The organism is Sphaerisporangium sp. TRM90804, assembly GCF_029846175.1.
Classification (GTDB): domain Bacteria; phylum Actinomycetota; class Actinomycetes; order Streptosporangiales; family Streptosporangiaceae; genus Sphaerisporangium.
Window position 1 is genome coordinate 57,672 of sequence record NZ_JARWAC010000019.1, and the last position, 114,742, is coordinate 172,413.

The 114,742-nt window shown below is 73.6% G+C and carries 103 protein-coding genes and 2 riboswitches (2 of these 105 only partly in view); of the genes, 28 read left to right on the forward strand and 75 right to left on the reverse strand.

What is annotated here, in order from left to right:
- From sepF to mraZ, 15 genes are all read right to left on the reverse strand, one after another.
- On the reverse strand, window positions 1-23 hold the beginning of the coding sequence (sepF, locus tag PYR91_RS24540; protein ID WP_279783226.1) for a cell division protein SepF. 487 nt of this gene lie to the left of the window's left edge; only the first 23 of its 510 coding nucleotides appear in the window; the start codon lies at window positions 21-23; its stop codon lies off the left edge, out of view.
- Window positions 24-129: 106 nt separating this feature from the next.
- Window positions 130-840 (reverse strand): YggS family pyridoxal phosphate-dependent enzyme, encoded by a 711-nt coding sequence (locus tag PYR91_RS24545; protein WP_279783228.1) that lies wholly within the window; start codon window positions 838-840, stop codon window positions 130-132.
- A 164-nt stretch (window positions 841-1,004) separates the two neighbouring features.
- Entirely contained in the window at window positions 1,005-2,426 is a 1,422-nt protein-coding gene (gene ftsZ / locus PYR91_RS24550) for a cell division protein FtsZ (protein ID WP_279783230.1), read from the reverse strand.
- 236 nt (window positions 2,427-2,662) lie between these two features.
- On the reverse strand, window positions 2,663-3,319 hold the full coding sequence (locus PYR91_RS24555) for an FtsQ-type POTRA domain-containing protein (RefSeq protein WP_279783232.1): 657 nt from the start codon (window positions 3,317-3,319) through the stop codon (window positions 2,663-2,665).
- An 11-nt stretch (window positions 3,320-3,330) separates the two neighbouring features.
- Window positions 3,331-4,740 (reverse strand): UDP-N-acetylmuramate--L-alanine ligase, encoded by a 1,410-nt coding sequence (gene murC / locus PYR91_RS24560; RefSeq protein ID WP_279783233.1) that lies wholly within the window; start codon window positions 4,738-4,740, stop codon window positions 3,331-3,333.
- The gene (murG, locus tag PYR91_RS24565) at window positions 4,737-5,828 is read right to left on the reverse strand and encodes an undecaprenyldiphospho-muramoylpentapeptide beta-N-acetylglucosaminyltransferase (protein WP_279783235.1); all 1,092 of its coding nucleotides are present in this window, start codon (window positions 5,826-5,828) and stop codon (window positions 4,737-4,739) included. The genes murC and murG overlap by 4 nt, the downstream gene beginning before the upstream one ends.
- Window positions 5,829-5,838: 10 nt before the next feature.
- Window positions 5,839-7,125, reverse strand: a complete 1,287-nt coding sequence (ftsW, locus tag PYR91_RS24570) for a putative lipid II flippase FtsW (RefSeq protein ID WP_279783237.1) — start codon at window positions 7,123-7,125, stop codon at window positions 5,839-5,841.
- Window positions 7,126-7,127: 2 nt separating this feature from the next.
- On the reverse strand, window positions 7,128-8,612 hold the full coding sequence (murD, locus tag PYR91_RS24575; protein WP_279783239.1) for a UDP-N-acetylmuramoyl-L-alanine--D-glutamate ligase: 1,485 nt from the start codon (window positions 8,610-8,612) through the stop codon (window positions 7,128-7,130).
- A complete protein-coding gene (gene mraY / locus PYR91_RS24580) occupies window positions 8,609-9,667 on the reverse strand; it encodes a phospho-N-acetylmuramoyl-pentapeptide-transferase (protein ID WP_279783241.1) in 1,059 nt (352 codons plus the stop codon). Before mraY ends, murD begins: the two co-directional genes overlap by 4 nt.
- On the reverse strand, window positions 9,664-11,037 hold the full coding sequence (gene murF, locus PYR91_RS24585) for a UDP-N-acetylmuramoyl-tripeptide--D-alanyl-D-alanine ligase (protein WP_279783243.1): 1,374 nt from the start codon (window positions 11,035-11,037) through the stop codon (window positions 9,664-9,666). Before murF ends, mraY begins: the two co-directional genes overlap by 4 nt.
- 111 nt (window positions 11,038-11,148) lie before the next feature.
- Window positions 11,149-12,666 (reverse strand): UDP-N-acetylmuramoyl-L-alanyl-D-glutamate--2,6-diaminopimelate ligase, encoded by a 1,518-nt coding sequence (locus tag PYR91_RS24590; RefSeq protein ID WP_279783415.1) that lies wholly within the window; start codon window positions 12,664-12,666, stop codon window positions 11,149-11,151.
- 40 nt (window positions 12,667-12,706) lie between these two features.
- Complete coding sequence (locus PYR91_RS24595; RefSeq protein WP_279783244.1) at window positions 12,707-14,593, reverse strand: penicillin-binding protein 2; 1,887 nt, start codon at window positions 14,591-14,593, stop codon at window positions 12,707-12,709.
- Between the two features lie 320 nt (window positions 14,594-14,913).
- A complete protein-coding gene (locus PYR91_RS24600; RefSeq protein WP_279783245.1) occupies window positions 14,914-15,525 on the reverse strand; it encodes a hypothetical protein in 612 nt (203 codons plus the stop codon).
- Entirely contained in the window at window positions 15,522-16,493 is a 972-nt protein-coding gene (gene rsmH, locus PYR91_RS24605; RefSeq protein WP_279783247.1) for a 16S rRNA (cytosine(1402)-N(4))-methyltransferase RsmH, read from the reverse strand. Before rsmH ends, PYR91_RS24600 begins: the two co-directional genes overlap by 4 nt.
- A 292-nt stretch (window positions 16,494-16,785) precedes the next feature.
- Window positions 16,786-17,217 carry a division/cell wall cluster transcriptional repressor MraZ gene (gene mraZ, locus PYR91_RS24610; protein WP_279783416.1) on the reverse strand — a complete coding sequence of 144 codons (432 nt, stop codon included), beginning with the start codon at window positions 17,215-17,217 and terminating at the stop codon, window positions 16,786-16,788.
- A gap of 495 nt (window positions 17,218-17,712) precedes the next feature.
- Here mraZ and PYR91_RS24615 point away from each other — a divergent pair, with 495 nt between their 5' ends.
- Genes PYR91_RS24615 through PYR91_RS24625 form a run of 3 tightly spaced genes read left to right on the forward strand, consistent with a single transcriptional unit; the run spans window position 17,713 to window position 22,501 of the window.
- Window positions 17,713-18,717: a MoxR family ATPase gene (locus PYR91_RS24615; RefSeq protein WP_279783249.1), complete on the forward strand. Its 1,005-nt coding sequence runs from the start codon at window positions 17,713-17,715 to the stop codon at window positions 18,715-18,717.
- Entirely contained in the window at window positions 18,714-19,997 is a 1,284-nt protein-coding gene (locus PYR91_RS24620; protein ID WP_279783251.1) for a DUF58 domain-containing protein, read from the forward strand. Before PYR91_RS24615 ends, PYR91_RS24620 begins: the two co-directional genes overlap by 4 nt.
- Window positions 19,994-22,501: a DUF3488 and transglutaminase-like domain-containing protein gene (locus PYR91_RS24625; RefSeq protein WP_279783253.1), complete on the forward strand. Its 2,508-nt coding sequence runs from the start codon at window positions 19,994-19,996 to the stop codon at window positions 22,499-22,501. Before PYR91_RS24620 ends, PYR91_RS24625 begins: the two co-directional genes overlap by 4 nt.
- Window positions 22,502-22,920: 419 nt before the next feature.
- Here PYR91_RS24625 and PYR91_RS24630 read toward each other — a convergent pair whose 3' ends face one another.
- From PYR91_RS24630 to PYR91_RS24660, 7 genes are all read right to left on the reverse strand, one after another.
- Window positions 22,921-23,325 (reverse strand): DUF3040 domain-containing protein, encoded by a 405-nt coding sequence (locus tag PYR91_RS24630; RefSeq protein ID WP_279783256.1) that lies wholly within the window; start codon window positions 23,323-23,325, stop codon window positions 22,921-22,923.
- A gap of 147 nt (window positions 23,326-23,472) precedes the next feature.
- Entirely contained in the window at window positions 23,473-24,729 is a 1,257-nt protein-coding gene (locus PYR91_RS24635) for a DNA polymerase IV (RefSeq protein ID WP_279783258.1), read from the reverse strand.
- Window positions 24,730-25,071: 342 nt separating this feature from the next.
- Window positions 25,072-25,833 (reverse strand): methyltransferase domain-containing protein, encoded by a 762-nt coding sequence (locus PYR91_RS24640; RefSeq protein WP_279783260.1) that lies wholly within the window; start codon window positions 25,831-25,833, stop codon window positions 25,072-25,074.
- A 387-nt stretch (window positions 25,834-26,220) separates the two neighbouring features.
- A complete protein-coding gene (gene nusB / locus PYR91_RS24645; protein ID WP_279783262.1) occupies window positions 26,221-26,631 on the reverse strand; it encodes a transcription antitermination factor NusB in 411 nt (136 codons plus the stop codon).
- Window positions 26,632-26,633: 2 nt separating this feature from the next.
- Complete coding sequence (gene efp, locus PYR91_RS24650) at window positions 26,634-27,194, reverse strand: elongation factor P (protein WP_279783264.1); 561 nt, start codon at window positions 27,192-27,194, stop codon at window positions 26,634-26,636.
- A gap of 51 nt (window positions 27,195-27,245) precedes the next feature.
- Window positions 27,246-28,295, reverse strand: coding sequence for a Xaa-Pro peptidase family protein (locus PYR91_RS24655; RefSeq protein WP_279783266.1), 1,050 nt, complete (start codon window positions 28,293-28,295; stop codon window positions 27,246-27,248).
- Window positions 28,296-28,324: 29 nt separating this feature from the next.
- On the reverse strand, window positions 28,325-29,899 hold the full coding sequence (locus PYR91_RS24660; protein WP_279783267.1) for an MDR family MFS transporter: 1,575 nt from the start codon (window positions 29,897-29,899) through the stop codon (window positions 28,325-28,327).
- Between the two features lie 104 nt (window positions 29,900-30,003).
- On the opposite strand from PYR91_RS24660, the gene PYR91_RS24665 reads away from it, so the two are divergent.
- Window positions 30,004-30,600: a TetR/AcrR family transcriptional regulator gene (locus PYR91_RS24665; RefSeq protein ID WP_279783269.1), complete on the forward strand. Its 597-nt coding sequence runs from the start codon at window positions 30,004-30,006 to the stop codon at window positions 30,598-30,600.
- A 262-nt stretch (window positions 30,601-30,862) separates the two neighbouring features.
- Here the strand turns inward: PYR91_RS24665 and PYR91_RS24670 are convergent, their stop codons facing one another.
- The 5 genes from PYR91_RS24670 to PYR91_RS24690 are packed head-to-tail and all read right to left on the reverse strand — an operon-like array spanning window position 30,863 to window position 35,793.
- Complete coding sequence (locus tag PYR91_RS24670; RefSeq protein WP_279783271.1) at window positions 30,863-31,906, reverse strand: LLM class F420-dependent oxidoreductase; 1,044 nt, start codon at window positions 31,904-31,906, stop codon at window positions 30,863-30,865.
- A gap of 55 nt (window positions 31,907-31,961) precedes the next feature.
- Window positions 31,962-32,582, reverse strand: coding sequence for a nucleotidyltransferase family protein (locus PYR91_RS24675; protein WP_279783272.1), 621 nt, complete (start codon window positions 32,580-32,582; stop codon window positions 31,962-31,964).
- Window positions 32,579-33,691 (reverse strand): XdhC family protein, encoded by a 1,113-nt coding sequence (locus PYR91_RS24680; protein ID WP_279783274.1) that lies wholly within the window; start codon window positions 33,689-33,691, stop codon window positions 32,579-32,581. Before PYR91_RS24680 ends, PYR91_RS24675 begins: the two co-directional genes overlap by 4 nt.
- Window positions 33,684-34,913: a VWA domain-containing protein gene (locus PYR91_RS24685; protein WP_279783276.1), complete on the reverse strand. Its 1,230-nt coding sequence runs from the start codon at window positions 34,911-34,913 to the stop codon at window positions 33,684-33,686. The genes PYR91_RS24680 and PYR91_RS24685 overlap by 8 nt, the downstream gene beginning before the upstream one ends.
- A complete protein-coding gene (locus PYR91_RS24690) occupies window positions 34,906-35,793 on the reverse strand; it encodes a MoxR family ATPase (RefSeq protein ID WP_279783278.1) in 888 nt (295 codons plus the stop codon). Before PYR91_RS24690 ends, PYR91_RS24685 begins: the two co-directional genes overlap by 8 nt.
- A 487-nt stretch (window positions 35,794-36,280) precedes the next feature.
- Between PYR91_RS24690 and PYR91_RS24695 the strand changes: the two genes are divergently transcribed.
- From PYR91_RS24695 to PYR91_RS24710, 4 genes are read left to right on the forward strand one after another with little or no spacing between them, the layout of a single operon-like run.
- Window positions 36,281-37,147 (forward strand): ABC transporter permease, encoded by an 867-nt coding sequence (locus PYR91_RS24695; RefSeq protein ID WP_279783280.1) that lies wholly within the window; start codon window positions 36,281-36,283, stop codon window positions 37,145-37,147.
- Window positions 37,120-37,845 carry an ABC transporter ATP-binding protein gene (locus PYR91_RS24700; protein ID WP_279783282.1) on the forward strand — a complete coding sequence of 242 codons (726 nt, stop codon included), beginning with the start codon at window positions 37,120-37,122 and terminating at the stop codon, window positions 37,843-37,845. The genes PYR91_RS24695 and PYR91_RS24700 overlap by 28 nt, the downstream gene beginning before the upstream one ends.
- Before the next feature lie 34 nt (window positions 37,846-37,879).
- Window positions 37,880-38,875, forward strand: coding sequence for an ABC transporter substrate-binding protein (locus PYR91_RS24705; RefSeq protein ID WP_279783284.1), 996 nt, complete (start codon window positions 37,880-37,882; stop codon window positions 38,873-38,875).
- A 2-nt stretch (window positions 38,876-38,877) separates the two neighbouring features.
- A complete protein-coding gene (locus PYR91_RS24710; protein WP_279783286.1) occupies window positions 38,878-40,083 on the forward strand; it encodes an LLM class flavin-dependent oxidoreductase in 1,206 nt (401 codons plus the stop codon).
- A 227-nt stretch (window positions 40,084-40,310) separates the two neighbouring features.
- Here PYR91_RS24710 and PYR91_RS24715 read toward each other — a convergent pair whose 3' ends face one another.
- The 5 genes from PYR91_RS24715 to PYR91_RS24735 are packed head-to-tail and all read right to left on the reverse strand — an operon-like array spanning window position 40,311 to window position 43,792.
- Complete coding sequence (locus tag PYR91_RS24715; protein ID WP_279783288.1) at window positions 40,311-40,766, reverse strand: PH domain-containing protein; 456 nt, start codon at window positions 40,764-40,766, stop codon at window positions 40,311-40,313.
- A gap of 47 nt (window positions 40,767-40,813) precedes the next feature.
- Window positions 40,814-41,284 carry a 6,7-dimethyl-8-ribityllumazine synthase gene (ribH, locus tag PYR91_RS24720; RefSeq protein WP_279783290.1) on the reverse strand — a complete coding sequence of 157 codons (471 nt, stop codon included), beginning with the start codon at window positions 41,282-41,284 and terminating at the stop codon, window positions 40,814-40,816.
- Window positions 41,281-42,570: a bifunctional 3,4-dihydroxy-2-butanone-4-phosphate synthase/GTP cyclohydrolase II gene (locus tag PYR91_RS24725; RefSeq protein WP_279783292.1), complete on the reverse strand. Its 1,290-nt coding sequence runs from the start codon at window positions 42,568-42,570 to the stop codon at window positions 41,281-41,283. Before PYR91_RS24725 ends, ribH begins: the two co-directional genes overlap by 4 nt.
- Window positions 42,567-43,187, reverse strand: coding sequence for a nicotinamide riboside transporter PnuC (gene pnuC / locus PYR91_RS24730; RefSeq protein ID WP_279783294.1), 621 nt, complete (start codon window positions 43,185-43,187; stop codon window positions 42,567-42,569). Before pnuC ends, PYR91_RS24725 begins: the two co-directional genes overlap by 4 nt.
- Window positions 43,184-43,792 (reverse strand): riboflavin synthase, encoded by a 609-nt coding sequence (locus tag PYR91_RS24735; protein WP_279783296.1) that lies wholly within the window; start codon window positions 43,790-43,792, stop codon window positions 43,184-43,186. Before PYR91_RS24735 ends, pnuC begins: the two co-directional genes overlap by 4 nt.
- A 319-nt stretch (window positions 43,793-44,111) precedes the next feature.
- Window positions 44,112-44,242, reverse strand: a riboswitch (FMN riboswitch).
- A gap of 643 nt (window positions 44,243-44,885) precedes the next feature.
- Between PYR91_RS24735 and PYR91_RS24740 the strand changes: the two genes are divergently transcribed.
- The 6 genes from PYR91_RS24740 (at window position 44,886) to PYR91_RS24765 (ending at window position 51,803) form a co-directional block, all read left to right on the forward strand.
- The gene (locus PYR91_RS24740) at window positions 44,886-45,905 is read left to right on the forward strand and encodes an ABC transporter permease (protein ID WP_279783298.1); all 1,020 of its coding nucleotides are present in this window, start codon (window positions 44,886-44,888) and stop codon (window positions 45,903-45,905) included.
- Window positions 45,902-47,746: an ABC transporter substrate-binding protein gene (locus PYR91_RS24745; RefSeq protein WP_279783300.1), complete on the forward strand. Its 1,845-nt coding sequence runs from the start codon at window positions 45,902-45,904 to the stop codon at window positions 47,744-47,746. Before PYR91_RS24740 ends, PYR91_RS24745 begins: the two co-directional genes overlap by 4 nt.
- Window positions 47,747-47,818: 72 nt before the next feature.
- Complete coding sequence (locus PYR91_RS24750) at window positions 47,819-48,811, forward strand: ABC transporter permease (protein ID WP_279783302.1); 993 nt, start codon at window positions 47,819-47,821, stop codon at window positions 48,809-48,811.
- Between the two features lie 37 nt (window positions 48,812-48,848).
- Complete coding sequence (locus PYR91_RS24755) at window positions 48,849-49,913, forward strand: ABC transporter ATP-binding protein (protein WP_279783304.1); 1,065 nt, start codon at window positions 48,849-48,851, stop codon at window positions 49,911-49,913.
- The gene (locus tag PYR91_RS24760) at window positions 49,910-50,947 is read left to right on the forward strand and encodes an oligopeptide/dipeptide ABC transporter ATP-binding protein (protein WP_279783306.1); all 1,038 of its coding nucleotides are present in this window, start codon (window positions 49,910-49,912) and stop codon (window positions 50,945-50,947) included. The genes PYR91_RS24755 and PYR91_RS24760 overlap by 4 nt, the downstream gene beginning before the upstream one ends.
- A 112-nt stretch (window positions 50,948-51,059) precedes the next feature.
- A complete protein-coding gene (locus PYR91_RS24765; RefSeq protein ID WP_279783308.1) occupies window positions 51,060-51,803 on the forward strand; it encodes an SDR family oxidoreductase in 744 nt (247 codons plus the stop codon).
- A 20-nt stretch (window positions 51,804-51,823) separates the two neighbouring features.
- Here PYR91_RS24765 and PYR91_RS24770 read toward each other — a convergent pair whose 3' ends face one another.
- Window positions 51,824-52,816, reverse strand: coding sequence for a hypothetical protein (locus tag PYR91_RS24770; protein ID WP_279783309.1), 993 nt, complete (start codon window positions 52,814-52,816; stop codon window positions 51,824-51,826).
- Window positions 52,813-53,343: a sigma-70 family RNA polymerase sigma factor gene (locus PYR91_RS24775; protein ID WP_279783310.1), complete on the reverse strand. Its 531-nt coding sequence runs from the start codon at window positions 53,341-53,343 to the stop codon at window positions 52,813-52,815. Before PYR91_RS24775 ends, PYR91_RS24770 begins: the two co-directional genes overlap by 4 nt.
- 312 nt (window positions 53,344-53,655) lie before the next feature.
- Between PYR91_RS24775 and PYR91_RS24780 the strand changes: the two genes are divergently transcribed.
- Window positions 53,656-54,792 (forward strand): TIM barrel protein, encoded by a 1,137-nt coding sequence (locus tag PYR91_RS24780; RefSeq protein WP_279783312.1) that lies wholly within the window; start codon window positions 53,656-53,658, stop codon window positions 54,790-54,792.
- 99 nt (window positions 54,793-54,891) lie between these two features.
- Window positions 54,892-58,206 carry a PQQ-dependent sugar dehydrogenase gene (locus PYR91_RS24785; RefSeq protein ID WP_279783314.1) on the forward strand — a complete coding sequence of 1,105 codons (3,315 nt, stop codon included), beginning with the start codon at window positions 54,892-54,894 and terminating at the stop codon, window positions 58,204-58,206.
- Window positions 58,207-58,357: 151 nt separating this feature from the next.
- Here PYR91_RS24785 and rpe read toward each other — a convergent pair whose 3' ends face one another.
- The 3 genes from rpe to PYR91_RS24800 all read right to left on the reverse strand — a co-directional run bounded on the left by rpe (window position 58,358) and on the right by PYR91_RS24800 (window position 60,411).
- Entirely contained in the window at window positions 58,358-59,029 is a 672-nt protein-coding gene (gene rpe, locus PYR91_RS24790; protein ID WP_279783316.1) for a ribulose-phosphate 3-epimerase, read from the reverse strand.
- A 98-nt stretch (window positions 59,030-59,127) separates the two neighbouring features.
- Window positions 59,128-59,523: a DUF397 domain-containing protein gene (locus PYR91_RS24795; RefSeq protein WP_279783318.1), complete on the reverse strand. Its 396-nt coding sequence runs from the start codon at window positions 59,521-59,523 to the stop codon at window positions 59,128-59,130.
- A 33-nt stretch (window positions 59,524-59,556) separates the two neighbouring features.
- A complete protein-coding gene (locus PYR91_RS24800; RefSeq protein WP_279783320.1) occupies window positions 59,557-60,411 on the reverse strand; it encodes a helix-turn-helix transcriptional regulator in 855 nt (284 codons plus the stop codon).
- A gap of 238 nt (window positions 60,412-60,649) precedes the next feature.
- Between PYR91_RS24800 and PYR91_RS24805 the strand changes: the two genes are divergently transcribed.
- Window positions 60,650-61,165, forward strand: coding sequence for an ATP-binding protein (locus PYR91_RS24805; protein WP_279783417.1), 516 nt, complete (start codon window positions 60,650-60,652; stop codon window positions 61,163-61,165).
- Window positions 61,166-61,178: 13 nt separating this feature from the next.
- Here PYR91_RS24805 and PYR91_RS24810 read toward each other — a convergent pair whose 3' ends face one another.
- Window positions 61,179-61,712 (reverse strand): GNAT family N-acetyltransferase, encoded by a 534-nt coding sequence (locus PYR91_RS24810; protein WP_279783321.1) that lies wholly within the window; start codon window positions 61,710-61,712, stop codon window positions 61,179-61,181.
- Window positions 61,713-61,778: 66 nt separating this feature from the next.
- Window positions 61,779-62,276, reverse strand: a complete 498-nt coding sequence (locus tag PYR91_RS24815) for a cupin domain-containing protein (protein ID WP_279783322.1) — start codon at window positions 62,274-62,276, stop codon at window positions 61,779-61,781.
- Between the two features lie 923 nt (window positions 62,277-63,199).
- Here PYR91_RS24815 and PYR91_RS24820 point away from each other — a divergent pair.
- Window positions 63,200-63,472 carry a MerR family transcriptional regulator gene (locus tag PYR91_RS24820; protein ID WP_279783418.1) on the forward strand — a complete coding sequence of 91 codons (273 nt, stop codon included), beginning with the start codon at window positions 63,200-63,202 and terminating at the stop codon, window positions 63,470-63,472.
- A gap of 77 nt (window positions 63,473-63,549) precedes the next feature.
- Here PYR91_RS24820 and PYR91_RS24825 read toward each other — a convergent pair whose 3' ends face one another.
- The 5 genes from PYR91_RS24825 to PYR91_RS24845 all read right to left on the reverse strand — a co-directional run bounded on the left by PYR91_RS24825 (window position 63,550) and on the right by PYR91_RS24845 (window position 70,036).
- A complete protein-coding gene (locus PYR91_RS24825) occupies window positions 63,550-64,884 on the reverse strand; it encodes a transcription antitermination factor NusB (RefSeq protein WP_279783323.1) in 1,335 nt (444 codons plus the stop codon).
- Window positions 64,885-65,149: 265 nt separating this feature from the next.
- Window positions 65,150-66,082, reverse strand: coding sequence for a methionyl-tRNA formyltransferase (gene fmt / locus PYR91_RS24830; RefSeq protein WP_279783325.1), 933 nt, complete (start codon window positions 66,080-66,082; stop codon window positions 65,150-65,152).
- A 4-nt stretch (window positions 66,083-66,086) separates the two neighbouring features.
- Window positions 66,087-66,635, reverse strand: a complete 549-nt coding sequence (gene def / locus PYR91_RS24835) for a peptide deformylase (RefSeq protein ID WP_279783328.1) — start codon at window positions 66,633-66,635, stop codon at window positions 66,087-66,089.
- Between the two features lie 279 nt (window positions 66,636-66,914).
- Entirely contained in the window at window positions 66,915-68,276 is a 1,362-nt protein-coding gene (locus PYR91_RS24840; protein WP_279783331.1) for a hypothetical protein, read from the reverse strand.
- Window positions 68,277-68,338: 62 nt separating this feature from the next.
- A complete protein-coding gene (locus PYR91_RS24845) occupies window positions 68,339-70,036 on the reverse strand; it encodes a hypothetical protein (RefSeq protein ID WP_279783333.1) in 1,698 nt (565 codons plus the stop codon).
- A gap of 298 nt (window positions 70,037-70,334) precedes the next feature.
- On the opposite strand from PYR91_RS24845, the gene PYR91_RS24850 reads away from it, so the two are divergent.
- Complete coding sequence (locus tag PYR91_RS24850) at window positions 70,335-71,318, forward strand: alpha/beta hydrolase (RefSeq protein ID WP_279783335.1); 984 nt, start codon at window positions 70,335-70,337, stop codon at window positions 71,316-71,318.
- A gap of 242 nt (window positions 71,319-71,560) precedes the next feature.
- Here the strand turns inward: PYR91_RS24850 and PYR91_RS24855 are convergent, their stop codons facing one another.
- The 15 genes from PYR91_RS24855 to pyrR all read right to left on the reverse strand — a co-directional run bounded on the left by PYR91_RS24855 (window position 71,561) and on the right by pyrR (window position 89,835).
- Window positions 71,561-74,491, reverse strand: a complete 2,931-nt coding sequence (locus tag PYR91_RS24855; protein ID WP_279783336.1) for a primosomal protein N' — start codon at window positions 74,489-74,491, stop codon at window positions 71,561-71,563.
- 733 nt (window positions 74,492-75,224) lie between these two features.
- Window positions 75,225-76,418: a methionine adenosyltransferase gene (metK, locus tag PYR91_RS24860; protein WP_279783338.1), complete on the reverse strand. Its 1,194-nt coding sequence runs from the start codon at window positions 76,416-76,418 to the stop codon at window positions 75,225-75,227.
- Window positions 76,419-76,552: 134 nt separating this feature from the next.
- A complete protein-coding gene (locus PYR91_RS24865) occupies window positions 76,553-76,921 on the reverse strand; it encodes a hypothetical protein (RefSeq protein ID WP_279783419.1) in 369 nt (122 codons plus the stop codon).
- A gap of 100 nt (window positions 76,922-77,021) precedes the next feature.
- Window positions 77,022-78,242, reverse strand: a complete 1,221-nt coding sequence (gene coaBC, locus PYR91_RS24870) for a bifunctional phosphopantothenoylcysteine decarboxylase/phosphopantothenate--cysteine ligase CoaBC (protein WP_279783340.1) — start codon at window positions 78,240-78,242, stop codon at window positions 77,022-77,024.
- A gap of 22 nt (window positions 78,243-78,264) precedes the next feature.
- Entirely contained in the window at window positions 78,265-78,528 is a 264-nt protein-coding gene (gene rpoZ, locus PYR91_RS24875; protein ID WP_279783342.1) for a DNA-directed RNA polymerase subunit omega, read from the reverse strand.
- Between the two features lie 116 nt (window positions 78,529-78,644).
- Window positions 78,645-79,256 (reverse strand): guanylate kinase, encoded by a 612-nt coding sequence (gene gmk / locus PYR91_RS24880; protein ID WP_279783344.1) that lies wholly within the window; start codon window positions 79,254-79,256, stop codon window positions 78,645-78,647.
- A gap of 119 nt (window positions 79,257-79,375) precedes the next feature.
- A complete protein-coding gene (gene mihF, locus PYR91_RS24885; RefSeq protein WP_114031276.1) occupies window positions 79,376-79,699 on the reverse strand; it encodes an integration host factor, actinobacterial type in 324 nt (107 codons plus the stop codon).
- Between the two features lie 246 nt (window positions 79,700-79,945).
- Window positions 79,946-80,644: an orotidine-5'-phosphate decarboxylase gene (gene pyrF / locus PYR91_RS24890; RefSeq protein WP_279783350.1), complete on the reverse strand. Its 699-nt coding sequence runs from the start codon at window positions 80,642-80,644 to the stop codon at window positions 79,946-79,948.
- The gene (locus PYR91_RS24895) at window positions 80,641-81,615 is read right to left on the reverse strand and encodes a dihydroorotate dehydrogenase (RefSeq protein ID WP_279783352.1); all 975 of its coding nucleotides are present in this window, start codon (window positions 81,613-81,615) and stop codon (window positions 80,641-80,643) included. Before PYR91_RS24895 ends, pyrF begins: the two co-directional genes overlap by 4 nt.
- A complete protein-coding gene (locus tag PYR91_RS24900) occupies window positions 81,605-82,501 on the reverse strand; it encodes a dihydroorotate dehydrogenase electron transfer subunit (protein ID WP_279783355.1) in 897 nt (298 codons plus the stop codon). Before PYR91_RS24900 ends, PYR91_RS24895 begins: the two co-directional genes overlap by 11 nt.
- A 13-nt stretch (window positions 82,502-82,514) precedes the next feature.
- Window positions 82,515-85,805 (reverse strand): carbamoyl-phosphate synthase large subunit, encoded by a 3,291-nt coding sequence (gene carB / locus PYR91_RS24905; protein ID WP_279783356.1) that lies wholly within the window; start codon window positions 85,803-85,805, stop codon window positions 82,515-82,517.
- Window positions 85,798-86,955, reverse strand: a complete 1,158-nt coding sequence (carA, locus tag PYR91_RS24910) for a glutamine-hydrolyzing carbamoyl-phosphate synthase small subunit (RefSeq protein WP_279783358.1) — start codon at window positions 86,953-86,955, stop codon at window positions 85,798-85,800. Before carA ends, carB begins: the two co-directional genes overlap by 8 nt.
- Window positions 86,952-88,256, reverse strand: coding sequence for a dihydroorotase (locus PYR91_RS24915; RefSeq protein WP_279783363.1), 1,305 nt, complete (start codon window positions 88,254-88,256; stop codon window positions 86,952-86,954). Before PYR91_RS24915 ends, carA begins: the two co-directional genes overlap by 4 nt.
- Window positions 88,253-89,188 carry an aspartate carbamoyltransferase catalytic subunit gene (locus PYR91_RS24920; protein ID WP_279783365.1) on the reverse strand — a complete coding sequence of 312 codons (936 nt, stop codon included), beginning with the start codon at window positions 89,186-89,188 and terminating at the stop codon, window positions 88,253-88,255. The genes PYR91_RS24915 and PYR91_RS24920 overlap by 4 nt, the downstream gene beginning before the upstream one ends.
- Window positions 89,185-89,835, reverse strand: coding sequence for a bifunctional pyr operon transcriptional regulator/uracil phosphoribosyltransferase PyrR (gene pyrR / locus PYR91_RS24925; RefSeq protein WP_279783420.1), 651 nt, complete (start codon window positions 89,833-89,835; stop codon window positions 89,185-89,187). Before pyrR ends, PYR91_RS24920 begins: the two co-directional genes overlap by 4 nt.
- Window positions 89,836-90,315: 480 nt before the next feature.
- Here pyrR and PYR91_RS24930 point away from each other — a divergent pair, with 480 nt between their 5' ends.
- Window positions 90,316-90,810, forward strand: coding sequence for a transcriptional regulator (locus PYR91_RS24930; RefSeq protein WP_279783368.1), 495 nt, complete (start codon window positions 90,316-90,318; stop codon window positions 90,808-90,810).
- A gap of 744 nt (window positions 90,811-91,554) precedes the next feature.
- On the opposite strand, the gene PYR91_RS24935 is transcribed toward PYR91_RS24930, so the two are convergent.
- The gene (locus tag PYR91_RS24935) at window positions 91,555-91,995 is read right to left on the reverse strand and encodes an SAV_6107 family HEPN domain-containing protein (protein WP_279783370.1); all 441 of its coding nucleotides are present in this window, start codon (window positions 91,993-91,995) and stop codon (window positions 91,555-91,557) included.
- 733 nt (window positions 91,996-92,728) lie between these two features.
- Entirely contained in the window at window positions 92,729-93,586 is an 858-nt protein-coding gene (locus PYR91_RS24940) for a L,D-transpeptidase family protein (protein ID WP_279783371.1), read from the reverse strand.
- Window positions 93,587-93,714: 128 nt separating this feature from the next.
- Here PYR91_RS24940 and PYR91_RS24945 point away from each other — a divergent pair, with 128 nt between their 5' ends.
- Window positions 93,715-94,191 (forward strand): YbaK/EbsC family protein, encoded by a 477-nt coding sequence (locus PYR91_RS24945; RefSeq protein ID WP_279783373.1) that lies wholly within the window; start codon window positions 93,715-93,717, stop codon window positions 94,189-94,191.
- Window positions 94,192-94,221: 30 nt separating this feature from the next.
- On the forward strand, window positions 94,222-94,776 hold the full coding sequence (locus PYR91_RS24950) for a GNAT family N-acetyltransferase (protein WP_279783375.1): 555 nt from the start codon (window positions 94,222-94,224) through the stop codon (window positions 94,774-94,776).
- A 34-nt stretch (window positions 94,777-94,810) separates the two neighbouring features.
- On the opposite strand, the gene metF is transcribed toward PYR91_RS24950, so the two are convergent.
- Window positions 94,811-95,767 (reverse strand): methylenetetrahydrofolate reductase [NAD(P)H], encoded by a 957-nt coding sequence (metF, locus tag PYR91_RS24955; protein ID WP_279783377.1) that lies wholly within the window; start codon window positions 95,765-95,767, stop codon window positions 94,811-94,813.
- 233 nt (window positions 95,768-96,000) lie between these two features.
- On the opposite strand from metF, the gene PYR91_RS24960 reads away from it, so the two are divergent.
- Complete coding sequence (locus tag PYR91_RS24960) at window positions 96,001-97,068, forward strand: polyprenyl synthetase family protein (RefSeq protein WP_279783379.1); 1,068 nt, start codon at window positions 96,001-96,003, stop codon at window positions 97,066-97,068.
- A 119-nt stretch (window positions 97,069-97,187) separates the two neighbouring features.
- Here PYR91_RS24960 and thiE read toward each other — a convergent pair whose 3' ends face one another.
- From thiE to PYR91_RS24975, 3 genes are read right to left on the reverse strand one after another with little or no spacing between them, the layout of a single operon-like run.
- Window positions 97,188-97,838: a thiamine phosphate synthase gene (gene thiE / locus PYR91_RS24965; protein ID WP_279783381.1), complete on the reverse strand. Its 651-nt coding sequence runs from the start codon at window positions 97,836-97,838 to the stop codon at window positions 97,188-97,190.
- Window positions 97,816-98,190 carry an Rv2175c family DNA-binding protein gene (locus PYR91_RS24970; RefSeq protein WP_279783383.1) on the reverse strand — a complete coding sequence of 125 codons (375 nt, stop codon included), beginning with the start codon at window positions 98,188-98,190 and terminating at the stop codon, window positions 97,816-97,818. The genes thiE and PYR91_RS24970 overlap by 23 nt, the downstream gene beginning before the upstream one ends.
- 48 nt (window positions 98,191-98,238) lie before the next feature.
- Complete coding sequence (locus tag PYR91_RS24975) at window positions 98,239-99,408, reverse strand: FAD-dependent oxidoreductase (protein ID WP_279783384.1); 1,170 nt, start codon at window positions 99,406-99,408, stop codon at window positions 98,239-98,241.
- 138 nt (window positions 99,409-99,546) lie between these two features.
- A riboswitch (TPP riboswitch) is annotated at window positions 99,547-99,659 on the forward strand.
- A 158-nt stretch (window positions 99,660-99,817) separates the two neighbouring features.
- Between PYR91_RS24975 and thiO the strand changes: the two genes are divergently transcribed.
- The 4 genes from thiO to pknB all read left to right on the forward strand — a co-directional run bounded on the left by thiO (window position 99,818) and on the right by pknB (window position 104,196).
- Window positions 99,818-100,978: a glycine oxidase ThiO gene (thiO, locus tag PYR91_RS24980; protein WP_279783422.1), complete on the forward strand. Its 1,161-nt coding sequence runs from the start codon at window positions 99,818-99,820 to the stop codon at window positions 100,976-100,978.
- A 118-nt stretch (window positions 100,979-101,096) separates the two neighbouring features.
- Window positions 101,097-101,297, forward strand: a complete 201-nt coding sequence (thiS, locus tag PYR91_RS24985) for a sulfur carrier protein ThiS (RefSeq protein ID WP_279783385.1) — start codon at window positions 101,097-101,099, stop codon at window positions 101,295-101,297.
- A gap of 57 nt (window positions 101,298-101,354) precedes the next feature.
- Complete coding sequence (locus PYR91_RS24990) at window positions 101,355-102,179, forward strand: thiazole synthase (protein WP_279783387.1); 825 nt, start codon at window positions 101,355-101,357, stop codon at window positions 102,177-102,179.
- 91 nt (window positions 102,180-102,270) lie between these two features.
- Entirely contained in the window at window positions 102,271-104,196 is a 1,926-nt protein-coding gene (gene pknB / locus PYR91_RS24995; RefSeq protein ID WP_279783389.1) for a Stk1 family PASTA domain-containing Ser/Thr kinase, read from the forward strand.
- A gap of 203 nt (window positions 104,197-104,399) precedes the next feature.
- Here pknB and alc read toward each other — a convergent pair whose 3' ends face one another.
- The 9 genes from alc to uraD form a co-directional block, all read right to left on the reverse strand.
- The gene (alc, locus tag PYR91_RS25000; protein ID WP_279783391.1) at window positions 104,400-105,386 is read right to left on the reverse strand and encodes an allantoicase; all 987 of its coding nucleotides are present in this window, start codon (window positions 105,384-105,386) and stop codon (window positions 104,400-104,402) included.
- A gap of 273 nt (window positions 105,387-105,659) precedes the next feature.
- Window positions 105,660-106,994, reverse strand: a complete 1,335-nt coding sequence (gene allB / locus PYR91_RS25005; protein WP_279783393.1) for an allantoinase AllB — start codon at window positions 106,992-106,994, stop codon at window positions 105,660-105,662.
- Between the two features lie 103 nt (window positions 106,995-107,097).
- Window positions 107,098-108,240, reverse strand: a complete 1,143-nt coding sequence (locus PYR91_RS25010) for a glycerate kinase (RefSeq protein WP_279783396.1) — start codon at window positions 108,238-108,240, stop codon at window positions 107,098-107,100.
- 118 nt (window positions 108,241-108,358) lie between these two features.
- Window positions 108,359-109,741: an 8-oxoguanine deaminase gene (locus PYR91_RS25015; RefSeq protein WP_279783398.1), complete on the reverse strand. Its 1,383-nt coding sequence runs from the start codon at window positions 109,739-109,741 to the stop codon at window positions 108,359-108,361.
- Window positions 109,738-110,214 carry a 2Fe-2S iron-sulfur cluster-binding protein gene (locus PYR91_RS25020; protein ID WP_279783399.1) on the reverse strand — a complete coding sequence of 159 codons (477 nt, stop codon included), beginning with the start codon at window positions 110,212-110,214 and terminating at the stop codon, window positions 109,738-109,740. Before PYR91_RS25020 ends, PYR91_RS25015 begins: the two co-directional genes overlap by 4 nt.
- Window positions 110,214-111,083, reverse strand: a complete 870-nt coding sequence (locus PYR91_RS25025; protein ID WP_279783401.1) for an FAD binding domain-containing protein — start codon at window positions 111,081-111,083, stop codon at window positions 110,214-110,216. The genes PYR91_RS25020 and PYR91_RS25025 overlap by 1 nt, the downstream gene beginning before the upstream one ends.
- An 11-nt stretch (window positions 111,084-111,094) precedes the next feature.
- Window positions 111,095-111,964 carry a factor-independent urate hydroxylase gene (gene pucL / locus PYR91_RS25030; RefSeq protein ID WP_279783403.1) on the reverse strand — a complete coding sequence of 290 codons (870 nt, stop codon included), beginning with the start codon at window positions 111,962-111,964 and terminating at the stop codon, window positions 111,095-111,097.
- 2 nt (window positions 111,965-111,966) lie between these two features.
- Complete coding sequence (uraH, locus tag PYR91_RS25035) at window positions 111,967-112,290, reverse strand: hydroxyisourate hydrolase (RefSeq protein WP_279783405.1); 324 nt, start codon at window positions 112,288-112,290, stop codon at window positions 111,967-111,969.
- A 181-nt stretch (window positions 112,291-112,471) separates the two neighbouring features.
- Window positions 112,472-113,005, reverse strand: coding sequence for a 2-oxo-4-hydroxy-4-carboxy-5-ureidoimidazoline decarboxylase (gene uraD, locus PYR91_RS25040; protein WP_279783407.1), 534 nt, complete (start codon window positions 113,003-113,005; stop codon window positions 112,472-112,474).
- A 244-nt stretch (window positions 113,006-113,249) separates the two neighbouring features.
- Here uraD and PYR91_RS25045 point away from each other — a divergent pair, with 244 nt between their 5' ends.
- On the forward strand, window positions 113,250-114,098 hold the full coding sequence (locus PYR91_RS25045; protein WP_279783409.1) for a deoxyribonuclease IV: 849 nt from the start codon (window positions 113,250-113,252) through the stop codon (window positions 114,096-114,098).
- A 413-nt stretch (window positions 114,099-114,511) separates the two neighbouring features.
- On the opposite strand, the gene PYR91_RS25050 is transcribed toward PYR91_RS25045, so the two are convergent.
- Window positions 114,512-114,742, reverse strand: partial view of a LytTR family DNA-binding domain-containing protein gene (locus PYR91_RS25050; protein WP_347943399.1) — the end only. 675 nt of this gene lie beyond the right edge of the window; 231 of the gene's 906 nt are visible here — the last part of the coding sequence; its start codon lies off the right edge, out of view; its stop codon occupies window positions 114,512-114,514.

Consider the following 114,742-nt stretch of genomic DNA (forward strand, 5'->3'; position numbering starts at 1 on the left):
ATCTTGCGCATCGCGCCGGCCATCGCTCCGTCGTCCTCCTGCTCATGGTCGCCGTACCCGGAGCAACCTAAGGCATTGCTGTCGACCTCTGCTCGGATACATGGACATCAAGGTCCACTCGCTGGGACATTACCTGACGAAGGCCTTCCGACGGCCGAGCAACGCCGTACCGACACGCACGTGTGTCGCGCCGTGGGCGATCGCCTCGGCCAGATCGCCGCTCATTCCGGCGGAGACGGCGGTCGCATGAGGGTATCGCTCGCGCAACGAGCGCGACAGCTCTTCCAGCCGGGCGAACGCCCGGGAGGGGTCGGCGCCGAGCGGCGCCACCGCCATCAGGCCTCCGAGCACAAGGCCTTCGGCCTCCTCGATCGCCGCCGCCAGGGCGGGCAGCCCGGCCGCCGGGACGCCGCCGCGCGCGGGGTCGTCGTCCAGCGCCACCTGCACCAGGCAGGTGAGACGGCGTCCGGCCGCGAGCGCCTCGCGGTCGAGCGCCGTGGCGAGCCGCGCGCGGTCGACCGAGTGCACCATGTCGGCGTACCCGACCACCGACCTGGCCTTGTTGGTCTGGAGCTGCCCGACGAAGTGCCATCTGAGCGGCAGGCCGGAGCAGTCGGCGACCTTGGCCGCCGCCTCCTGGTCGCGGTTCTCCCCCACGTCGCGCACGCCGAGCGCGGCGAGGACGCCGACGTCGGAGGCCGGGTAGGTCTTGGTGACCGCGATCAGGGTGATCTCGTCGCGGGCGCGCCCGGCGGCCTCGCAGGCGGCGGCGATGCGCCGCTCCACCTCGGCGAGGCCCGCCGCGATCTGGTCGCGTCGCGTGATCTCGGGGTCGTTCACGTGGGGCTTCGGTCACTTCGCCGTGTCGGGACGTACGGGGGGAGGCTCAAGCGTAGGCGCCGGGCCTGAGCCTACCGGCGGGAGGGGGGCGTCACCTCGGGGGGAACCGGCCTCACCTCGGGGGGAGGCGGCGCGGCGTTGGCGGAACCGGGCGTGCCCCGGGCTCACTTGAGGAAGTCGGGGACGTCCAGCTCCTCCTCCTGCTCCTCGAAGACCACCGGACGGCGCCGGGCGGGCTCGGAGACGCGGGAGGTGATGGGGGTGGGCGGTTCGGGAGCCGGGCGCGGCACCGACACCGGGCCCTGCTGCCCGTCGGCCTGGCTCTGGGAGTCGGCCTCCCGCGCGAACGGCGCGGGGCCGGACGCGGCGGACGCCGTGCTCGCGGCGGGGGACGGCTCGGCGGCGGGCTCGGGAGCGGGGGCGGGCGAAGGTGGAGCGGGGGCCTGCTGGACCGGCAGGGAACGTACCGGGGCGGGCGGCTGCTCGGCGCGGGGCTGCTCGCTCCTTGAGGAGGCGAACGCGCTGGGCCGTGACGGCTGGTTCTGGGCGGGCGACGACCCGCCGGACGCCGGCGCCATCGGAGAGGCGGGCCGTGCGGGCTGCGAGCGCGCGGCCGGCTGCTGCATGGCGGCCGGCGCCTCGGGCTCGTCGAAGCCCGCGGCGATCACCGTGACCCGCACCTCGTCTCCGAGGGCGTCGTCGATGACCGTGCCGAAGATGATGTTGGCGTCGGACGCCGCCGCGCTCGACACGAGCTGGGCCGCCTCGTTGATCTCGAAGAGACCGAGGTCGGACCCGCCGGCGATGGACAGCAGCACGCCGTGCGCGCCGTCGATGCTGGCCTCCAGCAGCGGGCTGGAGACGGCCATCTCGGCCGCCGCGACGGAGCGGTCGTCGCCGCGGGCGTGGCCGATTCCCATCAGCGCCGAGCCGGCGCCGGACATCACGGACTTCACGTCGGCGAAGTCCAGGTTGATCAGACCGGGTGTGGTGATGAGGTCGGTGATGCCCTGGACACCCGACAGCAGCACCTGGTCGGCCGCCTTGAAGGCGTCCAGCACGCTGACCTGCCGGTCGGAGATGGACAGCAGGCGGTCGTTCGGGATGACGATCAGGGTGTCGACCTCGTCGCGCAGCGTCTCGATGCCGGCCTCGGCCTGCATCGCGCGGCGGCGCCCCTCGAAGCTGAAGGGCCGGGTGACGACTCCTATGGTCAACGCACCGAGCGACCGTGCGATGCTGGCGACCACGGGGGCGCCGCCGGTGCCGGTGCCGCCGCCCTCGCCCGCCGTGACGAAGACCATGTCGGCGCCCTTGATGACCTCTTCGATCTCCTCGCGGTGATCTTCGGCCGCCCTGCGCCCGACCTCGGGATTGGCTCCCGCGCCGAGGCCGCGCGTGAGCTCGCGGCCCACGTCCAGCTTGACGTCGGCGTCACTCATCAGCAGCGCCTGGGCGTCGGTGTTGATAGCGATGAACTCGACGCCCTTGAGTCCCTCCTCGATCATCCGGTTCACGGCGTTCACTCCGCCGCCGCCGATGCCGACGACCTTGATGACCGCGAGGTAGTTCTGCGGTGCTGCCACGACGAGGGACCTTTCCGCTCGTTGTACTTGCATTACGTGAAGCCCGAAACGGTGCCGGACCTTATTGGCTAACCCTCACCCTCAAGTTGAGATTTAGAGTTATGTCAACCTGAGGAATGATACGGACAGTAGGGTTGCCCCTCCCCCAGGGTCAACTCACCGCGCCGGAAGCCCGCCCGGCGTGTTGCGGCGTGTCCCTTTCGCTCCGGCCGGTGGCCACCACGTTATGGGGTACGTCACTGCACCGTCACGACATCGGTCGAGCTGACGTCGTACGTGTCGGCACGCTGTTCGAGCAGTCTCAGCGCGATGCGCGCCTTGGCGCGGGTCTTCTCGGCCCCGCCCCACATGATCGTACGCCCGTCGCCCAGCCGGAGCGAGACATCGTCGGCCGTCGTGGCGCGGACCGTCTCGACCCTGCCGGCCAGCTGCCAGGGAAGGCCGCCGACGACGGCCAGCGCGGCCCGGGTCGCGGGATCGCCCCGTCCGAAACGGGACACGTGCAGCTCGGGCAGCCCCGGCGGCGCGGAGCTCCTGGTCTCGATCACCACCGCGTGCCGGTCGACCACCGCCGCCCTGCCGCCCGAGACCACCACGGCCAGCGGCCTGCGCTCGGTGACGCGGACCCGCAGCGTCCCGGGCCAGCTGCGCTCCACGGTGGCCGACTCCACCTCGCGCAGCGCGGCGACGCGGCCGCGCACCAGGTCGAGGTCGACGGTGGCCAGCGGCTGACGGTCGGGGACCCCGGCCGCGCCGCGGACGCGCTCGGCCGGCAGGCGGGCGTTGCCGGACACCGTGATCTCCCGCACGCCGAGGACCGGGGAGAAGAAGACCAGCCACGCGGCGGCCCCCACCACCCCGCACGACAGCAGGACGGCGAATCCGGCGCGCAACGCCCGAGGGCTCACCGCGACGCGAGCTCGGCCAGGATGTGCGGCCCCAGCTCGGTGACGTCGCCGGCTCCCATCGTGAGCACGACGTCGCCCGCGCGGGCGCGCTCGGCGACCAGGCCCGGCACCAGGCCGCGGTCGGGGGCGTACACCACGTGCTCGGCCGGCAGGCGCACCTTGCCGGCCACCAGCGCCCCGGAGACCCCGGGCTCGGGGTCCTCCCTGGCGCCGTAGACGTCGAGCACGACGGCCTCGTCGGCCAGCCCGAGGGCCTCGCCGAACTCGGCGGCGAAGAAGCGGGTGCGGGAGTACAGGTGGGGCTGGAAGACCGCGATGACCCGCCCCGACGGCCCGGAGAAGGACGCCACCACGTCGCGCGCGGCGCGCAGGTCGGCGGCCAGCTCGGTCGGGTGGTGGGCGTAGCTGTCGAAGACGGCCACCCCGGCCGCCTCGCCCTTGGCCTCGAACCGGCGCTTGGCGCCGGTGAACTCCGCCAGCCCCTCGCGGAACTCGTCGAACGGCACGCCCAGCTCGGCGGCGACCGCGATCGCGGCGGCGGCGTTCAGGGCGTTGTGCCGCCCGGGCACCGAGAGGCGGACGTCGCCGTCGCCCTCCACCGAGAACGCCACGCCGAACCCGTCGGGCGCGATGCCGGTGACACGAAGGTCGGCGCCCTCGGCCTCGCCGTAGGTGGTCACCCGCAGGCCGCGCGCCCGCGCCAGCGGGGCCAGCACCATGGCGCCGGGGTCGTCGGCGCACAGCACCAGGGAGGAGCCGACGCGCTCGACGAAGCGGGCGAAGCTGTCGTACACCGCCTGGGGGTCGCCGTAGTTGTCGAGGTGGTCGGCCTCGACGTTGGTGACCACGGCGATCTCGGGGGCGAGCATGAGGAAGGAGCCGTCGCTCTCGTCGGCCTCGGCCACGAAGACGTCGCCGGCCCCCTCGTCGGCGCCGAGGCCGGTGGTGACGAGCTGGCCGCCCACGCAGTAGGACGGGTCGCGCCCGCACTTCTGCAGGGCGACGGTCAGCATGGAGGTCGTGGTGGTCTTGCCGTGCGTGCCGGCCACCGCGATGCCGGTGCGCCCCACCATCAGCGAGGCCAGCGCCGCGGCGCGCGGGATGACCCGCAACCCCTGGCGCAGCGCCTCGCCCAGCTCGGGGTTGGAGTCGCGGATGGCGGTGGACACCACGACGGTGTCGACGTTCCTGATGTGGGAGGCGGCGTGGCCGACGTGCACGGTGGCGCCCAGCTCGCGCAGCTCGGCGACGAGCTGGGAGCTGCGGGCGTCGCTGCCGGACACCGCCACGCCCCGCTTGAGCAGGATGCGGGCGATGCCGGACATGCCCGCGCCGCCGATGCCGATGAAGTGCACCCGGCCGAGCGACTTCGCCGCCACGGTGTCGACCAGCTTGACCAGGCTCATCGGCGGCCCTCCGCGGACGCGATCTCCAGGATCCGGCGGGCGAGCACGGTGTCGGCGTCCTTGCGGCCCATGCGGGACGCGGCGTCCGACATCGCCGCCACGCGTTCGGGGTCGCGCAGCACCGGGAGCACGGACTGGATGATCCAGTCGGCGGTCAGGTCGGCGTTGTCGACCATCATGCCTCCCCCGGCCTGCACGATCGGCAGGGCGTTGAGCTTCTGCTCGCCGTTGCCGTGCGGCAGCGGGACGTACGCCGCGGGCAGCCCCACGGCGGTCAGCTCGGCGCAGGTCATGGCGCCGCCGCGGCAGAGCACGAAGTCGGCGGCGGCGTAGGCGAGGTCCATGCGGTCGACGTAGGGCAGCACGACGTACTGCGGGTCGCCCGGAGGCGGCTCCTCGACGACGGTGTTCTTGGGGCCGATCACGTGCAGCACCTGCACGCCGGCCCGCCGCAGCGCGGGCGAGGCCGCCAGGGCGGCCTCGTTCAGGGAGCGTGCCCCCTGGGAGCCGCCGAACACCAGCAGGGTGGGGCGGTCGTTCTCGAGCCCGAAGTAGGACCGCGCCTTGTCGCCCATGGACAGCCGGTCGAGCGTGACGATCTCGTGGCGCAGCGGGATGCCGACGTACTCGCAGTGCGGCAGCGCGGCCTCCGGATGCCCGGTGAAGACGTGCTCGGTGAGCCGCGCGCCGAGCCGGTTGGCCAGCCCGGGCCGGGGGTTGGCCTCATGCACCGCGATCGGCACCCCGCGCCGCCGGGCGCCGAGGTAGGCCGGGGTCGCGACGTAGCCGCCGAAGCCGACCAGCATGTCGGCCTGGACGCGCTCCATGATGCCCGCGGCGGCGTTGATCGCCCCCGCCAGCCGGCCGGGGACCGTGAGCAGCTGTGGCGTGATCGCCCGTGGCAGCGGCACCGCGGGCACGAGCGCCAGCTCGTACCCCCGCGCCGGCACCAGCCGGGTCTCCAGCCCGCGCTCGGTGCCGAGGCAGGTGATGCCGATGCCCGGATCAAGCCTGCGCAGCGCGTCGGCCAGAGCCAGGGCTGGTTCGATGTGGCCGGCCGTACCGCCGCCTGCGAGGACCACCCTCATGTCGGTCCTTTCACTCCGCGTGCCTCGATGTCGGCCGGAGTCGTCCGGGCCGGCGATCTCTCGCCGGCGGGCGACTCAGGCCAAGCCAGCTTAGGGCCCGCGCCGCGGGCCCCGGTCCACGAGCGGCGAGCGCGTCGGCCGCGCCCGGCTCGCGTTTGGCGAACGACAACAACATGCCAAGCGCCGCCAGCGTGGGCAACAGCGCCGAACCACCGTACGACACCAGGGGCAGCGGGATGCCGGTGATGGGCAGGACGCCGATGACCGCGCCGATGTTGACGATGGCCTGCCCGGTGATCCACGCCACCGAGGCGCAGGACACGAGCCGGACGAACGGGTCCTTGACCCGCGTGGCCACGCGCAGGCCGGCGTATCCGAGGATGCCGAAGAGCGCGACCACGACCAGGGTGCCCATCAGGCCGAGCTCCTCGCCGATGATCGAGAAGATGAAGTCGCTCTCGGCGTGCGGCACCCAGCTCCACTTCTGCCTGCTGCTGCCGAGCCCGAGCCCGAACCAGCCGCCGGAGCCCATGGCGATCTGCCCCTGTGCGGCCTGGTAGCCGGAGCCCTGCGCGTTGCCCCAGACGTCCAGCCAGCCCTGGATGCGGGCCGAGCGGTACCCCTCGACGCTGATCATGATGACGGTGGCCAGCGTGGCGACGGCCAGGATGCCGCCGAACAGCCGCAGCGGAGCGCCGACGACCCACAGCAGCGCCAGGAAGATCAGCATGAGCACCAGCGTGGTGCCGAGGTCGCTGCCCAGCATGACCAGGATCGCCAGGAGCGCGGTGCCGGGCATGAGCGGGATCAGCAGCTGCCGCCACTCGATCAGGCCGCCCTTGGCGCGGCGCGCGAGCAGGTCGGCGCCCCACAGCACCAGGCCGAGCTTGGCGGGCTCTGATGGCTGGACGGTGAAGCTGCCGATGTAGATCCACCGCTGCGCGCCCAGCTCGCTCTCGCCGATGAAGATGACCATGATCAGGCCGATGATCGCCAGCGCCATCAGCGGGTAGCCGGCGAGCCGGAAGAACCGCTGCGGCAGGTGCGAGCAGATCCACATGACCACGAGGCCGAGGCCCATCGAGATCGACTGCTTGAGGAACCAGTAGAACGGGTCGCCGGTCTTCTGCAGCGCCTCGATGCTGGAGGCGGACAGCACCATCATCAGCCCGAGCGCGAGCAGCAGCCCGCTGCACCCCAGCAGCAGGTAGTAGGAGGTGAGCGGCCGGTTGAGCAGCTCCCCCAGCGCCGACAGCCGGTCGCGGCGCCACGTGGTGGTGGTCTCGGCGGTCGCCACGGCTATCGGGCTTCGGTGGCCGCCAGGCGGTGCACGGCCCGCGCGAACGCGTCCCCGCGGGCGCCGTAGTCGGCGAACATGTCCATCGAGGCGCCGGCGGGGGCGAGCAGCACGGTGTCTCCCGGCGAAGCGAGCCGGGCGGCTTCGGTGACGACGCGGTCCATGACCCCAGTCTCTTGCTCCGCGACCTCCACGACCGGAACATTCGCCGCGTGTCGCGCCAGAGCCTGGCGAATTCGCGCCCGATCGGTGCCCAGCAGGACGGCGCCGCGCAGCCGCCCGGCCGCCCCGCGCACCAGATCGTCGACGTCCGCGCCCTTGAGAAGCCCTCCGGCGACCCACACCACCGACGGGTAGGCGGCCAGGGAGGCGGCGGCGGCGTGCGGGTTGGTGGCCTTGGAGTCGTCCACGTAGTCGACGCCGGCGATCAGGGCGATGTGGGCGATGCGGTGCGGGTCGGGGCGGTAGGCGAGCAGGCCGCGCCGCACGGCGGCGGCCGGGACGCCGTAGGCGCGGGCCAGCGCCGCGGCGGCGAGGGCGTTGGCGACGTTGTGCGGCGCGAACGGGCGGACGTCGCCCAGTGTGGCCAGCTCCTCGGCGGCCTCCACCGGGTCGTCCACGAAGGCGCGGTCGACCAGGACGTCCTCCACGACGCCGAGCTGCCCGCGCGCGGGCACCCCGAGCGTGAACCCGACCGCGCGCCGCGCGCCGCCGGGCGTCACCGGCCCCCAGACGGGGCTCGCGGCCTCCCCGGCGTACGGGGCGGCCAGGCGGGACGACCACGGGTCGTCGGCGTTGTAGACGGCCACCTGGGCGCGCTCGAAGATGCGGCCCTTGGCGCGGGCGTACTCCTGCATCGACCCGTGCCAGTCGAGGTGGTCGGCGGCGACGTTGAGCACCGCGGCGGCCAGCGGCGCCAGGGTGGAGGACCAGTGGAGCTGGAAGCTCGACAGCTCGACGGCCAGCACGTCGTGCGGGCCCTCGACGGCCTCGACGGTCGGGGTGCCGACGTTGCCGACGGCCGCCGCCCGGAACCCGGCCGCGGCGAGCATCGCGGCGAGCATGCGCACCGCCGTGGTCTTGCCGTTGGTGCCGGTCAGCGCCAGCCAGGGGGCGGCGCCCTCGGGCCTTCGCCGCCAGGCCAGCTCGACCTCGCCGATGACCTCGACGCCCCTGGCCGCGGCCGCGGCCAGCAGCGGGTTGCCCGGGCGCCAGCCGGGCGAGGTCACCACCAGGCCGGCCTCGGCCGGCAGGCCGCCGCCGAAGCGGACCTCCACCCCCAGGGCGGCCAGCTCCGCCGCGGCGGCGCGGCGGCGCTCGTCGTCGCCGCTCTCCACGACGACGACGCGCCGGCCCGAACGGGCCAGGCTGCGCGCGGCGGCGGCGCCCGACACGCCGAGCCCGGCCACGCACACCGTGCCCGTGCCGCCCTCGGGCGGACGCGGCCCCCCCGCGGCCCCGGGGCCGCGGGCTCCCGCGACCGTCATGGCTTGGGCATCCACTCGACGTAGAACAGGCCGAGGCCGCCGGCGGCGCACAGGACGGCGACGAGCCAGAACCGGACCACGATGGTGGTCTCGGCCCAGCCCTTGAGCTCGAAGTGGTGCTGGAGCGGCGCCATGCGGAAGACACGTCTCTTGGTCATCTTGAAGAACCCGACCTGGATGATCACCGAGGCGGTGATGATGACGCACAGGCCGGCCAGGATGAACAGCAGGAACTGGGTGCGGGTGGTGATGGCCAGGCCGGCCAGCACGCCGCCGAGGGCCAGGGAGCCGGTGTCGCCCATGAAGATCTTCGCGGGCGGGGCGTTCCACCACAGGAACCCCACCAGGGCGCCGAGCACGGCGGCGGCCACGACCGCGAGGTCGAGCGGGTCGCGCACCCAGTAGCAGTTGGGCCCGAGCTGGTTGAGGCAGCTGTTGCGCAGCTGCCAGTTGCCGATCAGCACGTACGCGCCGAGCACCACGCCGGTGGCGCCGCTGGCCAGGCCGTCGAGCCCGTCGGTGAGGTTCACGGCGTTGGAGAAGCCGACGATCATGAACAGGACCCACACCGTGAAGATCACCAGACCGATGGACGGCCCGAAGTCGCGCAGGATGGAGAACCGCGTCTCGGCCGGCGTGATCGAGTAGGCGTTGGGGAACCGGACGACCAGCACCGCGAAGACGGCGCCGACGATGAGCTGCCCCAGTGCCTTGGCGCCGCTGCGCAGCCCCAGGCTGCGCTGCTTGTAGATCTTGATGAAGTCGTCGAGGAAGCCGACGGTGGCCAGGCCGGTCATCAGGAACAGCACCAGCAGCGCCGAGGCCGTGGGCGGTGTCCAGGTGGCCAGATGGGAGCAGATGAACCCGAGCAGCGCGGCGATGACGATCACCGTGCCGCCCATGGTGGGGGTGCCGCGCTTGTCGTGGTGGCCCTGGGGGCCCTCCTCGCGGATCTCCTGGCCGTAGCCCTTCCGGCTGAAGAGCCTGATCGCCAGCGGGGTGCCGAGCATCGACAACAGGAGCGCCGTCGCCGCGGCGACGAGGATGTCCCTCATCGGGCCTCACCCCCGAGCAGGGCCTGGGCGACCCGTTCGAGGCCGGCGGCGCGGGGGCCCTTCACCAGCACGGCGTCGCCCGGGCGCAGCAGCGGCGCCAGTTCGGCGGCGGCGGCGTCGGCGTCGGGCACGTGGACGGCGGGCGCCCCCTTCGCGCCGGCCAGCACCGGCCAGGGGTTCTCGCCCACGACCCACAGGCCGGTCAGGCCTGCCTCGGCGGCGACCCGGCCCACCTCCTCGTTGAGGGTGTCGCTCTCGTCGCCGAGCTCGCGCAGCGACGCGATGACCGCGAACCTGCGGCGGTCTCTGCCGAGCACGCCGAGGGTCTGGAAGGCGGCGCGCATGGAGTCGGGGTTGGCGTTGTAGGCGTCGTTGATCACGGTGACGCCGTCGGGGCGGTCGGAGACCTCCATGCGCCAGCGGCTCGCGGGCTCGGCCCGCGACAGCTCGGCGGCGATGCCGACCAACGGGATGCCGAGCTCGTAGGCGGTCGCCGCGGCGGCCAGGGCGTTCTCGACGGCGTGGGCGCCGTACAGCCGCAGGCTCACCTCGGCGGTGCCGGAGGGGGTCGCCAGCGTGAAGGCCGCCCGGCCGCGGTCGTCGAGCCGCTCGTCGACGGAGCGCACCTCGGCCTCGGCCGAGCGCCCGAACCAGCGGACGCGGGCGGCGGTGCGGCCGGCCATGCCGCGTACGAAGGGGTCGTCGGCGTTGAGCACCGCGACGCCGTCCCCGGGCAGCGCCTCGACCAGCTCGCCCTTGGCCTGGGCGATGCGCTCGCGCCCGCCGAACACGCCGAGGTGGGCGGTGCCGACGTTGAGCACCACCCCGATGGACGGCGGCGCGATGCGCGCCAGGTGGGCGATGTGCCCCTCCTCGCGCGCGCTGAGCTCCAGCACCAGGAAGCGGGTGGTCTCGTCGGCCCTGAGCACGGTCAGCGGGTGGCCGATCTCGTTGTTGAAGGAGCCGACCGGGGCGATCGTGGGACCGGCCAGCGCGGTGAGGCGGGCCAGGAGGTCTTTGGTGGTGGTCTTGCCCGCCGACCCGGTGACGCCGACGACCGTGGCGCGCGGCAGCTCGGCCAGGGTGGCGGTGGCCAGCTCGCCGAGGGCGGTCAGCACGTCGCCGACGACGACCGCCGGGGCGTCGACCGGCCTGCTCGCGAGCACGGCCACCGCGCCGGCCTCGCGGGCCTGGGCGGCGAAGTCGTGCCCGTCGGCGCGGGCGCCCTTGAGTGCGACGAACAGCGACCCCGGCCCGGCGGCGCGCGAGTCGATCAGCACGGGCCCGCGCACCACGGCGCGGGGGTCGGCCGAACCCGCGAGCGCGCCCGAGGTGATCTCGGCGATCCTCGCCAGCGGCAACGGGATCATCTGTCTTCCCTACTCTCCATGCAAGCTTCGCGTGCGTCTGGGGGCGGGCCGGCGCCCGCCCCTGGCGCCCGGCCGGGGCCGTGGCTCATCAGCCTTGCACAACCCCATCGGTCACAGGTCCCCGCGTCCGCTGATCGCCTCGGCGACCACCTGCCTGTCGTCGAACGGCAGCACCTCACCGTCGACGTACTGGCCCTGTTCGTGGCCCTTGCCCGCGACGACCACGACGTCGCCGGGTCGCGCGCCCGCCACGGCGAGGCCGATGGCCGCCGCGCGGTCGGGTTCAATGATCACATGGGCGCGCTCGTGCCGGGGCACGCGCAGGGCGCCCTGCAGCATCGCACCGAGGATGACCAGCGGGTCCTCCGAGCGCGGGTTGTCGTTGGTGAAGACGGCCACGTCGGCCAGGCGGGCCGCCGCCTCCCCCATCATCGGGCGCTTGCCGCGGTCGCGGTCGCCGCCGCAGCCCAGCACGATGACCAGGCGGCCGGCGGTGACCTCGCGGAGCGCGCCCAGCACGGACTCCACCGCGCCCGGCTTGTGCGAGTAGTCGACGATGGCCTGGAAGCCGTGCGCGCCCGGCACCCGCTCCATGCGGCCGGGGACCCCGGTGACCGAGCCGACGCCGTGCACCGCCGCCTGCAGCGGCACGCCGGCCTCGACGAGGGCGACCAGGGCGCCGAGGGTGTTGGCGACGTTGAACGGCCCGGGCAGGGCGACCGACACGTCGGCCTCGACGCCGCCGGGCCCGATGACCCGGAAGGTGCTGCCGTCGGCGCCCAGGCGGACGTCCTGGGCCCGCCAGTCGGCCTCGGGGGCGCCCGCGGCGGAGAACGTGGTGACCGGGACCTTGGCGATGCCCACCAGCTCGCGGCCGTGCTCGTCGTCGACGTTGACGACGCCCACGCGAGACAGCTCGGGGGTGAACAGGCGGGCCTTGGTGTGGAAGTAGTCGTCGAGGTCGCGGTGGAAGTCGAGGTGGTCCTGGGAGAGGTTGGTGAACAGCGCCACGTCGTAGAACAGGCCGTCGACCCTGCCCTGCGCCAGGGCGTGGCTGGAGACCTCCATGGCCGCCGCGGTGACCCCCTGCTCGCGCATGAGCGCGAGCAGGGCGTGCAGGTCGCTTGCCTCGGGGGTGGTCAGCGTGGCCGGCAGGCTCCACTCGCCCACGTGGATCTCGACGCCGCCGATCAGGCCGGCGCGATGGCCCGCGGCCCGCAGCCCGCCCTCCAGCAGGAACGTGGTGGTGGACTTGCCGCTGGTGCCGGTGACGCCGATCACCAGCACCTCGGCGGCCGGGGAGCCGTACACCCAGGCGGCGGCGCGTCCGAGCGCGGCGCGGGGGTCGGGCACGACGAGCACCGGCACGCCGGTGGCGACGGCCTCGGCCTGGCCGGCGGGGTCGGTCAGGACGGCGACGGCCCCGGCGGCGACGGCCTGGGCGGCGAAGGCGGCGCCGTGGGCGCTGCTGCCCGCGACGGCGACGTACAGGTCGCCCTGGCGGACGCGGCGGGAGTCGATCGTGATGCCGGTGACGGCGGCCAGCGGCGCGCGGGGGCCGGCCGGTCGCGCGCCGAGCAGGGCGAGCAGACCGGACAGCGGGCGGACCGGGCAGTCGGCTGGACGCATGGAGGACGGGGGACGCACGGCGAGAGCGTACCTTCCTACGTCACCGCTCGGTGCCGATGCGCACCGAAGGGGCGGGCACACCGGTCGGCGGGATCTTCCGGCTCTTCAACGCGAACGTCATGACTTCCTTGAACACTGGTGCGGCGATCTCCCCGCCGAAGTGGCCGTTCTCGGGTGCCTGCACGACGGCGAGCACCACGAGGCGTGGCGCGTCGGCGGGGGTGAACCCCACGAATGTGGAGGTATAACCGCAATACCCCTGGCAGCTCTCGTCGTACCGCATGGCGGTGCCGGTTTTACCCGCGACCCGGTATCCCTTGATGGCGGCGAGCGAACCGGTGCCCACCTGGGCGGTCACCGCGGCCTCCAGCATCGTCGTGACGTCCTTGGCCGTGCGCGCGCTCACCACGCGGGTGCGCTTGGCGGGCTTGGCCGGGACGAACCTGCGGCGCTCGTCGACGGTGCCGGCCACCAGGTGCGGGGTGATCCGCACGCCGCCGTTGGCGATGGTCTGGTAGACGCCGGCCATCTGCAGGGCCGTCACCGAGACCCCCTGGCCGAAGGAGATCGTGCAGCGCTGGCTGCCCGACCAGGTGCCGGGCGCGGGCAGCAGCCCGGCCTCCTCGCCGTAGAAGCCGCCGCCGGACCTCGCGCCGAAGCCGAACGCCTTCAGCGCGTCGAACAGCGGCCGGTCGCCGATCTTGTCGGCGACCATCATGGTGCCCACGTTGCTGGACTCGGCGATGATGCCGGTGAAGGTGAGGTTCTCGGGCGGGTGGGCGTGCGCGTCGCGCAGGACGCGGTCGGCGCACCGGTAGTTGTCCTTGACCTCGAACATCGTCTCCGGCCGCACCACGCCGCCCTCCAGCGCCGCGGCGGCGGTGATGACCTTGTTGGTGCTGCCGGGCTCGAACACCTCGGAGACCGCGCGGTTGCGCCACTCGCCCGCGGCGCTCTGCCACTTGTTGAGGTCGACCTCCGGGGCGTTGGCCATCGCCAGCACCTGGCCGGTGCGGACGTCCATGACGATCACGCTGCCGCTGCGGGCGCCGGCGGTCTTCACCTGCCGGGCGATGGCCTCCTGGGCGGCCCACTGGATGTCGCGGTCGACGGTGAGCCGCACCCCCTGCCCGGCGACGGGCTCCTGCCGGGTGCTGCGCGTCATGGGGATGCGCTGGCCGGTGCCGCCGATCTCGATCGTCTGGCGACCGTCCTTGCCGCCGAGCGGCTTGTCGTAGGTCGACTCCACGCCGGTCAGGCCGGTGCCGTCGTCGCCGACGAAGCCCACCAGGCCGCTGGCGAGGGTGCCGCCCGGGTAGAGCCGCTGGTACTGCGGCGAGGCGGCGACGCCGTCGAGCTTGAGCTCCAGCACCCGCTTGGCGGTGCCGAGCGGGACGTTCCGGGCGAGCAGCGTGTAGTGCGACCTGGTCTGGGCGAGCTTCGCGGCGATGTCCTCCTTGGCGACGCCGAGCGAGCTCGCCAGGGCCGTGGCGACCTGGTCGCGGCGGTCGGGCGGCACCTTGGAGGGGTCGGCCGAGATCTCGCGGGCCTCGACGGTGACGGCCAGCTCGTGGCCGTTGACGTCGGTGATCGGGCCGCGGCGCGCGGGCAGCGTCTCCTCGCGCACCCGCAGCGAGGCCGCCTTCGCCTCGAACACCTTGGAGTCGAGCCCCTGCAGCTGCACCAGGCGCCCCGCGAACAGCGACAGCACGACGGCCATGCCGATCAGGCCGATGTTGATGCGCCGCGAGGGGTTGCCCAGCCGCAGCGGGGCCGGGGGGCGGGGCGGCCGAGGACGGTTCGGCGCGGACCCGGCGGGCGGGCCGCCGCCGTCGCGGCCGGGCGGGACGCGCCGCCCGTCGTGACCTCTGCGGATCAGGCGCCGGGGGCCGGCGACGGTGTCCTCGGCGTCCATGGACGGCCGCACGGGACGACCGCGGCCCGAGCCGGCGGCGCCGGGCCGGTCGGGGCGGCCGGAGCCGCCCGCGGAGCCGGGCCTTTCTGGACGGCCGGAGCCCGGAACGGGCCTCTCGGGACGGCCGGGGGGATCGCCGGGCCGGTCGGGACGGCCGCCGGTGGGGCCGGGACGCTCGGGGCGGCCGGGCCCGTCGCCGGGCCGGTCGGGACGGCCGCCTCCCCCCGCCGGCCCGGGCGCGCGCCGAGGGCCTCCGGGGCCGCCTCGCCCGCCTCCCGTCCCGCCGCCGGGCCCGTTGCGGCCGGAGCGGGGAGGTCGGCCGCCGCCTTCTCTCACCGGGGCGAGACCTCCGCCTGGGAGGTGTCACCGCCGGTCGCGGACGCGTTCTCGCGGGCCCGCGACCCCTCGCCGCCCGCCTGGGCCGCGCCGCCGGTGGGGGTGACCACACGGCTCTGCGGCCGGGTGGTCAGCCCCTTGGCGGGGTCGATGAAGACCGGGGCGGCGTCGTCGGGCTTGAAGGTCGGGTTGGCCGCACGCCGCGCGATCTCGCCGGGCTGGGACTTGATCAGAAGGCTCTTGTTCATGTCCTGCGCCTGCTGGTGGAGCCGCTTGGTGCTGTCGCGAAGGTCGTTCATGCGGAACGAGTCCTTGGCCAGGACGGTGTTGAGCAGCAGCAGGCTCACCAGGCCGCCGCACAGCAGGCCGACGACGAGCAGCACGAACGGGGCGCGCGGCGCGTTGCGCGGCGTGGACGGCGGCCGCACGCCGCCGCCCGCCGGCTTGGCCGCCGGGCGCGCGGGCGCGCGCCGGACGGGACGCGGCGGCGCCGGGGCCGCGCGGCGCCGGGTCGTGGCGGGCGCGGCGGCGCCGCGCTCGGGACGCTCGCCCAGGGCCGTAGCCGCCCGGCCGCCGGTGTCCCGGCCGATCTCCTTCTCCATGCTCATTCCGGCTCCCGGATCCTCTCTGCCGCACGCAACCTCGCCGAGGCCGCGCGCGGGTTGGCCGCGACCTCCTGCTCGTCTGGAACCTCTGCTCCCCTGGTCACCAGGCGGAACCTCGGCTGGTGCGCCGGCAACGGGACGGGAAGCCCCGGGGGGCCGGTGTCCTTGGTTCTCGCCGCGAGGACCTGCTTGCTGATGCGGTCCTCCAGTGAGTGGTAGGAGAGCACGACCACGCGCCCCCCGACCGCCAGCGCATCGAGTGCCGCGGGAAGGGCCCGCTCGAAAGCGGTCAACTCCCCGTTGACCTCGATTCGTAACGCCTGGAACGTTCTTTTCGCGGGATTTCCGCCAGTTCGACGGGTCGCCGCGGGGATGGCCTCGCGGACGATCTCCGCCAGGCGCTTGGTGGAGGTGATCGGGCTCGCCGCCCGCTCCCTCAGCAGGAACCGCGAGACGCGGGACGCGAAACGCTCCTCGCCGTAGTCGCGCAGGATGCGCGTCAGCTCGCCCTCGGAATAGGTGTTGACCACCACGTCGGCCGTGAGCTCCTGCTGTGGGTCCATGCGCATGTCGAGCGGGGCGTCCTGGCTGTAGGCGAAGCCGCGCTCGGCCTCGTCGAGCTGCGGCGACGACACGCCGAGGTCGAACAGCACGCCGTCCACCCGGGGGCGGCCCGCGCGGGCCAGCACCTCGGGGAGCTCGTCGGAGACCGCCCGCACCAGCGTGATGCGACCGGCGTAGGGCGCGAGGCGCGCGGTGGAGCGCTCGATCGCGTCGGGGTCGCGGTCGACGCCGATCAGGTGGAGGCGGGGATGCGCGGCCAGCAGGGCCTCCGCGTGGCCGCCGAGGCCCAGGTTGGCGTCGACGAGCACGGGCTCGGAGCCGCCCAGCGCGGGAGCCAGCAGCTCCAGCACGCGCCCGAGCATCACCGGAACGTGACCGCCCGGCTCGGCATGGCTCGTGTCATGCATCGGTCCAACCCCCTTCGCCGCCTCGGCCGTGTCGTCGAAGCCCCGTGACACGTACCAGCTCGCGGATGCGCGGCAATTCTGCACGTCTTCCCGCCGGTGGACTACCGCCCCACCCCTGTAGACGGCTCGCCCGGCCAGGTCCCCATCCGCGTCCCCCTCTTCGCGCCGCGCCACCTGACACCGGGGAAGGTGCATCAGCTGGCGGCGGCGCCGTGATGGCCGGGGGAAGCCCGGCCCAGCGGGAGCGGGTGGAGACCTCGCCGAACGACGTCGTGCCGACGAGTCGACCGTTTCAAAGCACTCCGGGCAGCACCTCCTCCGACAGTTCGGAGAAGGCCTGCTCTTGGTCGGCCAGGTAGGTCTCCCAGGCCGTGGCGTCCCAGATCTCCAGCCGCGTGTTGGCCCCGATGACCACACAGTCGCGACGGAGGCCCGCGTATTCGCGCAGGCTCTGGGGGATGGTGATCCGCCCCTGTTTGTCGGGCGTCTCGTCGGAAGCGCTCGCGAAGAAGACACGACTGTAATCGCGGACGGCCTTGGCTGTCACAGGCGCGGTACGCAGCGCCTCGGTGATGCGCTGGAACTCCTCCACGGGGAACACGTAGAGGCACCGCTCCTGGCCCTTGGTGATCACAAGACCCTCCGCCAGCTCCTCACGGTACTTCGCCGGCAGGAACAGTCGTCCTTTCTCGTCCAGACGCGGGTGATGAGTGCCGAGGAACACCGGCCCCACCTCCCGTGCCACGTGGAACGGCCGGCGCTGTGGCACCAGCCCCTCCACTGCGCACCACCATACTCCACTTCTCCCCACCGTCAACTAATTCAGCGGGTTCGCCTCGGCGATTCGCCGCACGTTTTCCCAGTTCAGAAGGGGTGGAGCGGAGTGGAGCGCCGGAGACCGCGCCCCCGCGCCCGGCGTGTCGCCGCAGGGCGCCCGTGGCCTCGTGGGGCGCCTGGGGCGGGGAATCACCGTCACGGCGGGGCCGCGGTGGAGGAGAGTGGAGGGCGCGCCGCCCGGTCCCGGGTCGCGGGATCGGCACCGCGGCGGCACCCGATCACGACCCGACCGCGGCACACAAGGCCTGCTCATCCGGAATGTGGCGGAAAGTCGCTCCGGAACTCGCGGCATCGTAGTGTCGGTAGACACAATGAAGAAGGAATCGCGAAGCCCCCGCGCGACCATCCCGACGCGGGGCTGCCACACCCTCATGGAGGCCCAGTGGGCATAACCCACGATGTCGAACAGGAGCTGGAGGGTCTGGTCGCCACGGCGCATCGGATCCGCGAGGCGATCGAGTCGGTGATCGAGGGCAAAGGCGACGCCGTCCGGCTCACCCTCACGGTGCTTCTGGCCGAGGGCCACCTGCTCATCGAAGACGTCCCCGGCGTCGGCAAGACCATGCTCGCCAAGGCGCTCGCGAGGTCCATCGACTGTCCGGTGCGCCGCGTGCAGTTCACCCCCGACCTGCTCCCCAGCGACATCACCGGCGTCAGCGCCTTCAACCAGCAGTCGCGGGAGTTCGAGTTCAAGCCCGGCCCGGTGTTCGCCAACATCGTGGTCGGCGACGAGATCAACCGCGCCTCCCCCAAGACCCAGTCGGCGCTGCTGGAGTGCATGGAGGAGCACCAGGTCACCGTGGACGGGCGCACGTACCACCTGGACGGCCCGTTCATGGTGATCGCGACGCAGAACCCCGTCGAGATGGAGGGCACCTATCCGCTGCCCGAGGCGCAGCGCGACCGTTTCACCGCCCGGATCGCGATGGGCTACCCCGAGCCCGCCGCCGAGCTGGAGATGCTCGACGTGCACGGCGCCTCCTCGCCGCTGGACAAGCTGCAGCCGGTCGCCACCACCGCCGAGGTGCGCGCCCTGATCGACGCCGTGCGCGCGGTGTACGTCTCCCAGGCGGTCAAGCGGTACGCCGTCGACCTGGTGACGGCCACCCGCCAGTCCCCCGACCTGCGGCTCGGCGCCTCCCCGCGCGCCACCCTGCACCTGGTGCGCGCGGCGCGCGCGCACGCCGCGCTCGCCGGGCGCGACTACGTCATCCCCGACGACCTTCAGGACCTGGCCGTCCCGGTCCTCGCGCACCGCCTGCTCCCCAGCATGGAGGCCCAGGGCATGCGCCGCCGCCCCGAAGAGGTCATGGCGGACCTGCTGCGCCGGGTCCCGGTGCCGGAGAGCCGCGAGAAGGGGGCCGGCGAGGCGGGTCCGCCCCGGTGACGGCCGGGCTCCGGGCGCTCACCTCGCGCGGGCGCTCCTTTCTCGCCTCGGGCGTCGCGGCGCTGCTGTGCGCGTTCTTCCTGGGCGAGCACGACCTGCTGCGCGTCAGCATCCTGATCATCGCGCTCCCGCTGCTGGCGGCCCTCGTGGCCGCCCGCACGCGCTACCGCCTGGCGTGCGCGAGGCGACTCGACCCGGGCAGGGTCGAGGTGGGCTCCGACAGCACGGTGACGGTGCGGCTGGAGAACGTCACCCGGCTGCCGACCGGGCTGCTGCTGATCGAGGACACCGTGCCCTACGCCGTCGGGGCCCGCCCGCGCTTCGTGCTCGACCGGGTGGAGCCGCGCGGCGTGCGGGAGATCGACTACAAGGTGCGGTCCGACCTGCGCGGCCGGTTCCCCATCGGCCCGCTGTCGGTGCGCATCACCGACCCCTTCGGGCTGGTGGAGCTCACCCGGGCGTTCACCGCGACCGACACGCTCATGGTGGTGCCCGAGGTCGTGCGGCTGCCGCACGTCCGGCTGTCCGGGGAGTGGACCGGCGGCGGCGAGAGCCGCACCGCCAGCGCCGCGGCGGCGGGCGAGGACGACATCGGCCCCCGCGAGTACCGCCAGGGCGACGACCTGCGCCGGGTGCACTGGCGCTCCACCGCCCGGTACGGCGAGCTGATGGTCCGCCGCGAGGAGCAGCAGTGGCAGAGCCGCGGCGCGCTCCTGCTGGACACGCGCAGGCACGCCCACCGCGGTGAGGGGCCGCGTTCGTCGTTCGAGGTCGCCGTCTCGGCGGCGGCGTCGATCGGCGTGCAGCTGGCCCGCGACGGTCTCGGGCTGCGCCTGGTCACCGACCAGGGCGCCCAGCACCTGGGCGACCTCGGCGGCGGGCAGTCCCTGCTCGACGCGCTCGCCGTCGTGCGGCAGAGCTCCGCGCGGACACTGGATACGGGCGTCTCGGCCCTGCGCCAGGGCGGAGGGGACGGCCTCATCGTCGCCGTGGTCGGCGAGCTGGACGCCGCGGAGGCGCACGCGCTGGCCCGGCTGCGCAACGGCGGCGTCACCGGCGTCGCCGTCGTGCTCGACGTGGCCACCTGGCAGCACGTCCCCGCCCACCACGCGGGGGGCGACGAGTCGTTCGAGACCGCCCGCGCCGTGCTGGCCGGGGCGGGGTGGCGGGTGGTGCGGCTGCCCGCCGGGACCTCGCTGGCGAGCGTCTGGCAGGAGGCCGCGCGCAACGAGCGGTTCACCGGTTCGCGATCCCCGATGACGGCAGGAGACGCCGCATGAGACTCCCGATCGCGGCCGGGCTGGCCACGGCGGCGGTGTCGCTGACCCTCTACCCCCTGTTCCACGGCGGCGTCTGGTTCTGGACGGGGCTGGGAGCGATCATCCTGGTCGCGGCCGTCTCGGTGCTGGCCGCCCGTCCGGGCGTGCCCCTGTGGCTCGCGCCGCCGGCGCAGGCCCTCGTGCTGAGCGTCTACGTGACGGCGGTGTTCGCCGGCGAGGAGGCCTGGGCCGGGCTGGTGCCCACCAAGGACTCGATGATCGCCCTGGCCGGGCTGCTGGGCGAGGGGTTCACCGACATCCAGCGGTACGCCGCGCCCGTCCCGGTCAACCCGGGGATCGCCCTGCTCACGGCGGGCGGCGTCGGGCTGATCGCGATGCTGGTCGACCTGCTGGCCGTGCGGCTGCGCCGCGCGGCGCTGGCGGGCCTGCCGCTGCTCGCGCTGTTCACGGTGCCCGCGGCGGTGATGTCCGATCCCATCGGGTGGCCGGCGTTCATCATCGCCGCGCTCGGGTACGTCGGGCTGCTCACCGCCGACGGGCGCGAGCGCGTCGGCCAGTGGGGGCGGGCCGTGCTGGTGCGCCGCGCGCGCCCGGCGGGGCCGGCCGGGGCGTCGGGCCGGTCCGACACCCTGCCGCTGTCGCTGGCGGGCAAGCGCATCGGGTTCGCGGCCATCGCCCTGGCCATCGGGATCCCCGCGCTGCTGCCCACCCTGTCCCCCAGCCCGCTGTTCGGCTTCGGCGTGGGGTCGGGGACGGGCGGGGGCGGGAACACGATCACGATCCCCAACCCGATCGCGAGCCTGCGCGGCCAGCTGAACCAGCCCGACAACGCCACGGTGCTGACCTACACCAACAACGACAACGTCCCGCGCTACATGCGCATGTACTCGCTGGACACCTTCGACGGCGAGCAGTGGACGATGTCGCAGCCGCGCGGCCGCCCCGAGAACCGGGTGGCCCTGGGCCCGCTGCCCAGCCCGCCGGGGCTGTCCGCCTCCATCCCGGTCGAGAACGTCGCGACGTCGGTCAGGGTCAGCGAGGACGTCGAGGGCCTGAGCTTCCTGCCGCTGCCGTACCCGGCGACGTCGGTGCAGGTGGAGGGCGACTGGCGTGCCGACGAGAGCACGCTCATGGTCTTCTCCACCCGTGACACGGCCGGGGGCCAGGAGTACAACGTCGCGAGCCAGGAGCCCCAGCCCACGTTCGAGACCCTGCGCGACCTGCCCGCGAACCCGTCGGAAGCGGTGGCCGAGCGCTACCTGAGCATTCCCGACAGCCTGCCCCGGCCGATCCGCGCGACGGCCGCCACGGTCGTGCAGGGCGCCGAGTCCCAGTACCTCCAGGCGGTCGCGCTGCAGGACTGGTTCACCTCCGAGGGAGGGTTCACCTACAGCCTTCAGACGCAGGGGAACGGCGTCAACGCGCTGATGGAGTTCCTGCAGAACAAGACCGGCTACTGCGAGCAGTTCGCCGCGGCCATGGCGGTGATGGCCCGGACGCTGGGCATCCCCGCCCGCGTCGCCATCGGGTACACCGGGGGAAGCCTGATCGAGGGCTCCTGGCAGATCCGCACCCACGACCTGCACGCCTGGCCGGAGCTGTACTTCGAGGGCGCGGGGTGGCTGCGCTTCGAGCCCACGCCCGCCGGCGGGTTCGGGCAGGCGACGGCGCGGGTGCCCGACTACTCCCGGGCGCCGATCTCCACCGACACCCCCGGCGGCGGGGCCACCCCGAGCGCGTCGGCCGCCCCCGACACCACCGCGGCGTCCCAGAACCCGGCCATGCGCGACCCGCGCGACCCCGACGCGGGGCTGGGCTTCGATCCGATCGTCACGGACACGGGCCTGCCCGTCCCGGCCCGGATCGGCATCGGCCTCGCCGTCGCGGCGCTGCTCGCTCTGCTCCCGGCCGCCTGGCGGGCGGCCACCCGCCGGCGGCGCCGCCACGCCTGGGCCCGCGTCCCGGCTTCCACCGGGCCGGGCGGCCCGCCGGGCGTGCCCGGCGGTGGTGCGGAAGACGCCCGGGCCGCCCTGGACGGCGAGCGGCTCGGCGCGGCGGTGGAGGCCACCTGGCGCGAGCTGGTCGACACGCTGCGCGACCTCGGCCTCGGCCACGACCCGAGCGAGACGCCGCGTGCCCTGGCCCGCAGGCTGACCGAGCGGCACGAGCTGGACGCCGAGACGGCCGCGGCCGTGGCGAGGATCGCCTCGGCCCAGGAGCGCCTGCGCTACGCCCGCACCCCCGGCCGCATCGGCTCCCTGACCGGGGACATGCGCCGGGTGGAAGGGACGCTGCGCGAGACGGTCTCCCGGGGGCGCCGCCTGCGCGCGACGCTGCTGCCGTCCTCGACGCTGCTGAGCCTGCGGGCGGCGGGCGAGAAGGTGCTCGACGGGTTCGACCGCCTGGAGAACCTCCGGATCCGGCGCCCCGGCCGGGCCGCTCCCCCGGAGCCCCCGGCGCGGCGCGCCACGGACGACCGCGTCCTCGCCGGCTCCCGCGACTGAGCCACCCCCGCGCGGCCCGCCCGTCCCGGGCCGGGCCGCGCGGGGATCTCACGGCGTCACGGCGAGGGACCGCGCACGGCCCCCTCAACGCGAGCAGGACCCCCTTCGCCGCTCACAATCGGGATCCGGCACACGTGCGCGGGCCCACGCGCGGCGGGATCGCGGGCGTCGGGAGGGCGGCGCGAGACCCTCGACGCGCCCGCCGTCGAGCGTGCGCGGCACCGGCACGGGCGCCTCGAAGATCGTCCCTCACGACACGCGCGCGCCGGACGACGACACGAAGACCACGCCCTCCGGGCGCGCGCGCCTGACGGCTACGTGAGGACGATCACGCCGCTCAGGGCGCGCACGCCGCGGGCCGCCTCCGCCCGTGAGGGCGGGGCGGCCGGTCGGGGCTCACGGCGGGGCCGCGAGGTGGGTCAGCGCTCTTCGCCTCGGCGGCGCCAGCGCTCCTCCATGCGTTCCATGAAGCTGGGACGCCGGCCGGCGCGACGCTGCTCCGGCTGGGGACCGGGGGCGGCGCCCGGCTTGGCGACGGCTTCACCCCCGAACCCGTTCATGCGCTTCCAGCTCGACAGACCCCACAGACACGCGGCCAGCATGACCACGAAGCCGCCCACACCGAGTGGGATGATCGGTGCCACGACGCCGACCATCAGCAGGACGACACCGAGGACGAAGCCGATGGAGGCTTTGACCAGGCGACGCTTGTAATGGTTGCGTGGATCACTGATCCGAACGGTATTGGCCCACTTCGGGTCCTCGGCGTAGAGGGCCTGCTCGATCTGTTCGAGCAAGCGCTGCTCGTGCTCAGAGAGCGGCACGGCGCCTCCCAAGGACAGCCCCTTGACGGGGTAGACGGCAACGGGCACCACAGGGTGTCCGGACCTCGCGGTCGGTTATCCCCAGAATACGAGGCTGTAGACGTAGGCGAAAGAAAACGTCCAACGTAGACCAAACCGGGGGTGACGTCATAGATCTATTCCATCAAACGGAGGCCGAACAAGCGAGGCCGGACGGACGGCTTCCGGGCCGAACCTCCGGGCCGCCTTGTCCATGGCCTTTTCGGCCTCCCGCCAGCCGGTTTCCCGTTCCCCCAGGCCAAGCTGGCGGGTCGCGGAGCCGGCCGGACGGAGGTTCTCGACCCTGACGCCGACCAGACGGAGGCGCACGCGCTCCAGCCCGGCGGCTCCGTAAAGTTCACGTGCTGTGGCGTAGATCTCCTTCGCGACGTCGGTCGCCTCGCGCAGGGTGCGCGATCGGGTGATCGTCGTGAAGTCGGAACGGCGGAGCTTGACGCTGACGGTGCGGCCGACGTGACCGCCGCCGCGCAACCTGGCGGCGACCCGCTCCGAGAGCCGCAGCAGCTCGCGGTGGATCTCTCCGGGGTCGTCCACGTCGTGGGAGAAGGTCTCCTCGGCGCCGATGCTCTTGTCGGGGACGTGCGGGGTTACCCGCCGCTCGTCGCGCCCCCAGGCGAGGGCGGCCAGGTGCGCGCCCACGGCCCCGAACTCGCGGCGCAGGGTCGGCACGGGCACCTGGGCCAGATCGCCCACCGTGCGGATGCCGAGCCGCACCAGAGCCTGCTCTGTACGCTCCCCAACGCCCCACAGGGCGGCGACGGGGAGCGGGTGGAGGAACTCCACCACCCCGTCGGCCGGGATCACCAGGAGGCCGTCTGGCTTGCACTCGCGGGAGGCGAGCTTGGCGACGAACTTGCTGCCGGCCACGCCGACCGAGCAGGTGATGCCGTGGCGCTCGGCGACCTGGGCGCGGATGAGCGCGCCGATCTCGGCGGGGGTGCCCAGCCGGCGCAGGGCGCCGCCGACGTCGAGGAACGCCTCGTCGGAGGCGATCGGCTCCACCTCGGGGGTGATGGTCTGGAAGATCTCCATCACGCCCTTGGAGACCTCGGCGTACTTTCGGTGGTCGGGCGGGATGACCACGGCCTGCGGGCACAGGCGGCGGGCGCGGGTCATGGGCATCGCCGAGTGGACGCCGAAGCCGCGGGCCTCGTAGGTGGCGCTGAGCACCACTCCCCTGGCGCCCGCGGCGCCGATGATCACGGGGGTGCCCTTCAGCTCGGGCCGGTCGAGAAGCTCGACGCTCGCGTAGAAGGCGTCCATGTCGACGTGCAGGATCGGGCACCCGGTGTCATCGGCCAGCGGCGCCCGCGCCCGGCGGCCACCAGGACCCGGCTCCGAGCGCAGCACCTGCTTTCGCGACACCAGCCGATCCTACCCCGAACATCCGTTCTATCAGCGAGGACGGGGGCCCCGAGTTCCGGCGAACCCCCGAGCCCACCACTCCCCGGCGCCTCCACGGCCCGCTCCCCACCTCGCCTCCAGGGCCCGGCGCAGCCCTGAGAACAGCCCGCCACAAGCTATGACACTTCCGGCAAGCCGCACTCGCCCGTAGGCCGTACAACGGCGCGACGGGAGACGCGTGACGGTGATCCTCTTCGGCGACGTCGCCGAAGAGGATCACCGGTGACCGTGGAAGCGGGTGGCGTGCGACCGGGCCGCCGGGGACACGGTGGCGGCACGGCCGGGGCGTCCTGTGGAGCCGGGTCAGCGGTGGCCGAGGACGTGGAGCTGGGTCGCGATGTCACGCAGGACGGGGTGGCCGGCGGCGGCCTGTTCCAGGGCGACCAGAGCGCGGGCGGCGCCCGGTTCGCCGTCGAGCAGGCGGCCGGGGATGAGGTCGGCGAAGATGCGGACGCCCCTGGCCTCGCCGGGGGTGAACCCGGCGCCGGACAGCAGTTCGGCGAGCGCGCCGCCGCTGAACCGCCGGGGGGTCGGATCCTGCTGACCCCACCGGCCCGCGGGGTCGGTCAGGGCCTGGCGGGCCTCGTCGAAGTGCCCGGTCAGCGAGCGGTGGATCGCCGTGGCGACGGGGTTGGCGGCGAGCACGCTGATCACCCCGCCCTTCCTCAGCAGCCCGGCCACGGCGGCGAGCGCGCCGGCGGGGTCCTCGACGTACTCCAGGACGCTGTGGCACAGCACGAGGTCGGCGCTGCCGGGCTCCAGCAGGTCGCGCAGGTCGGCGGCGTCGCCCTGGAGGCCCTTGACGGCCACCCCCGCGTCGGCGGCGCGCCGTTCGAGGGCGGCCAGCGAGTCGGGGCTGGGGTCCACGACGGTCACCGTGTGGCCCAGCTCGGCGAGCGGCACGGCGAACCCGCCGGTGCCGCCTCCGGCGTCCACGATGTCGAGCCGGTCGCGCCCGGTCGCGGAGGTCTGGCCGGCCAGGGCCGACCGGAGAGCGTCCCAGACCACGGCGGTGCGCACCGCCGGTGAAGTGGCCGCCTGGCGTGGCCCGCCTTCGCTGCGCAACGTCAGCCTCCTCGGGGGATGTCGGTCGAGCCCAGCCTACGCGCAAAGGCCGCCGCACACCCGATCACCCTCGACCCGCCGCCCGGCCCCCGGCGAGGCACCCCGGAGAACGGCCGTCCACCGTCGACGGCGCCGGCATCACCGCCCCACGTCCCACCGCCGCGGCGCCGGAGGGTGCAGGCCGGTGATCGCGGTCACTGCCCACCGAGCCGGAACAGAACGCACCCCGGCCGAGCCGTTGCGGGCGGCGGACACGTTGCCGCGTACCGAGGAGCCGGCACAGACCCCACCCCGGCGGAGCCGTTGCGGGGGCTCCGCCCGGGGTGGCGGACGGGTGGGGCGGGGGCTCGGGGCGGAGGCGGTGCGGGGTCCGCCTGGGGCGGGGGGTCAGAGGGCCAGGGAGGGCTTCAGGTGCTTGAAGCGGGCCAGGAGGCCGTTGACGAACTGGGGGGACTCGTCGGTGGACAGCTCGGAGGCCAGGTGGACCCACTCGCTGATGACCACGGCCTCCGGGACGTCGGCCACCCACAGCAGCTCGTAGGTGCCGGCGCGCAGGAGGTTGCGGTCGACGGCGGGCATGCGGTCGAGGGTCCAGCCCTCGGAGTAGGTGGAGATCAGCTCGTCGATGCGCGTGCGGTGACGGTCGACGCCCTCGACCAGCATCGTGGTGTACTCGTTGACGGGCGGTTCGGCCCGCTCGACCCGCTCAGCGAGGACGTCGCGCGGTGACTCGGTGCGCAGTTCGGCCTCGAAGAGGATGTCCAGGGCTCGCCTGCGTGCTTTTCCCCGAGCGGACACCGTCAGGCCCGGCCGAGGTACTCGCCGGTGCGGGTGTCGACCTTGATCTTCTCGCCGGTCGTGATGAAGAGCGGCACCTTGACCTCGGCGCCGGTCTCCAGGGTGGCGGGCTTGGTGCCGCCGGTGGAGCGGTCGCCCTGCAGGCCGGGCTCGGTCTGGGAGATGGTGAGCTCGACGGCGGCGGGCAGCTCGACGTACAGGACGTTGCCCTCGTTGACCGCGACGGTCGCCAGCCCGTTCTCGAGCAGGTAGTTGGCGGTGTCTCCGACGGTCTTCCTGGGGACGTTCAGCATGTCGTAGGTCTCGGTGTCCATGAACACGAAGTCCTCGCCGTCCATGTACGAGTACTGCATCTCGCGCCTGTCGACGTTCGCCACCTCGACCTTGACGCCGGCGTTGAAGGTCTTGTCGACGACCTTCCCCGACAGCACGTTCTTCAGCTTGGTGCGGACGAACGCGCCCCCCTTGCCGGGCTTGACGTGCTGGAACTCCACCACCGCCCACAGCTCGCCACCCTCGAGCTTGAGCACCAGGCCGGTCTTGAGGTCATTGGTCGTCGCCACTCGTGTTCTCCTGCGTCGTCGTCGTCGCGCTCGCTGGCCGCCGTCCGGTGTTCACAGGACCAGCAGCTCTCTTGTCGTGCGGGTGAGGAGTTCCGGGCCGCCCGCTCGCGTCACGAGGGTGTCCTCGATCCGGACGCCGCCCCTGCCGGGGAGGTACACCCCCGGCTCGACGGTGATCGGAACCCGATCGTCAAGTCTACCGGCACCCGTGGGGCGCAGGAACGGATCCTCGTGTATCTCCAGGCCGACGCCGTGCCCCAGGCCGTGGCCGAAATGCTCGCCGTGCCCGGCATCCCTGATGAGGTCCCGCGCGGCGGCGTCGACCTCGCCGGGACCGGCGCCGGGCGACAGGGCACGCCGCCCGGCCCGCTGCGCCTCGCGCACCAGGTCGTACAGCTCGCGCTGCCACCCGGACACCGCGCCCACGGCGACCGTGCGGGTCATGTCGGCGTGGTAGCCGTCGTGGCGGGCGCCGAAGTCCATGGTCACCAGGTCGCCGCGCTCGATCGGGCGGTCGGACGGCGTGTGGTGCGGCACCGAGCCGTTGGGCCCGCTCGCCACGATCGACTCGAAGGCGAGCCCTTCGGCGCCGAGCTCCATCATGCGCGACTCCAGCGCCCGGGCGACCTGCCTCTCGGTCATGCCGGGCGCGAGGGTGGCGACGACGTCGGCGAAGGCGCGGTCGGTCAGGTCGCAGGCGACGCGCAGCGCGTCGATCTCGGCCTCGTCCTTGACCACGCGCAGCCCCTCCACGAGCCGGTCGAGCGGTGTCAGGGCGCCGCCGAGCTCCATGTAGCGGGCGACGGACATGTCGTGCGCCTCGATGCCCGGCCGCGCGGCCATCGCCGCCAGCGCGCCGGCGACGTCGCGCTGCTCGACCAGCTCGACGCCGGGGCAGGCGGCGCGGGCCGTCTCGATGTAGCGGAAGTCGGTCGCCAGCACGGCCGAGCCGTCCTCGCGCACCAGGACGGCGGCGTTCGAGCTGGACAGGCCGGTCAGGTATCGCACGTTGACGCCCCGGGTGACCAGGATGGCGTCGACGTCGTGCTCGCCCAGCAGCGCCGCGAGGCGGGCGCGCCGGGATCGGTGGACTCCGCTCATGCCACGACTGTACGGCGTGCCGCGCCCGGTCAGGCGGGGTCGTCGGCGGCGGGCGCGGGCCTGGCGGAGCGCAGCGGCAGCTCGCGCAGGAACAGCACCGCGAGGAAGCCGAGCACGGCCGCCGGGACGCAGGCCAGGAAGACGGTCCGCATGGCCTCGGCGAACGCCTGGACGACGATGTGGCGCAGCTCCGGGGGCAGGGCGTGGATGGCCTCGGGCGTGCCGAGCGGGATCTCGCCCGGCGGCGCGGCGGTGTGCGCGGCGGCCAGCATGCGGGCCATCTCGTCGCGCACCCGGTTGGTCAGGACGGCGCCGAGCGCGGCCACGCCCACGGCGCCGCCCAGGCTGCGGAAGAAGGTGACCCCGGAGGTGGTGACCGCCATGTCGCGGGGCGGCGCGGCGTTCTGCGCGGCGAGGATCAGGATCTGCATGCTCATGCCGAGCCCGAGGCCCAGCACGGCGAGCCCGGCGCCGATGACCCAGCGCTCGGAGTCGGCGTGCAGCTGCGACAGCAGGGCCATGCCGGTCCCGACGAGCAGCATGCCGGCGGCCGGGAACGCCTTCCACCTGCCGGTGCGGGTGACGACCCGTCCCGCGCCGATCGAGGCGACCAGCAGGCTGAGCACCAGGGGCAGCGTCATCAGGCCGGACACCGCCGGGCTCATGCCCTTGACGATCTGGAGGTACTGCGGCAGGTAGATCATGACGCCGAAGATCGAGACGCCGACCAGCAGCGACGCGGCGGCGGCCGCCACGAAGGTACGGTCGCCGAACAGCCGGGGCGGCAGGATCGGGTCGGCGGCGCGGCGCTCGGCCATGACCGACAGCACGAACAGCAGCGCCGCGACGGCGCCGAGTCCGTAGGACCACGGGGAGTTCCACGCGAACTGGTGGCCGCCGAGGGAGAGCAGGAGCATCAGCGCGGAGGCTCCGCCGGTGACGGTGAACGCCCCCCACCAGTCGACGCGCGCGTCGCGTTTCTGGTGGTCGAGCCGCAGCACCCGCTGGACGACCAGGAAGGCGGCCACCGCGAGCGGCACGCACACGTAGAAGCACCAGCGCCAGCCCAGCCAGGGGGTGTCGACCAGGACGCCGCCGAGCAGCGGCCCGGTGACCGTGGACACCCCGAAGACGGCGCCGATGTAGCCGGAGTAGCGGCCGCGCTCCCTCGGCTGCACGATGTCGCCGAGGATGACCTGCGTCAGCGCCGCGAGGCCGCCGGTGCCGAGGCCCTGCACGGCGCGGGCGGCGATCAGCATGCCCATGTTCGCCGAGAGCCCGGCGACGAGGGAGGCCCCGACGAACAGCCAGAGGGCGAGCTGGAACATGCGCTTGCGGCCGAACAGGTCGGACAGCCGGCCCCACAGCGGGGTGGACGCCGTCATGGTCAGCAGGGTGGCCGCGGCGACCCAGGAGAGCTGGTCCTGTGCGCCGAACTCCCCGACGATCGTGGGCAGGGCGGTGCCGACCACCGAGGTGGAGATCATGGAGGTCAGCAGGGCGAGCATCAGCCCGGAGAGGATCTTCAGGATCTCGCGGTGGGAGTAGGCGCGACGGACGGCGTCCTCGTCGCGTGCCGGTGGCAGGGCGCCCCGCACCGTCACCAGCGGCCTCCCCGATCTTCCGACCTTCCTCGCATTTGTAGTAGACGCCCGTTTACATGTCAAACAACTACAGTGCGCATATAGGCGGAAAGGGGAGTGGCCAGGTGTCCGGCGAGTCGACGCAGGTACGAGATCGCGAGGCCACGAGCGGCCGCATCCTGGCCGCCGCCCGCACCCTGTTCGCCGAGCACGGCTACGAGCGGGTGACCGTCCGGATGATCGCGTCCGAGGCAGGCGCCAACGTCGCTCTGATCAACCGGTACTTCGAGTCGAAGGCGCGGCTGTTCGCGCACGTCCTGGTCGGCGAGTCGGCGATGCGGTCGGTGATCGAGGGCGACCCCGAGGGGCTGCCGCGGCGGCTGGCGGCGCACATGGCCCACCGGCTGAGCGCGGGCGCCTCCGACCCCATCGTGCGGGTGATCGACCGCGCCGGCACCAGCCCCGAGATCAGGGCGGTGCTGCGCGACCGGGTGGAGTCGGCCCTGACGGAACCGCTGCGCCGGCACCTGCCCGGCCCGAACGCCAGGGAGCGGGCGATGCTCGCGACCTCGATCATCCTCGGCGGCGGGTCGCTGCGCCGGGTGCTCGGGCCGGAGTCGCTGCGCGAGGCCGACCCGGGCTTCCTGGAGGAGCGGCTCACCGCCATCTTCACCGCCTGCCTGGCCGGCCCCGCCGACGGCGCCAGGACCCCGGCTCCCTGACGGCGGCTCCCTGACGACACGTTCGGCGCACCCGCCGGGCAAGGCCGGGACGCCGGCTCCCCCGACCTCCGAGCCGCCCGGCATGCTCGGCGTACCCGCCGGGCAGGGCCGGCTCCGCGACCTTCCCGATTCTCCCGACCCGCCGTACCCGCCCGACCCGCCCGACCCGCCCGGCATGCTCGGCGTATCCGGCCGGCGACGGCGTCGGGATCCCGCTTCCCGGCCGGTGCGAAGCGCCGGCCGGGCCCCGGGGCCGCGGGGGTCAGGACGCCAGGTCTCTGACCTTCTCGACGAGCTTGACGCGCTCCTCGTGCGTGGCGGCGACCGGGGTGACGTTGACCGTCGTGACGCCCGACTCGCGCATCGCGGCGAGCCGCTCGCGGACGAAGCTCTCGGGCCCGACCAGCGACATCTTCTCCAGCAGCTCCGCGGGCACCAGGGCGGCGGCCTCGTCCTTCCTGCCCTCCAGGTACAGGTCCTGGATCCGCTCGGCCTCCTTCTCGTAGCCGTAGCGGCGGGCGAGGTCGTTGTAGAAGTTCCTGCCCCGGGCGCCCATGCCGCCGATGTACAGCGCCGCCATCGGCCGGCCCAGCTCCAGGATGCCCGCGACGTCGTCGCCGATCGCCAGGAAGGCCTGGGCGATGACGTCCAGTTCGCCCAGCTCCTGCGCCCGCTTGGCCTTGCCGGCCGCCAGCGAGGGGCCCCAGACCTCGGCCGCCTTCTCGGGCACGTAGAAGATCGGCTCCCAGCCCTCGGCCAGCTCGGCGGTCAGCTCGACGTTCTTGGGGCCGATCGCCGCCACGACGATGGGGATGCGCGGGCGCACCAGCTTGTTGATCATCTTGAGCGGCTTGCCCAGGCCCGTGCCCTGACCGGCCGGCAGCGGCAGGTTGTAGTGGGCGCCCTGGTGGGTCACCCGCTCCCGGCGCCACACCTTGCGGCAGATCTCGATCACCTCGCGGGTGCGGGCCAGCGGCGCGGAGTACGGCACGCCGTGCCAGCCCTCGATCACCTGGGGGCCGGAGGCGCCGAGGCCGAGCACGAAGCGGCCGTCGGAGACGAAGTCCATGCCGGCGGCCGTCATGGCGAGCAGGGTGGGGGTGCGCGAATAGATCGGCAGGATGCCCGAGGCGATCTGCAGCCGCTCGGTGCGCGCGGCGATGTAGCCCATCTGGCTGACCGCGTCGAAGCCGTAGGCCTCGGCGACGAAGACGATCTCCAGCCCGACCTTCTCGTAGTCGGCCAGCTCCGCCACGGTGTCCTTGAAGCCCGTGCCGGCGTAGTTGAGAGCCATGCCGATGCGCATCCCGCGTCCTTCCCGAAGCCGACCGAATTTTGTTCCGGTGCGTGCGAGGAAAAGGCTACCGAGCGGCCGGGCCCTGGCCAACCCGCGGGTGCCCGGCCGCCGCTCGGGCGCGGGCGAGGTCGCCGGGGGTGTCGATGTCGGCGGGGTCGCCGACATCGTCGCAGGGCACGCCGGTGACCAGCTCGGGGTGGGCCCGCAGGAACGGCCGCGCCCCGACGTCCCCGGCCGCCAGCCTGCCGACCTCGCCGAAGTGCTCCCTGCCGATGAGCACGGGGTTGCGCGGGGCGCCGCCGTAGGTGGCCACGGCCACCGCCGCGCCGGCCTCGCGCGCGGCGACCAGCCGCCGCACGGCCTCGGCGGTGATCAGCGGCTGGTCGACCAGGGCGACGACGACGGCGTGCGCCGACAGGGGCAGGGCGTCCAGCCCGGCGCGCAGGGAGGAGCCCATGCCGGTCGCCCAGTCGGGGTTGCGCACCACCACCGCGCCGTGGACCTCGACGGTCACCGCGCCGAGCACGACCACGACCGGGTGACAGCCGCCCTCGCGGAGCAGGCGCACCCCGCGCGCGGCCAGCGGCTCGCCGCCGAGCTCCACCGCCGCCTTCGGCGTTCCCAGCCGCGCGCCCGCGCCGGCCGCGAGCAGCAGCCCGGCGTACCCGGGCGCCGGCGCGCTCACGGGGCCTCTTCCCCGGCCTCGCCGTGGATGCGGCCCCGGGTGTCGGTCAGCGACCGGCCCGAGCCGCCCCAGCGCAGGCGGATGAGCTCGGCCGCGATGGACACCGCCGTCTCCTCCGGGGTCCGCGCGCCGAGGTCGAGGCCGATGGGCGAGCGCAGCCGGGCGATCTGCTCCTCGGTCACGCCGGCCTCGCGCAGCCGCGCCAGCCGGTCCTCGTGGGTGCGGCGCGAGCCCATGGCGCCGACGTACTGAGCGTCGGTGCGCAGCGCCACCTCCAGCAGCGGAACGTCGAACTTGGGGTCGTGGGTGAGCACGCAGATGACCGTGCGCTCGTCGACGTGGACCGTGGACAGGTAGTCGTGCGGCCACTTGACGACCACCTCGTCGGCGTCGGGGAACCGCTTGGGCGTTGCGAACACCGGGCGGGCGTCGCAGACCACGACGTGGTAGCCGAGGAACTTGCCGACGCGCGCGACGGCGGCGGCGAAGTCGATCGCGCCGAAGACCAGCATGCGCGGCGGCGGGGCGAAGGAGTGGACGAACACCGCCAGGTCGTCCAGGCGGCGCTCCCCCCGGGGCCCGTACCGGCGCACGCCGGTGAGGCCCTGGGCCAGCATGCCGCGCACGTCGTCGTCCACGGCGGCGTCGAGCCGGGCCGCGCCGAGCGACCCGGAGGTGCGATCGGGCCAGACGACCCTGCGCGCGCCCGTGCGCCCGGGCCCCGACATGATCGTCGCGACGGCCACCGGCTCCTGCCGCCGCACCGAGGCGGCGATCTCGCCCAGCTCGGGGAAGCTCTCGCGCGACACCGGCTCGACCAGGATGTCGATGATGCCGCCGCAGGTGAGGCCGACCGAGAACGCGTCGTCGTCGCTGACCCCGTACCTCTGGAGCACCGCGCGGTCCTCCTTGACGACCTCGCGCGCCAGCTCGTACACCGCGCCCTCCACGCAGCCGCCGGACACGCTGCCGACGGCCTCCTCCTCCAGCACCGCCATGGACGCCCCGGGCGGCCTCGGCGCGCTGCGGAAGGTGTCGACGACGGTGGCCAGGCCGAACCGCTCGCCGGCCTCCCACCACCGGACGATCTGCGAGAGCACGTCACGCATGGGCGAGCCTTTCCGCGAGTTCCTCGAAGGCCGCGAGGCTGTGCCCCGCCACGAAGGAGTCGACATGGGGCAGGGCGGCGCGCATGCCGCCGGTCAGCGGCTGATAGCCGTCGCGGCCCTTGTGGGGGTTGACCCACACCACCCGGCGGGCGAGCCGCGACAGCCGGGCCATCTGCCGCCCGAGCAGGGCGGGGTCGCCGCGCTCCCAGCCGTCGGAGGCGATGACGACGACGGCGCCGCGCGCGCCGGAGCGCCGGTCGAGGAACGCCTTGAGCTCGTCGCCGAGCCGGGTGCCGCCGCTCCAGTCGGGGACGGCCGCCGACACCAGGCGCATGGCGGTGTCGGGGTCGCGGTGGCGCAGCTCGGCGGTGACGCGGGTGAGCCGGGTGCCCGCGCTGAAGACCTCGGTGGCGCGCGGCTCGCGGCGCACCAGCGCGTGGGCGAAGCGCAGGAGGGTGTCGGCGTAGGCGGCCATGGAGCCGCTGACGTCGACGATCAGCACGACGCGGCGCGGGCGCTCGCGGCGGGCCCGGCGGTACAGGCGGGCGGTCTCGCCGCCCCTGCGCAGGGTCTCCCTGGTGGTGCGGCGGACGTCGAGCCGGCCGGCGCGCGCGGGGACGTACCGGCGGGAGCGCCGCTGCTCGCGGCGGGCGCGCAGCAGGGCGAGCATGCGGTTGACCTCGGCGCGCTCGGCGGCGGTCAGGCGGGCGACGTCGCGGTGCCGCAGCACCTCGGCGCGGGTGGCGGTGGCGGGCACGGCCTCGCCGGAATCGTCGTCGCGGCCCTCGGCGGAGTCCGGGGAGACGGTGTGCCGGGTGATCGTGATCGTCGTCGGCGCGCGCCGGGACGGGCGGGGGCGCTCGCCGCCGAAGTAGGCGGCGAAGCAGCGGTCGTAGCGCGGCAGGTCGTCGGGGCCGGCGCAGAGGGTCAGGCGCCCGGCCCAGTAGACCTGGCCGGGGTCGGCGGCGTCGACGTGGCGCAGGGCGAGCAGCAGGTTGCGCGTGCGCTCGTGGTCGGCCGCCACCCCCGCCGCGCGCAGCGTGCGGGCGAACCCGGTCATGGTCGCCGCGACCGCCGCCTCCCCCTCGGCCGCCCGGCCTTCCGCCCCAGCGGCGGGGCGGGGGCCGGCGCCGGAGGGCGGCGGCGCGCCGTGGCCGCGGGCGGGCGGGGCCGCGGGGGCGCCGTTCGGCGGGATGGCGTGCGGGGTCGTGCCGTCAGCCATGGCGCAGCAGGCCGTTCTGGAGGACGGCCTCCTGGTCCTCCCGGTATTTGAGCACCGCGCCCAGGGTGGTCGCGGCCAGATCGGGGTCGAGGTCGCGGGCGCCGAGCGTGAGCAGGGCCTCGGCCCAGTCGAGGGTCTCGGCGACGCCGGGCGGCTTGACCAGGCCCGCGTCGCGCAGGCGCCCGGCGGCGCGCGCGACCTGGGTCGCCAAGGCCTCCGTGCAGGCGGGCAGGCGGCGCAGCAGGATCGCGACCTCGCGGTCGAACGGCGGGTGCTCCAGCCAGTGGTAGAGGCAGCGGCGCTTGAGGGCGTCGTGGACGTCGCGGGTGCGGTTGGAGGTGACGACCACCACCGGGGGCGTCGGGGCGCTGATCGTGCCGAGCTCGGGGATGGAGATGGTGAAGTCGGACAGCACCTCCAGCAGGAACGCCTCGAACTCGTCGTCGGCACGGTCGACCTCGTCGACCAGCAGCACGCTGGGCCGGGTCTCCAGTGCCTTCAGCAGCGGGCGGGCGATGAGGAAGCGCCGGTCGTACAGCTCGCCCTCCAGGCGCGCGGCGTCGGTGGCGCCGGTGGCCTCGGCGGCCTTCAGGTGCAGGAGCTGGCGGGGGAAGTCCCAGTCGTAGAGGGCCTGGGCGGCGTCGAGGCCCTCGTAGCACTGCAGGCGGATGAGCGGGGCGCCGAGCACGGCGGCGAGGGTCTTGGCCAGCTCGGTCTTTCCGACCCCGGCCTCGCCCTCCAGGAACAGCGGGCGGCCCATCTTCAGCGCCAGGAAGCACGCGGTGGCCAGCCCCGGGTCGGCCAGGTAGGCCCGCGCGTCGAGCAGCTCGGCCAACTGAGCCGGAGTCGTGATCTCCGACGCCCGGGGTGCGCTCTCCACCCCCTCAGATTACGCGCGTCCCGAGACCGCGGCGCCGAGCGCGCGATCCGGGGCGGGCGGCCGAAGCAGGTGACCAGCACGGGCCGCCGAGGCGGGCGACCGAGACACACGGTCGAGGCGGGTGGCCGGGACGGGCGGCCGAGACGCGCGGTCGGGACGCGCGGTCGGGACGCGCGGTCGGGACGCGCGGTCGGGACGCGCGGTCGGGACGCGCGGTCGGAGTGGGTGGTCGGAGTGGGTGGTCGGAGTGGGTGGTCGAGACACGCGGCCGGGACGGGCGGTCGAGCCGGGTGGACCAGACGGGTGGACCAGACGCACGTCCAGGACGCATGGCCGGGACGGGCGGCCGGAGTGGGTGGCCGAGACGCGCGGTCGGGGCGGGGGCGGGTGAAGCACCCCCTCAGGAGGTTATTACCTATTGACCTAGTAGGAAATGTAGGTAATGCTGCGTCCACATGGCCCATGACGAACCGTGCGAGGTGGCTTGATGACCTCACCCCCTCTCAGCCTTCAGACGGCGGGCGAGGCGGTGCCGCTCGACTCCACGCGGTCGCGGGAGCATCCGGCGCGGCGCCGGCCCGCCCGCGCGCCGCGCGGCTCGGCGGCGGGGAAGCGCTGGGTGAGCCCGCTCGCGGCGCTCGCCCTGTGGCAGGTGGCCAGCGCCACCGGGCTGCTGCCCGACCGGCTGCTGGCCGCGCCCACCACGATCGCCGCCACCGCCGTCGAGCTGGTCTCCGACGGCACGCTGCCCACCGCCATCGCCGTCTCGCTCCAGCGGGTCGCCGCCGGGTTCGCCCTGGGAGGGGCCGCGGGGGTGTTGCTGGCCCTGGCGGCCGGCCTGAGCCGCGCCGGCGAGAGCGCGGTCGACCCGATCATGCAGATGCTGCGCGCCCTGCCGTTCTTCGGGCTCATCCCGCTGTTCATCCTGTGGTTCGGCATCGGCGAGACTCCCAAGGTCACCCTGGTGGCGCTCGCGGTGTCCTTCCCGCTCTACCTGAACACCTTCGCCGGCATCCGCAACGTGGACGGCAGGCTCGCCGAGCTCGGCACCACGCTCAAGCTCGGGCGCGCCGGGCTGATCCGCCACATCGTGCTGCCCGGCGCGCTCCCCCAGACCCTCGTCGGGCTCCGGCAGAGCCTCGGCGTGGCCTGGCTGGCCCTCATCGTGGCCGAGCAGGTCAACGCCGACGCCGGCCTCGGCTTCATGATCAACGACGCCCGCGAGTTCCTGCGCACGGACGTCATCGTGGTGGGACTGCTGGTGTACAGCGCGCTGGGCCTGATCACCGACGCCGTCGTGCGGCTTCTGGAACGGAGGGCGCTGTCATGGCGGCGCGGGTTTCTCAGCGAGTAGCCGGGGTGCGGGGCCTGACCAAGAGGTTCGGCGAACGCACCGTGCTCTCCGGGCTCGACCTGGACGTCCGGGGCGGCGAGTTCATCGCCCTGCTCGGGCGCAGCGGTTCGGGCAAGTCCACGCTGCTGCGCGCCCTGGCCGGCCTGGACCGCGACGTCCGGGGAGAGCTGGACGTCACCGGGTCGGTGTCGGTCGCGTTCCAGGAGCCACGGCTGGTGCCGTGGAAGCGCGTCGGCGCCAACGTCGCCCTCGGGCTCACCGGCCCGGACGTCGAGGAGCGTGCGGCACGCGCGCTCGCCGAGGTCGGCCTGACCGAGCGGGCCGGCGCCTGGCCGCTGACGCTGTCGGGCGGCGAGGCGCAGCGGGCCAGCCTGGCGCGCGCCCTGGTGCGCGAGCCCGCGCTGCTGCTGCTCGACGAGCCGTTCAGCGCGCTGGACGCGCTCACCCGCATCACCGTGCACCAGCTCGTCCTGCGGCTGTGGGCGGCGCACCGCCCGGCCGTCCTGCTGGTCACCCACGACGTCGACGAGGCCCTGCTGCTCGCCGACCGCGTGCTGGTGCTCGACGAGGGCCGCATCGACCACGAGGCGGCGATCGGCGCGCCCCGTCCCCGCCACCGCGACCACCCCGAACTGGTCTCCCTGCGAGACCGCCTGCTCGCCGCCCTCGGCGTGACCCTGGAGGAAGAGAACCCATGACCGCCGCGACCGGCACGCCGCCGGAGGCACCACGATGATCGCCAAGCTCGCGCGGATACTCGGGGCGGCCGGCCTGGCCGCGGCCCTGGCCGCCTGCGGGGGCGGCGCGCAGAGCGCCGCGCCGGCCGGGGCGGCGGGCGAGCCGTCGCGGGTGACCCTGCGGGTCGGCGACCAGAAAGCCGGCTCCCAGGTGCTCCTGCGGGCCGCCGGCGAGCTGGACGGGCTGCCCTACGAGATCACCTGGGCCCAGTTCACCTCAGGCCCCCCGCTACTGGAGGCCGTCAACGCCGGCGGCGTCGACATCGGCGGGGTGGGCAACACCCCGCCGATCTTCGCGGCGGCGGCCCGTTCGAAGATCGCGGTGGTGGCGGCCGACCGGCAGAGCGTCCACGGCCAGGCCGTCGTCGTGCCGCCCGGATCGCCCATCACGGCCCCCGCCCAGCTCAAGGGGAAGCGGATCGCCGTGGCCAAGGGCAGCTCGGCGCACTACCACCTGCTCGCGGTGCTGAAGAAGGAGAACCTCTCCTTCGACGACATCACCGTCAACTACCTGCAACCGGCCGACGCCCTGGCGGCGTTCAGCTCCGGGCGCCTGGACGCCTGGGCCATCTGGGACCCCTACACCTCGCAGGCCCGCCTCTCGAACCAGGCGAAGCTCCTGCTGGACGGCGACGGCTACGTCAACGGCTACAACTTCCAGGTGGCCGGGCAGGAGGCGCTCGCCGACTCCGGCAAGGCCGCCGCCATCCGGGACTACATCGCCCGCCTGCAGCGCGCCAAGATCTGGGCCAACACCCACCAGAAGGAGTGGGCGCGGGTCTGGTCGCAGGAGACGGGCCTGCCCGGGGAGGTCACGCTGGCGGCCGCCGCCAACCGCACCACCACGCCGGTCCAGATCGACGACGCCCTGGTGGCCTCCGAGCAGGAGATGGCGGACGCCTTCTCGGCGGAGGGGCTGCTCCCGGGGAGGATCACGTTCGCCGACTTCGCGGACCGCCGGTTCAACGACCTCGTCAAGAAGGACACCTGACCATGACCCTGAGGTTCCACTGGTTCCTGCCCACGACGGGCGACGGGCGCTCGGTCTTCGGCGGCGGGCACGGGCTCAAGGGCGGGCACGGCCGCTCGTCCGCGACCGCGTTCCGCCCGCCGTCGATCGACTACCTGGCCCAGATCGCCCGCTCGGCCGAGCAGCTCGGATTCGAGGCCGTGCTCACCCCGACCGGCACCTGGTGCGAGGACGCGTGGCTGGTCACCGCCGCCCTGACCCGGGAGACGACCAAGCTGAAGTTCCTGGTCGCCTTCCGGCCCGGTTTCGTCTCCCCCACCCTGGCGGCGCAGATGGCGGCCACCTACCAGCGCATCTCCGGCGGGCGGCTGCTGCTCAACATCGTCACCGGCGGCGAGGGCGTCGAGCAGCGGCGCTTCGGCGACCACCTGGACAAGGACGAGCGCTACGCCCGCACCGGCGAGTTCCTGTCCATCGTGCGCGGCGCGTGGAGCGGCACGCCGTACGACTTCTCCGGGCAGTACTACGAGGTGGAGGGCGCGACCGTCTCCCAGCCGCCCGACCCGCTGCCCGACCTTTACTTCGGCGGCTCCTCGGCCGCGGCCGGGCCGGTCGCCGCGCGGCACGTCCAGACCTACCTGACGTGGGGCGAGCCGCCCGGCCAGGTGGCCGACAAGATCGACTGGATGGCCGGGCTGGCGGCCGACGAGGGGCGGACGCTGCGCTACGGCATCCGGCTGCACGTCATCTCCCGCGACACCTCCGAGCAGGCGTGGGCCGAGGCCGCGCGCCTGCTGGAGGCGATCGACCCGGCCGACGTCCGCAGCGCGGCCCAGGCGCTCGGCCGCAGCGACTCGGTCGGGCAGAAGCGCATGCTGGCCCTCAACGAGGGCTACCGGCGCGACGGCGGCGGCGTGCGCGACCTGGAGGTCTACCCGGGCCTGTGGGCCGGGGTCGGGCTGGTGCGCGGCGGGGCAGGCACCGCGCTGGTGGGCAGCCACGCGGAGGTCGCCGACCTCATCGAGACCTACGCCGCGCAGGGCGTGTCGGAGTTCGTCCTGTCGGGCTACCCGCACCTGGAGGAGGCCTACTGGTTCGGCGAGGGGGTGTTCCCCGAGCTGCGCCGCCGCGGCCTGCTCGACCGCGGCCAGACGGCCGCCCACGCCACCGCGGGCAACGGCGCCAACGGCTCCTCCCCGAGGCTCGCGGGCGCCGCACCGGGGCGCTGAGGCACCCGGCACCGCCCGTCAGGCGCACCGGCCCCTCGGCCACGGCGCCCCGCCACCACGGCCGGGGCGCCTCAGGCGTCCCCGCATCGGATTCACGGCGTCCCCGCCACCATTGGCGGGGGTCTTAAGCGTCCCGGCACCGCGTTCACGGCGCCCCGCCACCACGGCCGGGGCGCCTCAGGCGTCCCGGCACCGCAGGGGGCCCGGGGGCTTCGCGGGCCCCGGGGTCACCTGCGGTCGGGGGCCTCGCCGTAGTGGTGGATGAGGGCGCGCAGCTCGGCCACGGCCCTGCGGGAGCGTTCCTTCTCGGCGCCCTGGATGCCCATCGCGCCGACGCTGGAGCCGTCGGCGAGGTCGAGCCGGGGCCACGGCTCGCCCTCGGGCAGGGCCACGCCCAGCACCTCGGCCCACTCGTAGCGGTGGACGCGCACGGCGTTGACGACCGTCACGCCCCGCTCGTCGGCCTGCACCCGCAGGCGCCCGAGCATGTGCAGGATGCCGGCGACCGCGAAGCCGAAGACCACCACGCCGATGCGGTCGGGCACCTTGAACGGCGGCGGCAGCACGACGGCCAGCAGGATCGAGCCCACAACCATCACGGCCGCGAAGCCGTAGGCGAGCATCCTCGCGCGCCGGGGCCGCCAGACCACCGGCAGGGCCGGCGGGGTCTCGCCGTCAAACACGGCGACCCCTCCTTCGGGGGCGGCGGGTGGATCGGCGCGCCAATGGCTCATCCCTTCAGTTCACGCAGGACCAGCGCTGTCTCGATGGCCGCGACCGTGGCCTCGTAGCCCTTGTCCTCACTGCTGCCGGGCAGGCCCGCCCGGTCGATCGCCTGATCAAGGTTGTCACATGTCAGCACCCCGTTGCCCACGGGGGTCGACTCGTCCAGGGACACCCGGGTCAGTCCGTCGGTGACCGAATCGCACACGTACTCGAAGTGGGCCGTGCCCCCCCGGATCACCGCGCCGAGCGCCACCACGGCGTCGCACCGGCGGGCCAGCGCCTGCGCCACCACGGGGATCTCCAGCGAGCCGGCCACCCGCACCGTGACGGAGGTGGCGCGGCACTCCTCGGCCGCCCGCTCGGCGCGGGCCACCATCTGGTCGACGATGTCGTCGTGCCACCGCGCCGCGACGATGCCCACGGTCATCCCCTCGGCGACCAGGGTGGGGGCCTGCGGCCTTCCCTCGCCGCTCACCGGGACCCCTCCCGCACCAGCTCCACACCTTCCTGCACGCCGTCCTGCGCCCCGTCCTGCACGCCGTCCATCCCCATTCCGTCGATCTGGTGGCCGAGCCGGTCGCGCTTGGCCTGGAGGTACCGCAGATTGTGCTCGTTGGCGGCCACCGGCATGGCCTCGCGGCCGAGCACCCTGATGCCGTACCCGTCCAGGCCGCGCAGCTTGGCCGGGTTGTTGGTGAGCACGCGCACCGACTTCACCCCGAGGTCGGCCAGCATCTGGCCGGCGTTGGAGAACTCGCGGGCGTCGACGGGCAGGCCCAGCTCGACGTTGGCGTCGACGGTGTCGACGCCGCCGTCCTGGAGACTGTAGGCCCGCAGCTTGGCCAGCAGGCCGATGCCGCGCCCCTCGTGGCCGCGCAGGTAGACGACCACGCCCCGGCCCTCGGCGGCCACCGTGCGCATGGCGTGGTCGAGCTGCACCCCGCAGTCGCAGCGCAGCGAACCCAGCACGTCCCCGGTCAGGCACTCCGAGTGCGCGCGGACCAGGATGTTCTCCCCGCCGCCGACGTCCCCGTAGACCAGGGCGACGTGCTCGCCGCCGTCGATGCCGCTGGCGTAGCCGTACGCGCGCCACATGCCGTACTTGTTGGGGATGTCGGTCACCGCGACCCGGGTCACGACCCGCTCGGTGCGGCGGCGGTACTCCACGAGCTGCTCGATGGAGACCAGCGCGAGGCCGTGCTCGTCGGCGAACAGCCGCAGGTGCGGCAGGCGGGTCATCGTGCCGTCGTCGTTGACGATCTCGGCGAGCACCCCGGCCGGGGTCAGCCCGGCCATGCGGGCGAGGTCGACCGCCGCCTCGGTGTGGCCGCGGCGCACGAGCACGCCGCCGTCGCGGTAGCGCAGCGGGAAGATGTGCCCGGGGCGCACCAGGTCGAACGGCTCGGTGGCCGAGTCGGCCAGCGCGCGGATCGTCCTGGCCCGGTCGGCGGCCGAGATGCCGGTGGTGACGCCGTCCTTGGCGTCCACGCTGATCGTGTACGCCGTGCGCAGCCGCTCGCGGTTCTCGTTGACCATCAGCGGCAGCCCCAGGCGGTCGAGCTGCTCGCCCTGCATGGGCACGCAGATGACCCCGCTGGTGTACCGGACGGTGAACGCCAGGAGCTCGGGGGTCGCCTTGGACGCCGCGAAGATGATGTCACCCTCGTTCTCGCGGTCCTCGTCGTCGACCACCACGACGGGCCGTCCCAGGCGGATGTCTTCGATCGCCCGCTCTATCGGGTCGAGCCTGATGTCGCTCATGCTGCTACCACCTCCGGCCGGCGGGCGTACTGCCGCCGCCACTCTCGATATCCGAGCAGGACCATCACGAAGAAGATTGCGTACACCACACCGGACACCACCAGCCCCGACTGGAACGCCAGGGGGACCCCGACGACGTCGACCGCCACCCAGATCCACCAGAAGTCGATCAGCGCCCTGCCCTGGGCGTAGGTGGCGACGGCGCTGCCGACGAAGATGTAGGCGTCGGGAAGCGGCGCCCAAGACCAGCCGGTGACGGTGAAGAACAGGGCGACCAGCGCCGTGGCGACGGCCATCACCGCGACCAGCGCCACCCGCTCGCGGGTCGTGCCCGGCCGTACGGTCAGGTCGTTGCCGCCGCGCGTGCCGCGCGTCCAGCGCCACCACCCGTACACCGCCAGCGCGCCGAACATCGCCTGCTTCAGCGCGTTGCCGGTGATGTGCGCCTGCACGGACGCGACGAACAGCAGGACCGACCCGGTCAGCTGCACCGGCCAGGTCCAGATGGTGCGCCTGATGGCCAGCCACACGGTGGCGAGCGCCAGGACGTTGCCCACCAGGTCGATCCACAGCACGTGCTGGCCGAGCAGGGTGAAGCCGGCTTCGGTCCAGCTCATGACGCGACGTCCGTGCGGTGCGCGGCGGTGAGCTTCTCCACGTACTTGGCGATCACGTCGACCTCCAGGTTCACCGGGTCGCCCGGCTGCCTGAGCCCGAGCGTGGTGAGCTGGAGGGTGGTGGGGATGAGGCTGACGGAGAACGTCCCGCCGGCCACCGCGAACACGGTGAGGCTGACGCCGTCGACGGCGATCGAGCCCTTCTCGACCACGTAGCGGTCGAGCGCCGCCGGCAGGGAGACGCGGACGACCTCCCAGTGCTCGGCGGGCTCTCGGGAGACCACGACGCCGGTTCCGTCGACGTGGCCCTGGACGATGTGGCCGCCGAGGCGCTGGTCGGCGCGGACGGCGCGTTCGAGGTTGACTCGCGCGCCCGGCCTGAGGGAGCCGAGGGCGGTGCGGTCGAGGGTCTCCTTCATCACGTCGGCGGTGAACACGTCGCCGTCGACGTCCGCGACGGTCAGGCAGACGCCGTTGACGGCGATCGACTCGCCGTGAAGTGCGCCGGCGGTGACGGTCTTCCCGCGTACGCGGAAGCGCGCCGCGTCGTTCAGCGCCTCCACATCGGCGAGCTCTCCGAGCTCCTCGACGATTCCTGTGAACATCAACGCTCCTTGTGCGGTGCCTGTGGGGCGAGGAGCCGGGGCGCGAACCGGATCGGAACCTCTGCGAGGCATCGACCCGGGATGATTCGCCCGTCTTCCGGGGGTCGGCGGGAAGCGAAGGCGCGCAGGGATCGCGGGGCACGGTCACCGGGAGATCCGCCGTGAGGCGTCGAACGCTCGGCCGCGCGGCGCGCGGCGGCGTGAGTCCGGCCCATCCGACCCCTCCTACTCGCCAGTAGCTTTCCTGCCACGGCGGGCCCCGGGGTGAACGGGTACGGCGAACGCACCACTCGGCGTCCGGCGACGGGTCGCCGGACGCTCGCGCGCTTCCTCCCATCCGGACTTTCACCGTCGGTCCCGGATTTCCACCGGGTCAACCGGCCGATGGTTTCGGCCGGGTCGCGGACTGTCACCGCCGGTTCGGAATTGCACCGACCCCGGAGCACGCTGCTCTGTCTTCAGTGTGCCACGCCCGGCAAAGAGGACGTAACCCCACACCCCCTTACCTTGACCAGGCACTTGCCGCCGCAAGACAGGGGTTGCCCCACCCTCGGGCGACCGTCTTCGGCCGTCCCACGCGCCGGACGGCCGGGCCGTGGCGCGATCGCCAGGCGGCACGCGGGCGGCCACGGCGGCGGTGCCGCGAAGGGGCGCGCGGGCCGGTGGGGACTGACGGAACAGGCGGGCTCGACGTACGGCCGAACACTCGCGTGGCTGATGGGGCGGGGCGGAACGGCCCCGTGGCCGCCGGCGCCGGCCGCGGGCGAGCTCGCGGAAGAGCGGATCACCTCTGGCCGTCGGGCCGGGGCGGCCCACCGGATTGCGGATTCCGGGAATAACACGGTAAATGCGTCGTAGTCGCGTCATGCTTGGGTCACGGAATCGTGACACCCCGCAATTCCCGCCGAACAGGACGCCGCCTCAGCAATCGCCGCAGGTCAATCCGGTTATGGGCACGACATCATCGATATCGCGCAACGAACGTCGAAATCGTGTGAACGATGAGGCGCGGACGTTGACCATCGGGTAATAAATTGCCAAGGTTCCCTCAGGTCAAGATTACCCCGCGATCGATCTTGGTGGCACCCGCACGATGACTCCCCCCTCCCAGGCCGCGACCGCGACCGGCCCGCCCCCCGGCGGCGCGCCGGCGGCGGGCGCCCCCGGCGCCGCCGTGACCGGCCGGTCGCCCGCCCAGCTCATGTGGCGCCGGTTCCGGCGCGACCGCACCGGGGTGGCCGCCGCGTGCGTCGTCGCGTTCTTCTTCCTGGTCGCGCTCCTCGCCCCGGTGATCTCCCGGCTCTACGGCAAAGACCCGTACACCACCTACGGGCAGAACGAGCCGGGCCTGCTCAACGAGTACGGCTACCCGGTCGGGCCCAACGGCGGCATGAGCGCGGAGTTCTGGTTCGGCCTGGAGCCGGGGCTCGGCCGCGACGTGTTCACCCAGCTCGTGTACGGAATCCGCACCTCCCTGTCGATCGCGCTGGTGGTGACGGTCGCCACCATGGTCATCGGCGTCGTGATGGGCATCTGGGCGGGGTACGCCGGCGGCAGGACCGACTACGTCATCGGGCGGGTCGTCGACACTCTGCTGGCGTTCCCCGCGCAGCTCTTCCTCATCGTCCTGCTGCCCGTCGTCGAGACCGCCTTCGTCTCGCCCGAGGAGGAGACCCCGGTCTGGCTGCGCTACGTCTCCATCTGCGTCGTGCTGACCGTGCTCGGCTGGACGACGATCTCGCGCCTGCTGCGCGCGCAGGTGCTGTCGCTGCGCGAGCGCGAGTTCGTCGAGGCCGCGAGGGTCACCGGCGCCTCGCCGTTGCGCATCGTGTTCAAGGAGCTGCTGCCCAACCTCTGGACGCCGATCATCATCCAGTCGACGCTGGCCCTGCCGCTGTACGTCGGGGCCGAGGCGGGGCTCGGGTTCCTCGGCGTCGGCATGACCGAGCCCACCCCCGACTGGGGGCGCATGTTCCTGGTGGGCGCGAGCGTCTACCGCCAGGACATCACCTACCTGGTGTTCCCCGGCGTCTCCATCGTGATCTTCGTTGTCGCCTTCAACCTGCTAGGGGACTCCCTCAGGGACGCCTTCGACCCCAAGTCCCGGCGATGAGCCGCACCACCCCCGCCGGCCCCGCGGCCGGGAACGGCGGGATCACCACCTGGAAGGGCCATATGAGATCTTCACGCAGGAGCGCCGCCGCGGCGGCGCTGCTCATGGCAGGCGCGCTCGCGCTGGCCGGATGCGCCAAGGGCGGCGGCGGGGGGCCCGTCGCCTCGGCCGGCGGCACGCCCGTCCAGGCGCAGGAGAACAAGGCGGTGAGCGCCATCACGGTGGGCGGCGCGGAGGAGTCCCGCGGCCCGGCCCCGGCCGTTCCCGGCTCGAAGCGCGGCGGCACCGTCACCATGATCGACCGTGACGACTTCTCACACCTCGACCCGGGGCGCGTCTACGTGAACTACCTGTCCACCGTGTCCCTGCTGTTCACCCGGCAGCTCACCGGATACCGGCAGGAGAACGGCCGCCTCACGCTGGTCGGCGACCTCGCCACCGACACCGGCACCACGACCGACGGCGGCAGGACATGGAAGTTCACCCTCAAGGAGGGGCTGAAGTGGCAGGACGGCACGCCGATCACCTCGGCTGACATCCGGCACAGCTTCGAGCGCCTGTACGCGCCCTTCATCACCGAGGGGCCGACCTACGTCCAGCAGTGGCTGGTCGAGGGCGACTACCGCAAGGCGTACGAGGGGCCGTACGACGGCATGTCGCTGGACGCGATCAAGACCCCCGACGACAGGACCGTCGTCTTCACCCTCACGGCGCCGCACCCCGACTTCAACTTCACCGTGGCCATGACCGGCTACGGCGCGGTGCCCAAGGCCCAGGACACCAAGGAGAGGTACGACAGGAAGCCCTTCTCCTCCGGTCCCTACAAGATCGCGAGCCGGGTGACCGACAAGTCGATGGAGCTGGACCGCAACCCGCACTGGGACCCCGCGACCGACCCGATCCGCAACGCCTTCCCCGACAGGTGGCACATGGAGTTCGGCGTCCAGGCGCAGAACTCCACCGACCGCTTCCTGGCCGACTCGGGGGCCGACAGGACCACGATGACGTTCCACAACCCGCTCTCCCCCGAGCGGGTGCAGGAGGTGGTGGGCGACCCCTCGGCCATGGCGCGATCGGTGCGCGGCCTCACGCCGTACACGACGTTCTACAACATCAACACCAAGCGGATCACCGATGTGAAGGTGCGCCAGGCGATCATCAAGGCCTGGCCGGCCAAGCAGATCCAGCTCGTCCACGGCGGCGAGGCCAACTCCGGGAAGATCGCCACCACGGTGCTGAGCCCGACGGTCATCGGCTACGAGGCCTTCGACCTGTACGGCACGCTGGCCAAGCCGACCGGCGACCCCGAGGCCGCGAAGGCGCTGCTGAAGGAGGCCGGGCAGCCCAACCCCACGATCGTGTACGCCTACAACCAGACGCCCACCCAGGAGAAGGTCACCGTCGCGATCAGGGAGGCGCTGACCAAGGCCGGCTTCAAGGTCGTGGCCAAGCCGCTCAACGCGGGCACCTACTACGACGCCATCGGCCCGGTGGACAACGGGTTCGACGTCTACTGGGGCGGCTGGGCCGCCGACTGGCCGACCGGCTCGACGGCCATCCAGCCGCTCTTCGACGGACGGCTGATCGCCGACAACGCCACCAACTACAGCCACCTGAACGTGCCGGAGATCAACGCCGGCATCGACGCCGCCAACGCGATCACCGACCCCGTCGAGGCCGGCAAGGCCTGGGCCGCGCTCGACCGCAAGATCATGGAGCAGGCGGCCGTCGTGCCCGAGTACTACCGCACCTACTTCGGGCTGTACGGCTCGGGCCTGGGCGGGGTGGAGTTCGACCCGATGACCGGCCTGCAGTACCCGCTGAACGTGTACGTCAAGTGACCGCGCGCCGCCGGCCGGGCCCGCGCCCGGCCGGCGGCCCTCCCCGTCCGATGGTCCCGCCAGCAGCAGGAGATGCCCGAGTCGATGGTGCGGTTCTTCCTCCGCCGGGTCGCCGGCGCCGCGATGATCATGGTGATCATCAGCGTGGTGACGTTCGTCCTGTTCTACGCCGTCCCCCGCGACCCCGCGCGAGCCTTCTGCGGGAAGATCTGCCCCCCGCAGAACCTGGCCCTCATCAGGCACAACCTCGGCATGGACGACCCGCTGTTCGTCCAGTACTGGCACTGGCTGGCCGGCGTCTTCACCGGCCGCGACCTCCCGCAGTTCGGCGAGTGCGCGGCGCCGTGCCTCGGCTACTCCTTCGCGACCCGCGAGCCGGTGTTCTCCGCCATCCTCGACCGCCTTCCCGTCACGCTCTCGGTGACGTTCGGCGCGGCCGTGGTGCTGCTGACGTTCGGCGTGGTCACCGGCATGATCGCCGCCTGGCAGCAGGGACGCCCGCTCGACAAGATCGCCAGCGCCTCCTCGGTGATCGGCGCCTCGCTGCAGATCTACTTCGTCGGGCCCCTGCTGGTGTTCTTCGCCGTGGACACCCTCGGTCTGCTCCCCCGCCCGGCGTACGTGCCGATCACCGAGGATCCGGGACGCTGGTTCGTCCACCTGCTGATCCCCTGGCTGGTGCTGTCGATCATCTTCACCGCCAACTACACCCGCATGACCCGCTCGGTCATGATCGAGCAGCTCGCCGAGGACTACGTGCGCACCGCCCGCGCCAAGGGCATGTCGGGCCGCACGGTGTTCCTGCGGTTCGCCTGGCGCGGGGCGATGATCCCGATCGTCACCATATTCGGCGTCGACCTCGCCACCCTGCTCGGCGGCGCGATCATCACCGAGCAGACGTTCACGCTGCACGGCATAGGCGAGCTGGCCGTGCGCGCGGTGCAGAACACCGACCTGCCGATGCTGCTCGGCGTCACGCTGGTGGGGGCGTTCGCGATCGTCACGCTCACCATCCTGGTGGACGTGCTGTACGCCGTCATCGACCCCCGGGTCAGGCTCCGGTGAGCGGCCCCGTGCGCCAGGCCGTCCCGAGGAGCGCGACGTGACCGATGCGACCCGCGAGCGCGAGCCCGCCGCGTGGAGCGGCCCCGGGCCGTTCCTGTCGGTCCGCGACCTGTCGGTGGAGTTCGCCACCGAGGACGGCGTGGTGCACGCCGTCGACCGGCTGTCGTTCGAGCTGGAGAAGGGCACCACCCTCGGCATCGTCGGGGAGTCCGGCTCTGGCAAGTCGGTCTCCACGCTGGCCGTCCTGGGCCTGCACGACCCGGCGCACGCCACGGTCACCGGGGAGATCTGGCTGGAGGGCCGCCAGCTCGTCGGGGCGGACGAGCGCGTGATGGAGGGGCTGCGCGGCGACGCCGTCTCCATGATCTTCCAGGACCCGCTGTCCTCGCTGTCGCCGTTCCACACGGTGGGGCGCCAGATCGCCGAGACCTACCGCAAGCACCGGGGCGGCGGCCGGCGCGAGGCCCGCGCCCGGGCCGTCGAGATGCTGGCCCGCGTGGGCATCCCGCACGCGGCGGCGCGCGTCGACGACTACCCGCACCAGTTCTCCGGCGGCATGCGCCAGCGCGTCATGATCGCGATGGCGCTGGTCTGCGACCCCGGCCTCGTGATCGCCGACGAGCCGACGACCGCGCTGGACGTCACGGTGCAGGCGCAGATCCTCGACCTGCTCACCGAGCTGCAGCGGGAGTCGGGCACCTCGATCATCCTGATCACGCACGACCTCGGCGTGGTCGCCAGGAGCGCCCGGCGGGTCCTGGTCATGTACGCCGGGCGGGCGGTCGAGGAGGGCAGCGTGCGCGAGGTGCTGCGGGAGCCGCGCCATCCCTACACCTGGGGCCTGCTCGGCTCGATGCCGCGGCTGCGGTCCGACGTCGACCTGCCGCTGCTCCCGGTGCGCGGCACGCCGCCCAGCATGCTCGCCCCGCCGCCCGGCTGCCCCTTCCATCCCCGGTGTGACCACCGCCGCCTGGTCCCCGGGGACGCGTGCGCGGCCGACCGGCCCGAGCTCTCCCCGGCCGAGGGCCACCGGGACGCCTGCCACCTGCCGCTCGCGCGCAAGCGCGAGATCTTCGACGGCGAGATCAGGGGACGACTGTGACCGACCCGCTCCTGGAGCTGTCCGGGCTGACCAAGCACTTCCCGCTGACGGGCGGCACCCTGTTCAGGCGTCAGATCGGCCGCGTGCACGCCGTGGACGGCGTCGACCTGGCCGTCGAAGCGGGCCGGACCCTCGGCCTGGTCGGGGAGTCCGGCTGCGGGAAGTCCACCACCGGGCGGCTGGCGGCCCGCCTGATCGAGCCGACCGCCGGCACCATCCGCTACGACGGCAGGGACATCACCCACGCCGGCCGCCGCGCGCTCAGGCCGATCCGCCCCGAGATCCAGATGATCTTCCAGGATCCCTACTCGTCGCTGAACCCCCGGCACACCGTCGGCACGATCATCACCGGGCCCATGGAGGTCAACGGCATCGATCCTCCGGGCGGGCGGCGAAGGCGCGCCCAGGAGCTGCTGGAGACGGTCGGGCTCAGCCCCGAGCACTACAACCGGTTCCCGCACGAGTTCTCCGGCGGCCAACGCCAGCGCATCGGCGTCGCGCGGGCCCTGGCCCTGCGGCCCCGGCTGATCGTGGCCGACGAGCCGGTCTCCGCCCTGGACGTGTCGATCCAGGCGCAGGTGGTCAACCTGCTGCGGCGGCTGCAGAGCGATCTGGGCATCGCGTTCCTGTTCATCGCGCACGACCTGGCCGTGGTGCGGCACCTGTCCCAGCGGGTGGCCGTGATGTACCTCGGCAAGATCGTCGAGATGGGCGACCGCGTGTCGATCTACGAGGGGGCGCGCCATCCCTACACGCACGCGCTGCTGTCGGCCGTGCCCGAGGTCGACCTGGACGAGGAGGGCACCCCGCGCGAGCGCATCCGGCTCACCGGGGACGTCCCCTCGCCGGTCGACCCGCCGTCGGGCTGCCGGTTCCGCACGCGCTGCTGGAAGGCGCGCGAGAGGTGCGCGCTGGAGGAGCCGCCGCTGGCTCGCCTCGACGGCGACGCCGAGGGCCACCTGACCGCCTGCCACTTCCCCGAGGCCCCCGCCGTCCGGGGAGGGGACGCCGCCCCTGACGCCGCGCTCGCCTGAGTGCGGGCGCGCGGCCCGTGCCGCCGTCCCGCGAACGCGCGCGGCGGGTCGCGACGCCGTAGGTTCGGGGTGACCGGAGATCATCGCAGCGACCGAGGGCCGGGAGGCCGGAATGACAGCGCTCGCGGGAAAGAAGGCCGTCGTCACCGGAGGGTCGCGCGGCATCGGCAGGGCGATCGTGGAGCGGCTGGCGCGCGACGGCGCGGAGGTGCTCTTCACCTACGCGTCCGACGCCCAGGCCGCCGGCGAGGTGGAGCGGGCCGTGAAGGCGGCGGGCGGCGCGGCGCAGGCCGTACGCTGCGACCTGGCCGAGCCGGGCGCGGCCGAGCGCCTGATGGAGACCGCCGGGGAACGGCTCGGCGCCGTCGACATCCTGGTCAACAACGCCGCGCCGGGCTTCGCCCCCAGGGCCATCGCCGAGACCACCGAGGAGGACTTCGACCGCGCGATGACGGTCATCGCCAAGGCGACCTTCCTGACCCTGCGGTACGCCGCGCGGCACATGCCCGACGGCGGCCGGGTGATCAACCTGTCTACCCTGAACACCGTGCGCCCGGCCCCGGGCATCGCGGCCTACGCGGCGAGCAAGGGCGCGATCGAGCAGCTCACCGCCGTCGCGGCGCAGGAGCTCGGGGAGCGCGGCATCACGGTCAACACCGTCTCGCCGGGCGCGACCGACACCGACCTGCTGCGGGGCACGAACCCGCCCGAGGCGCTGGAGACGGTGACCGCGATCACCCCGCTGCGCCGCATCGGCGACCCCGCCGACGTGGCCGACGTCGTCGCCTTCCTCGCCGGCCCCGACGGCCGCTGGCTCACCGGCCAGAACATCCGCGCCACCGGCGGCCTGGGCTGATCAGGCGGCCCGCGCGGGGGTCACTCGTGGCGCGACAGGTCGAACGCGACGTCGGCCACCCGGACCGTCGTGACGAGGGGGTCCTCGATCAGCTCGCGGAGCGTGGAGATCCTTGATCCGGGTTCGACGTAGGCGTAGGCCCGGCCCGCGCCGGCCGCCCCGCGCAGGCGGGCGAGGTCGAGTCCGAACCGCCGCAGGTTGGGCTCGTCGTGCTCGCGCAGCATGCCCACCCACTCCCGCAGATTGCGCAACGTCTCCGGCGGCGAGTCGGCGCACCTCCCTCCCCCGGGGCGTCCCGGGGGGCCCGCCTGCGCCCCCAGCCGCCAGGTGATGGGGGTCGAACGCGGCCGCGACTCGTAGACCACCGTCTCGGGGCATCCTCCGTACCGCCGGGCGAAGGAGGCGAGCTGGTCGCCGGTCATCGGCCGGGCGAACTCGACGACCGCCAGGGCGTTCATGTCGGCGGGCAGGCGGGCGAGGACCTGACGCATGGCGTCCTTGGGCTGGTTGCCGGTGCCGACGTCGTAGAGCGCGTACGTCAGCGGCGTGTCGGTGCCCTGCCCCAGCGGGGTCGCGCCGACCCGGCCGAAGAAGTCCTGGGTGACCACGTCGCTCCGGTCGGCGAAGGCCGGCCCCGCGGAGAAGCCGCCGACCGCGCGGAGCGGCCTGACGTCGGTCCGCAGCGACAGGGACAGCGGCGCGGCCTCGACCTCGCCCGCCTGCACGTGGTAGCCGGGGTTGGCGACCTGCAGGGCGGCGCCGAGCACGTTCCGCATGCGGTCGTCGCGGTCGCCCCGCTTCTGGACCCACGCCGACCCGGCCGTGGCCACGAGCACCAGGGCGAGCAGCGCCAGCAGGGTGACCAGGGCCGTGCGGGCCACCCCGGCGCGCACGGCCCTGCGGGTCCGCCTGGGGTCGAAGTCGGGCACGTCGAAGTCCGGCATCGGCGGCTGCGGGCCTGGTTCGGCGGCGGACCCGGGATCGTGGTCGGGCGGGGGGCCTGATGCGGTCATGATGCGTCTCCGTACACGTCGGCGAAGGCGGCGCGGGCGCGCCACAGGGCGGTCTTGATCGAGGCGACGGACCGGCCGCTCATCGCGGCCACCTCCGCGAGGGAGAAGCCGTCGAAGTACACGAGGACGAGCAGCCGCCGCTGCCGCTCGGGCAACCGGTCGAGCGCGTCGCGGACCGCGAGGGCGTCCACGACCGGCTCGCGCGCGCCCAGCTCCTCGGGGCCGGGCAGCGGGAGCTCGGCGCGGCTGCGGCGGAAGTGGTCGGCGAGCACGTTGCGGGCGATGCTGAGCAGCCACGCGGCGGGCGACTCCCCCCGCCAGCCGAGCAGGGCCCGGGTGGCCTTGACGAAGGTCTCCTGGGCGAGGTCCTCGGCCAGGTGGGGGTCGCGGGTGCGGCGCAGGAGGTAACCGCAGACCAGCGGCCAGTGCTCCCGGTAGAGCTGCTCAATGCGGGTGCCGATGGCCGCCTCCGCGTCGAAGGATGATTCGTCACACCCTGAAGACGCCGGCCACCGGCGATCGGTCACACACGGATGACCTCGCCGCCCGGACAGGACGATCTGGCCATCGGGCACTTATCTCTGAATAGCGGTTCTTTTTGATCAAAATGGTGAAAGTTCTTCCAAAACCGGCAGAAGCCACGTAACTTCCAGGCAAAGATCTCCGCACAGCGCGGGTGTGTGCCGGAGTGAGCCGCGTGACGGCTTGTTCCGGCGTGCCCGCGGAGTGGCGCGCATCGCGGGAGCCGGGCTGCCGCGAGGAAAGGAGCCGGCCGCGGGCGCGGCACTCGGGAGATCGGCAGCACCTTCACCCCCACGCGAAGCCGGGAGCACGACGCGATGAGTGCACACGAAGAAGAGATCGAGCGAGCCGGTGCGCTGCGCCGCGGGCTGGGCCTGAACCGGCGCCAGTTCCTCGCCGCCACCACGGGCGTCACCGCGGCGGCCGCCGTCACCGCGACCGCGGGGCCCGCGGCGGCCCAGGCGGTCACCGGTGCCCACGGCGTCCTCATCCCGCCGCCCAAGCGCGGCATCATCCTCTACACCGTCCGGGACGCCGTCTCGCGCGACCCCGCCTCCACCGACCTGCCGTCGGGGTTCCGGCGGGTCTTCGAGGCGCTCGGCCGCATCGGCTTCCGTCAGGTCGAGTTCGCCGGGTACAACCAGCACGCCAACGCCGAGGGCGGCGCCAGCCTGGAGAGCGTCGAGGGCGCGCGCCTGCTGCGCCGCTGGCTGGACGACAACGGCCTGCGGGCCCAGGGCAACCACGGCTTCATCCCGGGCTCGTGGCCGTTCACCCAGCCCGACCTCGACCGCTTCAAGCAGCACCTGGAGATCGCCAACATCCTGGGCATGGACCACATGGGCACCGGCAACGACCCCACCAACAGCGCCTACAAGGCCGACTGGGACGTGGCCGCCGACAAGTGGAACGCGCTCGGCGCGATCGCCCGCCAGGCCGGGATCAAGCTGTACACGCACAACCACGACGTGGCCTACAGCTTCCTGCTGGACAGCGGGCCGCTGGACGAGCAGGGGCGGCCCACCCGCTCCTCGGGCATCCGCAGGCTGGAGTACTTCCTCAAGATCAGCGACCCGCGTCTCGTGCACCTGGAGATGGACATCTTCTGGGCCTACGTCGCCCAGTACAAGCACCGCACCTACACGGCCCCCGACGGCTCGACGCGGACCGACGTCTTCGACCCGCTGTCGGTGGTCCGCCCCAACAGCAAGCGCTTCCCGCTGTTCCACGCCAAGGACGGCAAGTCGAACCCCGAGGCCGGCAACGGCTACGACATGGTGCCGTTCGGCACCGGCGACATCGACTACGGCAGGTTCTTCCGGCGCGTGGGCTCCAAGGGCCACCACAACCCGATGTACGAGCAGGACAACGCGCCCGGCGGCACGGCGGCCCCGGCGCAGTCGCTTCAGTACGCCGAGCTGAGCTACGCCAACATGGCCGCCCTCAGAGGCTGAGCCGCCGAGCGAGATCCGGCGGACCGCCACGTGTTCGTTGCAGCGGCACGCGTGGCGGCCCGCCCTCTTCCTGAGCCCCCCCTTGCAGAAGAGGCACAGTTGTCGAAGTTTATCCGCACCCTCCTGAGCGGCGTTCTGGTCGCCACCGCGCTCGTCGTCGCGGCGCCCCTGGCGGGGCCCGCCCTCGCCCACCCGGGGCACGACCCGGCCACCGAGTGGTCCGACTACGAGAAGATCACGCTGACCAAGACGGTCGGCGAGCCGATCGACCTGGCGGTGCTGCCCGACCGGCGCGTGCTGCACACCGCCCGCACCGGTGAGGTCAGGCTGACCGACCCCGCCACCGGCGTCACCAAGGTCGTCTCCACCATCCCGGTGTACAACAACTCCGAGGACGGCCTGCAGACGATCGCCATCGACCCCGGCTTCGCCGAGAACAAGTGGGTCTACGTCTACTACGCGCCCAAGACCATGACGGCGCCGTACCCGCAGACCACGCCCACCGGCTCGGCGCCGACCACGCTGCCCGCCGGCGCCGACGCCTCCTACTGGGACCAGTGGAAGGGTTACAACCAGCTCTCCCGGTTCAAGTGGACCGGCGACGCCCTGGACCTGTCCACCGAGCAGGTCATCATCAAGGTCGAGGTCCAGCGCGGGCAGTGCTGCCACGTCGCCGGCGATCTCGACTGGGACGACGACGGCAACCTGTACCTGGCGACCGGCGACAACACCCCGGCCGGCGCGCCCGGCGCCAACGGCTTCGCGCCCAACAACGACGCCCCGGGCGTCAACCCGGGCATGGACACGCGGCGCGGCGCCGGCAACACCAACGACCTGCGCGGCAAGATCCTTCGGATCAAGGTGGGCGCCGACGGCGCCTACACCGTCCCCGAGGGGAACCTGTTCCCCCAGGACACGGCGCAGACCCGGCCGGAGATCTTCGTGATGGGCGTGCGCAACCCGTTCCGCATGGACGTGGACGGGGCCACCGGCACCGTCTCGTGGGCCGACTACGGCCCGGACGCCGGCGCGCCCGACGCCGCCCGCGGCCCGATGGGGTACGTCGAGTGGAACGTCACCCCGATCACCAAGCCGATCAACGCCGGCTGGCCCTACTGCACCGGCGACCAGTTCAACTACAACGACTGGGACTTCGCCACGGCCCAGCCGCGCGCGTGGTTCGACTGCGCGGCCGGGGCGGCGAACACCTCCCGGTGGAACACCGGCCTGGACACGGTGCCGCCCGCCGTGGCGGCCGACCTGTACTACGGCGACAACAACACCCAGCAGCCGGCCGCCTGGGCGGGCCTGACCGACTTCGACCCGCAGACCGGCCAGGGCCCCATGGGCGGCCCGGTCTACCACTACGACGCCGCCAACCCCTCCCCCACCAAGTTCCCCGAGTACTGGGACGGCAAGTTCTTCTTCGCCGAGTTCTCCCAGGACTACCTGGCCGCCTTCACCGTGACCGGCGCAGACGGGCCGGTGACCGCGATCGAGCACTTCCTGCCCAACAGCGAGCTGCGCACGATGGGCATGCCGATCACCGACAGCCCGATGGACATCGAGTTCGGCCCCGACGGGTCGCTGTACGTGCTCGACTACGGCAACGGGTTCTTCCGTCAGAACCCCGAGGCCGGCCTGTACCGCATCGACTACACGCCGGGCAACAAGTCCCCCCAGGCCAAGATCACCGCCGACCCGGTGTCCAGCGGCTCGGCCCCGCTCACCGTCGAGTTCAGCGGCGCGGCGTCCACCGACTCCGAGCCGGGCGAACTCCGCCACGAGTGGGACTTCGACGGCGACGGCACCTTCGACGCCACCGGCGTGACCGCCTCGCACACCTACGACGAGCTCGGGCAGTACGTCGCCCGGCTGCGGGTCACCGACGCCCAGGGCAAGTTCGGGCTCGCGGCCGTCGAGATCACCGTGGGCAACACCGCGCCGAAGGTCAGCCTGGACACGCCGGGCGACGGCGCGTTCCTCGACTGGGGCGACGCGGTGCCGTTCCGCGTCCGCGTCACCGACGAGGAGGACGGCGACAGCCCCGTGTGCAGCCGGGTGCAGTGGTCGTTCGGCCTCGGCCACGACACCCACGCCCACCCGCTGACCACCGGCACCGGCTGCACCGGCGCCTGGCCGACGCCCGTGGACGCCCCCGAGCACGGCGAGACCGAGAACATCTACGGCGTGGTCGTGGTGAGCTACCGCGACAACGGCGCCAACGGCATCCCCGGCGCGCTCGGCGACACGACGCTCATCCTCAACCCCAAGCTCATGCAGGCCGAGCACGCCGACGCGATCAGCGGCGTCACCAGGACCGAGGACGCGACGGCGTCCGCGCTGAGCAAGATCACCTCGTTCGACGCCGGCGACTGGATCGCCTACGACCCGGTGAACCTGGCCGGCATCACGTCGGTGACGACGCGGGCGACCGGCGCGGGCACGCTCTCGCTGCGGTGGGACTCGGCCACGGCCGAGCCGTTCGCGACCGTCACCGTGCCCGCCGGCGACGGCTGGCAGACGGCCACGACCCCGCTGCCGGACGCCCCGGAGGGCAGCGGCCGCCTGTACGTCACCTCCTCGGGCGGGGTCGACGTCGACGCCTTCACCTTCGTGGGCGACGGCGCGGGCGACACGAAGCCGCCGGTGGTCACCGCGACGCTCAACCCGGCCCAGCCCGGCGGCGAGAACGGCTGGTACACCGGCAACGTGACGCTGACGGTCACCGCGACCGACGACGGCACCGTGTCCAGCCGGCAGTACTCGCTGAACGGCGGCACGACCTGGGCGAACGCCAACAACCCGGTCACGCTCTCCACCGAGGGCACGACCGAGGTGCGGTACCGGGCCACCGACAACGGCGGGAACGTCTCCCCGGTCGGCACCGTGACGGTGCGGATCGACAAGACCGCCCCGGCCGTGACGGTGAGCGGCGTGCAGGCCGGCCCGTACGGGGACTCGGCCTCGATCACCCCGGTGTTCGCGGCGACCGACGCGACGTCCGGCCTGGCGAGCGTGACGGCGTCGATCGGCGACCGGCAGGTCACCTCCGGCACGGCGGTGCCGCTGTGGACGCTGCCGCTCGGCGAGAACACGCTCACCGTCACCGGGAGGGACAAGGCGGGCCTCACCACCGAGCGGGAGGTCGTGTTCCAGGTCGAGACGTCCTTCGCCGACGTGCGCGCGCTGCTGGAGACCTTCCGGAAGGCGGGCAAGGTGAAGGGCGGCTCGCTGGCCGCCCATATCAAGGAGGCCGAGAAGCTGGCCGGCAAGGGCCAGAAGGCGAAGGCGATCGACAGGCTGGAGAAGTTCGTCAAGGACGCCCGCGACCGCCACCGGGTCACCGACCCGGCCGTCCGCGACGTCCTCGTCCGCGACGCCCAGGCCCTGATCGCCGGCCTGCGCGCCTAACCGGCGACCCGCGACTCGCCCGCCGGCCCGCACCGGGCCGGCGGGCGACCGTACGGGGCGGGTGAGCCGGCCGGCTCAGCGGGCCGGCCGACGATGGTGCGGGGGGAGCCTTCCGGGCTTCCCCCCGCATTCGTGCGCGGCCGATGCCCGGTCAGGCGGCGCCGGTGGCGCGTTCCGCCTGGTCGCGCAGGTCCTGGACGGCTCGGGCGGGGTCGCCCGAGCCGTAGACGGCGTTGCCGGCGACGAAGACGTCCGCGCCGGCCTCGGCGCAGCGTTCGATGGTCTTGGCGGAGACTCCGCCGTCCACCTGGAGCCACACCTCGCCGCCGTGCTTGCCGATCAGCTCCCGCGCCTTGCTGATCTTGGGCAGCATGACGTCGAGGAAGGACTGCCCGCCGAACCCGGGCTCCACCGTCATCACCAGCAGCATGTCGATCTCACCCAGCAGGTCCTCGTACTGCTGCACGGCCGTGCCCGGGTTCAGCGCGAAGCCCGCGCGGGCCCCGGCGGCGCGGATGGCCCGCAGCGTGCGCACCGGCGCCTTGGCCGCCTCGGCGTGGATCGTGACGCTGCCCGCTCCCGCCTCGGCGTACTCGGGGGCCCAGCGGTCGGGGTCCTCGATCATCAGGTGACAGTCGAGCGGCAGGCTGGTCGCCTTGAGCAGCGACTGGACGACCGGCAGGCCGAGGGTGAGGTTCGGGACGAAGTGGTTGTCCATGACGTCGACGTGCAGCCAGTCGGCGACGCCCGCGACCTGGGCGGCGACGTCGGCCAGCCGAGCGAAGTCGGCGGTGAGGATGCTCGGTGAGATCTGTACGGCCATGCTGCCGAAGTCTAGGACCCGCCCCCACTCACGCGGGCCCGCCGTGCCCGGACCCTCCCCGCGAACGCGAACGCGACTCAGACGAGGGCGAGGCCGCGTCAGGCCGCCGAGGGTTCGCCCAGGAGCCACCCGAGCCCGAACTCGCCGTCCTCCCGCACCCCGCCGAGGAACGCCTCCCACTCGGCCGTGGTGTACCGCACCGCGACCCCGGCCTCAACGACTACCCGATCGCCGTCGAACCGGACGACGAGCCCGCCGTCCACCCGGACCGGCACCGCGAGCCTCTCCAGAGCCAGATCTCCGGCACGCACCCCATCCAGCACCCCGAGCCACCGCTCAGCCGAGACGCCGATCACCGGCCCGCCCGGATCGGGATCGTTGGAGTTCCGCACCCAGACGCCCACCCCGTCGAACCGCACCTCGACACAGTTGCTCTGAACACCGCTACGAGCGCTCTTGCGCCAGACACCATCGCGCTTCAGTTCGTGCGTCATCCCAACGACGCCCTTCTGTACAGAATGTGGCGCTTATAGGTTAACGGCACTTTCCGCCAGAATCTCGATGGTTTCTTCCGGGCTCAGAGCAAGCTGACAGAGACGATCGAACGCGTCGAGGTACTGGCCGACGCTGCGCTCGTCCTCTATATAGGCGTCGGTGTTCATGGTCTCCACGTGCGCGACGTCGACGCTGGGCAGCCGAATGACGGTGAAGGACCCGAAGAGTCCCGGGTTCGGCCGCCCGGAGAATCGGAGTATCCGCAACGTGACGTTGGGCAGGCCCGCCACATCCCGCAGGTGCTCCAACTGATCACGGAAGACCGCCTCCCCGCCGATGGGATGGCGCAGGAACGCCTCGCTGACGACGGCCCGCAGGGTCACCGGCCGGTCGGCGGTGAGAATCGCACGGCGGTTCATCCGTACCGCGATGAACTCGTCCAACTCCGCTACGCTGCCCAACTCGCCCAGAGCCGAGACGAACGTCCGGGCGTACGCCTCCGTCTGGAGCAGCCCGGGCACCAGACAGGTCTCGTAGGTCCACAGCTCGGTAGCCGTCGATTCCAGGCGAATGCGGTCGACGTAAGAAGGCGCCAAGGCGTCACCGTGCTCGACCCACCAGCCGCGTCGTTCCAGTTGGACTTCCGACGCCACGGCCATCAGCCGTTCTCGCACGACGGTCTCGGTCACGCCGTATGCGTCGAGAATAGGCGGAATGTCGCGCGGCGGAATGCCGACGAGCCCGTTCTCTATACGGCTGAGCGAGGCCGTCGAACGCCGACACCTCTCCGCCGCGACAGCCAGCGAGGTGATGCCTGCGGCCAGGCGAAGCTCGGCGAGCTTGGCACCGAGCCAGCGTTGCCGAAGTGAGGGGACCTCTGAGGTCAAGAGCACTCCCGTACCCATATTGCACGCTAATCGGACGGCAAGTAATGCCCGACGTAATCATTTCGCCGAACCAGCTTGCATCAAGTAATCCAGGGGCTCACTATAAGCGCACAGGACGGTGACGGAGAGCGGTTATCCGGTAGCGGTACGAGACCGTCCCCGCCCAGGTAGGTAATTCCCGGCATTTCACTAGATGTCCCGATTAGTAAATAGATGAAAGGAAACACCGGTGATCGTGATGCGCCCCCGCGCGGTGGCTTTGGTGGTGGGACGGCTCTCAAGGCTCGTCCGAGGAAGGTGGGCCGGGACGGACGCTCAGGCGGTCGGTCCGGCGTGGCTCCTCACCACGACGGGCGACCCGCTGGAGCCGCCGACCTTCTCCCAGCCGTTCGCCGCCGTGCCCTCCCAGGTGCGGGCGGCGCGCGCGTTCGTCACCGCGCTGCTGGGCGCCGACCACCCGTGCCACGACGACGCGATCCTGCTCACCAGCGAGCTGGCCGGCAACGTGGTCCGGCACGCGGTGAACCACGAGTTCGCCGTCTCGGTGGCCCTGGTGCCCGGCGGCGTGCGCATCACCGTCGGCGATCGCGGCTCCGCCACCTTCCCGTGCGTGCGCGAAGCCGACGACGACGCCCTCTCGGGCCGTGGCCTGGCCATGGTCGACAAGATCGCCACCCGCTGGGGCTTCCAGCGCACCACCGGCAACACCAGCGTCTGGTTCCACCTCGCCCAGCCCGCCCCCACCCGGGCCTGACCCCGCCCACCGGCTACCAGACGTCGCCCTCGCGCCAGTCGCAGACGAGCTCCCCGGACAGGTCGAGCGGCGCGGCCCCGGGAAGGACGTAGACGCCGCCGTCGTCCTCCTCGGTGCGCTCGACGCCCGCCGGCGTCAGCACCGACGTCGGCCCCTGCCACACCCGCCAGCCACGGGCCGTGTACAGCCCCGCCCCGTCCTCCGAGGCGCTGAGCGCCCCGACCACGTACGCACCGCGCACCACCCGCTCCAGCGCCCCCATGATGGCCGCCCCGTACCCGCGCCGCCGCCGGTCGGCCCGCACCCCGACCCCCTCGACGTACCCCGCCCGCAGCGACCGCCCCCCGTGCACCAGCCGCCGCTGCACCACCGAGCCGTGCCCGACCAGCTCGGCGCCCTCCCACAGCAGCGCGTGCACCCCGCCCAGGGCGTGCTCCCAGTCGTCATCGTCCATGTCGCCGTCGAAGGCGTCGTCGAGAAGCACCCGCGCCGCCACAAGGGTGGCCACGTCCAGCTCGAAGGTGTGCGCCACCCGCAGTTCCGTCACAGCCCCATCCTCACCGCCCGGCCCACCCGGCGCGTGCGGCCATCGCGGGACGTCGCGTGGGCGGCGTCAGACCATGTACTGGTCGTGGCGGGCGTAGACGTCGGCCCACTCCTCCTCGGTGAGGGTGCGGCCGGTCTCGGCGATCTCGGCGAGCTCCTCGAAGTACGCCTCGCGCGGCGCGCCCGGGGCGAAGTGCAGCAGCATCGACGCGGGCTCGCCCGACTCGTTGCGGAAGGCGTGCACCCCGCCCGGCGGCACGTGCAGGAAGTCGCCGGACGTCCCCTCCACCCACCGCGCGCCGTCATAGAACCGCATGGTGCCGGACAGGACGTAGAACGACTCCGAGATCGTGCGGTGGAAGTGCGCCGACGGACCACTCGGCCTCGTCCCCATCTCCCACCGGTACAGCCCGTACAGCCCGCCCGTGGAGGCTCCGGTCGCCAGGTAGCGCACCACCGTCCCGGCCGGGCCGCCGATGGTCAGCTCGGCCTCCTGCCCGGACGGACGGTAGACACCGCTGACCTCCCCCCGCTCGGCGAAGTACCGCGGCTCCGGATACGACATGCCTGCTCCTCTCGCACTGATCACCATCACCATGTCGCTCAACCCTAGATCCCCCCGCATCGAAAATCTGTAGTGGCTGAAGTAGACATGTGCGCCCGGTGGAGCTAGAGTTCCTGTCATCGCAAGGAACGGATCCACGAGGGCAGAGCAGTGCAGGCAACACGACGAACTGCCCGGACGAACGTGGAGAGCAAAGACGACGAAGTAAAGACGGATCAGGTTGACCGGCAGAAGGTCGGACGTGCCAGGGCCAGCGAACGAGTAAAGGCCCCAGCCGTGGACGCGCTGCCACAGCAGTAGCAGTGAACGGGCAGAAGGTCGGACGTGCCAGGGCCGGTGCACGAGTAAAGGCTCCAGCCGTGGACGCGCTGCCACAGCGGTAGAAGTGAAGCAGTGAACAGGTAGAAGGTCGGACGTGCCAGGGCCAGCGCACGAGTAAGGGTCCCGGCCGTGGACGAGCAGCTGCGGTAGTGACGCATGAGGTCGATGAAGTAGAGATAGCGAAAGGAGCGTTGAACGCCATCGGGATCGCCCGTCGCCGGCTGGTTTCAGCCGCACGGGTGCCGCGACTTCACGTATTGGACGGTGGTCTACGGTCACGCGAAAGCGATCCCCGCATCCCCGCCCGCTTAGGGCGGCCAATGCGGAAGCAACAGGCCGGCCCCAGGGCCGGTAGATGGTGTTGAACCTCGCGGGCCCCGGCGCAACTTGGCGCCGGGGCCCCTGTCCGCATTCGGGAAGGGTGTATGGATCAAGCGTTGATGACGTCGGCCGTCCGATCGGGGTCCCGGCTCCGCGACACCGCCGACAAGGCTGGAACGGCCGGCGAGGCCGAACCCGCGGGCAGGGCCGACGGCCTTCCCGCCACGCCGAGTGACATCTCCGGTCACCGGTTCGACGATGACGACTACCCCGCCTACAGCATGGGCCGCGCGGCCGAGATCCTCGGCGTCACCCCCGCGTTCCTCCGCAACCTCGGCGCGGCCCGACTGATCGAGCCGCAGCGCTCCGAGGGCGGCCACCGCCGCTACTCGCGCTACCAGCTCCGCCTGGCCGCCCGCGCCCGCGAGCTGGTCGACCAGGGCATCGCCCTGGAGCCCGCCTGCCGCATCATCATCCTGGAAGACCAGCTCACCGAAGCCCTGCGCATCAACGCCGAACTCCAGCAGGCCCGCGACCGACGATCCGAGCCCTGACCCGCAAACGTATCCGGCCTCCCTCGTCCGTCACCCAGCACGAGTGACGGTACGGAGGCCGGTCGGCGCGGGTCCTTTCACGAGACGCGGCGCAGGAGGGAGAGGAACATGGCGTCGGTGCCGTGGCGGTGCGGCCAGAACTGGGCGTACGGGGCCTCGCCCAGGTCGTCGGCCTCGGGGAGGAACGCGCGGGCGTCCAGCACCTCCACGCCCTGGAGCCGCTTGGCGACGGACTCGACGACGGCGCGGGTCTCGGCCAGGTGCGGCGTGCACGTCACGTAGGCGACCACGCCGCCCGGGCGCACGGCCTCCAGCGCGGAGCCGAGCAGGCGCCGCTGGAGGGCCGCGAAGTCGGGCACGCTCTCGGGGGCGCGGCGCCAGCGGGCCTCCGGGCGGCGGCGCAGCGCGCCCAGGCCCGTGCACGGCGCGTCGACCAGCACGCGGTCGAACGACGCGGGCCGCCAGGCGGGCTCGGTGCCGTCGGCGGCGACCACCCCGGCCCGCCGCACGGTGCGCTGGACCAGCCGGGCGCGGTGCAGGCGCTGGTCGGCCGCCAGCAGGTGGCGGTCGTCGCCGGCCAGCGAGTCGAGCAGGCCCGCCTTGCCGCCTGGGCCGGCGCACATGTCGAGCCAGAGCCGGTCGGAGCCCTCGACGGGCACCCGGGTGAGCGCCAGGGCGACGAGCTGGCTGGCCTCGTCCTGGACGGCCGCGCGCCCCTCGGCGACGGCCCGGACGGCGCCGGGGTCGCCGTCGGGCAGGTAGGCGGCGTAGGGCGAGTAACGGGCCGGCTGGGCGCCCGCCTCAAGCAGCTCCTCGACCGAGCCGCGCCCGGGCCAGGCGACCAGGGTCACGCCGGGGCGCTCGTTGTCGGCGGCGAGCAGCGCCGCCGTCTCCTCCAGGTCGCCGCCCACCGCGTCACGCAGGGCCGAGGTGATCCACCTCGGGTGGCTGTGGGTGACGGCGAGGTGGCCGATGGGGTCCTTCTCGACGTCGGGCGCGACGATCGGCAGCCACTGGCCGAGGTCGCGGTTGGCGACCTTGCGCAGGATGGCGTTGGCGAACTTGGCGGCCCCCGCGCCGACGCGCAGCCGCACGAGGTCGACGGTGGCGCTCACCGCCGCGTGCGGCGGCACCCGGGTCTTCAGAAGCTGGTGGACGCCGATGCGCATGGCGTCCAGCAGCGGCGGGTCGATGTCCTCGGGCGGACGGTCGCTGCACGCGGCGATGATCTCGTCATAGGTACCCAGGCCGCGCAGCGTGCCGTAGGCCAGCTCGGTCGCCAGCGCGGCGTCCCGTCCGCCGAGCCTGCGCTCACGCAGCAGCGAGGGCATCAGCAGGTTGGCGTAGGCGTCCCGCTCGTCGACGGCCCTGAGCAGGTCGTAGGCCACGTTCCGCGCCTCATCCCGCACCACCCCCGACTTCCCGCGCGGCCCGCCACGCCCTTGCCCCCCTCGGCCACGCCCCTTGGGCCCCTCGGTCACGGGGTTACGCCCTTCGCCCGCTCCCCGGGCGTCACGAGCCTCAGGACCGCCCCGGGCGTCACGCCCCTGGCCACCACGACCCTGGGCTGCTCCCTGAGCGCCACGCCCCTCGGCCCCACCCCGGGGGTTGCGCCCCTTGCCCGCCGGGCCGTCGGGGCGGCCTCCCCCTTGTGTCACTTCTCTCCCATCGTCGCGGTCAGCCGAGCCGGTCGCCGGGGGCGAGGCGGACGCCGCGCGCCCACTCCCCGGCGGTCATCTGCCGCTTGCCCTGCGGCTGGACCTCGTCCAGCCGCACCGGATGGGTCGCGGTGCCCACCAGCACGGTGTTCTTGACGGCGGAGATCTCGCCGGGCGCCAGCGGCGCCTCCTGCGGCTCGGGCAGCACCGGGCCGAGCTTGAGGCGCTGGCCGCGGAACTCCGTCCAGGCGCCGGGGGCGGGCGTGCAGGCGCGGACCAGCCGGTCGACGCGCATCGCCGGGGCCGCCCAGTCGACCAGGGCGTCCTTGACGTCGAGCTTGGCGGCGTAGGTGACGCCGTCGGCGGCGGGCTGGGGGCGGGCCTCCAGCGTGCCGTCCTCCACGCCGTCGAGCGTGGCGGCCAGCAGCCCGGCGCCCGACTCGGCGAGGCGGGCCAGCAGGTCGCCGCTGGTGTCGCGCGGGCGGATCTCCTCGGTGACGACGCCGTAGACGGGGCCGGCGTCGAGCTCCTTGACGATCTGGAACGTCGCCGCGCCGGTGATCGGGTCGCCGTGCAGCACGGCGTGCTGCACCGGAGCCGCGCCACGCCAGGCGGGCAGCAGCGAGAAGTGCAGGTTGATCCAGCCGAACCGGGGGATGTCCAGCGCCGACTGCGGCAGCAGGGCGCCGTAGGCGACGACCGGGCAGCAGTCGGGGGCGAGGGCCTTCAGCCGGGCCAGGAACTCGGGGTCGCCCGCCTTGGCCGGGCGCAGCACCTCGATGCCCCGCGACTCGGCCAGCTCGGCGACGGGGCTGCGGTGGACCTGCCGCCCGCGCCCGGACTGGGCGTCGGGCCGGGTGACGACGGCGACCACCTCGTGCCGCGGCGAGTCGAGCAGCGCCCGCAGCGGCGGCAGCGCGGGTTCCGGAGTGCCGGCGAAGACGAGTCGCACCTTGTCAGAGGGCCTTCCCTTGAGTGGCGTGCGGCGAGAACCGTACCGTGGGAGCCGCCAGGCCGCTCCACTCGGCTTCGCGGATCGCCTTCATGGCCAGCTTGCGCTGCTTGATGTCCATGCGGTCGATGAACAGCACACCGTCGAGGTGGTCGGTCTCGTGCTGCACGCACCGGGCCATCAGGTCGGTGCCCTCGATGGTGACCGGCTCACCGTGCATGTCGAACCCGGTGGCCACCGCGCGGATCGCGCGCGGCGTGGGGAACGCGAGGCCGGGGAACGACAGGCACCCCTCCTCGCCCTCCTCGTCGATCTCGGTGCCGAGGTCGAGCGAGGGGTTGACCAGATGCCCCACCACGTCGTCGACGTAGTAGGTGAACACCCGCAAGCCGACGCCGATCTGCGGGGCGGCGAGCCCGGCTCCCGGAGCGTCCATCATCGTGTCGGTGAGGTCCTTGACGAGCTTGTGCAGCTCTTTGTCGAAGTCCTTGACCGGCTCGGCCGGGGTGCGCAGCACCGGATCGCCGAAAAGGCGGATCGACTGAATTGCCACGGACGACTCCGTTCGCGTCACGACAGGAAGGTGCACCCAGTTTATGGGTCCGCGGAGACACCCGTTCGCGATCACCGGCCCGACGCCCCCCCGTCGGCTCCCCCACGCTCGCCGACCGGACGGCGAGACCACCGCACGGTGCCCACGGCGGCCCCTGCCGAGAAGCGGCCGGCCCGGCGTCACCCCGGCCCCACCGCAGACCACCGCGCACCGCTCATGCCGGCCCGGCCGGGAGCCCTCCCGGCCGTCACGGCGACCCGGCCGCAAGGCCGCCGCGGGTCAGCGGGAGCGGGCCTTCATGGCGGCCTTGCGTGCCGCCTTCGCGACCGAGGGGTCGGGGTGGTGGGTGCCGAGCAGTTCGAGGACGGCGATGGCGTCGGGGTGGCTGCTGCGGCTGACGTCCTCGATGAGGCGCACCAGCTCGTCGCCGCCCTCCAGGGCCTCGAACTCGCCCATCGCCTCGCGGGCGTCGGGGATGTGCAGCAGCGTGGCCAGCGTGTCGACCGCGAGCCAGGTGCCGTCGTTCTCGGTGAGCACCGGCGCCTCGAGATCGCGCACGCCGAGCCACACGGCGGCGTGCCGCCACATCGTGGGCTCGGCCAGCGCCTCGCGCATCGCGGGCTCGGCCTCGGGGCCCATCTCCTCCAGCACCGTGCCGATCACCCCGCGCTGCCCGGCCGTGCCGGACGCCGCCACCTTGATCAGCTCGCGCGCGGCGTCTTCGGGCACCCGGCGCTCCACCCACAGCGTGGGCGCGCTGGACGGGGCGTGGCCCGCCAGCATGGCCTCGACCAGCTCGACGGCGCTGAGCTCGGCGTACTCGGCGACCTCCGACAGCAGCGGCGCGTCGTGCCCCTCACGCAGAAGATCTTGCCGGACGGCCCACACCCCGAGCGGCGTCAGGCGGACGCCGTCCCCCGCGCGCTCGAAGAGCCCGCAGTACTGCAGGAGGTCGAGCGCGGTGTCGAGCTCGGCCGGGAGCCGCTCGCGCAGCCGCCGCATCTCGCCCGCGCGGGCCTCGCAGCCGATCTCGTGCGCCTGGAGCATGCCCTCCACCAGGGCGCTGTAGGCGATGCCGTCGGCGGTGGCGTAGATGGTGGCGAGCATCTCGGTCAGGTGCTCGTCGGCCACGGCGGAACCGGTGAGACCCTCCTCGGTGCGGTCGAGGACGTCCATGACCACGCCGTCCCAGAACTCCATCAGGTCGGCCGACATGCCCGGGCCGGGCCCCGCACCGCCCGACGTGATGCGCAGCAGACCGCTGTTCACGGCGACGATCCACACCAGCCGCAGGCGGTCGCCGGCCAGGCCGAGGGCCTCGACGGCCGCGCGGGCGTCGTCGGGCCGGAGCAGCCCCTGCTCGTCCACCTCACGGGTGCCCGTCCACTCGGCCAGGCGCCTGGCGTCGCGCACCAGCGGGACCGACAGCACCGCGGCGGTCAACTCGTCGGAGGGGGCGAGCTCCACCGGCGGGAAGCTCAGCACCTCGTTGCCGAGATCGCCGCGATCGCCCTCGGGGTCGCCGCCCGCCATCTCGGCGAGCAGCGCCTCACGCTCCTCGCCGGACACGTTTCCCAGCTCGTCGATGAGGCTGCGCAGCTCTCCAAGATCGAAGATTCCGCCGTTGCCGGTGTTCGCCATTCAGGCAACTTACTCCACACCAGCCACACCCGCAGACCCACTCGGGACCTTGACCAAGACTGTCAGTGAATGCCGCGCGACCGGGCCTTGAACGCGGCCTTACGGGCGGCCTTGGCGAGGTTCCTGTCGGGCAGATGGCGGCCGAGCAGGTCGAGGACCTCGGCCACGTCGGGGTGGTCGACGCGCCACATCTCCTCGATGACGTGCGCGGACGGCGCCGCCCCGGCGAGGCTGCCCGCGAACGCCGCCGCGTCGTCGTCGCCGGCGGGCACCGAGACGGCCAGCAGGTCGACGCTCACCCACAGGACCTCCTCGGGCGTCAGCACGGGCGCGTCGAGGCCGTGCGCGGCCAGCCAGTGGGCGGCGTGCGGCCGCAGCTCGGCGTCGTCGAGGAAGGCGCGCACGGCGGGCTCGGCCTCGGCGCCCAGCCGGTCGACGACGGCGACCGCGACGCCGCGCGCCACGGCCTGCGCCCCGCGCACGGCCCCCAGCAGCTCGCGCGCCGCCTCAAGCGCGGAGCGGCGCCCCAGCCAAACCGTGATGTCGCGCTCGGCCTGCTCGGCCGACAGGCGGCCCAGCAGCGCGGCGATGAGCCCCGCGGCGTCGCCCTCGGTGGGGTCGGGGGCGAGCGGGGCGTCCATGCCCATGCGGGAGTAGACCTCGCGCAGGCCCCACAGGCCGTGCGGGGTCAGGCGGACGGCGTCCCCCACCCGCTCGACCGTGCCGCCCCGCGCGAGCGCGTCGAACGCCGCCTCCAGCTCCTCGGCCTCCCCGCCGGCCGCCTCGTCGCCCACCACGGCGGCGAGGCTCAGCGGGGCCTGGGAGCGGTAGAGCGCCTCGTGCACGGCGTCCAGCTCGCGGTCGAGGCGGGCGGAGCCGGTGACCGAGGCGGCGGGGCCGCCGGTGAGGAAGGCGACCGTGCCGGCCCACAGTTCGAGCACGTCGCGCTCGCCGCGGGACGGCAGGGACCGGAACCCCTCGCCCGCCGTCACCGAGGCGCCGGAGACCTCCGCCAGGCCCAGCGCGACGGCCAGCTCCCAGGCCAGCGCGGGCGCCGGGACGCCGAGGTCGCGGGTGACGCGCGCCGCGTCGCGGACGCGCAGGCCGCCCTTCACGGTGGGCGCGTGGTCGCCCTCCAGCATCCAGGCGACGACGCCGTGGGCGTCACCGAGCAGGCCCACCGCGCGGACCGCCTCGGCGACCCGCGCGGCCTCGGGCAGGCGCACGGCCGGCAGGGGGGCGCAGTCGGGGCACTCGCAGTCGTCGCCGTCGGCGGCCCTGGATCGCCTCGACGGCTCGGGCCCGTAGCGCCCGGCCGGGCCGTGCGGCGGGTCGGCCTCCAGCGCGGTGGCGTCGGCATCGGCACCCATCGCCGCGAAGATGCTCTTCGCCATGCCGAACTTGGTGGTGTCGGCCAGCGCCACCGGCATCTCGGGCGCGATCTCGTCGATCTTGGCCCGCATGCGGTCGGCCATCTTGGTGCCGATCTCCCCGCTCTCGAGCAGGAAGTCGACCAGCGTGCGCGCCGCCGAGACGGTCTCGCCCGCGCTCTCGGGCGGGGCGATGACCTTGCGCGGATAGATGTCGAGCAGAAGCTGCTCGAACGTGCCGGGCGTGAAGTCGGCGAGCTCGCCGACGCTGAGGTAGTCGCTGGCGTAGTCGCACAGGAGTCGTACTTCGTCGACATCGACGGCGATGTCCTTGGAGCGCCCCCACGCCCGGATCTCCTCGATGGCCCCGTTCACCCATTCGATCGACACAGGGAGAAACTAACGGCTTACTCAGGGCACCGCGAATCGGCGAGTGGCCGGTCAGACCAGATCGATCGGATCCATACACCCCCGCACCAGCTCCGGAGCACCGCGCCCCGCCCGCCCCCGGTGCGCCCCGGCGCGGGGAGGGAGCCGTCCACATGAGACCGATCGGCTCGGTGGGTGAGAACGCCGATCTTGCGCGTCGAAGGGTGTTGCCGGAACGGCAAAAGGATTCGGAGGCCGCCGGCCCGCCGTCCCATGCTGGGGAGGTGCGCCGCAGGGGCGCTTCGATTCGGGAGGATTCATGTCGCGGGCAGTTCAGGCCGGGGAGACGCACCGTCTGGTTCCCTCACCGGCGGGCCGGACCCATCTGGTGGAGCGGGGCACCGGTCCGCTGGTTCTGCTGGTTCACGGGTTCCCGGAGTCCTGGTACTCCTGGCGCCGCCAACTGACGGCGCTGGCCGCGGCCGGGTACCGGGCGGTGGCCGTGGACGTGCGCGGATACGGCCGTTCGTCCAAGCCCGACGGGGTGGCGGCCTACCGGATGCTCGAACTGGTCGAGGACATGGTCGCCGTGGTGCACGCCCTCGGCGAGCGGACCGCGACCATCATCGGTCACGACTGGGGGTCGAGCATCGCCGCCAACAGCGCCCTGGTGCGGCCGGAGGTGTTCACCGCGGTCGGGCTGCTGAGCGTTCCCTACGCGCCGCGGGGCGGGCCCCGGCCCAGCGAGGTCTTCGCCCGCATGGGCGGCGAGGAGGAGTTCTACGTCGGCTACTTCCAGGAGCCGGGCCGGGCCGAGGCCGAGATCGAACCGGACGTCCAGGGCTGGCTGGCCGGGATCTACGCCGCCTTCTCCGGCGACACGATGCCCGCCCCCGGCCTGCCCGACCCGCACTTCGTCACCCGCGGCGGCACACTGCGCGAGCGGTTCCCCGCCGGCCCGCCGCCGTCCTGGCTCGCCCAGGACGACCTGGACGTCTACGCCGGAGAGTTCGAACGCACCGGCATGAGCGCGGCACTCAACCGGTACCGCAACATGGACCGCGACTGGGAGGACCTCGCCCCGTGGGACGCCGCCCCCATCGTCCAGCCGTCGCTGTTCATCGGCGGCGCCCTGGACGCCTCCACCATCTGGCTGAGCGACGCGATCGACGCCTACCCCGTCACCCTGCCCGGGCTCGTCTCCTCCCACCTCCTCGACGGTTGCGGCCACTGGATCCAGCAGGAACGCCCCCACGAGGTCAACGAGCTCCTGACCGGCTGGCTAGCGTCCCTCTCGACCTGAACCACTCCGGCGCCCCGCCGATCAGCGGCCACGCGGCCAGACGCGACCTCACACACGCTCACCGCGCCACGCCTCCGGCACACCACCGACCGGCGAACGCCCGGCCAGGCGCGACCCCACACACGCCCACCCCGCCACAACCTCCGGCACACCACCAACCAGCCAACACGCGGCCAGACGCGACCCCACACACGCCCACCCCGCCACAACCTCCGGCGCTCCGCCGGTCGGCGAGCGTGCGGTCAGATCAGGTCGATCGGGTCCATGCTCACCCGCACCACGTCGGGAGCCTTGCGGGCCGATCTCACGCCCGCCGCGCCCTTCAGCGCGCGCGCGAGCGCGCCGCCCGCGCTTCTGGGCACGCGGATCATCAGCCGCTCCTCCACCCCGGCCGGGTCGCGTCTGGGGGTGTCGAGCGGCACCGGGCCGAGCACGTGTGCTCCCTCGGGCAGGCGCAGGCCGGCGGCCATCTCCCTGACGGCGGCGGGCGTGCCGGTCAGCGTCGCCATGTGGACGGCCGGGGGGAAGCCCAGGGCGGCGCGGTCGGCCAGCTCCCGCTCGGCGTGGGTGACCGGGTCCCAGCGCAGCAGCGCCTGGACGGCGGGCACGGCGGCGTCGGCGAGCACGACCAGCTCGGCGGCGGGGCGTAGCAGGGCGGCAGCGTTCATCCAGCGCCGCAGCGCCTCCTCCGAGGCGCGAAGGTCGGGGCGGCCGAGCATGGCCCATCCGTCGAGCAGCACCGCCGCCGCGTACCCGCCCTCGGCGACCGGCTCGGCCCCGGGCGTCGCCACCACCAGCGCCGGGGCCGGCCCGACGGCCGCCAGCACGCCGTCACGCCCCGACGTCCTCACCGGCACCGAGGGAAACGCCCGCCCGAGCTCCTCGGCGGTGCGCCGCGCGCCCACGACGACGGCCCTGACCCGGTTCCCCCCGCAGGAGGCACACCGCCACCCCCCGGCGATGCGCCCGCACCACCGGCAGTACGGCGCCGAATGCCCCCCGCGCAGCGCCAGCGGCCCCCCGCACAACGGCCCTCCGCCCGCCACCGCCGGGAAGCCCGGACCCCCCCGCGCCACGGCGGCCCCGGGGTCTTCGAGGGCTCCTTGGTGCGCCGAACCCCCGGCGGCGGTGGCGCTCCCCCGGCCCGCCGGGATGCCGGAAGTCCCCCCGCCCGCCGGGATGCCAGGAATCCCCGGTCGCCCCGTATCGGAAGTCCCCTGGCTCCCCGGGGTGCCGGAGGTCCCCCGACCCACCCGAGTGCCGGGAGCCCCGTGGCCCCCCGGGATGCCAGGAATCCCCTCGCCCCCCGGAGTACCGGGAGCCGTCTGGCCCGCCGGAGTGCCGAAAGTCCCCCGACCCGCCCCGGCCCTCCGGGCATTCGCGGCCCCTCGACCCGGCAGGCTCCCCTGGGCGGGCGGAATCGGGGCCAGGGCCTGGGGAGGGTGGACGCAGCGGGCGGGGGCCCTGCACGACTGGCAGGCCAGGGCGGGAACGTAGCCGCGGCGGGGAACCTGGACGAGGACCGGGCCGGTCGCCAGGCCCTGCTTGAGGGCGTTCCAGGCGACGCTGGGCAGGCGGGCGGCGCGGGCGGCCTCGTCCCTGGCGAGGTCGGCGTCGTCGCCCGCGGGGCGCACCCTGGGCGCGTGCCGCCGCAGGGCCTCGCGCGGCGGGGTGATCGCGCGGGCCCAGCCCGTGGCGATCATCTGCGTCGCCTCCGCGGTGCGGGCGTAGCCCGCGATCAGCATGGCCGCGCCGGTGAGGTGGGCGCGCAGCGCCAGGACCTCGCGGGCGTGCGGGTAGGGCGCCAGCCGCTCGGCGTGCAGGTCGTCGCCGTCGTCCCAGATGACCGCCAGGCCGAGGCCGCGCACCGGCGCGAACGCCGCCGCCCGGGTGCCGACGGCCACCCGGACCTCCCCCCGCAGCACACGCAGCCATCGCCGGTACCGCTCGGCGGGCCCGAGGTCGGCGGTCAGCGCGACGTGCATTCCCTCGCCGAGTGCCTCGCGCAGGGCGGCGTCGAGCACCGCCACGTCCTTGCCGTCGGGCGCCACCACGACGGCCCCCCGGCCGCCGCGCACGGTGGCCAGCACCGCCAGGGCGACCCCCGACGCCCACGCGCCCACGGTGACCCCCGCCTCCTGCCCGCGCCCCCGGCGCGCCTTCGCGCGCCCACCCCGCGCGCCGCCCTCGGCGGACACCGCGCCGGGGCTTCCGGGCGACCCGTCACCCGAGGAACCGTCACCGCCGGAGGGACGCCCCCCCGTACCCGGCAGAACGGCCCAGACCGCATGGGGCGTCCGCCCCTCGGCCAGGGCGGTGAGGAAGGACCGCCCCGTGGGGTACTCGCCCCAGATCCCCACCTCCCCCACCGGCGGCGCGCCGGAGGGCTCGGTGTGTGAGCCTTCGGTCTCCGTCTCGGCCGGGCCCACGGCCGCCTCGGGGGCGGCTGGGGGCGCTTCGGCCGTCTCGGTGAGCGCGACGCCGGGTTCCGCTCGCACCCGGGCCGCCGGCGGCGCCCCCTCGGCGGGCGGCGCCCCCTCGGCGGCGGGCGTCTTGCCGGCGGCGGGCGTCTTGCCGGCGGGGGGCACCTTCTCGGCGGGGGACGTCTTGTCGCCGGTGGGCGCCTCGGCGCGGCCCGAGCCTTCGGTCTCCGTCTCGGCCGGGCCCACGGCCGCCTCGGGGGCGGCTGGGAGGGCTTCGGCCGTCTCGGTGAGCGCGACGCCGGGTTCCGCTCGCACCCGGGCCGCCGGCGGCGCCCCCTCGGCGGCGGGCCCTCCCTCGGCGGGGAGCGTCTTGCCGGCGGGCGTCTTGTCGCCGGGGGGCGCCTCGGCGCGGGCGTGGCGGGGGGGTATGGCGAGGCGGAGGACGTCGGACATGGTGCCGGCGTAGCGGTCGGCCACGGCGCGGCAGAGAGCGGCGACCTCCGGGGTGAGCACGGGCTCGGGCGAGACCACGCGCTCCAGGGGGGAGAGCTTGCCCTCGTGCTCGGTGGTCGCCGCGCGCTCAAGCACGAAGCCGTCGACGAGCTTCCCGGCGAAGCGGACCCTGACGCGGCAGCCGGGAACGGCGTCGGCCGCCATCGTCTCGGGGACGAGGTAGTCGAAGGGACGGTCGAGGTGCGGCAACGGCGTGTCGACGAGCACCCGCGCGATCGGCGACTCCTCCGCAGGCACCACCGCCCCCTTAGCGGGCACCACCGCGCCTGTGGCGGGCACCGTGCCCGTGGCCGGGCTCGCACTCCGGGGCACCGCTGGGCTCTTGGGCGCCCCTGGGCTACCAGCCTGGCTCGCGCTGCTGGGCGGACCCGGGCTCTCGGCCTGGTTCGCACTGTTGGACGAACCAGGGCTCTCGGACCGGCTCGCGGCCTTGGACGAACCAGGGCTCTCGGACCGGCTCGCGGTCTTGGGCGGGCCCAGGCTCTGGGGCGGGCCCTCGGCTGGGAAGGGGAGGGCGTGGTGGACGTTCTCGCCGGAGGGCGTGCCGAGGGCCGGATCAGGGGTCCGGGTTGGGGCGGGCGCCTTGGCGGAGGTCACTTCAAGTTCCTACCAGACGGCGCCGACGGAGCGGGGGTGGGCTCGCGGCCCGCCAGAAGACGGGGGTGGGCTCGCGGCCCGCCAGAAGACGGGGGTGGGCTCGCGGCCCGCCAGCGGGCCGCGCGAAGTCGCCCCCGGCGGCTGGACGCCTCCCCGGCGGACACGTCCGCCGGGGTCGCCCGTTCGCCGGGAGCCCGTTCGTCCAGGCCCGTCCGGCGAGGGTGGCCCGCTCGCCGGGAGCCCGTTGGCCCGAAGGCCCGTTCGCCCGGGACCCTGCTCGCCCAGGGCCGCTCACTCGCGGGCCGCTCGCCGGGAGCCCGTTGGCCGAAAGCCCGTTCGCCCGGGGCCCGCTCGCTCGGGGGCCGTTCGACGGTCAGAGGCCGAGGGTCTGCCGGAGTTGGTCGGCGCGGTCGGTGCGCTCCCAGGAGAAGTTGGGCTCCTCGCGGCCGAAGTGGCCGTAGGCGGCGGTCTGGGAGTAGATCGGGCGCAGGAGGTCGAGGTCGCGGATGATGGCCGCGGGGCGCAGGTCGAACACCTGCAGCACGGCCTCCTGGATCTTGTCGACCGGCACGGTCTCGGTGCCGAAGGTCTCCACGAACACGCCCACCGGGTGCGCCTTGCCGATGGCGTAGGCCACCTGCACCTCGGCGCGGTCGGCCAGGCCGGCCGCCACGATGTTCTTGGCGACCCACCGCATCGCGTACGCGGCCGAGCGGTCGACCTTGGACGGGTCCTTGCCCGAGAAGGCGCCGCCGCCGTGCCGGGCCATGCCGCCGTAGGTGTCCACGATGATCTTGCGTCCGGTCAGTCCGGCGTCGCCCATCGGGCCGCCGATCTCGAACCGGCCCGTCGGGTTCACCAGCAGGGTGTAGCCGGTGGTGTCGATGTCGAGGCCGGCGAGCACGGGCTCGACGACGTGCTCCTTGATGTCGGGGGCCAGCATCTCCTTGAGGTCGATCTCCGGAGCGTGCTGGGTGGAGACGACCACGGTGTCGAGGCGGACCGGACGGTCGCCGTCGTACTCGATGGTCACCTGGGTCTTGCCGTCGGGACGCAGGTAGGGCACCGTGCCGTCCTTGCGCACCTCCGAGAGGCGGCGGGACATGCGGTGCGCCAGGGTGATCGGCAGCGGCATGAGCTCGGGGGTCTCGCGGCACGCGTAGCCGAACATCAGGCCCTGGTCGCCCGCGCCCTGACGGTCGAGCTCGTCGCCGGCCTCTTCGAGCCGGTGCTCGTAAGCGTCGTCGACGCCCTGGGCGATGTCGGGCGACTGTGCGCCGATCGACACCGAGACGCCGCAGGACGCGCCGTCGAAGCCCTTGTGCGAGGCGTCGTAGCCGATCTCCAGGATCTTCTCCCGGATGACGCCCGGGATGTCGACGTAGGTCTCGGTGGTGACCTCTCCGGCGACGTGCACCTGGCCGGTCGTGATCATCGTCTCGACCGCGACCCGGCTGGTGGCGTCGTCCTTGAGCATGGCGTCGAGGATCGCGTCGCTGATCTGGTCGGCGATCTTGTCCGGGTGGCCTTCGGTGACCGACTCGGAGGTGAACAGGCGGCGGGACAACTCAGTGGCTCCTCATGCAGCGGCTGCTGACGTCGTGGGCTTGGCACGAGACGGCCGAAGCGCTCCGCGCAGAGTGTAGCCTCACCCGCGGCGGCATCGCCCAACCGTCGTGACCGGTGGTCGTGGTCGACGGCCTAGAGGTCGGGAAGCGGATCCCTGGGCAGGTCACCCGGCGAGAAAGCCTCCGCGTCCGCCGCCCCCACGACGGCGACGTACTCCTCGTCGACCTCGAAAACCGTACCACCCAATCTGATCGTGGGCCCGGCGGCGAACTCCACTGGGCCCAGCCGGGTGTGTCGCGGATGCGTGGCCCAGACGGCAGCGGGTTCGAAGCGGCTGAACACCTTGGTGGCCAGCACGGTGATGAAGCGGTCGCTCACCAGGATCATGTAGTTGCTCACGCCCGCCGCGCCGACCATGGTGACCGGGAAGACGTAGTGGATCTCCTCGCCGGGCGGGAGCAGCGAACGGCAGCGTTGCCTCACGGCGGCGGTCACCGGCATCGTCACAGCCCCCTCGCTCGGGACTCCCCCAATGGCAGTATCCGCCGGTCGCCGGTCTCCATCAAGCGGCGGGGCGCGCGGATCACGCCCGGCGGGGAAGTCAGAAAAGGCGGGCGGCGACCAGGCCCCAGAGGGTGTCGGCCAGCTCCTCCTTGGGGCCGCGCGGCACCTCGACGGCCTCGCCGCCCGCGGCGAGGATGACCGCGGCGTTGTCGGGCGTGCCGAACGCCAGGCCGCCGCCCACCTGGTTGACCACCAGCAGGTCGCAGCCCTTGCGTTCGAGCTTGGCACGGCCGTTGGCCAGCACGTCGTCGGTCTCGGCGGCGAACCCGGCGATCACCTCGGGGGACGGCTTGCGCCCCTCCCTGCGCCGGTCGCACAGCTCGGCCAGGATGTCGGGGTTCTTGGCGAGCCGGATGGGCTCGGGCTCGCCGGACGTCTTCTTGATCTTGGAGTCGCTCGCCGCGATCGGGCGGAAGTCGGCGACGGCCGCCGCCATGACCACCGCGTCGGCCCGCTCGGCGGCCTCCAGCACGGCGGTGCGCAGCTCGGCCGCGGACTCCACGCGGACCACGGCGGCTCCGGCGGGGTCGGGAAGCGCCACGTTGGCGGCGACCAGGGTGACCCTGGCCCCCCGCGCCACGGCGGTGCGCGCCAGGGCGTACCCCTGGAGGCCGGACGAGCGGTTGCCGATGTAGCGCACGGGGTCGATGGCCTCGCGGGTGCCGCCCGCCGAGACGACCACGTGCCGCCCGGCGAGGTCGCGCGGGCGGCCCGCGAGGACCCCCCGGCAGACCTCGAAGATCTCACGCGGGTCGGGCAGGCGCCCGGGGCCGGTGTCGGCTCCGGTGAGCCGGCCCACCGCGGGGTCGATCACCAGAGTGCCCCGCTCGCGCAGGGTCGCGACGTTGGCGCGGGTCGCGGGGTGCTCCCACATCTCGGTGTGCATGGCCGGGGCCAGCACCACCGGGCAGCGCGCGGTGAGCAGCGTGTTGGTCAGCAGGTCGCCGGCGAGGCCGTGCGCGGCCTTGGCCAGGATGTCGGCGGTCGCCGGGGCCACCACGACGAGATCGGCCGCCTGCCCGATGCGGACGTGCGGCACCTCGTGGACGGACTCCCACACCTCGCTGGTGACGGGCGAGCCCGAGAGCGCCGCCCAGGTGGGCTCGCCGACGAACCGCAGGGCGTCGCGGGTCGGGACGACCCGGACCTCGTGCCCGGACTCGGTGAACAGGCGCAGCAGCTCGCACGCCTTGTAGGCGGCGATGCCCGCGCCCACGCCGAGGACGACACGCGGCCGGGAAGGGCCCTCGCCAGCCATCACGGGACTTTCTGCCGGACCCTCAGCCCTCGATGGGCTCGGAGGTCAGCAGACCCTCGGAGACCTCGCGCAGCGCGATGGAGAGCGGCTTCTCCTGGGCGTGGGTCTCCACGAGCGGCCCGACGTACTCGAGCAGGCCCTCGCCGAGCTGGGAGTAGTAGGCGTTGATCTGGCGCGCCCGCTTCGCGCCCATGATGACCAGGCTGTACTTGCTGTCGACGACCTCAAGGAGCTGGTCGATCGGCGGGTTGGTGATGCCTTCGGCTGCCGGGGCAGTGCCTGCCACGTCGTCGGCCTCTCATTCGGATGTCGATATCGGTCTCGGCGAAGGATACCAAGCTCTGACCGGTCGCCCGGACGTTCCGCCTGCGGCGGCCGTCCGCGGGGCACCGGCTCGGCCGCTCAGTGGAGCGGCGGGTCGTGCGTCAGCAGCTCGGTGAGCCGGCCGCAGACCTCCTTCACCGCCGTGTTGACCAGCGTGAGGTCGAACTCCTTCTCGGCCGCCAGCTCGACACGCCCGGCCGCCAGGCGCCGCGCGATGACGTGCTCGGGCTCGGTGCCGCGGCCGCGCAGGCGGCTCTCCAGCTCCTCCCAGCTCGGCGGGGCCAGGAAGACCAGCAGGGCCTCGGGCATGCTGTCGCGGACCTGCCGCGCCCCCTGCAGATCGATCTCCAGGAGTGTCGGCACCCCCTCGGCCAGCTTGCGCTCGACGGCCGCGCGGGGTGTTCCGTAGCGGTTGCCGGCGAACTCGGCCCATTCGAGCAGCTCGCCGCCGGCCACCAGCCGGTCGAACTCGGCGTCGGAGACGAAGAAGTACTCCACGCCGTGGGTCTCCCCCGGGCGGGGGGCCCTGGTGGTCACCGAGACCGACAGCCACACCTCCGGGTGTGACCGCCGAAGCTCGGCGACGACCGTGGACTTGCCGACGCCCGACGGCCCGGACAGGACCGTGAGGCGCCTTCCCTTCGGCCCGGAGGAGACGTCGGTCCCCTCCGGACTTCCGGATGGAGGCATGGGGCCACCGTCACGCGTCCCCGGCCCTCCGAAAACGGGCGCCTCGTGGGCGCCGCCCTCTTCGGGCCAGGACGTACCGGTCACACCACACCCCCGTCGATCTTGCAGGCGAGCCGAGATCAGCTCTCGGCGCCGCCGAACTCCCGCTCGAGAGCGGCCCGCTGGTTCGCACCGAGACCCCGTACGCGACGGGACTCGGCGATACCGAGCCGCTCCATGAGCTGCTTGGCGCGGACCTTGCCCACGCCGGGGAGCGACTCCAAAAGCGCCGACACCTTCATCTTGCCGATGACGTCGTCGGTCTGACCATCCTTCAGCACCTCGGCCAGAGAAACCGCGCCGTGCTTGAGCCGGTTCTTGACCTCGGCACGCTCTTTACGGGCCTTGGCAGCCTTCTCTAGGGCTGCGGCGCGCTGCTCGGGGGTCAGGGGAGGAAGAGCCACGCCGGGTCACCTCGAATTTCTGTCGATGTACTCGGACGGGAGGGGAAACTAGCTGGTCTTGGGCTTCCAGGCAACGTCAAGACCAGTTTCTGCCCCCAGAAATCTAATTTCCTCACCGTGGGTGACGCGCCGGTAGCGCTGCGTCTACGAAAACACGCCTCAACAGGGTTCTCACGCCCGTGACGAGCCGGTTGTGCGGCCGGCCCGCGCGACGCCGCGCGCCGGCCCCGGAGCCGTCCCGCGGGGTCAGCTCGGGACGACCCGGCGAAGGGCCGCGGCGATGCCGGCGGCGGTCGCGCCGGGGTCGGCGGAGCCCGTGATGGGCCTCCCGATGACGAGAAGATCGGCCCCGTCGGCGATAGCCTGCTCCGGAGTCGCTACTCTTGCCTGATCCTGGGTGTCGGAGCCGACGGGCCTGACCCCCGGGGTGATGAGCGTGATGTCGGGCCCGACCTCCGCTCGCACCGCGGCGACCTCGCGGGGCGAGCAGACGAGTGCCCGGGCGCCCGCGCCGACGGCCTCGACCGCCAGACGGCGCACGGCGTCCCCGGAGGGTCCCCTGACCCCCAGGCGCTCGAGATCGTCCTCCGAGAGCGACGTCAGGGCCGTCACGGCGGCGATGCAGGTGTTCGGGACGGCGTCCACGGCGGCCTGGATCATGGCGCGCCCGCCCGCGGCGTGCACGGTCAGGATGGCCGGCTTGAGCCGCGCGACGGCGCGGGCGGCCCCGGCGACGGTGTTCGGGATGTCGTGGAGCTTGAGATCGAGGAAGACCTGGACCCCGGTGGCCCCGCGAACCGAGGCGATCACGTCCGGGCCGTAACGCAGGTACAGTTCGAGGCCGACCTTCACGGTGCTCACGTGCGGCGTCACCGCGGCAGCCCAGCGGGCCGCCGTCTCCAGGTCAGGTGCGTCCAGGGCGACGGCGATGGGTGCGGACGTCACAGAGAGCTCTCCTCCAGATCGATGCGGTGCCGGGGCCCCGCCCCGGGCGGTCGGTGTGCCAGCCCGACGGCGTCGGCCAGGCGTTCGAAGCCGCGTTCCTTCAGGAGCTCCTCCAGCTCCCGCAGGATGCGCAGCCCCGCGTAGGGGTCATGGAACAGCGCGGTGCCCACCGAGACCACGCAGGCGCCCGCCAGGACCAGTTCCAGGGCGTCGCGCCCGCTGAGCACGCCGCCCATGCCGACGAGCGGCACGCCGGGCAGCGCGGCGTGCACCTGCCACAGGCAGCGCACGGCCAGCGGGCGCACCGCGGGGCCCGAGAGCCCGCCGGTGCCGGCCGCGAGCGCGGGGCGCATGGTGTCGACGTCGATGCTCATGCCCAGCGGCGTGTTGATCATCGCCAGGGCGTCGGCGCCGCCGTCGACGCAGGCGCGGGCGACCGCGACGATGTCGGCCACGTCGGGCGCCAGCTTGGCGACCACCGGCACGTCGTAGCGCATGGTGGCGCGCACCGAGGCGATCACCTCGGCCGAGGCGGCGGGGTCGCGGGCGAACACCCGCCCGACGTCCTCGACGTTCGGGCACGAGAGGTTGACCTCCACGGCCGTCACGCCGGGCGCGTCGGCCAGCCTGCGCGCCAGCGCGGTGTACTCCGCGACGCTGCCGCCCGCGATCGACACCACGGCCCGGGCCCCGTGGTCGAGCAGGCCGGGCAGCTCGGTCTCCAGGAAGGCGTCCACGCCGGGCCCCTGCAGGCCGACGGCGTTCAGCATGCCCGAGGGGGTCTCGGCCATGCGGGGGGTCGGCCGCCCGGCCCTCGGGGCCATGGTGATCGACCGCGTCACGACCGCGCCGAGGCGCCCGAGGTCGAAGAACTGGGAGAGCTCGGCGCCGGAGGCGGCGCACCCGGCGGCCGTGGTGATCGGGTTGGCCAGTTCGACGTGCGCCAGGTACGTCCGCATGTCAACTGACATGTCTGGTGTGCGCACCTCCCTCAGACGCTCGGCCCCCGGGCGCGCCCAAGGCGTCGAACGGGATCGTGCCGATGTCCTCGAACCTCACCCGCTCGCCGCGGAACACCGGCCCCTCCACGCAGGATCGCACCATGCGGGTGACGCCGTCGTCGCCGATGACCGGAAGCACGCATGTCATGCACACCCCGTACCCGCAGGCCATGGCCTCCTCGATCGACACCTGCACGGGGATGTCGAACTCGACGGCCACGGCGGTGACCCCGCGCAGCATGGCGGTCGGCCCGCACGCGTAGACGACGTCGGCGCGCGCGTCGGCGATCACCGAGGGCAGCGCGTCGGTGACCCGGCCGCGCAGGCCCAGCGAGCCGTCCTCGGTGGTGAGCGTGGTCGTCTCGCCCATGCGCCGGGCGCGCAGGGCGCCGAAGACGCGGTCGGCCGAGGGGGCGCCGAGCACGAAGTCGACCCGGCAACCGCGCTGCTGCAGCACGTCGGCCAGGGCGAACAGCGACGCCGAGCCGTACTCGCCGCCCACCAGCACGCACACCACCGGGTCGCGCGGCACCGGGAAGGGACGGCCGAGCGGGCCGACCAGGTCGAGGGTGTCCCTCGCCTTGCGGTCGGCCAGCCAGGACGTCCCCCGGCCGCGCACGGAGAACACCAGCTCCACCGTGCCGCCGTAGTCGGGCTTGACGTCGTGCACGGCGAAGGCGCGGCGCGTCGGCATGGAGGTGTGCGGGCCGCCGACGGCCACGGAGACGAAATGACCGGGACGGAAGCGCTCGGCGATGCCCGGCGCCACCACGGTCAGCGCGTGGTAGGCGTCGACGCGGCGCGTGGTCAGCACCGTGCCCGTCACCTGTACCGGTGTGCCGGCCGTCTCCTTCACCTCCCGCCGGTCGTCAGCCCCGCAGCCGCCGGGCGTGCTCCTGCAGCGACCGTACGCCCACCGAACCGGCGGCGATCGCCTGGATGCCCTGAACGGCGGCGCCCAGCCCCTGCACAGTGGTGACGCACGGGATGCCACGCAGGACGGCCGCGGTGCGGATCTCGTAGCCGTCCAGCCGCGGCCCGGACTGGCCGGGGCTGCCGAAGGGGGTGTTCACGATGAGGTCGACCTCGCCGTCCAGGATGCGCATGACGATCGTGGGCTCACCGTCGGCGCCGACGCCGTCACTCTGTTTGCGCACGATCTTGGCATGGACGTCGTTGCGGCGCAGCACCTCCGCGGTTCCCTCGGTGGCGAGGATCTCGAAGCCCAGGTCGGCCAGCGCCTTCACCGGGAAGATCATGGCGCGCTTGTCGCGGTTGGCGACCGAGACGAACGCCCGCCCCTTGGTCGGCAGCGAGCCGTACGCCGCCGCCTGCGACTTGGCGTAGGCGGTGCCGAAGACCTCGTCGATGCCCATCACCTCGCCCGTGGAGCGCATCTCCGGGCCCAGGACGATGTCGACGCCCAGGAACCGGTTGAAGGGCAGCACGGCCTCCTTGACGGCGATGGGGGCGTCCAGCGGCAGCGTGCCGCCGTCCCCATCACGGGGCAGCATGCCCTCCTCGCGCAGCCCGGCGACGGTGGCGCCGAGCATGATGCGCGCCGCGGCCTTGGCCAGCGGCACCGCCGTCGCCTTGGACACGAACGGCACCGTGCGGCTCGCGCGGGGGTTGGCCTCCAGCACGTACAGCACCCCGGCGGCCATGGCGTACTGGACGTTCAGGAGCCCGCGCACGCCCACCCCGCGGGCGATGGCCTCGGTGGCCGCGCGGATGCGCTTGATGTCGAACCCGCCGAGCGTGATCGGCGGCAGCGCGCACGCCGAGTCACCGGAGTGGATGCCGGCCTCCTCGATGTGCTCCATGACGCCGCCGAGGTACAGCTCGGCGCCGTCGTAGAGGGCGTCCACGTCGATCTCGATGGCCTCGTCGAGGAACTTGTCGATCAGCACGGGGTGGTCGCTGGCCGCGCCGGCCAGCGCCATGTAGGAGCCGAGCGTGCGGTCGTCGTAGACGATGGCCATGCCGGCGCCGCCGAGGACGTAGGAGGGCCGGACGAGCACCGGGTAGCCGATCTCCTCGGCGATGGCGCGCGCCTCCTCCACGGTGACGGCGATGCCGTGCCGGGGGGCGGCCAGCCCGGCCTCGGCCAGCACCCGCCCGAAGGCGCCGCGGTCCTCGGCCAGGTGGATCGACTCGGGGCTGGTGCCGACCACGGGCACGCCCTCGTCCTTGAGCGCCTGGGCCAGCCCCAGCGGCGTCTGCCCGCCGAGCTGCACGATCACCCCGGCGACCGGGCCGGTCTCCTGCTCGGCCCGCACGACCTCCAGGACGTCCTCCAGGGTGAGCGGCTCGAAGTAGAGCCGGTCGGAGGTGTCGTAGTCGGTCGAGACGGTCTCCGGGTTGCAGTTGACCATCACGGTCTCGTACCCGGCGGCCGACAGTTCGAACGACGCGTGCACGCAGGCGTAGTCGAACTCGATGCCCTGCCCGATGCGGTTCGGCCCACTGCCCAGGATGATCACCTTGGGGCGGTCGCCGTAGGGGACCTCGGTCTCCTCGTCGTAGGTGGAGTACAGGTAGGGCGTCTTGGCGGCGAACTCCGCCGCGCAGGTGTCCACGGTGTTGTAGACCGGGTGCACGCCCAGGCTGTGGCGCAGCCGCCGGACCTCGGCCTCGGCCATGCCGAGGATCTCGCCGATCTGCACGTCGCTGAAGCCGTGCCGCTTGGCGCGGGCGAGGGCGCCGGGCTCGGGCCCGGCCTCGGCCAGGGCACGCGCCTCCTCGTCCAGCAGGTAGAGCTGGTCGAGGAACCACGGGTCGACGCTGGTGGCCTCGTGGAGCTGCTCGATGGTCGCGCCGGCCCTGATGGCCTGCTGCATGGTGCGCAGGCGGCCGTCGTGCGGGGTGCGGCAGGCGTCCAGGAGCCCCGTCAGGCCCGCGGGCTCCCCGGCCCACGTGAACGACGAGCCCTTCTTCTCCAGCGATCTGAGGGCCTTCTGAAGCGCCTCGGGGAAGGACCTGCCGATCGCCATGGCCTCGCCCACCGACTTCATGTGGGTGGTGAGGGTCTGGTCGGCCCCGGCGAACTTCTCGAAGGCGAACCGCGGCACCTTCACCACGACGTAGTCGAGCGACGGCTCGAACGACGCCGGGGTCTCGCGGGTGATGTCGTTGGGGATCTCGTCGAGGGTGTAGCCGACGGCGAGCTTGGCCGCGATCTTGGCGATCGGGAAGCCGGTGGCCTTGGACGCCAGCGCGCTGGAGCGCGACACGCGCGGGTTCATCTCGATGACGACCATGCGCCCGGTGGAGGGCTCGACGGCGAACTGGATGTTGCAGCCGCCGGTGTCGACGCCGACCTCGCGGATGACCGCGATCGCGACGTCGCGCATGTTCTGGTACTCGCGGTCGGTCAGCGTCAGGGCGGGGGCCACGGTGACGCTGTCGCCGGTGTGCACGCCCATCGGGTCGATGTTCTCGATGGAGCAGACGATGACGACGTTGTCGGCCCGGTCGCGCATGACCTCCAGCTCGTACTCCTTCCAGCCGAGGATGGACTCCTCCAGGAGCACCTCGGTGGTCGGCGACGCGTCCAGGCCGGCGCCGGCGATGCGCCGCAGGCCCTCCTCGTCGTAGGCGAGGCCGGACCCGGCGCCGCCCATGGTGAAGCTGGGCCGCACGACCACGGGGTAGCCGAGGTCGGCCGCCGCCTGGAGGCACTCGCCGAGCGTGTGGCAGATCACCGACCGCGCGGACTCGGCGTTGAAACCGTGCTCGGCGGCCACCTTGGCCACGATGTCCTTGAACTGCTCCCGGTTCTCCCCCGCCTGGATGGCGGCGACGTCCGCGCCGATCAGCTCGACGCCGTAGCGCTCCAGCACGCCGGCCTCGTGCAGCGCGATCGCCGTGTTGAGCGCCGTCTGACCGCCCAGGGTGGGCAGCAGGGCGTCCGGCCGCTCCTTGGCGATGATCTTCTCCACGATGTCGGGCGTGATCGGCTCGACGTAGGTGGCGTCGGCGAACTCCGGGTCCGTCATGATCGTCGCCGGGTTGCTGTTGACCAGGACGACGCGGTACCCCTCGGCGCGCAGCACCCTGCACGCCTGGGTGCCGGAGTAGTCGAACTCGGACGCCTGCCCGATCACGATCGGCCCCGACCCGATGACCATGATCGAGGTGATGTCCGTGCGCTTAGACACGCGTACCGCCCTTCCCCTGAACCGTGGTGCCCGGACGCGCCATCAGGGCGCAGAAGTCGTCGAACAGGCCGGCGGCGTCGTGCGGGCCCGCCGCGGCCTCGGGGTGGTACTGGACGCTGAACGCCGGACGGTCGAGCAGGCGCAGGCCCTCGACGCAGCCGTCGTTGAGGTTCACGTGGCTGACCTCCGCGCGCCCGTAGGGCGTGTCGAAGGGGCCGTCCAGCGGCGCCTCGACGGCGAAGCCGTGGTTGTGCGCGGAGATGTCGACCTTGCCGGTGCGGCGGTCCTGGACCGGCTGGTTGACGCCGCGGTGGCCGTACCTGAGCTTGTAGGTGCCGAGCCCGAGCGCCCGGCCGAGCATCTGGTTGCCGAAGCAGATGCCGAAGACCGGCCTGCCGGCGTCCAGCACGCCGCTGAGCGTCTGGACGGCGTAGTCGGCCGCCGCAGGGTCGCCGGGCCCGTTCGACAGGAACACCCCGTCGGGGTCGAGCGCCAGCACGTCGGCCGCCGAAGCCGTCGCGGGCAGCACGTGCACCTCACAGCCGCGCTCGGCCATGCGGTAGGGGGTCATGGCCTTGATGCCGAGGTCGACGGCCGCCACGGTGAAGCGCTTGGGGCCGCGCGCCGGGACGACGTACGGCTCGGCCGTGGAGACCTCGCGGGCCAGGTCGGCGCCGACCATCGACGGGCTGGAGCGCACCCGCTCGACCAGCTCCTCGACCGGGGCCGAGGGGGCGGTGAACACCCCGGCGCGCATGGCGCCGCGCTCGCGCAGGTGGCGGGTGAGGGCCCGCGTGCCGGGCATGGCGATGCCGACCACGCCCTGGGCGCGCAGCTCCTCCTCCAGCGAGCGGCGCGAGCGCCAGTTCGACGGGATGCGCGCGGGCTCACGCACGACGTACCCGGCGACCCAGACGCGCGAGGATTCAGGGTCCTCGTCGTTGACACCGGTGTTGCCGATGTGGGGGGCGGTCATCGCCACGATCTGCCGGTGGTAGGAGGGGTCGGTGAGGGTCTCCTGGTAGCCGGTCATGCCGGTGGAGAACACCATCTCGCCGAACGTCTCCCCCTCGGCGCCGTACGGCTCGCCGTGGAAGACCCGGCCGTCCTCCAGCACCAGGACGGCCGTGCCGGTGGTCGCGCGCGTCACGTGAGCTTCCCTTCGAAGACGGTGGGGCGGCCGCGCAGGAACGTCGCGACGACCGTGCCGGGCAGCGTCATGCCCTGGTAGGGGGTGTTACGGCTCTTGGAGGCGAACCCGCCGGGGTCGACGGCCCCGCGCGTCGCGGGGTCGAACAGGGTCAGGTTGGCCGGGGCGCCGGCCTCGACCGGCCCGCCCTGGCCGGTCAGCCGGCCGATGCGCGCGGGACGGGCCGACATGCGGTCGGCGACGCCGGCCCAGTCGAGCAGGCCGGTCTCGACCATGGCCTCCTGGACCACCGACAGGGCGGTCTCCAGGCCGATCATGCCCATGGCCGCCGCCGGCCACTCGGTCTCCTTGTCCTCGACCGGGTGGGGGGCGTGGTCGGTGGCCACGCAGTCGATCGTGCCGTCGGCGAGCGCCTCGCGCAGCGCCAGCACGTCGGCGTCGGTGCGCAGCGGCGGGTTCACCTTGTACAGCGGGTTGTAGGGCCCCACCGGCGAGCTCTCGGCGCGGGAGTCGGTGAGCAGCAGGTGGTGCGGGGTGACCTCGGCGGTGACGTCCCAGCCCTTGGACTTGGCCCAGCGGAGGATCTCGACCGACCCGGCCGTGGACACGTGGCAGACGTGCAGGCGGGAGCCGACGTGCGCGGCCAGCAGGCAGTCGCGGGCGATGATCGCCTCCTCGGCCACGGCCGGCCAGCCGGTCAGGCCGAGCCGCCCCGACACCGCGCCCTCGTTCATCTGCGCGCCCTCGGTGAGACGGGGCTCCTGCGCGTGCTGGGCGACGACGCCGTCGAACGCCTTGACGTACTCCAGGGCGCGGCGCATCAGCACGGCGTCGGAGACGCAGACGCCGTCGTCGGAGAAGACCCGCACGCGGGCCGCGCTGTCGGCCATCGCGCCGAGCTCGGCGAGCTGCCGGCCGGCCAGACCGGAGGTCACCGCGCCCACCGGGTGCACGTCGCAGTGCCCGGCCTGGCGGCCGAGCCGCCACACCTGCTCCACGACGCCCGCGGTGTCGGCCACCGGGGAGGTGTTGGCCATGGCGTGCACGGCGGTGTAGCCGCCGAGGGCGGCGGCGGCCGTGCCGGAGGCGACGGTCTCGGCGTCCTCGCGGCCCGGCTCGCGCAGGTGGGTGTGCAGGTCGACCAGGCCCGGCAGCGCGACCAGGCCGTCGGCGTCGACACGCGTGGCGCCGGCGGCGTCCACCCGGCCCGGCTCGCCCACCTCGGCGACGACCCCGCCGTCCAGCAGGATGTCGCGCGGCGCGCCGCCGAGCAGGCGGGCGCCTGTCAGAAGGTAGGTCACTGGGTTCCCCCGATCGCGGGCTCGGAGCCGGACAGAAGCAGGTAGAGCACGGCCATGCGCACGGTCACGCCGTTGGTGACCTGTTCCACGATGGTGGAGCGCCCGGAGTCGGCCACCTCGGCGGCGATCTCCATGCCGCGGTTCATCGGGCCGGGGTGCATCACGATCGCGCCCTCCGGCATCCTTCCCAGGCGCTCGGGGTCCAGACCGTAGCGGCGGCTGTACTCCCGGGCGGAGGGGAAGTAGGAGGCGTTCATGCGCTCGTGCTGCACGCGCAGCATCATGACGACGTCCGACTTGGGCAGCACGGCGTCGAAGTCGTAGGAGACCTCGCAGGGCCAGTCGCCCATCGACACCGGCACCAGCGTGGGCGGCGCGACCAGGGTCACCTGGGCGCCGAGGGTGTGCAGCAGGTGGACGTTGGAGCGCGCGACCCTGCTGTGCAGCACGTCGCCGACGATGGTCACCCTGCGGCCGTCCAGGTCGCCCAGGCGGCGGCGCATGGTGAAGGCGTCGAGCAGCGCCTGGGTCGGGTGCTCGTGGGTGCCGTCGCCGGCGTTGACGACGCTGCCGTCGACCCAGGTGGCCAGCCGGTGCGGGGCGCCGGAGGCGCCGTGGCGCACCACCACCGCGTCGGCGCCCATGGCCTGCAGGGTGAGGGCGGTGTCCTTGAGGCTCTCGCCCTTGGAGACGCTCGACCCCTTCGCCGAGAAGTTGATCACGTCGGCGGAGAGCCGCTTGGCGGCGGCCTCGAAGGAGATGCGGGTGCGGGTGGAGTCCTCGAAGAACAGGTTCACCACCGTGCGGCCGCGCAGGGTGGGCAGCTTCTTGATGGAACGGTCCGCCACCTGCGCCAGGTGCTCAGCGGTGTCCAGGATCAACAGGGCGTCGTCGCGCGAGAGGTCGGAGGTGGAGAGCAGGTGCCGGTTCATCGCAGGCCTCCCCGCAGCAGCACGGCGTCGCGCTGGTCGGTCTCGGCCAGGCAGACGCGGACGGTCTCGGCGCGTGAGGTGGGCAGGTTCTTGCCGACGTGGTCGGCGCGGATCGGCAGCTCGCGGTGGCCGCGGTCGACCAGGACGGCGAGCCGGACGGCCGTGGGGCGCCCCAGGTCGTTGAGCGCGTCGAGGGCGGCGCGTACGGTGCGGCCGGAGTACAGGACGTCGTCGACCAGCACCACGATGCGGCCGTCGACGCCCTCGGTGGGCAGGTCGGTCCTGCCGAGCGCGCGGGCGGGCTTGAGCCGCAGGTCGTCGCGGTACATCGTCACGTCGAGCGACCCGAACGCCACCGGCTGGCCCTCCACCTGCTCGATGCGGTCGGCGAGCCGGCGGGCGAGGATGGTGCCCCGGGTGGGGATGCCGAGCAGGAGGAGCTTCTCGGGGCCCTTCGCGCGTTCGAGGATCTCGTGGGCGATGCGGGTGAGGGCCCGGTTGATGTCGGGGGCCTCGAGCACGGCCCGCTCGTCTCCGGCGTACTCGTCGCCGGGCCGGGGGCCCTCGGGCGTCTCGGCGGCGTCGCGGGGGGATTGCCCCGCCATGGGCCGCCGGTCGTCGCGCGCCTGGTTCTGGGCGCCGTTCATGGAGGTCACCGCCTTTCCCGCCTCACGGGACGGGTCTTAAAGGAAGCTGGTTCCCCCACGTTAGCAGCCCCCCGGAAACCTCCCGAACAGGTATGGTCGTCGCAAGCTGCAACGATGCCCTCAAACCGGACGGGGACCGCACGGTACCTGAGGGCGACGGGGGTGGGGCGTGTCGTGTTCACGCGTAAGCGCTTTCCGGCGGGGAGCCGCCGTACCGGTGCGGCGGCCGCGGCCGCTGCGACGGAGCAGATCAGGGCGGAAACCGGACAGGATTCGGCATCATTTTTCCAATCAGCTTGACCAAACTCGCCCACACCTTTACCGTCACTGTCCGTAACCACACCTCGCGACGATCCCGGGTAAACCCCGACGCTCCGGTCACGAACGGTGCCTGCCCCAGGTGCCACCCGCACGTCGGTTCATTCGTCGCAAGGCGCACAATAAGTGAGAACGTTGAGAGAAAGCCGGGGGGCCAAAACGATGCCGTCTGACTACGCCAAGTCGCTTGGCGCGCGACTCCGCGCCATCCGCACCCAGCAGGGGCTATCACTGCACGGAGTCGAGGAGAAGTCACGCGGCAGATGGAAGGCCGTCGTCGTCGGCTCCTACGAGCGCGGAGACCGCGCCGTGACCGTGCAGAAGCTCGCCGAACTGGCCGATTTCTACGGGGTGCCGGTCTCCGAGCTTCTTCCCGGCGGCTCCGCGCCGAGCCCGCTCGGGCCCACGCCCAAACTGGTGATCGACCTGGAGCGGCTGGCCCAGTTGCCGAAGGAGAAGGCCGGGGCCCTGGCCCGCTACGCGGCCACGATCCAGAGCCAGCGCGGCGACTACAACGGCAAGGTGCTCTCGATTCGCCAGGAGGATCTTCGCTCGCTGGCGGTCATCTACGACAAGTCCCCCACCGAGCTCACCGAAGAGCTCATCACGTGGGGCGTGCTGGACGCCGAGGCGCGCCGCGCCGTCGAGTCCTTCTGAAGGCTTTTCCCCAAGTCTCCCGCCGACACCCCTCGACCGCCGGGTGAGCCACCAAGCACCTCACTCGGCGGACCCGACCCCCTTCGCCGCCTGGAACACCGGCGGCCGACGCCCGGCGATCCCCCATCGGCACCCCACCGCCCTGAGGCGCGAACCCCCGCCGACAGCACCCGCCGCAAGCACCACGCCGCACGGGGATCGCGCGCCGCACTCCACCCGGGGCGAGTCCGGCCCGCCTGAAAGGGACGCGCCCGTCTTGGAACGGCCGCGAGGCATGAGCCGAACAGGAATGAAACCGGCCGCCCTCCGCCCTGGCGAGCCGCCCGCCAGAACCACGCGCACCCCCGCGGACCGCGAGCCACGCTCACCCGGAGACCCCGACCGTCACACACTCCCCCGTGGCGAGTCGCCAGCCCGGGGCAGTGAGCACACCCGTCGACCGCGAGCTAGGGTCGCCCGGCGATCTGACCGTCGCACTCCAGCTGGGGGCGGGGTCACCAGTCCAGGGCTGCCCGCCCGCTGACCGCGAGCCATGGTCACCCGGCGATCTGACCGTCGCACTCCAGCTGAGGGCGGGTCACCAGTCCAGGGCTGCCCGCCCGTCGACCGCGAGCCATGGTCACCCGGCGATCTGACCGTCGCACTCCAGCTGAGGGCGGGTCACCAGTCCAGGGTTGCCCGCCCGCTGACCGCGAGCCATGGTCACCCGGGAGGTCTGACGTCGCACTGCGCCTTGGGGCGGGGTCAGCCTGCCAGGGGGGCGCGGACGGGGAGGGTGGACTGGCCGGGGACGCCGAGGATGCCTTCGACGATGGTCACGAAGGTGTCGGCCTCGGTGGTGAGCTCATCGGCCTCGGCGGCGGAGACGACGCGGACCATGCCGGCCTCGGCCATCGCGCGCTTGGACGCGCTGACCGCGAAGTAGGCGGCCCACTGGGCCAGCCTCGGCTCGGCCTCGGGCAGCAGCTCCCACGCGCTGCGCAGGCGGCGCCTGCGGCCATCCATCGGGCGCGGGAGCGCCGCGAGGATCGCGGCGGCGGCGCGGAGCGCGGCCAGGTGGGCCGAGACGTAGCGCTCGGCGGGGGTGCCGGCCGCGGCGGCGTCGGCGAGACAGGAATGCGCATCGGCCAGGTGCGCGCGCACGGTCTGTGAAACCCGGGGACCTTCTCCGGACGTTCGAGTCATGCCACCCTCCTTCGGGTCATGGCCCCGGCGGTGACCGCCGGTGATAACACAGTCGCAGACTCCACCGACAATTCGGGTGGGCCGCTGGTCGTGGACACTCGGACGCTCGCTCCTCGCTCTCCCGCCGGGCACGACCCCCGCGCCCGGTTCCGCGTTCCCTTTCCAGCCTCCGCTTGTGTTCGGCGCACCGGCACCTTCCGGCGCGCCCCCCGTGGTCGCTCTCTCGTCCCTTACCCGCCGCCGCGTGCCGCCGGCGGTCTCGCTCGCCTCGTCGCCTCGTCGCCTCGTGGTCTCGGTGTGCGTGGCCGGCGCGGTGGGCCTGTGCGGCCGGACGAGGAGCTTCCCCTCTCCCCGTCCGGCCCCCGTCGCGCGCGGCGAGACCGGGCCGCGGCGCTTTCGCCGTTGGTGAGGGCAGGCCGCGAGTCCCGCCCTCACTGGGTCGAACATAAATTCGATGAGCCGCCCTGTCAAGCAGATCACGAACAAAGGTTCGATCATGCGATCGACCAGGGGCGCGCCGAACCCCGTCCCCCGCACGCGAAGCGGACGGCCGACGGAGACCGCGGTCTGGCGCGTTCGAAAACCCCCGCCGAGGCCACGGAGGGCACGAACAGCGCGCGTACGAACGGCGCGAGCGCAGGACCGACAGAAGGGCTCGAACGGCAGGAGGCACGAACGGCAGGAGGCCGCGGTCGCCTGGGCGACCGCGGCCTCCTTCGTCGTGCTCGCCGGCTCAGCGGCGGAACTTGCCCTTCACGTGCACCGGGACGCCGGTGCCCAGCATGCCGGGCAGGACCTGCGCCACGTTCATCGGAAGCCGCACGCACCCGTGCGACGCCGGGTAGAGCGGCACCGACAGCGCGCCGTGGAAGGCGATGCCGCCGTTGAAGAAGATCGGGTTGTACAGCGAGCCGAGATAGGACGTGTGCCAGCCCGTGCGGCGCCACGTCGTCTTGAAGTTCCCCGTCGGGGTGCGGGCGTCGCCGCAGAACCGCTGTTCGCGGCCCTGCCAGACGGTGGTCTCGCAGTAGGGGATGCCGCTGCCGGAGGAGATGTGGGTGATCAGCCTGACCGCGCCCGCCCGGTAGAGGACGGCGACCTGCTTGGTGAGGTCGACCTCCATGCGGTCGGGCTTGCCCTTCGGCACCATGATCTTCGGCACCTTGGGGTTCTCCAGGGCCTTCCAGGTGCGGGAGGTGATCGTGCTGGTCGGGGAGATGCCCTGCACCTTCTGGAACGCCCAGACCGCGGCCTGGGTGGTGCCTCCGTACCGGGAGTCGACGCGGCCGGGGACGTAGCCGAGCGCCTTCAGCCTGCCCTGCAGCGCCTTGACCGCCGAGCCCTTGGCGCCCAGCTTCACCCGTTTGCGGGGCGCGACGAACGGGGCGACCGGGGCGACCGGCTCCGCCGCGGCCCGCGCCGCGCCGCTCACCGAGACGCCGAGGGCGACCACCGGGGAGGCGCCGTGCGCGCCCGCCGGGGCCACGCCGGCCGTCGCCGGTCGCGTGCTCGCGACCCCGCACCCTGAGACGACCAGGGCTCCTGCTGCCGCCAGCGCCGCGGCGGCGGCGAGCGGCTTTCGAGCTTCCACGTTCTCACCCTCTCCGGCACGTCAGATTCAGGTCACCGGACCCTAGCGCACGGGTAAGGGCGCGCCGGGCGGAGTCATGGAGATGTAATCAATGGCCCATGTCCGGTCACCTTGTTTAGAGTGTCGCCGTGCCAGAAAAGTTGCGTCCGAGTGTGGTGAAAGTCGTCGCGGCCCTCGAAGAGGCCGGCATCACGGGCGAGGTCGTGGTGCTCCCGGAGGCCGCGCCCACCGCCGCCGCGGCGGCGGCGCACGTGGGGTGCGAGGTCGGGGCGATCGCCAACAGCCTGGTCTTCGACGCCGACGGCGAGCCGCTGCTCGTGCTCACCAGCGGCGCCCACCGCGTCGACACCGGCCTGATCGCCACGACCGCCGGCGTGTCCGAGGTCCGGCGGGCGACTCCCGGCTTCGTGAAGGCCGCCACGGGTCAGACGATCGGCGGCGTGGCACCGGTCGGGCATCCGGCGCCGATCCGCACGCTGGTCGACACCTGGCTGGGCAAGCACGAGGTCGTCTGGGCGGCCGCCGGGCACCCGCACACCGTCTTCCCGACCACCTTCGACGAGCTCGTCCGCCTCACCGGCGGCACTCCGGTGGAGGTGGAGTAGCGGCTGTGCGCCCCTGCTAGTGTGCGAGAAGTGATCGAACTGCGACGCACCGGCCCCGAGGGGTTCACCGCCGCTCTGGAGACCGTGATCGGCATCTACACGGCGGCGATGCGTCCCCCGATCGAGCAGCTCTCAGGCCGCCAGGGCATCATGCGCAACCACGCGTCGTTCCCCGACTTCACCTGCCTGCTCGCCCACGAGACCGGCGGGCAGGTCGTGGGCTTCGGCTACGCCTTCCACGGCGCGCACGGCCAGTGGTGGCACGACGTCGTGCGCCGCGCCTTGGAGGACAGCGCGGGCGCGCCCGTGGCCGAGCAGTGGTTCGGAGACGCCCTGGAGATCGCCGAGATCCACGTGCACCCCGGCTACCAGGGCAAGGGCGTGGGCCGCCGCCTGGTGCAGGGCCTGTGCGAGGGCCGCGGCGAGCGCACGGCCGTGCTGTCGACCCACGACCTGCCGACCGCGGCCCGCCATCTCTACGGCAAGCTGGGCTTCGTCGACCTGATGCAGGCTTTCGTGTTCCCGGGCGGGTACGAGCGGTACGCCATCGTCGGCGCCGCCCTGCCCCTGCCCTCCTCGACCTGACGCCCGCCGCGCGACCGCGGCGGGCGTGCGGGGCTCAGGCCGATGCCGCGGCCGACACGGCGGCCACCTGCGGCGCGGCCTCCGGCGGCACCAGCGCGCGGTACACCTCGCGGGTCGCGCTCGACTTGTTGAAGGTGATGAAGTGGATGCCCGGGGCGCCCTCGTCGAGCAGGGTCTGGCACAGCTCGGCGGCGTGCTCGATGCCCAGGCGGCGCACCTCGGCGGGGTCGTCGGCGACGGCCTCGAACCGCTCGGCGACGTCCGGCGGGAACGGCGCGCCCGAAAGCTGCTCCGACCGGGCGATCGTGCTGAACTGGGTCACCGGCATGATGCCGGGGATGATCGGGGTGTCGCAGCCCTGGGCCGCCACCCGGTCGCGCAGCCGCAGGTAGTCCTCGGCGCGGAAGAACATCTGGGTGATGGCGTAGTCGGCGCCCGCCCGGCACTTGGCCACGAAGTAGTCGGTGTCGGACTCCACCGACGGCGAGCGCGGGTGGCGGTAGGGGAAGGCCGCCACGCCCACGCAGAAGTCGCCCGACTGGCGGATCAGGCGGACGAGGTCTTCGGCGTAGGCCACGCCCTCGGGGTGCTTGACCCAGTCGGCCAGCGGGTCGCCGCCGGGCGGGTCGCCGCGCACGGCGAGGATGTTGCGCACGCCCGCGCCTGCGAACCGGCCGATGAGGTGGCGCAGCTCGCGCAGGGAGTGGTCGACGGCGGTGAAGTGCGCGACCGGGGTCAGCGTGGTCTCGTGGGCGAGGCGCTCCACGATCTCCACGGTGCGGTCGCGGGTGGAGCCGCCGGCTCCGTAGGTGACCGACACGAACGTCGGCCGCAGCGCCTCCAGCTCGCGGATCGCCCGCCAGAGCTGCCGCTCCCCGGCGTCGGTCTTCGGCGGGAAGAACTCGAAGGAGAACGACCGCTTGCCTGAGGCGAGCAGCTCCCGGACGGTGGGAACCCGGTCGGGCAGCATGGAAGAGCGACCAAGAGCCATGGATCCAAGGCTACAGGTCCGCCCGCGATGTGGATCGGATGACGCTGGAGGACCGGGCGCCGGACCGCGACGACTCGGGTGCCCTCTTTCGCCGCTCGGGGGCGATCCGAGCGCGTCAGGGTATGCACGGGGGCGTTTCCATGCCTGCGGCCCTTCCCGCGCGCTTTCGCCGTCCGTGGCGTTGGTGGGGATGGTGAAGCGGAAGATGAGCGTACGGCTACTAATGTCAGAGCATGACCGCTTACTTCGCCCTGTCGGACGTTCTGCGCTCCGAGGTGGACCTCCGCCTGCGGGCGTTCGTCGACCGGCAGCGCCCCCTGGCCGGCGCCGCGGAGCTGTCACCCCTGTTCGCGGCCATGGACGACTTCCTGGCCGCCGGCAAGCGGCTGCGCCCGGCGTTCTGCTACTGGGGCTGGCGGGCCGCCGGCGGGGGGGACGACCCCGCGGTGGTGACCGCCGCCGCGTCGCTGGAACTGCTCCAGGCGAGCGCGCTGATCCACGACGACGTCATGGACGCGAGCGACCTGCGCCGCGGCCGGCCCGCGGTGCACCGCCGTTTCCAGGCCATGCACGAGGGGGCGGGCTGGCGGGGGTCCGCCGCGCAGTTCGGCGAGGGCGCGGCCGTGCTGCTGGGCAGCCTGCTGCTGGTGTGGTCGGCCGAGATGTGGCGCGGGAGCGGCCTGCCGCCCGAGGCCCTCGCCGCCGCCGAACCCATTCACGACCTCATGCGCACCGAGCTGATGTTCGGCCAGTACCTGGATCTGCTGGAGCAGGCCCAGGGCGAGAGCACCTTCGAGAGCGCGCTGCGGGTGGCCCTGCACAAGAGCGGCAAGTACTCCGTGGAGCAGCCGCTGCGCCTGGGCCTGGTGCTGGCCGCGCGGGCCCAGGAGGCGTGGATCGACCGGCTGTGCGTCGAGTACGGGCAGAAGGTGGGGATCGCGTTCCAGCTCCGCGACGACGTGCTCGGCGTGTTCGGCGACCCGGCCGAGACGGGCAAGCCGGCCGGCGACGACCTGCGCGAGGGGAAGCGCACGATGCTGATCGCGCGCACGCTGTCGACCGCTTCCGCCGAGCAGGCGGCGGACGTGCGCCTCCTGCTGGGCGACCCCGAGCTGGACGCCGCCGGCATCGAGCGGCTGCGCGCGATCATCGAGGACACCGGGGCCCTGGCCGCCAGCGAAGAGATGATCAAGCGTTACCTCGACGACGCGCTGAACTCCCTGGAGCGCGCGCCGGTGACCCCCGAGGCCCACGAGGCCCTCACCCAGCTCGCGGTGGCCGCCACGTCCCGCAGAAGCTGACGGCGCGCCCGCAGGGCACGCCTCAGGCGTTCACGACACCGGCCCGCAGGCGGCGGGCGAACTCGGCCCGCCGGGCCGGGGTCGTCGGCCTCGGTGACGGCGTGCCCGCAGGGCACGCCTCAGGCGTTCAGGGCACCGGCTCGCAGGCGGCGGGCGAACTCGGCCGCCGCCGCGCCGGGGTCGTCGGCCTCGGTGACGGCGCGGACCACGACCACCCGCCGCGCCCCCCACGACACGACGTCGTCGAGGGTGGACAGGTCGATGCCGCCGATGGCGAACCACGGCCGGTCGGTGTCCAGTGCCGCCGCGTGCTTCAGCAGGCCCGGCCCGGGCGCGGGGCGCCCTGGCTTGGTCGGCGTCGGCCACACCGGGCCGCAGCAGAAGTAGTCGACGCCCGGCTCGACCGCCGCCGCCGAGGCCTCGGCGTCACTGTGCGTCGACCGCCCCATCAGGATGCCGGGCCCGAGGATCTCGCGCGCGACGGCCACCGGGAGGTCGTCCTGGCCCAGGTGCAGCACGTCGGGCCGCACCGCGTGGGCGATGTCGGCCCGGTCGTTGACCGACAGCAGCGCCCCGTGGCGGTCGCAGGCCGCGCGGAACACCTCTAGCAGCGCGATCTCCTCGCGCGCCTCCAGGCCCTTCTCGCGGAGCTGGACGATGTCCACGCCGTTGGCCAGGACGGCGTCGAGGAACTGTTCGAGATCGCCCTGGGCGCGGCGGCCGTCGGTGCAGAGGTAGAGCCTGGCGTCAGAAAGCGAGCGCCTGGGCACGCCTCTTCACCTCGGTGTGCCGGCCGGCGGCGATCGCGGCGATGGGCGACCCCGGAAGGGAGTCGTCGGCCGTGAACAGCCACCGCAACGACGCCACGACGTCGTACCCGGAGTCAGACAGCACGGTCAGCGTGCCCGGAAGGCCCTTCACGACGTCGTCACCGTCGATGAAGATCGCGGGGACCTCCGGCTCGGAGCCGCCCCGGCGCACGCCGAGCAGCTTCTTTTCCTTGAGTAGTTGCTTGGCGCGCCCGGTACTGAGCCCCAGCCGCCTGCCCACTTCGGAGAGTGGCAGCCATTCGCCGACGAGCTCGTCGGTTTCCCGGTCGATCTGCGCAACAGAAAGCGTCACGAGACCACAATTACCACGTGTGGCCTGCCCCCAAACACTCCGGACCGCTCAGGTGCAGTCGCGCAAGGGCACTGCGGGGTCCATCAGCCGATCCACATCGAGACTTTGCCCGCCCTCGATGATGCGGCGGCCCTGCACCAGGTCGCGCGGCCGGTTCACCGTCAGGATGGCGGCCAGCCGGTCGTCGTCGGACAGCCAGCACACCGCCCACTTGACGCCCGCCTGCGGGTCGCCGCGCAGGACGAGGCGCGCGCCGTCGTGGTGGCCGGCGTACTGCAGCATGTGGCCGAACTGCTCGGACCAGAAGTACGGGATGGGGTCGTAGACGGCGGTCTCCCCCAGCAGCGTGGCGATCGCGGTCTCGGGGGCGTGCAGCGCGGTGTCCCAGTGCTCCACGCGCAGGCGGCGGCCGAAGCGGCGCGACCACCAGTTGGCGCAGTCGCCGACCGCGACCACGCCCTCCATGGAGGTGCGCAGGTGCTCGTCGACGACGACGCCGTTGTCGAGCTCGACGCCCGAGCCGGCGAGCCAGGACACGGCGGGGCGGACGCCGATGCCGGTGACCACGACGTCGGCCGGGATCCACGAGCCGTCCATCATGGCCAGGCCGCCGGGGTCGACGGAGCCGACCATCGTGCCGAGCCGCAGGTCGATGCCCGCCGCGGCGTACCAGGGCACGGTGTAGGCGCCCACCTCGGGGCTCAGGGCGACCGAGAGCGGCGCGGACGCGGCCTCGACCACGACCACCTCGCACCCGGCCCGGCGCGCCGCCGTCGCGACCTCCGCGCCGATCCACCCGGCGCCGACGACGGCCACGCGCGCCCCGGGCACGAGCGCGGCGCGCAGGGCGAGCGCGTCGTCGATGGTGCGCAGCACGCGCTGCGGGCCCTCGCCGCGCAGCCGGATCGGGACCGCGCCGGTCGCGATGACCAGGCCGTCGAACTCCAGCTCCCCCTCGGTGGTCTCCAGGGTTCCCTCGTGGAGGCCCTTCGCCGCGACCTCCATGCGCAGGTCGACGTCGAGCGCCGCGAAGTCGGAGTCGACGACGGTCGAGTCGAGGTCGCCGAGCAGCACCGCCTTCGACAGCGGCGGGCGGTCGTAGGGGCGATGGCTCTCGTCGCCCACCAGGGTGATGCGCCCCCGGTATCCCCGGGCCCGCAGCGCCTCGGCACTTCGCACACCGGCCAGTCCGGCACCTACCACTGCGACATGATTCACATCCTGACCCTAAGCGGCTTCCCCGGTAACTTGCCAACGTCGATTTGGTAACGAATTGGCTCACCAAGTCTTACGTGGAGTGATGAGAACCCCCATGGGGGTGCGCAAGCCGTACGGAGGCAGGAATAGGCTTGTGCCGTTAGCACGCGCGGGAGTCCGGCGACACCGGGCTGAGAGGAGGGCTACGGGCCCTCGACCGCCAGAAACCTGATCCGGGTCATGCCGGCGAAGGGAGCGACCTCACGTGAACGCGCCTCACGCGAACCCGTCCGCGGCGACCGTGCCCGGCCCCGGCTCGCCCCGCCCCCGCACCCACCCCACCCTTGCGCCGCACACCCCTGCGGAGCCCCGCGCGGGGGCCTCGGAGGCCGCCCCGCGGGCCTCGGAGGCCCCGGCGGACGTCGTCGTCGTGGGCGGCGGCATCGTGGGGCTCGCGGTGGCGTGGCGCGCCGCGCGGGCCGGGCTCGCCGTCACGGTGGTGGACCCCGCCCCCGGCACCGGGGCCTCCCGCGCGGCGGCGGGGATGCTCGCCCCGGTGAGCGAGGTGACCTACACCGAGGAGCCCCTGCTGCGGCTCGGCATGGCGTCGCTGTCCCGGTGGCCCGCGTTCGCCGCCGAGCTGTCGCAGGACGCGGGGACGGACGTCGACTACCGCACCGAGGGCACGCTCGACGTGGCCTTCGGCGCCGACGACCTGGAGGCGCTCGGCGAGCTGGCCGGCTTCATGGAGAAGCTCGCGCTGCCCGTGGAGCGGCTGACCGGCCGCGAGTGCCGCCGCGCCGAGCCCATGCTGGCGCCCTCGGTGCGCGGCGGCCTGCTGGCCTCGGGCGACGCCTGGGTGGACCCGCGCCGGGTGACCGCCGCGCTGCTCGCCGCCCTGACCCGGCGGGGCGCGACGCTGGTCGAGGGCCGCGTGCGCGGCCTGGACGTCCGGGGCGACGCCGTGCGGGGGGTGCGCCTGGCGGACGGCGGGGCGGTCGCCGCCGATCGGGTGGTGCTGGCCGCCGGCGCCTGGTCGGGCTCCCTGGACGGGCTTCCGCCGGAGGTTCTGCCGCCGGTGCGGCCGGTCAAGGGCCAGATCATGCGGCTGCGGGGCGTGCCCGGGTTCCTCGGGCGCTGCGTGCGCGGCGTGGTGCACGGGTCGTCGGCCTACATGGTGCCGCGCGGCGACGGGGAGATCGTGCTCGGCGCCACGCAGGAGGAGATGGGCTTCGACACCCGCGTCACCGCCGGGGCCCTGTGGGAGCTGCTGCGCGACGCCCGCGAGCTGGTCCCGGGCATCACCGAGCTGGAGGTCGCCGACGTGTCGGCCGGGTTGCGGCCGGGCACCCCCGACAACCTGCCGGTCGTCGGGCGCACGGCCCTGGAGGGGTTGCTGCTGGCCACGGGGCACCACCGGGGCGGCGTGCTGCTCACGCCGCTGACCGCCGACTTCGTCGCGGGCGAGCTCACCGGCGCGCCGGACGTCCGCGACGGCGACCCGCCCGTGGAGGCGATCTGCTCCCCGCTGCGCTTCGCCGGACGTCCGCGCCACCCGGGCGACGGAACGCGCGCCGGGGAGCGCCCGTGATGTCGCGAGAGCGGATCGCCGCGGCGTGGCCGGCCGGCCACGCACCCGGACCGGGACGGTCCGGTCCGGCCCCCAGCCACAGACGAGGAGGAAGGGGCACTCGCGCCCCGAGACGGCGATGAGAGTGACGATCAACGGCACCGCCCGCGAACTGCCGGCGGGCACCACGGTGGCGCAGGCGGTGCGCGCCCTGACCCCCGCCGCCACCGGCGTGGCCGTCGCGCTGAACGACGAGGTCGTGCGGCGGAGCGCGTGGGACTCCACCACGCTCGGCGAGGACGACCGGGTCGAGGTGCTGACGGCGGTGCAGGGTGGCTGACAACCGGAACGGCGCCCTCTCCCGGGGCGCGCCGTCGAACAGGCCGAGGAGCAGGCGATGAGTTTGACCGGAGAGCGCGACACGCACGCCGACGGCACCGTGGTCCTCGATGACGGCGACCCGCTGGTCATCGGCGGGGAGACGTTCGGCTCGCGGCTGATCATGGGCACCGGCGGGGCGCCGTCGCTGGACGTGCTGGACGAGGCGCTGGCCGCGTCCGGCACGGAGCTGACCACCGTGGCCATGCGCCGCCTGGACCCGGCGTCCCGGGGATCGGTGCTGGACGTCCTGCGCGAGCGCGGCGTCAGGGTGCTGCCCAACACCGCGGGCTGCTTCACCGCCGGCGAGGCCGTGCTGACCGCCCGCCTGGCCCGCGAGGCGCTGGGCACCCCGTGGGTGAAGCTGGAGGTCATCAGCGACGAGCGCACCCTGCTGCCCGACCCGATCGAGACCTTCGACGCCGCCGAGCGCCTGGTGGCCGACGGGTTCGTCGTGCTGCCCTACATCGGCGACGACCCCGCGCTCGCCCGCCGGCTGGAGCAGGCCGGGTGCGCCGCCGTCATGCCGCTGGGCTCGCCCATCGGGTCGGGGCTGGGCATCCGCAACCCGCACAGCATCGAGCTGATCGTCGAGGCGGCCGGCGTGCCGGTGATCCTGGACGCCGGCATCGGCACGGCCAGCGACGCCGCGCTGGCGATGGAGCTCGGCTGCGACGCCGTCCTGCTGGCCAGCGCGGTCACCCGGGCCCACAGGCCGGGCCTGATGGCGGCGGCGATGAGGCGGGCGGTCGTGGCCGGCCGCATGGCGCGCCTCGCTGGGCGGATCCCCCGCCGGCGGTACGCTGAGGCCTCTTCTCCGGCGATCACGCCGGACCACGCGTGACCGTGAAGGGCCTGGGGACGGGAAAACATGTCGGCATCGGTTTGGGATGTGCTTGCCCTCGGCCTGGCAAACCGCCCGTAAACTCACTCCCGTGGACACGACGGTTGCGGATCCCCTCGTAGGGCGGCTGCTGGACGGGCGCTATCGCGTCGAATCCAGGGTCGCCCGCGGCGGCATGGCGGCGGTCTACCTGGCCCTGGACATCCGCCTCGATCGCACGGTGGCCCTGAAGGTCATGCACCGCAACCTGGCGGAGGACCCCGACTTCGTCCGGCGGTTCATCGGCGAGGCCAAGTCCGTGGCGAGCCTGTCGCACCCCAACGTGGTGCACGTGTTCGACCAGGGCACCGACGGCGAGCACGTCTACCTGTCGATGGAGTACGTCCCCGGGCGCACCCTGCGCGACGTCCTGCGCGAGCGCGGGCGGCTGCCCGCCCGCGAGGCTCTGGAGATCGTGATCCCGGTGCTGGCGGCGCTCGGCGCGGCCCACCAGGCGGGCATGGTGCACCGCGACGTCAAGCCCGAGAACGTCCTGCTGACCGACGACGGCCGGGTCAAGGTGGTCGACTTCGGGCTCGCCCGGGCGATCGAGGGCGGCAACCACCACACCCGCACCGGCGTCATGATCGGCACGATCGCCTACATGTCGCCCGAGCAGGTCACCGCCGGGCTCGCCGACGCGCGCAGCGACGTCTACGCGGCCGGGGTGATGCTGTTCGAGCTGCTCACCGGCCAGCAGCCCTACCAGGCCGAGACCCCGATGTCGGTGGCCTACCGGCACGTGCACGACCGGGTGCCGGCGCCGTCCACGCTCGTTCCGAGCACGCCGCCGCAGCTCGACACCCTGGTGCTGTGCGCCACCGACCGCGACCCCGCCGGCCGCCCGGCCGACGCCACGGCGCTGCTCGTGGCCGCGGTGGACGCCCACCGGACGCTCCCGCGCGACATGGGGCCCGAGCCGCCGCCCGGCGCGATGGCGCCCGCCCCGGCCCGCCCTCTGCGCATGCCGGCCGCCGACCACACCCTGGTGCAGTCGCGCACCGAGATGCTGACCTCCCCGGCCGCCGGCACCGTGGCGCCCGCGGCGCGGCGCGGGTTCCGGGTCAACTGGTTCATCGTCGCCCTCTCGCTGGTCATGGTCGCGGGCATGGTCGCCAGCGGCTGGTGGTTCTCCGAAGGCCGGTACTCCCAGGTTCCCGACCTGCTCGGCATGAACGTCGAGCTCGCGAAGTCGACGGCCGAGAAGCAGGGCTTCACCGTCAAGGTGGGCAACGCCGAGCACGACGACAAGGTCGCCGAAGACCGCGTGCTGCGCACCGACCCCGAGTCCGGCAGGGACGTCGTCAGCGGGGCGGTGATCACGCTGATCCCGTCCTCGGGCCCGGTCAAGATCGCGGTGCCCAACGTCGTCAACCTGGCCGAGGCCGAGGCGCGCGCCAAGCTGTCGGAGGCCGGGCTCTCGGCGGGCGCGGTGAGCCGGGTGCCCAGCGACACCGTGCAGCGCGGTCTCGTGCTGCGCACCGACCCGCAGGTCGGCACCAAGGTCCGCGAGAGCAGCAAGGTGCGGCTGGTGCTCAGCGCCGGGCAGCTCATGCCCGACGTGGGCGAGATGATGTGCGACCAGGCGGACGCCTTCCTCAAGCAGAAGGGCTACGCCCCCACGGTCGTGCAGCAGGTCGACAACGCCCAGCCCGGCACGGTCATCGCGCAGAACCCCGCCGCCCGTGCCGAGGTGACCGCCGGCCAGGCGGTGCAGCTGACCTGCTCCAAGGGCCCCGACACCGGTTTCAAGTGGCCCTGGGAGCGCGACGACGACGGCGACGGCAACGTCCAGCCCGGCCAGACCCTGGTCCCCATCCCCGACGTCCGCTTCAAGCGGGTCCAGGACGCCGCCCGCGAGCTGAAGGCCGCCGGCTTCCAGGTGAGGGTCCGCAGGATCGCCGGCTCCGGCGCCGTGGTGGCCGAGAACCCCCTCGGCCAGGCACCCGCGGGCACCCGCATAACCATCTGGCACTGACCCTCGCACCACCGCCTGCCACGAACCGGTAGCCGTCCCCGAACGGTGCCTTCGGCGCGGCTTTCAAGGGCGACCCTCACCGAGCCCGCCACGGCGGTTGCGAAGGCGAGCGCCCTCAGCCGCTCGACGAGAGTCGCCCCGGCGTTCGCCGGTCCACCGGCTCAACGCGCGTGAGGGCCCGGCCATCGGGCCGGGCGGGGATGTCACCCGTGGGGGGTGCCGTAGAGGCGGAGGCGGCCCAGGCCGCCGTCGGGGTGGATGTCCAGGCGCACGTGGGTGACCACCTGGGACGTCCTCAGGCGGAAGCGGTGGCGGGTGTCGGGTTGCAGGCGGGTGCGCGGGAGGAGTTCGGACCAGACCGCGGGGCCCGCGTGCGGGTCGGGGGCGGCTCCCGTCCCCCGGGCGTCGGCGCCGGTGAGCGAGGCCGAGCCGGGGGCGTTGTAGACCAGGTTGGTGGTGTCCAGCTCGGCGACGTGGATCACGCCGGGGACGGCCAGGCGCACGGTGAGCCAGTCGTTGCCGCCGTCGCGGCGGCGGGAGGTCTCCCAGCCCTCGGCCTGGTGGCGGGGCAGGCCGGGGGCGATGACGTTGCCCGGCGAGGAGTAGAAGTCGTCGGAGCAGCCGGTGACCAGCGCGCCGTTCTCCAGAGCCGCCAGGTCAAGGGGCATGCCCTCCTGGAGTGACAGGTCGGGCGCCACCTCGCCGTGGACGCGGAGCCGGGCCACGCCGCCGTCGGGGAAGATGTTCAGCCGCACGTGGGTGAACCGGCGGCCGTCGCCGACCGCGAACTCGTGCGCGCTGTCGCCCGACAACGGGGCGCGCGGCACGATCTCCACCCAGGCCGCCTCCCGCAGCTCGTCAGGCGAGGGGTAACCGTCGGCGGCGCACGCCTCCACCGAGGCGTACGGCGGGAAGTTGCCGGTGAACCACGCGGTGTCGACGATCACGCCCCGGACGACACCCGGCATGCCGAGCCGGACGATCGCCCAGTCGTGGCCCGGCTCGCGGCGCCGGCGCGTCTCCCAGCCGTCGTAGAGCTGCCCCCGCGCGCCGAAGGTGTGGGGATGGAACGCGGGCGCGCCGGGCAGGATCAGCGCCTGCCGCTCGGCGAAGGACTCGTCGCTGGCGGCCACCACCGACCCGCCGTGCGAGCGCAGGGCGAGGTCGGGCAGCCGGGTGAGGTCACTCACCGGCGCGCGCCCCGGTGCCGGGGACGTGGTTCATCGGCCCTCCGATCATCGTTCTCGGCACGGCGGCCGGCCGTGCCATGGACTGACAACGTGCTCGCCCGGCCCGTGGCGACGACGGGCTCGCCGCCCGGAAAGGCCGGGGGGTATGCCGCGGCACGCTTCCCGGCTCCGCTGGACGACGACCGGCTCGCCGTCCGGAAGGCCCGGGGATGTCGCGGCGAGCTCCCCCGGCTCCACGCACGACGGTCGGCTCGCCGTCCGGGGAGGGCCGGTTCATGGGTTCACCGGGCGGGCCAGGAGTTCGCCGAACGGCGGGGCGGGGTCGGTGACGGGGCGGCCGCGCAGCCAGGTGGCGCGGACGACGCCGGTGAGCGTGCGGCCGTGGTAGGGGGTGATCGGGTTGCGGTGGCGCAGGCTGCCCGCGTCGACCGTGAACGGGGCCGTGTCGTCGAACGCGACCAGGTCGGCGTCGGCGCCCACGGCGATGCGCCCCTTGGCGGGCAGGCCGGCGAGCGCCGCCGGGCGGGCGGCCATCCACTCGGTCACGCGGGCGAGCCCGTGGCCGCGTGAGCGGGCCTCGGTCCACACGGCGGGCAGGCCGAGCTGGAGGGAGGACACCCCGCCCCACGCGGCGGCGAAGTCGGGCACCTTCAGGTCGGGCGTGGACGGCGAGTGGTCGGAGACCACGCAGCTCAGCACGCCGGCCGCCAGGCCCTGCCACAGCTCGTCGCGGTTGCCCGGGTCGCGGATTGGCGGGCAGCACTTGAACTCCGGGCCGGACACCTGGGCGGCGGTGATGGTCAGGTAGTGCGGGCAGGTCTCGGCGGTGATCCGCACCCCGTCGCGGCGGGCCGCCTCCAGCGGCTCCAGGCACGAGGCCGACGACACGTGCAGCACGTGCGCGCGCGTCCCGAACTCACGCGCGACGGCGATGACCCGTTCGACGGCGCGGCGCTCGGACTCGCCGGGGCGCGAGTCGAGGAACTGCCGGTAGGTCGGGCCGGTGGGCTCGGTGAGCAGCTCCGGGTCCTCGGCGTGCACCACCATGAGCCCGTCGAACGACGCGATCTCCCGCATCGCGGCGCGGAAGCCGTCCTCCTCCAGCAGCGGGAACTCCTCCACTCCCGACGGTGACAGGAAGCACTTGAAGCCGAAGACGCCCGCCTCGTGCAGGGGTCGCAGGGCGGGGACGTTGCCCGGGACGGCGCCGCCCCAGAAGCCGACGTCCACGGCGCACTTCCCGGCGGCGGCGGCCCGCTTGACCGCGAGCGCGTCCACGCCGACCGTCGGCGGGAGCGAGTTGAGCGGCATGTCGACGATCGTGGTCACCCCGCCGGCCGCCGCCGCCCTGGTGGCGGTGGCGAAGCCCTCCCACTCGGTGCGGCCGGGCTCGTTGACGTGCACGTGCGTGTCGACCAGGCCGGGAAGCAGGCACACCTCCCCCAGGTCCACCCGCTCGCGCGCCGGGACGGGGTCGTCGTACGGCAGCAGCGCGGCGATCGCGCCGTCCCGCACACCGACCGCCAGCGCCCGCTCCCCGCCCTCCGCGAACACCCGTCGCGAGCGCACCACCAGGTCGAACGGCACCGCGCCGCCTTCCCGGCCCATGACCGCCACGGGTTCAGGCGCAGGCACGGGGTCGCTCGGGGCGCGGCCTCCTGTCCAGCCTTCCATGGAGGCCGGGGCGGGGACCGGGGGCGGCGACGCGGGGTTACTCATGGGCGGGGGCCGGGGTCTGGGGAAGCCACTGGGCGGCGACGGCGGTGGCGAGGCGTTCCAGGAGCGGGCCCGCGTCGGTCATGCAGCGGGTGAGGTCGCTCTCGATGTCGGTGAGGGCGAACGCCTGCCGGATGCCGGCCGCGCGCAGCTGCGCGTCGGTCAGGGTGCGGCGCCCGCAGACGGCGACCACGGGCACGCCGGCCGCGGCGGCGGCCGCCGCGACCCCGGCGGGCGCCTTGCCGCGCAGGGTCTGCTCGTCCAGGGACCCCTCGCCGGTGATCACCAGGCGGGCGCCGGGCAGCCGGGCGGAGAAGCCGAGCAGGTCGAGCAGGAGCGTGATGCCGGGCTGGAGGCCGGCGCCCAGGAACGCCATGGCCGCGAAGCCGACGCCGCCCGCGGCCCCCGCGCCGGGGCGGTCGCGCACCCGCACGCCCATCTCGCGCTCGACCAGGTCGGCCCAGCGGGCCAGGCCCTCCTCCACGAGCGGCAGATCGTCCGGGCCCACGCCCTTCTGCGGCCCGTACACCGCCGCCGCGCCCTCGGGGCCGAGCAGCGGGTTGTCCACGTCGCTGGCGACGACGAACCCGGCGCCGGGCCGGGTGAAGCCCGACAGGTCCAGGGCCCGCAGGCCGGCCAGGGCCCCGCCGCCCGGCGGCAGGTCGCGGCCGTGCGCGTCCAGAAGGCGCGCGCCCAGGGCGCGCACCATGCCCGAGCCGCCGTCGGTGCAGGCGCTGCCGCCGAGGCCGAGCACCACCCGGCGCGCTCCCTTGGCGAGCGCCGCCGCGATCAGGTCGCCGGTGCCCTCGCTCGTGGCGCGGAGCGGGGCGAGCCGCCCGCCGGGAAGCCGGTGCAGGCCCGACGCCTCGGCCAGCTCGACGACGGCCAGACCGTCCCTGAGCCCGTACGCGGCGGTGACCGGCTCGCCGGTCGGCCCGGCCGCGACCGTCTCGACCCGCTCGAACCCGCAGGCCACGGCCGCCGCGACGGTGCCGTCCCCGCCGTCGGCGACGGGCAGGGTCTCCACCGGCAGGCCGGGGTGTTCCCTGCCGAGCCCGCGCGCCACCCGCTCGGCCACCTCCACGGCGGTCAGCGATCCCTTGAACTTGTCCGGCGCGATCAGCACATGTCCCGACATCACCCGCGCCCCTTCCCGATGGCCCGAGTCCCCACGGCCCGCATCCCGGCGGCCCGCATCCCGGCGGCCCGGGTCCAAGCGACCCGAGTCCGGGCGGCCGCCTGCCGTCCGGGGCGCATCAGCGGACCTCGCGGCTGACGGTGTAGCCGCGGTCGGCGGCCAGGCGGATGAGACGGCGGTGCGCCTCGGCGCCGGCCGTGGCCGCGGCGTCCTGGGGCACCGTGCGCAGCTCGCCGTCCTGGACGACCGTGCGGCCGCCCACCAGCACCCGGGCGACGGGCGGCGCGGGGCCGAAGACCAGCGCGCACACCGGGTCGTCTACCGCCGCGGCGAAGCCGTCGATTCGCCACAGGACGATGTCGGCGAGCTTGCCCGGCTCCAGCGTGCCCAGCTCGTCCTGCCGGCCCAGGCACCGGGCGCCGCCCAGGGTGCCCATCTCCAGGGCCTGCCGGGCGGTGAGCGCCGCCGGGCCGTACCGGGCGCGCTGGAACAGCAGCGCCTGCCGCATCTCCCCCGACAGGGTCGTCAGCTCGCTGGATGCGCTGCCGTCCACGCCCAGGCCCACCGCGGCCCCGGCCCGCAGCATCTCCGACACCCGGGCGATGCCCGCGCCGAGGCGGCCGTTGGAGCTGGGGCAGTGCGCGGTGCCGGTCCCGGTCTCGGCGAAGCGGGTGATGTCGCGGTCGCGCAGGTGCACGGCGTGCGCCACCCAGACGTCCGGGCCGAGCCAGCCGAGCTCGTCCATGTAGTCGACGGGGGCGCAGCCCATCTGCTCCAGGCAGTGCTCCTCCTCGTCGACGGTCTCGCACAGGTGGGTGTGCAGGCGCACGCCCTTGTCGCGGGCGAGCTTGGCGGCCTCGGTCATCAGCTCGCCGCTGACCGAGAACGGCGAGCAGGGCGCGACGGCGACGCGCAGCATCGAGCCGGGCGAGGGGTCGTGGTAGGCGTCCACGGCGTCGGCCGTGGCGGCGAGGATGTCGTCCAGCCCCTCGACGACCTCGTCCGGCGGCAGCCCGCCCTGGGACGCGCCCCGGTCCATCGAGCCGCGGCACGGGTGGAAGCGCAGGCCGAGGTCGCGGGCCGCCTCGATCTCGGCGGCGAACAGGTCGCCGCGGCCCTTGGGGAAGATGTAGTGGTGGTCGGTCGTGGTGGTGCATCCCGACAGGGCCAGCCAGCCGAGGCCCGCGGTGGCCGCGCCCTTGACGACGTCGGCGTCCATGGCGGCCCAGATGCGGTAGAGGGCGGTCAGCCACTCGAACAGGGTGGCGTCCTGCGCGACGCCCTGGGAGGCCCACTGGTACAGGTGGTGGTGGGTGTTGACCAGGCCGGGGGTGGCCAGGCAGCCGGTGCCGTCCACCCGCTCGGCGCCGGGCACGGCGGGGGCCGGGCCCTCGCCCAGCGCCGTGATGAGGCCGTCGTCGACGCGGATGTGGCCGCGCGCGATCTCCGGCCCGGTGACGGGGGCGACCGCGACGTTCTCGATCAGGGTGACGGCGGTCATCGCGCCTCGTCCTTCCGCCGGGCGGCGGCCAGGCGGACCGCGTCGAGGATCTTCTCGTATCCGGTGCACCGGCACAGGTTGCCGGCCAGCGCCTCGCGGATCTCGGCGTCCGACGGCTCCCCGACCCGCTCGATCAGGTCGTGCGCCTGCACCAGCAGGCCGGGCGTGCAGAAGCCGCACTGGACGGCGCCGGCCTCCACGAACGCCTCCTGCAGCGGGTGCAGCCCCTCATCGCCGGCCAGGCCCTCCACCGTGCGCACGTCGCGGCCCTCGGCCTGCCCGGCGGCGACCAGGCACGCGCAGACCGGCACGCCGTCCAGGTACACGGTGCAGGAGCCGCACTCGCCCTGCTCGCAGGCGTTCTTGGAGCCCGGCAGCCCCACCCGCTCCCGCAGCACGTACAGCAGGCTCTCGCCCTCCCAGGCCCCGTCGACGGTCTCGGGCCGCCCGTTGACGGTCATCCTCACGCGCATCACGCCGCCGCCCTCTCGCGGTAGTCGTCCCAGGCCCACCCCAGCGTGCGGCGGGCCATCACCGCCACGGCGTGGCGGCGGTACTCGGCGGTGCCCCGGACGTCGTCGATCGGGGAGGCGGCGCCCGCCGCCAGCTCGCCGAACCGGCGGGCCAGCGCCGGGTCCAGGGCGGAGGCCCCGCTCCAGTCGAGCTCGGCGGCGAGGAATTCCTCCGCCTCCGTGGCCCTCCTGGGCGTGGGCGCCGCCGAGCCGACGCCGGTGCCGGCCGTCCGCCGCTCGGGGTGCAGCGCGATGGCGAAGGAGCACACCGCGATCACCATGGCGTTGCGGGTGCCGACCTTGGAGAAGTACTGCGGCCCGGACGCCGGGCTCGCCCAGAAGGCGCGGATCAGCTCGTCCGGCTCCAGGGCACTGCGCTTCACTCCAAGGTAGAACTCGGCCGCGGGGATCATCCGAACGCCCCGGGCGGCCGACTCCACCTCGATGACGGCCTCGCTCGCGAGCAGCGGCGGGTGGCTGTCGCCGGCCGGGGAGGCGGCCCCGAGGTTCCCGCCCACCGACGCCCGGTTGCGGATCTGCGGCGAGCCCACCGTGCGGGACGCCTGCGCCAGCCCGGGGAGCCGGTCCCCCAGCTCGGTGATGATCCGCGCGTACGGGACGGCGGCGCCGACGCGCAGCCGCCCGTCGGCCGCGACCTCCCAGCCGGACAGGCCGGCGACCGCGCTGAGGTCCAGGAGCGCCACCGGCCGGCGCACGTCGAAGTTGATCTCCACCATGACGTCGGTGCCGCCCTGGATGGGCACCGCCTCAGGAAGCGCGGCCTTGGCGGCCAGCGCCTCCTCCCAGGTCGTGGGGCGCAGGAAATCCATGGTCCTCCTCACTACTCCCAGGCGAAGCCGGCGGGCGGGGCGTCGTCGTGGAGCACGGTGCCCTCGATCAGCCCGTAGGGCCGGTCGGCGGCGTGGTACACCTCGTCGTCGTTGGCCTGCCCGAACGGGGTCAGGTCGACGAGGAAGTGGTGCTTGTTGGGCAGGACGAGGCGCACCTCGCAGATCTCCTCGCGCGCGGCCAGCACGCGCGAGCCCATGGCGTACAGGGTCTGCTGCAGCGACAGGCTGTGGGTGCCGGCGAACGCCTCCAGCAGCGACCGCCGCGCCTCCTCGTACGACTTGCCGTAGTCGGGCGGCGCGGCGCCCCGGGGGGCGTGCCGCCAGCGGGCCGTCACGGCGGTGGCGAGCACGCGGTCGGTGGCGGGCGCGAGCGTGGTGTACTCGTCGCGGACGAAACCGTGGAACTCCGAGCCGGTGGTGTTCAGCAGCACCAGGTCGCGCAGGCCGGACACCACGGTGGAGGTGCCGTCCCGGTCGTGGTGGACGACGCACGTGCGGGTCTCGGTGCCCGAGCGCACGAACGAGTGCGGGCCCTGCCGCTCCCAGGAGTGCTCCTCGATCTGCACGCGGGCGTGGTGGATCGTGGGCTGCGACTCGGTGAAGTGCCGGGCCAGCAGGAGGGCGAAGTCCTCGATCTGGCCGATGCCGTGCTCGCCGGCGAAGGCGTAGACGGTGTTCTTCTGCGTGTCGGTGGGCAGCACGGCGGCGTTGTCGCCCACCGTGTGCGCCTCGCGCATGTCACCCGAGAGCGAGACGCCGACGGTGCAGTCCTTCAGGTGGTGGACCTCGCCGTCGCGGGTGACGCGGACGACGCGGGTCTCCGCCTTGCCGTAGCGGTTCGGGCCGAGCACGACGGTCAACGCTAGCTCCCTCGGTACGTCGAGTAGGCGAACGGGCTGAGCAGCAACGGCACGTGGTAGTGCGCGTCCGGCTCGTCGACGACGAACGTGATGACGACCTCGGGGTAGAAGGCCTTGACCCCGAGGTCGGAGAAGTAGGCGGCGGTGTCGAAGGTCAATCGGTAGACGCCCCGGCCGGGCTCCCCGTCGGGGAGCCAGTCGCGCAGCCGGCCGTCCTGGTCGGTCGCGCCGGTGCCGACGAGCCGGTCGCCCTTGTCCAGGCGCACGGGCACGCCCTCCGCCGGACGGCCCTGGACGGAGTCCAGCACGTGTGTGGACAGGCTCATCGGTCCTCCTCGCCTTCCAGGTTCGCCGCCGGACGCCACCGTCCGGGGCGCTCCCGCCCGGCCCGGTGCGACCCGGAGGGGGGCGCGCCGGACCGGGGCGGCCGACGCCCGGACGGGATCGGCCTCCCGCTCGGACGGATGCCCATTCCCATTTCGGTGATTTCCGAACTATCCGGCCGGGTCATCCGGGCTCGTTCCCGGCGAGGAGCTTGGCGACACGCAAACGGGTGATCTTCCCCAGTTCCTCGCGCACCACGGCGGGCTCGGCTTCGGGGTCGCCGTCCAGGCGGCTCCTCAGCCGCTCCAGCATCTCCGGCGCGGACAGGCCCGTGGCGCACACCAGGTAGACATGCCCGAAGCGCCGCTCGTACTCCGCGTTGCCCGCCGCCAGCTCCGCCAGCACGCGCCGGTCCGCCCCCGCCGTGCCGGACTGCTCGTCGCGCGACCAGGACGACTCCCGGCTCGCCCCGGCCGCCCGCTCCCCGATGCGCGGGTGGGCGTCCAGGGCCTCCAGGACGTCCGGCCACTCCAGGCCCGCGACGGCCGCGGCGGCCGCCGCCACGAGATCGCCGGGCGCGCCGTACGGCCGGGAGCCGGCCACGCGCCGGGCGAACTCGCGCGAGGCGCAGCAGGTCAGCAGCTCCCGTTCGGCCTCGGCCGGGCTGAGCGCGTTGAACGCCGCCAGAGCTTGGTGAGCGGGTGTCACGTTCGACATGGGAGTAAGTAGACCGTCACCAGCGGGCCAGGTCCAGCGGCGGCACCCCCCGAACTGCGGCACGGGGACGGGCCGGGGCTCGGGCACCCCGTGTGAGCTGGGCGGCGTGCCCGCTGGCCTAAGCTGGGAGGTCGTCACCCCCGGACGTCACCCGCGGAGCCGCCGCCGGTGATCACCGACCCTCACGAAGGAGAAGGCCCGCCCTCCCGCGGCCGCCGGCCCGGGCCTGGGCTCCGCACATCCGATGACCGTCACCTCTCTCATCGGCGCCCACGTGTTCGTCGCGGGCGGCCTCGCCACCGGCGGCCTGCGCAACGCCGCCGAGATCGAAGCCGAGTTCGTCCAGGTCTTCGTGACCAACCCGCGAGGCTGGGCCCTGGCGGCCGGTCGGCCCGCCGAGGACGCCGCGTTGCGCGACTCGGGCCTGCCGGTGTTCATCCACACGCCCTACCTGGTCAACCTGGGCTCGCCCAGCGCCGAGACGGTGGAACGGTCGGTGACCAGCATCCGGCACGCGCTGCTTCGCGGCGCGGAGCTGGGCGCCCGGGGGGTCGTCGTGCACACCGGGTCGGCGGTCACGCAGTCGCCGGAGGCCGCGATGCGCCAGGTCCGCGAGCACCTGCTCCCGCTGCTCGACGAGATCCCCGAGGACGGCCCCGACCTGCTGCTGGAGCCGATGGCCGGCCAGGGGCGCATGCTGTGCGCCACCGTCGAGGACCTCGGCCCCTACCTCTCGGCGCTGGACTTCCACCCCCGCGCCGGCGTGTGCCTGGACACCTGCCACGCGTTCGCCGCCGGGCACGACCTGACGGCGCCGGGCGGGATGGCCCGCATGCTCGACGCCCTGCACGCCGTCGCCCCCGGCAGGCTGAAGCTCGTGCACGCCAACGACTCCAAGGACGCGTGCGGCTCCAAGCGCGACCGCCACGAGAACATCGGCGCCGGCAACATCGGCGCCGCCGCCTTCGGCGACCTGCTGCGCCACCCGGCCGCCGCCGGCGTCCCGCTGTGCATCGAGACCCCCGGCGAGGCCGAACGCCACCGCGCCGACATCCTGCTGCTGAAGAAGCTCCGCGACGGCTGCCCCGGGTAGACGGGGCGGGGTGTGGCGGGGTGTTCGCTCACGCGATCCGGCCGCCCCCCTGAGGCCGGATAGCGATCGAAGCCTTGCGGCCTGCCGGCGAACACCCCGCCCCGCCGAGGCCGCCCGGCCCTACCCCCCGGCAAGGGCCCGGCGCCCTCTGGTGGGTCCGCGGCTCGCTGAATCGCGGCACCGGAACCCACCATCGGTCCGCGCGGCCGGCATGGGTGCGCCTACGTACAGCGCCCGTCCGACTACGCAGTGTGGCTCTTCGACGCGACAGACATTACGGTGGGTCATCTGAGGCGCGCGGGCCGGTTGGCCGTCCGCTCGCCGAGCGGTCTGTAGCCAGCGACATACGGAGCGTGCCGGGGGGACGAGCGGTAGGCGCGGGCCGTCGAGCGGCCGGACGGGGGCCCGCGCACTCACGGATCGGCGGACGGGTCACCCGGAACCGGCGGGAAGGGCGAGCCCGAAACATGCGCGTGACCGGCCCTTCCGGACGGCGCGCCGGGAGCCCCCAGCGTGCCGAACGTCGGCGGGGGGGACACGCTCCGCGGCCCGCCCGGCCCCGGCAGGGGCGGCACCGGGGGCGCCGGCGGGGCGGCCGTCCGGAACTGGCGGACGAGCTGCTCGCGGACGTGGCGGGTGTGCCT

What these genes read in the sequence shown, in the direction of transcription:
- murC (WP_279783233.1), bottom strand. Translation starts at nt 4,740, where the DNA reads ATGAGCCTGGTCAAGCTGGTCGACACCGTGGCGGCGAAGTCGCTCGGC.
- murG (WP_279783235.1), bottom strand. Translation starts at nt 5,828, where the DNA reads ATGAGGGTGGTCCTCGCAGGCGGCGGTACGGCCGGCCACATCGAACCA.
- murD (WP_279783239.1), bottom strand. Translation starts at nt 8,612, where the DNA reads ATGACGGTCGCGGGAGCCCGCGGCCCCGGGGCCGCGGGGGGGCCGCGT.
- mraY (WP_279783241.1), bottom strand. Translation starts at nt 9,667, where the DNA reads ATGAGGGACATCCTCGTCGCCGCGGCGACGGCGCTCCTGTTGTCGATG.
- murF (WP_279783243.1), bottom strand. Translation starts at nt 11,037, where the DNA reads ATGATCCCGTTGCCGCTGGCGAGGATCGCCGAGATCACCTCGGGCGCG.
- PYR91_RS24590 (WP_279783415.1), bottom strand. Translation starts at nt 12,666, where the DNA reads ATGCGTCCAGCCGACTGCCCGGTCCGCCCGCTGTCCGGTCTGCTCGCC.
- PYR91_RS24600 (WP_279783245.1), bottom strand. Translation starts at nt 15,525, where the DNA reads ATGAGCATGGAGAAGGAGATCGGCCGGGACACCGGCGGCCGGGCGGCT.
- rsmH (WP_279783247.1), bottom strand. Translation starts at nt 16,493, where the DNA reads ATGCATGACACGAGCCATGCCGAGCCGGGCGGTCACGTTCCGGTGATG.
- PYR91_RS24625 (WP_279783253.1), top strand. Translation starts at nt 19,994, where the DNA reads ATGAGACTCCCGATCGCGGCCGGGCTGGCCACGGCGGCGGTGTCGCTG.
- PYR91_RS24655 (WP_279783266.1), bottom strand. Translation starts at nt 28,295, where the DNA reads ATGAGCGGAGTCCACCGATCCCGGCGCGCCCGCCTCGCGGCGCTGCTG.
- PYR91_RS24670 (WP_279783271.1), bottom strand. Translation starts at nt 31,906, where the DNA reads ATGCGCATCGGCATGGCTCTCAACTACGCCGGCACGGGCTTCAAGGAC.
- PYR91_RS24680 (WP_279783274.1), bottom strand. Translation starts at nt 33,691, where the DNA reads ATGCGTGACGTGCTCTCGCAGATCGTCCGGTGGTGGGAGGCCGGCGAG.
- PYR91_RS24685 (WP_279783276.1), bottom strand. Translation starts at nt 34,913, where the DNA reads ATGGCTGACGGCACGACCCCGCACGCCATCCCGCCGAACGGCGCCCCC.
- PYR91_RS24695 (WP_279783280.1), top strand. Translation starts at nt 36,281, where the DNA reads ATGACCTCACCCCCTCTCAGCCTTCAGACGGCGGGCGAGGCGGTGCCG.
- PYR91_RS24700 (WP_279783282.1), top strand. Translation starts at nt 37,120, where the DNA reads ATGGCGGCGCGGGTTTCTCAGCGAGTAGCCGGGGTGCGGGGCCTGACC.
- PYR91_RS24705 (WP_279783284.1), top strand. Translation starts at nt 37,880, where the DNA reads ATGATCGCCAAGCTCGCGCGGATACTCGGGGCGGCCGGCCTGGCCGCG.
- PYR91_RS24710 (WP_279783286.1), top strand. Translation starts at nt 38,878, where the DNA reads ATGACCCTGAGGTTCCACTGGTTCCTGCCCACGACGGGCGACGGGCGC.
- PYR91_RS24725 (WP_279783292.1), bottom strand. Translation starts at nt 42,570, where the DNA reads ATGAGCGACATCAGGCTCGACCCGATAGAGCGGGCGATCGAAGACATC.
- pnuC (WP_279783294.1), bottom strand. Translation starts at nt 43,187, where the DNA reads ATGAGCTGGACCGAAGCCGGCTTCACCCTGCTCGGCCAGCACGTGCTG.
- PYR91_RS24735 (WP_279783296.1), bottom strand. Translation starts at nt 43,792, where the DNA reads ATGTTCACAGGAATCGTCGAGGAGCTCGGAGAGCTCGCCGATGTGGAG.
- PYR91_RS24740 (WP_279783298.1), top strand. Translation starts at nt 44,886, where the DNA reads ATGACTCCCCCCTCCCAGGCCGCGACCGCGACCGGCCCGCCCCCCGGC.
- PYR91_RS24745 (WP_279783300.1), top strand. Translation starts at nt 45,902, where the DNA reads ATGAGCCGCACCACCCCCGCCGGCCCCGCGGCCGGGAACGGCGGGATC.
- PYR91_RS24750 (WP_279783302.1), top strand. Translation starts at nt 47,819, where the DNA reads ATGCCCGAGTCGATGGTGCGGTTCTTCCTCCGCCGGGTCGCCGGCGCC.
- PYR91_RS24765 (WP_279783308.1), top strand. Translation starts at nt 51,060, where the DNA reads ATGACAGCGCTCGCGGGAAAGAAGGCCGTCGTCACCGGAGGGTCGCGC.
- PYR91_RS24770 (WP_279783309.1), bottom strand. Translation starts at nt 52,816, where the DNA reads ATGACCGCATCAGGCCCCCCGCCCGACCACGATCCCGGGTCCGCCGCC.
- PYR91_RS24780 (WP_279783312.1), top strand. Translation starts at nt 53,656, where the DNA reads ATGAGTGCACACGAAGAAGAGATCGAGCGAGCCGGTGCGCTGCGCCGC.
- rpe (WP_279783316.1), bottom strand. Translation starts at nt 59,029, where the DNA reads ATGGCCGTACAGATCTCACCGAGCATCCTCACCGCCGACTTCGCTCGG.
- PYR91_RS24795 (WP_279783318.1), bottom strand. Translation starts at nt 59,523, where the DNA reads ATGACGCACGAACTGAAGCGCGATGGTGTCTGGCGCAAGAGCGCTCGT.
- PYR91_RS24805 (WP_279783417.1), top strand. Translation starts at nt 60,650, where the DNA reads ATGCGCCCCCGCGCGGTGGCTTTGGTGGTGGGACGGCTCTCAAGGCTC.
- PYR91_RS24815 (WP_279783322.1), bottom strand. Translation starts at nt 62,276, where the DNA reads ATGTCGTATCCGGAGCCGCGGTACTTCGCCGAGCGGGGGGAGGTCAGC.
- PYR91_RS24820 (WP_279783418.1), top strand. Translation starts at nt 63,200, where the DNA reads ATGGGCCGCGCGGCCGAGATCCTCGGCGTCACCCCCGCGTTCCTCCGC.
- PYR91_RS24840 (WP_279783331.1), bottom strand. Translation starts at nt 68,276, where the DNA reads ATGGCGAACACCGGCAACGGCGGAATCTTCGATCTTGGAGAGCTGCGC.
- PYR91_RS24850 (WP_279783335.1), top strand. Translation starts at nt 70,335, where the DNA reads ATGTCGCGGGCAGTTCAGGCCGGGGAGACGCACCGTCTGGTTCCCTCA.
- PYR91_RS24865 (WP_279783419.1), bottom strand. Translation starts at nt 76,921, where the DNA reads ATGCCGGTGACCGCCGCCGTGAGGCAACGCTGCCGTTCGCTGCTCCCG.
- coaBC (WP_279783340.1), bottom strand. Translation starts at nt 78,242, where the DNA reads ATGGCTGGCGAGGGCCCTTCCCGGCCGCGTGTCGTCCTCGGCGTGGGC.
- gmk (WP_279783344.1), bottom strand. Translation starts at nt 79,256, where the DNA reads ATGCCTCCATCCGGAAGTCCGGAGGGGACCGACGTCTCCTCCGGGCCG.
- PYR91_RS24895 (WP_279783352.1), bottom strand. Translation starts at nt 81,615, where the DNA reads ATGTCAGTTGACATGCGGACGTACCTGGCGCACGTCGAACTGGCCAAC.
- PYR91_RS24920 (WP_279783365.1), bottom strand. Translation starts at nt 89,188, where the DNA reads ATGAACCGGCACCTGCTCTCCACCTCCGACCTCTCGCGCGACGACGCC.
- pyrR (WP_279783420.1), bottom strand. Translation starts at nt 89,835, where the DNA reads ATGAACGGCGCCCAGAACCAGGCGCGCGACGACCGGCGGCCCATGGCG.
- PYR91_RS24930 (WP_279783368.1), top strand. Translation starts at nt 90,316, where the DNA reads ATGCCGTCTGACTACGCCAAGTCGCTTGGCGCGCGACTCCGCGCCATC.
- PYR91_RS24935 (WP_279783370.1), bottom strand. Translation starts at nt 91,995, where the DNA reads ATGACTCGAACGTCCGGAGAAGGTCCCCGGGTTTCACAGACCGTGCGC.
- metF (WP_279783377.1), bottom strand. Translation starts at nt 95,767, where the DNA reads ATGGCTCTTGGTCGCTCTTCCATGCTGCCCGACCGGGTTCCCACCGTC.
- PYR91_RS24960 (WP_279783379.1), top strand. Translation starts at nt 96,001, where the DNA reads ATGACCGCTTACTTCGCCCTGTCGGACGTTCTGCGCTCCGAGGTGGAC.
- thiS (WP_279783385.1), top strand. Translation starts at nt 101,097, where the DNA reads ATGAGAGTGACGATCAACGGCACCGCCCGCGAACTGCCGGCGGGCACC.
- PYR91_RS24990 (WP_279783387.1), top strand. Translation starts at nt 101,355, where the DNA reads ATGAGTTTGACCGGAGAGCGCGACACGCACGCCGACGGCACCGTGGTC.
- allB (WP_279783393.1), bottom strand. Translation starts at nt 106,994, where the DNA reads ATGGGCCGGGAAGGCGGCGCGGTGCCGTTCGACCTGGTGGTGCGCTCG.
- PYR91_RS25010 (WP_279783396.1), bottom strand. Translation starts at nt 108,240, where the DNA reads ATGTCGGGACATGTGCTGATCGCGCCGGACAAGTTCAAGGGATCGCTG.
- PYR91_RS25015 (WP_279783398.1), bottom strand. Translation starts at nt 109,741, where the DNA reads ATGACCGCCGTCACCCTGATCGAGAACGTCGCGGTCGCCCCCGTCACC.
- PYR91_RS25020 (WP_279783399.1), bottom strand. Translation starts at nt 110,214, where the DNA reads ATGCGCGTGAGGATGACCGTCAACGGGCGGCCCGAGACCGTCGACGGG.
- PYR91_RS25025 (WP_279783401.1), bottom strand. Translation starts at nt 111,083, where the DNA reads ATGGATTTCCTGCGCCCCACGACCTGGGAGGAGGCGCTGGCCGCCAAG.
- uraH (WP_279783405.1), bottom strand. Translation starts at nt 112,290, where the DNA reads ATGAGCCTGTCCACACACGTGCTGGACTCCGTCCAGGGCCGTCCGGCG.
- uraD (WP_279783407.1), bottom strand. Translation starts at nt 113,005, where the DNA reads ATGTCGAACGTGACACCCGCTCACCAAGCTCTGGCGGCGTTCAACGCG.
- PYR91_RS25045 (WP_279783409.1), top strand. Translation starts at nt 113,250, where the DNA reads ATGACCGTCACCTCTCTCATCGGCGCCCACGTGTTCGTCGCGGGCGGC.